Origin of the sequence: Pseudomonas sp. GW531-T4 (assembly GCF_017349615.1) — a bacterium.
In the GTDB taxonomy this organism is placed as follows: domain Bacteria; phylum Pseudomonadota; class Gammaproteobacteria; order Pseudomonadales; family Pseudomonadaceae; genus Aquipseudomonas; species Aquipseudomonas chlororaphis_I.
The window spans coordinates 57,672-154,000 of record NZ_JACMZT010000014.1; the positions used below are offsets into that span (position 1 = coordinate 57,672).

The 96,329-nt window shown below is 64.4% G+C and carries 81 protein-coding genes (1 of these 81 only partly in view); 36 read left to right on the top strand and 45 right to left on the bottom strand.

All coding sequences use genetic code 11. From position 1 onward, the window contains the following. Positions 1-362, bottom strand: partial view of a TetR/AcrR family transcriptional regulator gene (locus J4D28_RS13670; protein ID WP_016702830.1) — the 5' portion only. The gene continues 265 nt to the left of window position 1, outside the view; only the first 362 of its 627 coding nucleotides appear in the window; it begins with the start codon at positions 360-362; its stop codon lies beyond the left edge, outside the window. A gap of 102 nt (positions 363-464) precedes the next feature. Between J4D28_RS13670 and J4D28_RS13675 the strand changes: the two genes are divergently transcribed. Next, on the top strand, positions 465-1,079 hold the full coding sequence (locus tag J4D28_RS13675; RefSeq protein ID WP_016702829.1) for an NAD(P)H-dependent oxidoreductase: 615 nt from the start codon (positions 465-467) through the stop codon (positions 1,077-1,079). Between the two features lie 63 nt (positions 1,080-1,142). Here J4D28_RS13675 and J4D28_RS13680 read toward each other — a convergent pair whose 3' ends face one another. Together J4D28_RS13680 and ppnN are read right to left on the bottom strand one after the other, a co-directional pair. After that, entirely contained in the window at positions 1,143-1,460 is a 318-nt protein-coding gene (locus tag J4D28_RS13680; RefSeq protein WP_007924983.1) for a DUF2388 domain-containing protein, read from the bottom strand. Between the two features lie 168 nt (positions 1,461-1,628). Continuing rightward, the gene (gene ppnN / locus J4D28_RS13685) at positions 1,629-3,002 is read right to left on the bottom strand and encodes a nucleotide 5'-monophosphate nucleosidase PpnN (protein WP_009048358.1); all 1,374 of its coding nucleotides are present in this window, start codon (positions 3,000-3,002) and stop codon (positions 1,629-1,631) included. 479 nt (positions 3,003-3,481) lie between these two features. Between ppnN and J4D28_RS13690 the strand changes: the two genes are divergently transcribed. Then, a complete protein-coding gene (locus tag J4D28_RS13690; RefSeq protein ID WP_009048359.1) occupies positions 3,482-3,886 on the top strand; it encodes a response regulator in 405 nt (134 codons plus the stop codon). Positions 3,887-3,976: 90 nt separating this feature from the next. On the opposite strand, the gene J4D28_RS13695 is transcribed toward J4D28_RS13690, so the two are convergent. After that, positions 3,977-4,846: an oxaloacetate decarboxylase gene (locus J4D28_RS13695; RefSeq protein ID WP_009048360.1), complete on the bottom strand. Its 870-nt coding sequence runs from the start codon at positions 4,844-4,846 to the stop codon at positions 3,977-3,979. Positions 4,847-5,350: 504 nt separating this feature from the next. Here J4D28_RS13695 and J4D28_RS13700 point away from each other — a divergent pair. Then, positions 5,351-5,890, top strand: coding sequence for a DUF4174 domain-containing protein (locus tag J4D28_RS13700; protein ID WP_016702828.1), 540 nt, complete (start codon positions 5,351-5,353; stop codon positions 5,888-5,890). A 133-nt stretch (positions 5,891-6,023) separates the two neighbouring features. On the opposite strand, the gene J4D28_RS13705 is transcribed toward J4D28_RS13700, so the two are convergent. Further along, positions 6,024-7,247, bottom strand: coding sequence for an aspartate aminotransferase family protein (locus J4D28_RS13705; RefSeq protein ID WP_009048362.1), 1,224 nt, complete (start codon positions 7,245-7,247; stop codon positions 6,024-6,026). A gap of 100 nt (positions 7,248-7,347) precedes the next feature. Here J4D28_RS13705 and J4D28_RS13710 point away from each other — a divergent pair, with 100 nt between their 5' ends. Beyond that, positions 7,348-8,250 (top strand): LysR family transcriptional regulator, encoded by a 903-nt coding sequence (locus J4D28_RS13710; RefSeq protein WP_009048363.1) that lies wholly within the window; start codon positions 7,348-7,350, stop codon positions 8,248-8,250. A 78-nt stretch (positions 8,251-8,328) separates the two neighbouring features. Here the strand turns inward: J4D28_RS13710 and J4D28_RS13715 are convergent, their stop codons facing one another. The 6 genes from J4D28_RS13715 to J4D28_RS13740 all read right to left on the bottom strand — a co-directional run bounded on the left by J4D28_RS13715 (position 8,329) and on the right by J4D28_RS13740 (position 16,135). Beyond that, complete coding sequence (locus J4D28_RS13715) at positions 8,329-10,167, bottom strand: NAD(P)/FAD-dependent oxidoreductase (protein ID WP_103331069.1); 1,839 nt, start codon at positions 10,165-10,167, stop codon at positions 8,329-8,331. A gap of 142 nt (positions 10,168-10,309) precedes the next feature. Beyond that, complete coding sequence (locus tag J4D28_RS13720) at positions 10,310-10,702, bottom strand: VOC family protein (RefSeq protein ID WP_103331068.1); 393 nt, start codon at positions 10,700-10,702, stop codon at positions 10,310-10,312. 287 nt (positions 10,703-10,989) lie between these two features. Next, on the bottom strand, positions 10,990-12,303 hold the full coding sequence (locus J4D28_RS13725) for an FAD-binding oxidoreductase (protein WP_016702826.1): 1,314 nt from the start codon (positions 12,301-12,303) through the stop codon (positions 10,990-10,992). 58 nt (positions 12,304-12,361) lie between these two features. Continuing rightward, a complete protein-coding gene (locus J4D28_RS13730; protein WP_103331067.1) occupies positions 12,362-13,726 on the bottom strand; it encodes a glutamine synthetase family protein in 1,365 nt (454 codons plus the stop codon). Between the two features lie 474 nt (positions 13,727-14,200). After that, positions 14,201-14,860, bottom strand: coding sequence for an isoprenylcysteine carboxylmethyltransferase family protein (locus J4D28_RS13735; RefSeq protein WP_009048368.1), 660 nt, complete (start codon positions 14,858-14,860; stop codon positions 14,201-14,203). Positions 14,861-15,232: 372 nt separating this feature from the next. Continuing rightward, positions 15,233-16,135, bottom strand: coding sequence for a LysR family transcriptional regulator (locus J4D28_RS13740; RefSeq protein WP_009048369.1), 903 nt, complete (start codon positions 16,133-16,135; stop codon positions 15,233-15,235). A gap of 182 nt (positions 16,136-16,317) precedes the next feature. On the opposite strand from J4D28_RS13740, the gene J4D28_RS13745 reads away from it, so the two are divergent. Continuing rightward, entirely contained in the window at positions 16,318-16,962 is a 645-nt protein-coding gene (locus J4D28_RS13745; protein ID WP_016702824.1) for a hydrolase, read from the top strand. Between the two features lie 147 nt (positions 16,963-17,109). Here J4D28_RS13745 and J4D28_RS13750 read toward each other — a convergent pair whose 3' ends face one another. Continuing rightward, on the bottom strand, positions 17,110-17,439 hold the full coding sequence (locus J4D28_RS13750) for a hypothetical protein (RefSeq protein ID WP_009048371.1): 330 nt from the start codon (positions 17,437-17,439) through the stop codon (positions 17,110-17,112). A gap of 569 nt (positions 17,440-18,008) precedes the next feature. Here J4D28_RS13750 and J4D28_RS13755 point away from each other — a divergent pair. Beyond that, the gene (locus J4D28_RS13755) at positions 18,009-20,369 is read left to right on the top strand and encodes a DNA polymerase II (RefSeq protein WP_177477874.1); all 2,361 of its coding nucleotides are present in this window, start codon (positions 18,009-18,011) and stop codon (positions 20,367-20,369) included. Between the two features lie 174 nt (positions 20,370-20,543). On the opposite strand, the gene J4D28_RS13760 is transcribed toward J4D28_RS13755, so the two are convergent. Then, positions 20,544-20,840: a hypothetical protein gene (locus J4D28_RS13760; RefSeq protein ID WP_016702822.1), complete on the bottom strand. Its 297-nt coding sequence runs from the start codon at positions 20,838-20,840 to the stop codon at positions 20,544-20,546. A gap of 279 nt (positions 20,841-21,119) precedes the next feature. Between J4D28_RS13760 and J4D28_RS13765 the strand changes: the two genes are divergently transcribed. After that, entirely contained in the window at positions 21,120-22,553 is a 1,434-nt protein-coding gene (locus tag J4D28_RS13765) for a serralysin family metalloprotease (RefSeq protein WP_016702821.1), read from the top strand. Positions 22,554-22,684: 131 nt separating this feature from the next. Here the strand turns inward: J4D28_RS13765 and J4D28_RS13770 are convergent, their stop codons facing one another. Continuing rightward, positions 22,685-24,307, bottom strand: a complete 1,623-nt coding sequence (locus J4D28_RS13770; RefSeq protein WP_038631602.1) for an MFS transporter — start codon at positions 24,305-24,307, stop codon at positions 22,685-22,687. A 176-nt stretch (positions 24,308-24,483) separates the two neighbouring features. Continuing rightward, entirely contained in the window at positions 24,484-26,130 is a 1,647-nt protein-coding gene (locus J4D28_RS13775; protein ID WP_103331065.1) for a GMC family oxidoreductase, read from the bottom strand. Positions 26,131-26,261: 131 nt separating this feature from the next. Here J4D28_RS13775 and J4D28_RS13780 point away from each other — a divergent pair, with 131 nt between their 5' ends. Continuing rightward, on the top strand, positions 26,262-27,167 hold the full coding sequence (locus tag J4D28_RS13780; protein ID WP_009048377.1) for a LysR family transcriptional regulator: 906 nt from the start codon (positions 26,262-26,264) through the stop codon (positions 27,165-27,167). A 125-nt stretch (positions 27,168-27,292) separates the two neighbouring features. Here the strand turns inward: J4D28_RS13780 and J4D28_RS13785 are convergent, their stop codons facing one another. From J4D28_RS13785 to J4D28_RS13805, 5 genes are all read right to left on the bottom strand, one after another. Beyond that, the gene (locus J4D28_RS13785; protein WP_103331064.1) at positions 27,293-29,173 is read right to left on the bottom strand and encodes a DUF3857 domain-containing transglutaminase family protein; all 1,881 of its coding nucleotides are present in this window, start codon (positions 29,171-29,173) and stop codon (positions 27,293-27,295) included. 374 nt (positions 29,174-29,547) lie between these two features. Continuing rightward, complete coding sequence (locus J4D28_RS13790; RefSeq protein ID WP_038631608.1) at positions 29,548-29,943, bottom strand: SgcJ/EcaC family oxidoreductase; 396 nt, start codon at positions 29,941-29,943, stop codon at positions 29,548-29,550. A 17-nt stretch (positions 29,944-29,960) separates the two neighbouring features. Next, positions 29,961-31,064: a DNA alkylation repair protein gene (locus tag J4D28_RS13795; RefSeq protein ID WP_103331063.1), complete on the bottom strand. Its 1,104-nt coding sequence runs from the start codon at positions 31,062-31,064 to the stop codon at positions 29,961-29,963. Positions 31,065-31,255: 191 nt separating this feature from the next. Next, complete coding sequence (locus J4D28_RS13800) at positions 31,256-33,079, bottom strand: monovalent cation:proton antiporter-2 (CPA2) family protein (protein WP_016702815.1); 1,824 nt, start codon at positions 33,077-33,079, stop codon at positions 31,256-31,258. A gap of 219 nt (positions 33,080-33,298) precedes the next feature. Further along, a complete protein-coding gene (locus tag J4D28_RS13805) occupies positions 33,299-34,189 on the bottom strand; it encodes a LysR family transcriptional regulator (RefSeq protein WP_009048382.1) in 891 nt (296 codons plus the stop codon). A gap of 168 nt (positions 34,190-34,357) precedes the next feature. On the opposite strand from J4D28_RS13805, the gene J4D28_RS13810 reads away from it, so the two are divergent. The 4 genes from J4D28_RS13810 to J4D28_RS13825 all read left to right on the top strand — a co-directional run bounded on the left by J4D28_RS13810 (position 34,358) and on the right by J4D28_RS13825 (position 39,588). Further along, complete coding sequence (locus tag J4D28_RS13810; RefSeq protein ID WP_009048383.1) at positions 34,358-35,434, top strand: 4-oxalomesaconate tautomerase; 1,077 nt, start codon at positions 34,358-34,360, stop codon at positions 35,432-35,434. A 45-nt stretch (positions 35,435-35,479) separates the two neighbouring features. Further along, a complete protein-coding gene (gene dctA / locus J4D28_RS13815; RefSeq protein ID WP_009048384.1) occupies positions 35,480-36,802 on the top strand; it encodes a C4-dicarboxylate transporter DctA in 1,323 nt (440 codons plus the stop codon). Positions 36,803-36,929: 127 nt separating this feature from the next. Further along, a complete protein-coding gene (locus J4D28_RS13820; protein ID WP_009048385.1) occupies positions 36,930-38,234 on the top strand; it encodes a CitMHS family transporter in 1,305 nt (434 codons plus the stop codon). 100 nt (positions 38,235-38,334) lie between these two features. After that, the gene (locus tag J4D28_RS13825; protein WP_103331062.1) at positions 38,335-39,588 is read left to right on the top strand and encodes an OprD family porin; all 1,254 of its coding nucleotides are present in this window, start codon (positions 38,335-38,337) and stop codon (positions 39,586-39,588) included. A gap of 52 nt (positions 39,589-39,640) precedes the next feature. Here the strand turns inward: J4D28_RS13825 and J4D28_RS13830 are convergent, their stop codons facing one another. Both J4D28_RS13830 and J4D28_RS13835 read right to left on the bottom strand, forming a co-directional pair. Then, positions 39,641-41,593 carry a M48 family metallopeptidase gene (locus J4D28_RS13830; RefSeq protein ID WP_101282195.1) on the bottom strand — a complete coding sequence of 651 codons (1,953 nt, stop codon included), beginning with the start codon at positions 41,591-41,593 and terminating at the stop codon, positions 39,641-39,643. 24 nt (positions 41,594-41,617) lie between these two features. Further along, complete coding sequence (locus tag J4D28_RS13835; RefSeq protein ID WP_103331061.1) at positions 41,618-42,214, bottom strand: LemA family protein; 597 nt, start codon at positions 42,212-42,214, stop codon at positions 41,618-41,620. 280 nt (positions 42,215-42,494) lie between these two features. Between J4D28_RS13835 and J4D28_RS13840 the strand changes: the two genes are divergently transcribed. After that, a complete protein-coding gene (locus J4D28_RS13840; RefSeq protein ID WP_103331060.1) occupies positions 42,495-44,138 on the top strand; it encodes an AarF/ABC1/UbiB kinase family protein in 1,644 nt (547 codons plus the stop codon). Between the two features lie 91 nt (positions 44,139-44,229). On the opposite strand, the gene J4D28_RS13845 is transcribed toward J4D28_RS13840, so the two are convergent. From J4D28_RS13845 to J4D28_RS13855, 3 genes are all read right to left on the bottom strand, one after another. Continuing rightward, complete coding sequence (locus tag J4D28_RS13845) at positions 44,230-44,481, bottom strand: bacteriocin immunity protein (protein WP_016702807.1); 252 nt, start codon at positions 44,479-44,481, stop codon at positions 44,230-44,232. Positions 44,482-44,602: 121 nt separating this feature from the next. Further along, a complete protein-coding gene (locus tag J4D28_RS13850) occupies positions 44,603-44,959 on the bottom strand; it encodes a DUF6572 domain-containing protein (protein WP_009048391.1) in 357 nt (118 codons plus the stop codon). Between the two features lie 18 nt (positions 44,960-44,977). Continuing rightward, positions 44,978-46,171: an S-type pyocin domain-containing protein gene (locus J4D28_RS13855; RefSeq protein ID WP_103331059.1), complete on the bottom strand. Its 1,194-nt coding sequence runs from the start codon at positions 46,169-46,171 to the stop codon at positions 44,978-44,980. A gap of 269 nt (positions 46,172-46,440) precedes the next feature. Between J4D28_RS13855 and J4D28_RS13860 the strand changes: the two genes are divergently transcribed. From J4D28_RS13860 to dmeF, 3 genes are all read left to right on the top strand, one after another. Then, the gene (locus J4D28_RS13860) at positions 46,441-46,779 is read left to right on the top strand and encodes an FKBP-type peptidyl-prolyl cis-trans isomerase (RefSeq protein ID WP_103331058.1); all 339 of its coding nucleotides are present in this window, start codon (positions 46,441-46,443) and stop codon (positions 46,777-46,779) included. A gap of 238 nt (positions 46,780-47,017) precedes the next feature. Beyond that, positions 47,018-47,290 carry a metal/formaldehyde-sensitive transcriptional repressor gene (locus J4D28_RS13865; RefSeq protein WP_009048394.1) on the top strand — a complete coding sequence of 91 codons (273 nt, stop codon included), beginning with the start codon at positions 47,018-47,020 and terminating at the stop codon, positions 47,288-47,290. A 14-nt stretch (positions 47,291-47,304) separates the two neighbouring features. Continuing rightward, positions 47,305-48,261 carry a CDF family Co(II)/Ni(II) efflux transporter DmeF gene (dmeF, locus tag J4D28_RS13870; protein ID WP_009048395.1) on the top strand — a complete coding sequence of 319 codons (957 nt, stop codon included), beginning with the start codon at positions 47,305-47,307 and terminating at the stop codon, positions 48,259-48,261. 2 nt (positions 48,262-48,263) lie between these two features. Here dmeF and J4D28_RS13875 read toward each other — a convergent pair whose 3' ends face one another. The 3 genes from J4D28_RS13875 to J4D28_RS13885 form a co-directional block, all read right to left on the bottom strand. Continuing rightward, the gene (locus J4D28_RS13875; RefSeq protein ID WP_103331057.1) at positions 48,264-49,238 is read right to left on the bottom strand and encodes an alpha/beta fold hydrolase; all 975 of its coding nucleotides are present in this window, start codon (positions 49,236-49,238) and stop codon (positions 48,264-48,266) included. A gap of 90 nt (positions 49,239-49,328) precedes the next feature. Next, the gene (locus J4D28_RS13880) at positions 49,329-49,676 is read right to left on the bottom strand and encodes an antibiotic biosynthesis monooxygenase (protein WP_009048397.1); all 348 of its coding nucleotides are present in this window, start codon (positions 49,674-49,676) and stop codon (positions 49,329-49,331) included. Further along, a complete protein-coding gene (locus J4D28_RS13885) occupies positions 49,676-50,818 on the bottom strand; it encodes a cytochrome P450 (RefSeq protein WP_103331056.1) in 1,143 nt (380 codons plus the stop codon). Before J4D28_RS13885 ends, J4D28_RS13880 begins: the two co-directional genes overlap by 1 nt. 81 nt (positions 50,819-50,899) lie before the next feature. Between J4D28_RS13885 and J4D28_RS13890 the strand changes: the two genes are divergently transcribed. After that, entirely contained in the window at positions 50,900-51,673 is a 774-nt protein-coding gene (locus tag J4D28_RS13890; RefSeq protein WP_103331055.1) for a helix-turn-helix transcriptional regulator, read from the top strand. 71 nt (positions 51,674-51,744) lie between these two features. Next, positions 51,745-52,242 carry an AAA family ATPase gene (locus J4D28_RS13895; RefSeq protein WP_103331054.1) on the top strand — a complete coding sequence of 166 codons (498 nt, stop codon included), beginning with the start codon at positions 51,745-51,747 and terminating at the stop codon, positions 52,240-52,242. A gap of 313 nt (positions 52,243-52,555) precedes the next feature. Here J4D28_RS13895 and J4D28_RS13900 read toward each other — a convergent pair whose 3' ends face one another. After that, positions 52,556-53,092: a hypothetical protein gene (locus J4D28_RS13900; RefSeq protein WP_146043827.1), complete on the bottom strand. Its 537-nt coding sequence runs from the start codon at positions 53,090-53,092 to the stop codon at positions 52,556-52,558. A 215-nt stretch (positions 53,093-53,307) separates the two neighbouring features. Between J4D28_RS13900 and J4D28_RS13905 the strand changes: the two genes are divergently transcribed. From J4D28_RS13905 to J4D28_RS13920, 4 genes are all read left to right on the top strand, one after another. Next, positions 53,308-54,717 carry a circularly permuted type 2 ATP-grasp protein gene (locus J4D28_RS13905; RefSeq protein WP_009048402.1) on the top strand — a complete coding sequence of 470 codons (1,410 nt, stop codon included), beginning with the start codon at positions 53,308-53,310 and terminating at the stop codon, positions 54,715-54,717. 3 nt (positions 54,718-54,720) lie between these two features. Further along, positions 54,721-55,671, top strand: a complete 951-nt coding sequence (locus tag J4D28_RS13910; RefSeq protein ID WP_007925069.1) for an alpha-E domain-containing protein — start codon at positions 54,721-54,723, stop codon at positions 55,669-55,671. Beyond that, positions 55,668-56,465 (top strand): transglutaminase family protein, encoded by a 798-nt coding sequence (locus J4D28_RS13915; RefSeq protein WP_103331053.1) that lies wholly within the window; start codon positions 55,668-55,670, stop codon positions 56,463-56,465. The genes J4D28_RS13910 and J4D28_RS13915 overlap by 4 nt, the downstream gene beginning before the upstream one ends. 226 nt (positions 56,466-56,691) lie before the next feature. Beyond that, positions 56,692-57,576 carry an N-acetylmuramoyl-L-alanine amidase gene (locus J4D28_RS13920; RefSeq protein ID WP_103331052.1) on the top strand — a complete coding sequence of 295 codons (885 nt, stop codon included), beginning with the start codon at positions 56,692-56,694 and terminating at the stop codon, positions 57,574-57,576. Between the two features lie 81 nt (positions 57,577-57,657). Here the strand turns inward: J4D28_RS13920 and J4D28_RS13925 are convergent, their stop codons facing one another. From J4D28_RS13925 to J4D28_RS13945, 5 genes are all read right to left on the bottom strand, one after another. Continuing rightward, positions 57,658-58,677 carry a branched-chain amino acid aminotransferase gene (locus tag J4D28_RS13925; RefSeq protein ID WP_009048405.1) on the bottom strand — a complete coding sequence of 340 codons (1,020 nt, stop codon included), beginning with the start codon at positions 58,675-58,677 and terminating at the stop codon, positions 57,658-57,660. A 301-nt stretch (positions 58,678-58,978) separates the two neighbouring features. Then, positions 58,979-60,370: a dihydrolipoyl dehydrogenase gene (gene lpdA, locus J4D28_RS13930; RefSeq protein ID WP_009048406.1), complete on the bottom strand. Its 1,392-nt coding sequence runs from the start codon at positions 60,368-60,370 to the stop codon at positions 58,979-58,981. A gap of 18 nt (positions 60,371-60,388) precedes the next feature. Continuing rightward, positions 60,389-61,678, bottom strand: coding sequence for a dihydrolipoamide acetyltransferase family protein (locus J4D28_RS13935; protein ID WP_009048407.1), 1,290 nt, complete (start codon positions 61,676-61,678; stop codon positions 60,389-60,391). Then, entirely contained in the window at positions 61,679-62,737 is a 1,059-nt protein-coding gene (locus tag J4D28_RS13940) for an alpha-ketoacid dehydrogenase subunit beta (protein ID WP_009048408.1), read from the bottom strand. Position 62,738: 1 nt separating this feature from the next. Further along, the gene (locus tag J4D28_RS13945; RefSeq protein ID WP_009048409.1) at positions 62,739-63,974 is read right to left on the bottom strand and encodes a 3-methyl-2-oxobutanoate dehydrogenase (2-methylpropanoyl-transferring) subunit alpha; all 1,236 of its coding nucleotides are present in this window, start codon (positions 63,972-63,974) and stop codon (positions 62,739-62,741) included. Between the two features lie 197 nt (positions 63,975-64,171). Between J4D28_RS13945 and bkdR the strand changes: the two genes are divergently transcribed. Then, positions 64,172-64,660 (top strand): Bkd operon transcriptional regulator BkdR, encoded by a 489-nt coding sequence (bkdR, locus tag J4D28_RS13950; protein ID WP_101282209.1) that lies wholly within the window; start codon positions 64,172-64,174, stop codon positions 64,658-64,660. A 158-nt stretch (positions 64,661-64,818) separates the two neighbouring features. Here bkdR and J4D28_RS13955 read toward each other — a convergent pair whose 3' ends face one another. Together J4D28_RS13955 and dapF are read right to left on the bottom strand one after the other, a co-directional pair. Next, a complete protein-coding gene (locus J4D28_RS13955; RefSeq protein WP_041986747.1) occupies positions 64,819-65,760 on the bottom strand; it encodes a polysaccharide deacetylase family protein in 942 nt (313 codons plus the stop codon). Positions 65,761-65,982: 222 nt separating this feature from the next. Further along, entirely contained in the window at positions 65,983-66,777 is a 795-nt protein-coding gene (dapF, locus tag J4D28_RS13960) for a diaminopimelate epimerase (protein ID WP_041986743.1), read from the bottom strand. Between the two features lie 300 nt (positions 66,778-67,077). Here dapF and J4D28_RS13965 point away from each other — a divergent pair, with 300 nt between their 5' ends. Further along, a complete protein-coding gene (locus J4D28_RS13965) occupies positions 67,078-68,751 on the top strand; it encodes an MFS transporter (protein WP_028682769.1) in 1,674 nt (557 codons plus the stop codon). Further along, positions 68,748-69,893 (top strand): HlyD family secretion protein, encoded by a 1,146-nt coding sequence (locus tag J4D28_RS13970; protein WP_038631652.1) that lies wholly within the window; start codon positions 68,748-68,750, stop codon positions 69,891-69,893. Before J4D28_RS13965 ends, J4D28_RS13970 begins: the two co-directional genes overlap by 4 nt. A 120-nt stretch (positions 69,894-70,013) precedes the next feature. Here J4D28_RS13970 and copD read toward each other — a convergent pair whose 3' ends face one another. The 3 genes from copD to J4D28_RS13985 all read right to left on the bottom strand — a co-directional run bounded on the left by copD (position 70,014) and on the right by J4D28_RS13985 (position 71,777). Next, positions 70,014-70,877 carry a copper homeostasis membrane protein CopD gene (gene copD, locus J4D28_RS13975; RefSeq protein WP_041986738.1) on the bottom strand — a complete coding sequence of 288 codons (864 nt, stop codon included), beginning with the start codon at positions 70,875-70,877 and terminating at the stop codon, positions 70,014-70,016. 3 nt (positions 70,878-70,880) lie between these two features. Then, on the bottom strand, positions 70,881-71,243 hold the full coding sequence (copC, locus tag J4D28_RS13980; RefSeq protein WP_016702788.1) for a copper homeostasis periplasmic binding protein CopC: 363 nt from the start codon (positions 71,241-71,243) through the stop codon (positions 70,881-70,883). 93 nt (positions 71,244-71,336) lie between these two features. Continuing rightward, complete coding sequence (locus J4D28_RS13985; protein ID WP_016702787.1) at positions 71,337-71,777, bottom strand: acetyltransferase; 441 nt, start codon at positions 71,775-71,777, stop codon at positions 71,337-71,339. 239 nt (positions 71,778-72,016) lie between these two features. Here J4D28_RS13985 and J4D28_RS13990 point away from each other — a divergent pair, with 239 nt between their 5' ends. Next, the gene (locus tag J4D28_RS13990) at positions 72,017-72,637 is read left to right on the top strand and encodes a TetR/AcrR family transcriptional regulator (protein WP_007922198.1); all 621 of its coding nucleotides are present in this window, start codon (positions 72,017-72,019) and stop codon (positions 72,635-72,637) included. A 291-nt stretch (positions 72,638-72,928) separates the two neighbouring features. On the opposite strand, the gene preA is transcribed toward J4D28_RS13990, so the two are convergent. The 3 genes from preA to hydA form a co-directional block, all read right to left on the bottom strand. Then, entirely contained in the window at positions 72,929-74,203 is a 1,275-nt protein-coding gene (gene preA, locus J4D28_RS13995) for an NAD-dependent dihydropyrimidine dehydrogenase subunit PreA (protein WP_103331050.1), read from the bottom strand. Next, complete coding sequence (locus tag J4D28_RS14000) at positions 74,204-75,571, bottom strand: NAD(P)-dependent oxidoreductase (RefSeq protein ID WP_103331049.1); 1,368 nt, start codon at positions 75,569-75,571, stop codon at positions 74,204-74,206. Positions 75,572-75,859: 288 nt separating this feature from the next. Further along, positions 75,860-77,299: a dihydropyrimidinase gene (hydA, locus tag J4D28_RS14005; RefSeq protein WP_103331048.1), complete on the bottom strand. Its 1,440-nt coding sequence runs from the start codon at positions 77,297-77,299 to the stop codon at positions 75,860-75,862. A 622-nt stretch (positions 77,300-77,921) separates the two neighbouring features. Here hydA and J4D28_RS14010 point away from each other — a divergent pair. The 6 genes from J4D28_RS14010 to msrA all read left to right on the top strand — a co-directional run bounded on the left by J4D28_RS14010 (position 77,922) and on the right by msrA (position 86,012). After that, entirely contained in the window at positions 77,922-79,409 is a 1,488-nt protein-coding gene (locus tag J4D28_RS14010) for an NCS1 family nucleobase:cation symporter-1 (RefSeq protein ID WP_009048421.1), read from the top strand. A gap of 217 nt (positions 79,410-79,626) precedes the next feature. Continuing rightward, positions 79,627-80,910: a Zn-dependent hydrolase gene (locus J4D28_RS14015; RefSeq protein WP_103331047.1), complete on the top strand. Its 1,284-nt coding sequence runs from the start codon at positions 79,627-79,629 to the stop codon at positions 80,908-80,910. Positions 80,911-81,331: 421 nt separating this feature from the next. After that, positions 81,332-82,300, top strand: a complete 969-nt coding sequence (locus J4D28_RS14020) for an aliphatic sulfonate ABC transporter substrate-binding protein (protein WP_103331046.1) — start codon at positions 81,332-81,334, stop codon at positions 82,298-82,300. A gap of 126 nt (positions 82,301-82,426) precedes the next feature. Beyond that, on the top strand, positions 82,427-84,493 hold the full coding sequence (locus tag J4D28_RS14025) for an ATP-binding cassette domain-containing protein (protein ID WP_103331045.1): 2,067 nt from the start codon (positions 82,427-82,429) through the stop codon (positions 84,491-84,493). Then, complete coding sequence (locus J4D28_RS14030; RefSeq protein ID WP_103331044.1) at positions 84,490-85,545, top strand: glycine betaine ABC transporter substrate-binding protein; 1,056 nt, start codon at positions 84,490-84,492, stop codon at positions 85,543-85,545. Before J4D28_RS14025 ends, J4D28_RS14030 begins: the two co-directional genes overlap by 4 nt. A gap of 17 nt (positions 85,546-85,562) precedes the next feature. After that, positions 85,563-86,012 (top strand): peptide-methionine (S)-S-oxide reductase MsrA, encoded by a 450-nt coding sequence (gene msrA, locus J4D28_RS14035; protein WP_103331043.1) that lies wholly within the window; start codon positions 85,563-85,565, stop codon positions 86,010-86,012. A 1,530-nt stretch (positions 86,013-87,542) separates the two neighbouring features. Here msrA and J4D28_RS14040 read toward each other — a convergent pair. Genes J4D28_RS14040 through J4D28_RS14050 form a run of 3 tightly spaced genes read right to left on the bottom strand, consistent with a single transcriptional unit; the run spans position 87,543 to position 93,322 of the window. Further along, positions 87,543-88,961, bottom strand: coding sequence for an efflux transporter outer membrane subunit (locus tag J4D28_RS14040; RefSeq protein ID WP_103331042.1), 1,419 nt, complete (start codon positions 88,959-88,961; stop codon positions 87,543-87,545). Further along, positions 88,945-90,111, bottom strand: coding sequence for an efflux RND transporter periplasmic adaptor subunit (locus J4D28_RS14045; RefSeq protein WP_103331041.1), 1,167 nt, complete (start codon positions 90,109-90,111; stop codon positions 88,945-88,947). The genes J4D28_RS14040 and J4D28_RS14045 overlap by 17 nt, the downstream gene beginning before the upstream one ends. Then, the gene (locus J4D28_RS14050; protein WP_103331040.1) at positions 90,101-93,322 is read right to left on the bottom strand and encodes an efflux RND transporter permease subunit; all 3,222 of its coding nucleotides are present in this window, start codon (positions 93,320-93,322) and stop codon (positions 90,101-90,103) included. Before J4D28_RS14050 ends, J4D28_RS14045 begins: the two co-directional genes overlap by 11 nt. Positions 93,323-93,545: 223 nt before the next feature. On the opposite strand from J4D28_RS14050, the gene J4D28_RS14055 reads away from it, so the two are divergent. The 4 genes from J4D28_RS14055 to J4D28_RS14070 all read left to right on the top strand — a co-directional run. Next, entirely contained in the window at positions 93,546-93,956 is a 411-nt protein-coding gene (locus J4D28_RS14055) for a hypothetical protein (RefSeq protein WP_103331039.1), read from the top strand. Positions 93,957-94,079: 123 nt separating this feature from the next. Beyond that, the gene (locus J4D28_RS14060) at positions 94,080-95,084 is read left to right on the top strand and encodes a YhcG family protein (RefSeq protein WP_103331038.1); all 1,005 of its coding nucleotides are present in this window, start codon (positions 94,080-94,082) and stop codon (positions 95,082-95,084) included. A 100-nt stretch (positions 95,085-95,184) separates the two neighbouring features. Then, the gene (locus J4D28_RS14065; RefSeq protein ID WP_103331037.1) at positions 95,185-95,625 is read left to right on the top strand and encodes a carboxymuconolactone decarboxylase family protein; all 441 of its coding nucleotides are present in this window, start codon (positions 95,185-95,187) and stop codon (positions 95,623-95,625) included. Positions 95,626-95,627: 2 nt separating this feature from the next. Further along, positions 95,628-96,329 (top strand): sigma-70 family RNA polymerase sigma factor (locus J4D28_RS14070; protein ID WP_207246426.1); only part of this gene is annotated, 702 nt, incomplete at its 3' end.

The window sequence follows — 96,329 nt, forward strand, 5'->3', positions numbered from 1 at the left end:
GCGGCGATCACCCCGGGGATCTCCCGCCCCTGGGTCAGCACGCAGTCGATATAAGAGCCGGCGATGACCGCCGCGCGGCTGTCCAGGGTCGCTTCGCTGCGCTCCAGGGCGGCGTCCATCAGCAGCGTCTGGCGTGCATCGAAGTCCTGGTACAGCGCCGCCAGCAGCCCGGCGCGGGTGACGAAATGGTCATAGACCACCGGCTTGGTCACCCCGGCCTGCTCGGCGAGGCGGCCCAGGGTCAGGGCCTCGGTGCCTTCGGCGCCGATCAATTGCCAGGCCACTTCCAGCAGCTGTTGCAGGCGCTCTTCCCGGGACAGGCGGCGACGGGGGGGTGAAGCCTCGGAGGGGGTGCTTGACATGCTTATATACCAAAAGTAACTTACTGTTCGTAACTTACCAAAAGTATATATGGCCTGGTTGCCGCCCTCAATCCATTTGCCCCCTTTGCAGGAGTCTTTGCCATGCATGCGCTTATCGTTGTCGCCCACCATGATCCCCGCTCGCTCAGCCACAGCCTGGCTGCCCAAGTTGCCGAGGGCCTTGGGCCGGCCCACTCGTTCGAGATCGCCGACCTGTTCGCCGAGGCATTCGACCCACGCTTCAACATCGCCGACCACGCGGTCCACCGCCGGCAGGAACAGCCCCCGGCCGACGTGCTGGTCGAGCAGGCGCGCATCGACCGTGCCGATGCGCTGGTGCTGGTCTATCCGGTGTACTGGTGGTCGATGCCGGCGCTGCTCAAGGGCTGGATCGACCGGGTGTTCGCCAACGGCTGGGCATTCGATTTCAACCTCGAAGCCAATCGCTTTGAGAAGAAACTCGGACACCTGCGGGTGCACCTGCTCGGCGTCGGTGGGGCCGATGCCGGCACATACGGGCGCCACGGCTACGAGGTGGCGATGAAGACCCAGATCGATCACGGGATCTTCGATTACTGCGGCGCGCGGGTGCTGACCTCGCAGCTGCTGCTGGAATCGGAAAGCCAGGACCCGGCGCTGCATTTGCGCACGGCCCGGGCCATCGGTCGTGGTCTGTTCACCCGCGCCGAAACCGCCGCGGCGGTCCAGGTGGGGTGAGGGGAGGATGTACCGTGCGGCTCCGCGACGTCCCGGTCGCGGAGCGCAGGACGGCACAGGCCGTTAGTGCCCGGCGGGCTGCGCCTGTTGAGTGAGGATGGCCCTGGCCAGTTCTTCATCGCTGGCGTTGAGGCCTGGGTTTTCCTGGCGGATTTTCTGCAGCACCGACTCCAGGTAGACACCACGGATGGCACCACCGCTGGCGACGAAACTGGAGGCGTCGTCACGGGCGGGAATCACCATTTTGTCGTCCTTGAAGGTCGAGTACAGCGAGGCGGAAACCCCTGCCGAGGTGGCGACATCACCCGCATCGACACGGGCCATGGCTGAACCTGCGGGCAGACAGAGCAACAACGAAGAAACGAGTAATAGGCGGCGCATGAGGGCGTCCTCCGACAGCGTGAAGCAAAAAGGAAGTACTACACCATCTAGGATGCGCGGTACTGCCCGGGAGTTCCCTGGGCGCCGGCTGTACCCGCTGGCCGGGCGTTTTGCGTGGGGCAGGAAACGGCCCCCGGCATTGCACCGGGGGCCGTCGTCAACGGGCTGTCAGCTGACGACCCGGTAGCACGGCACATAGGCCGCGCCGCCCGGCAGTTTCATCCGGTGCTGCTGGACGAAGGATTTGAGCAGGTGATCCAGCGGTTGCATGATCGCGGTGTCGCCGTGGATTTCGTACGGGCCGTGCTTCTCGATCAGGCGGATGCCCTTGTCCTTGACGTTGCCGGCGACGATGCCGGAGAACGCGCGGCGCAGGTTGGCCGCCAGTTCGTGGGACGGCAGTGCGTGGTCCAGTTGCAGGCCGGCCATGTTGGCGTGGGTCGGGTCGAACGGGCGCTGGAAGCCTTCGTCGATTTTCAGCAGCCAGTTGAAGTGGAAGGCGTCGTTGCGTTCGCGGCGGAACTGCTTGACCTCCTTGAGCCCCTCGGTCATCTGCCGGGCGACCTCGGCCGGGTCGTCGATGATGATCTGGTACAGGCTGTGGGCCGCATCGCCCAGGGTCGCGCCGACGAAGGCATGCAATTGCTCCAGGTACGGCGCGGCGCTTTTCGGCCCGGTGAGGATCACCGGGAACGGCAGGTCGCGGTTGTCCGGGTGCATAAGGATGCCCAGCAGGTAGAGGAACTCCTCGGCGGTGCCGGCGCCGCCCGGGAAGATGATGATGCCGTGGCCGACGCGGACGAAGGCTTCCAGGCGCTTCTCGATGTCCGGCAGGATCACCAGCTCGTTGACGATCGGGTTCGGCGCCTCGGCGGCGATGATGCCCGGCTCGGTGAGGCCCAGGTAACGGCTGCCGCTCATGCGCTGCTTGGCATGGGCAATGGTCGCACCCTTCATCGGGCCCTTCATCACGCCCGGGCCGCAACCGGTGCAGACGTCCAGTTTGCGCAGGCCCAGCTCATGGCCGACCTTCTTGGTGTACTGGTATTCCTCGGTGCTGATCGAGTGGCCGCCCCAGCACACCACCATCTTCGGCTCCACGCCCGGGCGCAGGGTGCGGGCGTTGCGCAGCAGGTGGAAGACGTAGTCGGTGATGCCCTGGGAGCTTTCCAGGTCGATGCGCTGGCTGGCCAGCTCGCTTTCGGTGTAGACGATGTCGCGCAGGGCGCTGAACAGCATTTCCCGGGTGCTGGCGATCATCTCGCCATCGACGAAGGCATCGGCCGGGGCGTTCAGCAGTTCCAGGCGCACGCCACGGTCTTGCTGGTGGATGCGGACTTCGAAATCCTTGTAGGCGTCGAGGATGGTCTTGGCGTTATCGACATGGGCGCCGGTGTTGAGGATGGCCAGGGCGCACTGGCGGAACAGGGCATAGATGCTGCCGGAACCGGCTTCGCTGAGTTGTTGCACTTCACGTTGGGACAAAGTCTCCAGGCTGCCTTTGGGGCTGACCGAAGCGTTGATGACGTGTCTTGGTTGCATTCTGGATTCCTTGAAAGCGAGACCACCGGCCCATACGGGCCCATGGCTTAAGAATAGTGAGCGGCGGTCGGGACGCCGGGAAAAACATTCTCCCGGGCTTCACGACGCAAAGGCAAACGGGGCCACCGGAACGTGTGGCCCGTGCGCCTCGCTACTTTCTCACAGCTGGTGGTCCGAAGCGAAAACGGCGTGCATCGCCCTTGGCTATGCTCAGCCCATTCACCCATAGGGCTGGGGAGCGCAACCGGGCGTCAGCAGTGCCAGCCTCGTCACGACATTGGGAGTGCGTGAACATGGCACCTGCATCCGAGCGGTCCGCGGTCAACAAGAGCTGCTGAAGTGATTGCCTGTCATGTCACCCATGGCGCTCCGTCGATCTTGTCCGAAGCCTGAATGAATTTATCGGCCCGGCACTGCTCATAACTCTAAATGGCGTAATCGCGCCAGGATCGTGTACGCAGTCAGGGAGCGGCATCCTCATGAGTCCAGTGTCATCCGTCGATCCAGGCCAGCCTTGTCGCCTGCTGTTGGTGGTCGAGGACGAGCCGATGATCCTGGAGTTTCTCTGCGAGATCCTGCAGGACGAGGGTTTCGCCACCCAGGCCATGCCCAGCGCGGATGCGGCGCTGCGGTTCCTGGAAAGCCATCCGGAGCAGGTGCGCCTGCTGCTGACCGATATCAATATGCCGGGCACCCTGAACGGCGCGGGCCTGGCCAACCGGGTGCGCGAGCGCTGGCCGGGCATGCCGGTGCTGGTGATGTCCGGTTACGAGACGCCGCAAAGTTCCGGAATTCGCTATCCGGTGTCGTTCATCCGCAAACCCTGGACCATCGGGCAGATCCTCGACTGTGTCGATGAAGCGTTGAACGGGACGGGGGAATAAAGAGTGGGGCGGAAGGTGAGGCGCGAAGCGGCTTTCGACCACCCAGGACCTCGGGTCCTCGGTGATCGCAAGGGAGGGTGAGCTAGCGGCTCACTCTTTGACGCTCATGAACTCTTTGGCCCAGACGATGTAGTCCTCGGGCTGGGTGTAGGTGTGGGCCAGCTCGGTAGCGCTGAGGTCCGAGGCCTGGGTGAAGATCTGCCGCTGTTCGCGCAGGCAGTCGTAGGTGGCCTTGATCGCCGCGAAATACGCCGCGTGGCCGTCGACGATGATCTTCGCGCCCAGTTGCGCCAGGCGCGCATCGTCGCGCAGCGCCGGGTTGCCGTAGGTCACCAGCATCAGGGGCACCGACAGGTGCTCGGAGATCTGTTCCAGTTGCTCGAAATCCTTGACCCCGACCATGCAGATGCCGTCGGCGCCGGCGCGCTCGTATTGCTGGGTGCGGCTGATGATTTCCTGGATCGGCAGGATCGCCGCGTTGGTCCGGGCGATGATCGCCAGTTCCGGGTCGACCCGGGCTTCCAGCGCCGCGCGGATCTTGCCCACGCCTTCGGCGACCGAGATCAGGTCGGTGGACTTGCGTCCGAACTGGGCCGGCAGCAGGGTGTCTTCGATGGTCAGGGCGGCGACGCCGGCGCGCTCCAGCTCGACCACGGTGCGCATCACATTGAGGGCGTTGCCGTAGCCGTGGTCGGCGTCGGCGATCACCGGCAGTTGGGCGACGCGGCCGATGCGGGTGGCCTGCTCGGCGAATTCGCTCAGGGTGATCAGGGCGAAGTCAGGCGCGGCCAGCACCTGCAGCGAGGCGACGGAGCCGCCGAGAATGCCCACTTCGAACCCCAGGTCGGCGGCGATCCGTGCCGACATCGGGTCGAAGACGGAGGCAGTGTGGAAGCAGGAGTCTGAAGCGATCAACTCGCGAAAACTACGGCGTAAATCTTGATGAGACAGCCTGGACATACGAACTCCCGGAAGGAGGTAAAAGAGATGCCGACGATAGCGTCGAGTCAAAAATGCAATCGGTCGTCCAGCGAGCCTGTGTAGGAGGTTCGCTGCGAAAACCTGGGCAGATGAAGACGAAGCAAGCAGGTATGAAACGGCGGGTGACGCCGCACCGGATGGAAAAAGCCAGGCGGGCGCTCTTGTTATGGCCGGGATGAAGGCTATCACGCCGCCGCGGCGAAAATGATGACGAATTCGTATGGGCCCATGCCAGAACGGCATAGGCCATGCCGGTTGTCATGGGCGCCAGGGCGGGTCGATCATGCCGAATAAGAGGGTTCGCTCATCACTGGTATTTATGGGCGCGTCGATCGCTCGTGGCGAAAACGAGCCTGCGCAGTGGCGGTTCCCACCCCACGGATCACGGGCATGGCTCAATAAAATGTCAGAATTTGAGTCCAGGTCTGGACCTTTTCCCCTGATGCGCAATCATTAGGACGTGGATACCCAAAGGAGAGACGCATGTTCATTCGGTCATTGACCCTCGCAACGCTGCTCGCTGTCGTCGGCCCCGCAATGGCGGCCGACAACGAAGGCCCTCTGGCCCAGGATCAGGGCAAGGCGCGCCCATTGATCGTGATCGCACCCAGCTCCGTGGACCCGACCCTGGTGGCGCTGAAGAAGTCCCTCGACGAGCCGGCCAACCGCCAGGCCTTCAACGAACGCAACATGGTGCTCTACACGGTGATCAACACCATCGGCCAACGCGACGGCAAGGACCTGGACCCGCAATCGACCATGGCGCTGATCCGCAGCCTGAAGCTTGGCGCCGGGGCGCAGACCAAGGTGATCCTGGTGGGCAAGGACGGCGAGAAGAAGCTCGAACATTCCGGGGCCATCGAACTCAAGGAAGTCTTCAGCACCGTCGACCAGCTGCCGGCCGCGGAAAAGGAAGCCGTTGCGCCGACGTTAGCGCCGGTCTCGGAAGTCAAGGCAGCCCACGCCGGCAAAGCCGCCAAATCGGGCAAGCCTGCGGCGCCACCGAAACCGCTGGACGACTGAGCCCGGCCCACACCGTTTGCTGATCCATCCCATCGCGAGCAAGCTCGCTCCTACAGAAACACGCATGCCCCCTGTAGGAGCGAGCTTGCTCGCGAAGCGTTCTGATTGACCTCACCCGGCCATCAGGCATCGGTCACGACACCGCCAGCATTCCTGCCTCTTTTGTTGCATCGCCATCGACCTCGGCGCTTTGCAATGTCCGGCTGACCCCGCGCACGATCATCTCGACTTCCCGCTCGTCGATGATCAGCGCTGGCAGCAGGCGGATGGTGCTGCCCCGGGTCACGTTGATCAGCAGTCCGTGATCCTGGGCCGCCCGGAGCGCCAGCTCGCGTTGTGGGGCTTTCAGCTCGATGCCGATCATCAACCCCAGGCCACGCACCTGCAGGACCTGCGGGTGATCGGCCAGCTCCGCCCGCAAGCGTTGCAGCAGGTGCTCGCCCTGGCGCCTGGCGTTGGCCAGCAGGCCTTGTTGCTCGATGATCTCCAGCACGGTGCAGGCCACCCGGCAGGCCAGCGGGTTGCCACCGAAGGTGCTGCCGTGGCTGCCGGGGGTGAACAGGTGCGCGGCCTTGCCCCGGGCCAGGCAGGCACCGATGGGGATGCCGTTGCCCAGGCCCTTGGCCAGGGTCATCACGTCCGGGACTACGCCTTCATGCTGGCAGGCGAACCACTGGCCGGTGCGGCCGATGCCGGTCTGGATCTCGTCGAGCATCAGCAGCCAGTTGCGCCGGCTGCACAGCTCGCGCACGCCCTTGAGGTAGCCGGGCGGGGCCAGGCGGATACCGCTTTCGCCCTGGATCGGCTCCATCAGCACCGCGGCGATACGCGGGCCGTGGGCCTGCGCGGCTTGCTCCAGGGCGGCCAGGTCACCGAAGGGCAGCTTGAGAAAATCCCCCGGCAGCGAGTTCAGGCCCAGGCGTACCGCTGGCCCGTCGCTGGCCGCCAGGGTGCCCAGGGTACGGCCGTGGAAGGCGTTCTCCATGACGATGATCAGCGGCCGCTCGATGCCTTTGTGCCAGCCGTGCAGCCGCGCCAGCTTCAACGCGGTCTCGTTGGCTTCGGCGCCGGAGTTGTTGAAGAACGCCCGGTCCATCCCGGCCAGGCGGGTCAGCCGCTGCGCCAGCTGCTGTTGCCAGTCGATGCCGTAGAGGTTGGAGGTGTGCAGCAGCAGGCCGGCCTGTTCGCTGATGACACTGACCAGTCTGGGATGGGAATGGCCGACGCCCGTCACCGCCACGCCGGCCACCGCGTCCAGGTATTCGCGGCCGGTCTGGTCCCAGAGGCGCGTGCCCAGGCCGCGGGTGAAGCTCAGCGGCAGCGGCTGATAGGTGTTCATCAGGCAGGTGGCGGTCATGACGGGTAGCTCCATCCAAGGGGTGTGCTGGCAGTATCGTTAGCCACCTGAGCTAGATAAACTCGTCAATTCTTTAATCATCTTCAAGTCAGGGTTGATAATGGATCTGTTCCAGGCGATGACGGTGTACGTGAAGGTGGTGGAGGCGGGGAACATGACTGCCGCCGCCCGCGAGTGCGGCCTGTCCACCACCATGGTCGGCAATCACCTGCGGGCCCTGGAGCAGCGCCTCGGGGTCAGCCTGCTCAGCCGCACCACCAGGCGCCAGCGCCTGACTGAGTTCGGCGCCGAGTATTACCAGCGTTGCCTGGCGGTGCTGGGGTTGGTGGCGGACTCCGAGCGCATGGCGGAACAGGTCCAGGGCGAGCCGTCGGGCACCCTGCGCATCACCGCGCCGCTGACCTTCGGCACCGAGCGCCTGGCGCCGGCCCTGAGCGAATTCCAGCTGCGCTGCCCGCAGGTCAAGGTGGAGCTGACGCTGGCCAACCAGCGCTTCGACTTGATCGACGGTGCCTTCGACGTGGCTTTTCGCCTGGGCAACCTGGACACCTCGTCGCTGATCGCCCGGCCCCTGGAGGACTACACCCTGACCATCTGCGCGGCGCCGGACTATCTACAGCGCTGCGGCACGCCACGAGTCCCGGAGGACCTGCAGCACCACAACTGCCTGGCGTTCGCCTATCCGGCCGGTGACGAGTGGAGCTCCACCGCCACCCAATGGCCGTTGCGCGGGCCCGAGGGCGACGTGCTGATTCCAGTGTCCGGCTCGTTGTTGACCAACACCTCGTCCGGCCTGCATCGCGCGGCGCGGGGTGGCCTGGGGGTGGTGATGATGCCCGATGCCCTGGTGGAAGAAGACCTGCAACAGGGGCGGCTGGTGCCCGTGCTGCAGGACTATCAATTGCCCCGGCGGGCGATGCACCTGCTCTACGCCCAGGACCGTTACCGCCTGCCCAAGCTGCGCAGTTTCGTTGAGTTTGCCTTGGAGAAATGGGGGCGCTAAGCAGCGCCAGGTCGTGAAACATAGACCCCGCCGTGCCAGTCTGGCAGCGACGGGGTCTGGAGTGACGCTATTTACCGGTCAGCTCAACTCGACCGGTTTCAACTGCTCCCAGGATTCCACCGGCCCCGGGTTGGCCGGCTGGCTGCCGCCGCCAAAACACACCGCCAGCTTGTTCAGCGCATTGATCGCGGTGGTGACCGCGCCTTCGGCCCAGCCGGCCGTCCAGGACACGTCATCGCCCGCCAGGATGAAGCGGTCGGGATTGCCGGTGTCGATGCCGCTCATGAACTGGGAAAAGATCCGCCGCTGATATTCGTACTGCCCCGGCAGGTTCATCTTGAAGGCGCCCAGGTACAGCGGCTGATCCTCCCAGTTGTGCTCCACGAACGCATTGACGGTGCTGTATTGCTCGTTGAGGTTGATCCCCGGGTAGACGTTGTCCAGCAGGTTGGTGCACAGCTCGACATGCTGCGGTAACGGCGCGGGGCGGTCGCCGAGGAATTTCAGCGCATCGTCGTTCCAGGTGTAGGACAGGAAGATCCCGCTGCCTTTGTAGTCGCCCTTGCTGGCCGAGTAGTCGACCAGGTAAGTGCCGCGGGTCAGGCGGTCGGAGAGGGTGATGCTCATCTTGCGTTGCTCGTCGCCCACCACCGGGTCGTTCCAGAACGGGCGCTGGGTGGCGGCGAAAATCTTCGCCGACTGCATGTAGTGGGTGTACATGATGGCTTCCCAGGTATCGATGGGCAGCAGGCTGTTCATGGCGGGAAGGCTTTGCGGGTTCCCCGAGTAGCGCAGTTTGTCGAGGATCCGCACATGCGGGGTGTAGATGACGCTGGGGAAGTGGCACTGCTGGGTCTTCCGGGTGCGGGTGTCGGTGATGGCGACGCGGAAGGAACCGTCCGGCTGGCGTTCGATGTGTCGCACCTCCTTGTGGAACGGGTCGGCGAATACCTCGCGCGACAGCGCTTCGACCGTGGTGTCCTCGCCCCAGTGCAGCATCACGTCACCCAGTTCTTTCGGCGCCTTGGACCAGAGTCGTTGCGGCAGGCTCGAGGAGCCGTCGAACATCAGTTGGTGGTCGGCATCCAGGCCGGTGTACAGCACGCGCAGCAACTCGAGGATGCTGTTGGGGTAGTCGGTGTTCCAGCCGCCGGTGCCGAAGCCGATCTGGCCGAACAGGTCGATATCGGCCTTGCTCCAGCCGGAGTTTTCCAGGAGCGCGGCGTAGAAGCTGACGTCGTCGCCGCTGGTTCCCGACTGAGGTTTGACGATGGCATTCCAGAGCTGCTTGATCTTCTGTTGATCGATGGAGCCCTCGGTCATGGCCTTTTCCAGATCTTTGAAGTGGTAGTTTTCCAGGAAGTCATCGAAGAACTGGTCTTCCAGCTCGACGTATTCCTGTGGCTTTGGAAAGGCCGGGTTGCCGTCCACTTCGTAATAGACCTTCTCCCCGCGGTAATCGACCACCGTGCTGACGGCGGCGGCAGTCCCCGGGTTGGGAAAGTCCGCCGAGTTTTCGGTCATGCCGACTTTGCGGAAGTAGTGGAACAGCGCCTTGCCCGACACCGGGAAACGCATGGCGCCCAGTTCACAGAGCACCTGGCTGCCCGGGTTTTCGGGGTCGCCCTGGACCTTGGAGTAGAGCCGCCCGCCGATGCGCTCGGAGGCCTCGACCACCACCGGGTGCAGGCCCATGCGCATGGCTTCATAGGCGGCGACCAGACCGGAGACGCCAGCGCCGACGATCAACACTTTCTGCCCATAGTTCTCCGGGTCTACCTGGCAGGGGGGAAGCTTTCGATTAGTCGCGCTCTGCAAATAGTTGGCGTAGTGAAAGGGGAAGTCCGGAATCAGCGCAGTGACATCCTTGTTCATGCGCAGGGGAGAGCGGTTGGTTCTTGAAGGAATCGCAGACATGGGGTTTCTCCTTGAAAGTCATTTCCATGTGTTTCCACTTGCTCGATGGCTCTATATCCATAGTCGCCGAGGCTTCAGCCTAGAGCAGATTCCCGGGTTGTATAGGTTCGCGCGGGTTTTGTGCCCGCACGAGCCGAAGGAACTAGGATTGCACCGCCGTGCACAACTCCACCAGCAGGCCGTCGGGGCAACGCACATAGGACACGGTCTGCCCCCAGGGTTTTTCGCTGGGCGCGCTGAGTTCGCTGGCGCCGGCATCCAGCGCCTTTTGATGGGCGGCGTGCACGTCTGCGCAGACCAGGCCGATTTCCATGCCCAGCGGCCTGGCCGAGCTGTGGGCCTCGACGTGGCCGCCGTTGAAGTTCATTGCGCCCAGTTCATGGGCGGCGAAGGCGAGGGCGGTGGCGCCGGTTTCCAGTTCGCCGTAGGTGCCGGACTCATGGAGAAAACGGGTGGGCAGGCCGAAGGCGCGATTGAAGAACGCCAGCGAGGCGCTGACATCCGGGACATAGAAAATGGTGTAGGCGAATTTCATGCTTGAGCGATCCTTGTTCATTGAAACTGGAGGGCCACGAAGGCCGGTTTATGTGTCGCCCTGGCACCCGCTTGGGCGTGCGCATGAGTAGGAGTGCCCGGTCGGTTTGGGCACTGAGCATTCAGGGTGCTGCGCAAGCGTACTACCCGATTCCAGGGACGATGATTTTCAATGGTTACAGATCGCTACCAGGCAGGTGTCGCGGCGAAAGGCTTGCTGGCGATGGCGGTCGTGAGGGCGCTATCGCGAGCAAGCTTCGCTCCTACAGAAGCGAGGAGTACGGGGCCTTAGCGCAACCGTTCAAGCATCTGGTAGTACCACATGCCCGCCGCCAGCATCGGGTTGCCCAGCTGGTCGCCGAAGGGCACGCGGATGTGCTGGCAGGCGGCGAAGGTGTCGTAGTCGCCCAAGTGCCCGGTGATGGCCTGGGCCATGATCTCGCCCATGATGTGGCTGGTGGCGATGCCGTGGCCGGAGTAGCCCTGGCAATACCAGACGTTGTCCGAGAGCTTGCCCAGTTGCGGGATGCGGTTGATCACGATGCCCATGGCGCAGCTCCACTGGAAGTCGATGGCCACGCCCTTGAGCGCCGGGAAGGTGCGTTCGATGCACGGGCGCAGTTCGCCGGCGATGTCCCGCGAGTCCTTGCCGCTGTAGTTGGCGCCGCCGCCGAACAACAGGCGGCCGTCGGCGGTCATGCGGTAATAGTCGAGCACGAAGCGGCAATCGTAGACCGCCAGGTCCTGGGGGTTGAGGCGCTTGGCCAGGTCGCCCAGGGGCGCGGTGGTGACGATGCCGCCCATGGCCGGGAAGATCTTGCCCTTGAGTTGTTTCGGCTCCAGCTTGTGGTACACGTCGCCGGCCAGCAGCACCTGTCTGGCGTCGATGCGGCCCTGGGCGGTGATCACCGCCGGGCGCTCGCCGTGGACGATCTGCAGCACTTCGCTGTGCTCGAAGATCAGCGCGCCGAGGCTCTCGGCGGCGCGGGCTTCGCCGATGCACAGGTTCAGCGGATGCAGGTGCAGGTTGCGGGTGTTCTTGATCGCACCGTGGTACAGCGGGCTGTCCAGCACCTCGCGCAGCTGTTGCTGGTCCAGCAGGCTGACCTCGTCGCCCATGCCGCGGCGCACCGCTTCTTCATAGTCGGCACGCAGGCCGGCGAGGTGGCTGGGCTTGTAGGCGGCATGCAGGTGGCCGTGCTTGAGGTCGCAGGCGATGGCGTATTTGTCCACGCGCTGGCGGATGATCCGGTGCCCGCGCCAGCGCAGTTGCCAGATGAAATCGTCGACCTCGTCGCCCAGGGTGCGGCGCATCTGCTTGCGCATGGCCTCGTCGCCGGACAGGCTGCCGGTGACCTGGCCGCCGTTGCGCCCGGTAGCGCCCCAGCCGATCTTGTGGCTTTCGACCAGGGCCACTTTCAGGCCTTTTTCCGCCAGTTCCACGGCGCTGGCGACGCCAGTGAAACCGCCGCCGATGATCACCACGTCGACGCTCACCTGGCCTTGCAGGGGCGGGTAGGCGGTTTCGTCATTCAGGGTGGCGCTGTAGTAGGAAGGGCAGCGTTCGGCTGCCGGTGTTACCGGGTTGAATGCGGCTGTCATGGGTCGTTCTCGAATGCTGGGAAGGGGCCGGGCCGGCGCTATGACGCCGGCCAGCGCGTCACGCCTGGGTCAGGTACCAGCGCCAGTCCTGCTCGCCGACTTCGGCCATGAACTGGCGGTATTCGGCGCGCTTGACCGCCAGGTAGACCCCGAGGAATTCGCTGCCCAGGGCATTGCGGGCCCAGCTGGAGTTCTCCAGGGCGGTCAGCGAGGTCAGCCAGTCGGTGGGCAGCAGTTCGCTGGCCTGGGCATAGCCGTTGCCTTGCACCGGGTCGCCCGGATCGAGTTGTTCGCGCAGGCCGCGATGGATCCCGGCGAGGATCGCCGCGGCCGCCAGGTAGGGGTTGGCGTCGGCGCCGCAGATGCGGTGCTCGATATGCCGGCTGTTGGCCGGGCCGCCCGGCACTCGCAGGCTCACCGTGCGGTTGTCGACGCCCCAGGTCGGTGCCAGCGGCGCGTAGCTGTTGGCCTGGAAGCGGCGATAGGAATTGGCGTTGGGGCAGAACAGCAGCAGCGAGTCGAGCAGCGACGCGAGCATGCCACCCACCGCCTGGCGCAGCAGCGGGGTGCCGGCCGGGTCTTCGGCGGCGAACAGGTTGTGGCCCGCGGCGTCGGCGAGGCTCACGTGCATGTGCATGCCGGTGCCCGCCAGGTCATCGAAGGGCTTGGCCATGAAGGTCGCCTGCATCCCGTGCTGGTGGGCCACGGCCTTGACCAGGCGCTTGTAGCGCACCGCCTGGTCCATGGCCTCCAGGGCATCACCGTGCTCCAGGGTGATTTCCACCTGGCCCGGGGCGTATTCGGAAATCGCCGTGCGCGCCGGAATGCCTTGCAGCTTGCAGGCGGCGTAGAGGTCGGCGAGGAAGGGTTCGATCTGCTCCAGCTCGCGCAGGCCATAGACCTGGGTGTGCCGTGGCCGGCCGCCGTCGGCGTCCAGCGCCGGTTGCGGGCGGCCGTTGCTGTCGCGCTTGGTATCCAGCAGGTAGAACTCCAGCTCGCAGGCCATCACCGGGTGATATCCCTCGGCCTTGAGCTGGTCGATGACCTTGATCAACAGGTGGCGCGGGTCGGCGATGCTGGCCGGCAGGCCTTCCTGCGGGTGCATGCTGACCTGCACCGCGGCGGTGGGGATCTGTCGCCACGGCAGGCGCACCAGGCTGCCGGCCAGCGGGTAGGCGCGGCAGTCGATATCGCCGACGTCCCAGACCAGACCGGAGTTTTCCACGTCGTCGCCCTGCAGGGTCAGGCCGAGGATGGTGCTGGGCAGCGGGCGGCCGCTTTCATAGACCGCCAGCAGTTCTTCGCGGTGCAGCAGCTTGCCGCGCGGCACGCCGTTGGCGTCGAGGATGAACAGCTCGATCATGTCGATATCGGGGTTGGCGGCCAGGAAGCTACGGGCCTCATCAAGGGCTGCAAATTTCATGGTTCTCTCGCTTGCGCCATGACGGCGCGCAGGTTCGGTTCATGCAGCGGCGCCGGCATGGCCCGGTTGCAATGGCAGATAGCAAGGCGGCAGGGCTCGACGCGCAAAGGCGCGCGTTCAGAGCGAAAGCGAGAGATCCGGAGGGCGCGAGGAATGACGCAGGCGGGAGCGGCACAGGGCCATGGGCAGATTGACCAGCAGTTTCATCGCGGGTCCCCGGGGGTGCCGTGGAGATCGCCGCGGGTGCGTTGCGTTGTCGCCATGCCAATGCCGAGGCGGCTGCACGGGGCAGCAGCGCATGTCTGGCAGGGCGGGCGGCAACACAAGGCGTTCATCGGTCGGCGGATCTCGTCAAGAATTCACGGACATTTCGTGCAAGTGAGGCTCACCGTTTTACCGGGACTGGTCCTCGCTGCCAAGGGGCGCGTCACAAAATATTTAACACCGCCCCCGGCAACGTAACGGAAAAAGTCCTCAGTAGATCCAGGGCACCAGGCGCCAGGTGTAGGCGCAGTAAGTGTCGTATTGCTTGCCGAACTCTTTGCGCAGCAAGGCTTCTTCGGCGTGGATGCGGGCGATCAGCGGGATCAGCATCAAGGCTGTCAGCAGCAGGCCGACCCCGGAGCGGAAGGCCAGGGCCCAGCCCACGCAATTGATCAGCAACCCCAGGTAACTCGGATTACGCAGGGTGCCGTAGATGCCGGTGGTCACCAGCTGATGGCCGGGCTGGATCGCCACCAGGCCGCTGAAGCGATTGCCCAGCACGAACACCGGCCACAGCCGCAAGATGCCACCGGCGATAAAGAACACCACGCCGAACCAGCGCGTGTCGGTGCCGCCAAAGGTCCAGAAATTCAGGCGGTCGGTGTAGGCGGGAAGAAAGGCCAGCAACAGCCCGAGGATGCCGAAGGCGGCGAGGACCCAGCGGTTTTCCCGGTCTTCCTGTTTGCCGGGGCTCAGGTTGCCTTCGCTGAACTGGGCCACGCCGGCCATCGCCAGCAAGGACAGGGCGATGACCCACAACGCCGGGTGGGAGAAGAACGCCACCAGCCCGCCCATGCCGAGGATGGCCAGGCCAAGGTAGACGAGGCTGGCGACCAGGCTGAGCGCCGCGAGTCTGGGAGAGTTACGCATGATGGCCCCTCACGAATGCCGAGGTGTATGCATTCAGTGTAGGTCCATCGCCGAGACAGCCCAGGTCGCCCGCGGCACCGCGTCGCCTGCATCGCCGGCAAGCCTGGCTCCTACAGAAGAGGAGGTGTTCACGCATGTCTGTAGCCGCTGCCGAGCAGCGCGAGGCTGCGCTCGAGGACGAAGTCCTCGCAAAACCTGCGCATGCGGTTTGCCTGTAGGAACGCGGTGCCCGGTTTTGCGGCCCCTGCGTTGCCGATCGCAGCCTCGCGGGCTCGGCAGCGGCTACAGGGACGCCATGGTGTTCCCGGCTTCTGTAGGAGCGAGGCTTGCCCGCGAGGCGGTGTATCTGACACCCCATCTCGCCTGGATCACCTACGGATGCACAGGCGGTTTCTCCGCCAACTGGGCGACCAGGAATTCGATAAAGGCCCGGGTCTTTTGCGGCACGCGCCGGGCCGACGGGTACACCGCGTGGATGCTGATCGGCGGCGCCTGCCATTCGCACAGCACCGGCACCAGGCGGCCGGCGGCCAGGGCGTCGGCGACGATGAAGTCGGGCAGCAGGGCGATGCCCATGCCGGCCTCGGCGGCCTGGGCCAGCAGGTCGCCGTTGTTGGCGTGCAGCGGGCCGGTGACGTGGACGCGCTGGGTGTCTTTGCCGTTGCTCAATTGCAGGCTGACTCCGCTTTGCAGGTAGCCATAGTTCAGGCACTGGTGGGCGGTCAGGTCGCGGGGCGTCTGCGGGATGCCGGCGCGCTTCAGGTAGTCCGGCGAGGCCACCATGATCCGCGGCGCCGGGGCCAGCAGCTTGGCGACCATCGACGAGTCGGCCAGGCTGGCGATGCGGATGGTCACGTCGAAACCGCCGCGTACCGGGTCCACCTGCTGGTCGCTGAGCACCAGCTGCAACTCGATGTTCGGGTGCTGCTCATGGAATAGCGGCACCAGCGGCCCGAGGCGGCGCAAGCCAAAGGACATCGGCGCGTTGACCCGCAGCACCCCGCGCAATTCGCCGATGCCGTCCCGCGCCCGCTGTTCGGCCTCGTCCACGGCGGCCAGGACTTCCCGCGCCGACTCGTAGTACTCGGCGCCGGCTTCGGTCAGGTGCAGGCTGCGGGTGGTGCGGTGCAGCAACTGCACGCCGATGGCTTCCTCCAACGCCTGGATCTGTTTGCTGACTTTCGAGCGCGGCACGTCCATGGCCCGGGCCGCAGCGGCGAAGCCGTTGGCATCGACCGTGATGACAAACGCGCGCATGCATTCGATGCGATCCATGACTGTCCCTATTTTGGAATCAATGATTCTCGATTTTAGGGAATTGTCCCTTTTTAATCTAGCCCCTAAATTAGCCACCAAGCCGGCAGCAAAGCCTCCACAACGGAATCCGCGCCGAGCCCCCGAATTTTGCAACTCAACGCTTTAACCCACTTAGCTATCGACATCAAAAGGAACGCGCCATGTCTATCCGTGAACTGCTCAACCCAAGCAACTCCGCCCTGATCCTGATCGACCACCAGCCACAGATGTCCTTCGGTGTGCAGTCGATCGACCGCCAGACCCTGAAGAACAACACCGTGGGCCTGGCCAAGGCGGCGAAGATCTTCAACGTGCCGACCATCTTCACCTCGGTGGAAACCGAGAGCTTCAGCGGCTACATCTGGCCGGAACTGCTCAGCGTGTTCCCGGACCACCAGCCGATCGAGCGCACCTCGATGAACTCCTGGGAAGACAAGAAGCTGGTGGAAGCGGTCAAGGCCACCGGGCGCAAGAAGCTGATCATGGCCGCGCTGTGGACCGAGGTCTGCCTGAACTTCCCGGCCCTGGAAGCCCTGGCCGAAGGTTATGAGGTGTACATCGTCACCGACGCTTCCGGTGGCACTACCCAGGAAGCCCATGACATGTCGGTGCAGCGCATGATCCAGGCCGGCGCGGTGCCGGTGACCTGGCAGCAAGTGCTGCTCGAATTCCAGCGCGACTGGGCGCACAAGGAAACCTACGACGCGGTGATGGACCTGGTGCGTGAGCATAGCGGCGCCTACGGCATGGGCGTGGACTATGCCTACACCATGGTGCACAAGGCGCCGCAGCGTCAGGTCAAGTAAGCCAGCGACCAACGATAACGCGGTTTAGCAGAAGCACCGCGTCATCCAAATAACCGGCAAGTTGCAATAAAAAAGGGACGCTCTTATTGGAGCGTCCCTTCTTGTTTAATGAATCAACGGTTGATCAGCGACAACGACAAGTTGCACTTAGCAGAACCGGTCAATCACCCGAACTTCCGACTTGTTCTGCAGCGATTGCCATTCATTCTTCAGGGTATCGAGTACCCGTCCGATGAAGTCCCTGTCGGCGGCGGCCTTCTTGCCGACGTAGCCCTGGCCACGGCGGTACATTTTCAGGCGGGCCAGCAGGTCCTGGTTGTTCTTGTCGAACTCTTCTTCATGGGCGTGGGGCGACAGGCAGTCGATATGGACCTGGCCAGACTTGGCAATCCACAGGATGTGGCTGTCATGTTTGTCTTTCTGTGCCGCGAACATACGAGCCAGTTCATCAATAGTAGGTTGATTGTTCAGATTCATTTGTAAGCCCCTTGACCATTTCGATCTATCTAGTTGAGTCGCTAATTGATATCGCTACATCGGTAAGTTGAACCCTGATACCGGAAACAGGGCGACAGAGGGTGTCTGTCGGATACAGATAAGGCCCAGAGCCTGATGCGTGTAGTCGTCTTGATTAACTGCTACGCAATAGCGTCACAACGAAGAGAAGCAGCGTAAACCTGGATCAAGCTGCCGAAGTTTTCAGTTTCGGCCACAAGCATCTTGAGGAGTTTTCGCCAGCTTCCCGCCCTTTGTACTGGACGTTCATGCCAGGTCAGTTTCATCAATCTGCCTTGTGGGCAGTACACATCCGGGTTAACAGCTCGGCGGTCAGACGAGCTTGCTCATAACACCTTTGCCAAGTCTCCCGATCGGGGAGACGCCTGCATCATGCAAGGGCAAATTCGCCTCGTCAACGGTTTTGTAGTGAAAATTTTCAAGCACTACATATTGTCCGACAAAACCTTTCGGCCCATGCCCGGAACGGGCTATCGCGACCGAAGGCAGGTAGAATCAAGGCCTTGAAACAGGTTCTTGAGGTTGCAGTGGTGGATTTACAGCAGGGCTTCGTCCTGACCCGGCACTGGCGTGACACGCCGGCAGGCACGGAAGTCGAGTTCTGGTTGGCGACCGATGCCGGGCCGCGCCAGATCCGCTTGCCGGTGCAGACCTCCGTGGCCTTCATTCCCGCCGAACAGCAGGAACAGGCCCGGCGCCTGCTGGCCGACGATCGCGATGTCGAATTGCGCCCCCTGGGCCTGTGCGACTTCCAGCACCGCCCGGTGCTGGGCCTGTACTGCCCGCAGCACAATCAATTGATCCGCCTTGAAAAGACCTTGCGCCGCGCCGGCGTCGAGGTGTTCGAGGCCGATGTGCGGCCGCCCGAGCGCTACCTGATGGAGCGCTTCATCACCGCGCCGGTGTGGTTCGGCGGTACTCCGGGCGAGGGCGGGATGCTGCTGGAGGCGCAGATGAAGCCGGCGCCGGACTACCGACCGTCGTTGAAGCTGGTGTCGCTGGATATCGAGACCAGCGAGACCAGCGAGCTGTATTCCATCGCCCTGGAAGGCTGTGGCCAGCGCCAGGTGTACATGCTCGGCCGTGCTCGCGAGGACGACAGCGCGGTGGACTTCGACCTGGAGTTCTGCGCCAGTCGCGAGCAGTTGCTCGAGCGGCTCAACCAGTGGCTGGCGCGGCACGACCCGGACGCGATCATCGGCTGGAACCTGGTGCAGTTCGATCTGCGGGTGCTGCACGAACACGCGCGCCGCCTGGCGGTGCCCTTGCGCCTGGGGCGTGGTGGCGAGGAGATGCAGTGGCGCGAACACGGCAGCCGTACCCATTATTTCGCCGCGGCCGCCGGGCGCCTGATCATCGATGGCATCGAAGCCCTGCGCTCGGCGACCTGGAGCTTCCCGTCCTTCAGCCTGGAAAACGTCGCCCAGACCCTGCTCGGCGAAGGCAAGTCGATCGACAACCCTTACCAGCGCATGGACGAAATCAACCGTATGTTCGCCGAGGACAAGCCCGCCCTGGCGCGCTACAACCTCAAGGACTGCGAGCTGGTGACGCGGATTTTCGCCAAGACCGAGCTGCTCACCTTTCTTCTCGAGCGGGCCACGGTCACCGGCCTGCCGGCCGACCGCAGCGGCGGTTCGGTGGCGGCCTTCACCCACCTGTACATGCCACTGATGCACCGCCAGGGCTTCGTCGCGCCGAACCTCGGCGAGAAGCCGCCGGAGGCCAGCCCCGGCGGTTTTGTCATGGACTCGCGGCCGGGTCTGTACGAGTCGGTGCTGGTGCTGGACTACAAGAGCCTGTACCCGTCGATCATCCGCAGCTTCCTGATCGACCCGGTGGGGCTGGTGGAAGGCTTGCGCCACCCGGCGGACGACGAGTCGGTGCCGGGCTTTCGCGGCGCGCGGTTTTCCCGCAGCCGGCATTGCCTGCCGTCGATCGTCGCCCGGGTCGCCGAGAGCCGCGAGGTGGCCAAGCGCGAACACAACGCGCCGCTGTCCCAGGCGCTGAAGATCATCATGAACGCCTTCTATGGCGTGCTCGGTTCCAGTGGCTGCCGATTCTTCGATCCGCGCCTGGCCTCGTCGATCACCATGCGCGGCCACGAAATCATGCGCCGCACCCGCCAGCTCATCGAAGCGCAGGGCCACAAGGTGATCTACGGCGACACCGACTCGACCTTCGTCTGGCTCGGCAGCGCCCACGCCGAGGCGGATGCCGCGCGCATCGGCCGCGCGCTGGTGCAGCACGTCAACCAGTGGTGGCGCGATCACCTGCGCGATGAATACGGCCTGGAAAGCGCCCTGGAACTGCAGTTCGAAACCCACTTCAGCCGCTTCCTGATGCCGACCATTCGTGGCGCGGAGGAGGGCAGCAAGAAGCGCTACGCCGGCCTGGTGACTCGCGCCGACGGCACCCAGGAGATGGTCTACAAGGGCCTGGAAGCGGTGCGCACCGACTGGTCGCCGCTGGCCCAGCAGTTCCAGCAGGAGCTGTACCAGCGGATCTTCCATCGCCAGCCGTACCAGGATTATGTGCGCGACTACGTGCGGCGCACCCTGGCCGGCGAGCTGGACGAGCAACTGGTGTACCGCAAGCGCCTGCGCCGCCAGCTGGACGACTACGAACGCAACGTGCCACCCCATGTACGCGCCGCGCGCCTGGCCGACGAATACAACCAGCAGCACGGCCGGCCCCAGCGCTATCAGAACGGCGGCTGGATCAGCTACGTGATCACCCTGGCCGGTCCCGAACCCCTGGAAAACCGCACCGCGGCCATCGATTACGATCACTACGTGACCCGCCAATTGCAGCCGGTGGCGGATGCCATCCTGCCGTTCGTGCAGGATGATTTCAGCACCCTGGTGGGTGGGCAGATGGGGTTGTTCTAGGAGGCATCTCGTCGTAGCCGCTGCCGAGGCTGCGAACGACTTGGGCGGCATTCCGACGTAGCAGGCGCAAAACCTGAGAACGCGTTGAGTCTGGATAACCGCGATGTCCCCCATTACGGCTGCTTCGCGGCCGATCGCAGCCTCGCGGGCTCGGCAGCGGCTACAGGGAAGGGCTCAGTCGTCGACCGAGGTGCAAATGCCGCTGGCGCCTTGCTTGCCGCTGTAGGTCACGACCACCGAGTCGTCATCTTCCACGCTGATGTCCACCGTGATGCCCGAGCCCTTGGCCTCGAAAAAACGCTCGTTGACGGTCTTGGTCTGGGCCTCTTTGCCGTTGATGAACACCGGTCCCCCTTCCTCCGCGCTGACTGGAATATTGCCCGGACAGTCGACGTTGAACAGCGGGATACCTTCGGCGTGGGCGGCGCTGGCGACCAGCGACAGGGCGCAGCTAAGGAGGATTTTTTTCATCGTGGACTCCTTCAGGAAACAGGCAGAAGCCCGGGTGCGGCAGGGGGCTCCGTTAGCGCTGAAGCTTAGCGTATGGCGTGCCTGGGTAAGGGATTGGCGGCGATTTTAATGATATGAAAGGTTGTCTGGGCATATTGTCGGACAATAAAAATCGTGGACGAGGCGCCGATCTCTGTGTCAGTTTTTCCCCGCCTTGAATAGGGCGAGTGATAGGACGATCTCGCTAACAGGTCGCCGTGGTCTATCGGAAATTTTCAGCGTTGAACAAGGATGTAAATGATGTCAAAAGCCAAAGAAAATGCCGGTTTTTCGGCAGCTCCAGGCAGCGATGCCTACCAACTGATCACTGCCTTCAGCCATGCCTATGACCGTGGCGGCTCGGAGCTGGTGAATGGCAAGCCGTCGTACACCGCGGACCAGGCCGCCGACCAGATCCTGCGCAAGAACCTGTCCTGGCACGACCAGAACGGCGACGGCAAGATCGAGCTGAGCTATAGCTTCCTCACCCGCGAACCGGCCAACTACAACCCCAAGCTGGGCACCTTCAGCGAGTTCAGCGCGTTGCAGAAAGCCCAGGCGTTCCTGGCCCTGCAATCCTGGTCGGACGTGGCCAATGTGAGCTTCAACGAAGCCGCGAGCGGCGGTGACGGGCACCTGAGTTTCGGCAACTACAACGTCAGCACCGGTGGCGCGGCCTTCGCCTACCTGCCTTCGGGCAGCAGCTATGACGGCCAGTCCTGGTACCTGATCAACGATCAGTACCGGGTCAACGAAACCCCGGGCAACGGCAACTACGGTCGCCAGACCCTGACCCACGAAATCGGCCACAGCCTGGGCCTGTCCCATCCGGGCGCCTACAACGCCGGCAACGGCAACCCGACCTACAACGATGCCACCTACGCCCAGGACACGCGCGGCTACAGCCTGATGAGCTACTGGAGCGAGAGCAACACCGGGCAGAACTTCAGTAAGGACGGCGGTGGCGCCTATGCCTCGGCGCCGCTGATGGACGACATTGTCGCGGTGCAGAAACTCTACGGCGCCAACCACGAGACCCGCGCCGACGATACCGTGTACGGCTTCAACTCCAACACCGGGCGCGATTTCTACAGCGCCAGTTCGGCGGCCTCCAAGCTGGTGTTCTCGGTGTGGGACGGCGGCGGCAACGACACCCTGGACTTCTCCGGCTTCACCCAGAACCAGAAGATCAACCTCAACGAGGGCTCGTTCTCCGACGTCGGCGGCCTGGTGGGCAACGTGTCCGTGGCCCATGGCGTGACCCTGGAAAACGCCATTGGCGGCTCGGGCAACGACCTGCTGATCGGCAACGCCGCGGCCAACATCCTCGAAGGCGGTGCCGGCAACGACATCCTCTACGGCGGCGGTGGTCGCGACACGCTGTGGGGCGGGGCAGGGGCGGACACCTTCGTGTTCGGCGCGGCATCCGATTCGACCTTCGATGAGCCCGACTGGATCATGGATTTCACCAGCGGCCAGGACAAGATCGACCTCAGCGGCCTGGCGCAGTTCGCCTCGGGGCAGGCGACCCTGAACTTCGTCAGCGGCTTCACCGGCCACGCCGGCGACGCGATCCTGACCTACTACGCCGAGACCGACCAGACCAGCCTGCTGGTCGACCTCACTGGCCTTGGCGCGGTGGACTTCGCCGTGGGCACCATCGGCCAGGCGGCGACCACCGATATCGTGGCCTGATCGATAGCAACGAAAACGGCGCGCCATGGCGCGCCGTTTTTTTTGGCCGCTACCCTTGGCTGACGATGATGGCCCCAAGGCCTGCAACCATCCTTGGGGCGCTATCGCCAGCGAGGGTTTTCCGGGGCTTTTCAGTTCTTGTCGATATCGATGTTGCGGGTTTCCCGCAGGCAGGTCAGGCCGACGAGCAGGCTGACCCCGGTGATCACCACCGGGTACCACAGGCCGTAGAAGATATCGCCGGTGTACACCACCAGGGCGAAGGACACGGTGGGCAGGAAGCCGCCGAACCAGCCGTTGCCGATGTGGTAGGGCAGGGACATGGAGGTGTAGCGGATGCGGGTCGGGAACAGCTCGACCATCAGCGCCGCCAGCGGGCCGTAGCACATGGCGGCGATCAGGATCAGGGCGACGATCAGCACCACGACCATGGTTTTGTTGACGTTCTGGATGTCGGCCGATTGCGGGTAGCCGGCCAGGGTCACGGCACCGCGCAGGGCGGCTTCGTCGAAGCCGTCGATCTGCACCTCGCCGACGTTGACCTGCACCGGGCTGCCGGCCGGCGCGGCGACGCTGGTGTAGGGCAGGCCCTGCTTGACCAGGAAGGTCTTGACCTTGTCGCACGGGCTGTCGAAACGCGCCTTGCCCACCGGGTCGAACTGGAAGGTGCAGGTGGCGGGGTCGGCCAGCACGCTGATCGGCGCCTGGCGGCTGGCCTGGTCGATGGCCGGGTTCGCGTAGTGGGCCAGGGACTTGAAGATCGGGAAGTACAGCGCGGTGGCCAGCAACAGGCCGACCATCAGCACCGGTTTGCGGCCGACCTTGTCCGACAGCCAGCCGAAGAAGATGAAGAACGGCGCGCCGATCACCACGCTGATGATCAGCAGCATGTTGGCCAGGGCCGGGTCCATCTTGAGGAACTGGGTGAGGAAGAACAGCACGTAGAACTGCGCGGCGTAGAAGGTCACCGCTTGCCCGGCGTTGATGCTGAACAGGGCGATCAGCACCACCTTGAGGTTTTCCCATTTACCGAAGGACTCGCGGATCGGCGCCTTGCTGGCCTTGCCTTCTTCTTTCATCTTCAGGAAGGCCGGCGACTCGTGCAGGCTCAGGCGAATCCAGGTGGAAATGCCCAGCAGCACGATCGACAGCAGGAACGGCAGGCGCCAGCCCCAGACTTCGAACTGGTCGCCGGTGAAGTAGCGGCAGCCCAGCACCACCAGCAGCGATAGCAGCAGGCCGAGGGTCGCGGTGGACTGGATCCAGCTGGTGTGGAAACCGCGCTTGCCCTGGGGCGCGTGCTCGGCGACGTAGGTTGCGGCGCCACCGTATTCACCGCCCAGGGCCAGGCCCTGGAGCATGCGCAGGGCGACCAGGATGATCGGCGCGGCGATGCCGATGCTCGAGTAGGTCGGCAGCAGGCCCACGGCGAAGGTCGCCAGGCCCATGAGAATGATGGTGGCGAGGAAGGTGTACTTGCGCCCGATCATGTCCCCCAGGCGACCGAACACCAGGGCGCCGAACGGCCGCACCACGAACCCGGCGGCGAACGCCATCAGGGCGAAGATAAAGGCGGTGGTGTCGTTGACCCCGGCGAAGAACTGCTTGCTGATGACCGCCGCGAGGGCGCCGTAGAGGAAAAAGTCATACCACTCGAAGACCGTCCCCAGGGACGAGGCGAAGATGACTTTCTGGCTTTCCTGGCTGGTGGGCGCGGCGGCGGCCGCGTCCAGCGATTGAGCATGTTCCGACATATCGATATCCCTCACAGTGATTGTTTTTGTTGTTCCACTGTCGGCGCCGGCGTGGCGTCGCTATCTTCTGTGCCTGCCTCTGTAGGAGCGAAGCTTGCTCGCGATAGGCCCTTGAACCTTGCATCGCTCTTGCGGCCATCATCGCGAGCAAGCTCGCTCCTACAAGGGTTCAACGATCAGGCGGGGGTAACGGTTTGTTTTTCGGCGGCAGGGCTCCTGGTCGAGGTAGTGAGAATCAGCTCGGCGGCCTTCTCGGCGATCATCAGCGTCGGCGAACAGGTATTGCCGGAGGTGATGTACGGCATGATCGAGGCATCGGCGATGCGCAGGCCGGGGATGCCGTGCACCCGCAGCTCGGCATCGACCACCGCATCCGTGCCCTGGCCCATGCGGCAGGTGCCCACCGGATGGAAGATGGTGGTGCCGATGCGTGCAGCGGCTTCGTGCAGTTGTTCTTCGCTGCGCAACTCGGCCCCCGGCAAGTACTCCGTGGGCTTGAAGGCTTGCAGGGCCGGCGCGGCGACGATGCGCCGGGTCAGGCGGATGGCGTCGGCGGCGACCCGCAGGTCTTCCGGGTGGCTCAGGTAGTTGGGCTGGATCAGTGGCGCCGCCTGCGGGTCGGCGGAACGGATTTCCACCCGGCCACGGCTTTGCGGACGCAGGTCGCAGACCGACGCGGTAAAGGCCGGGAAGGCGTGCAGCGGTTCGCCGAAACGCTCCAGCGACAGCGGCTGGACGTGGTATTCGAGGTTGGCCGAAGTCTGTTCCGGCCCGGAGCGGGCAAAGGCCCCCAGCTGGCTCGGCGCCATGGACAGCGGGCCGCTGCGGTCGTACAGGTAGCGCAGGCCCATGCCCAGCTTGCCCCACAGGCTGCCGGCGATCTGGTTCAGGGTGCGGGCATTTTCCAGCTTGTAGATCAGCCGCAGTTGCAGGTGGTCCTGCAGGTTGCCGCCAACCCCCGACAGCTCGTGGGCGACGCCTATGCCTAAGCGTTGCAGCAGTGCGGCGGGGCCGACTCCCGAACGTTGCAGGATGCTCGGCGAGCCAATGGCGCCGGCGCTGAGGATGATTTCGCGGCGGGCCTTGAAGGTCTGCGGCTGGCCCTGGTGACGGGCGCTGACCGCGGCCGCGCGGCCGTTTTCCAGGAGCACGCGATCGACCTCGACCCCGGTCAGCACGGTGAGGTTGGGCCGCTGGCGGATCGGCTTGAGGAAGGCCTTGGCGGCGTTCCAGCGCACCCCGGCTTTCTGGTTGACCTGGAAGTAGCCGCAGCCTTCGTTGTCGCCGCCGTTGAAGTCGTCGACGCTGGCGATGCCGCTCTGTTCGGCGGCGCTGCGGAAGGCATCGAGGATCGGCCATGACAGACGCTGGCGCTCGACCCGCCATTCGCCGGCGGCGCCATGGAACTGCGAGTCGCCGGCAAAGTGGTTTTCGCTTTTGCGAAACAGCGGCAGAACGTCCTGCCAGTTCCAGCCGGGGTTGCCGTCGGCGGCCCAGCGCTGATAGTCGCCGGCCTGGCCGCGCATGTAGATCATGCCGTTGATCGACGAGCAGCCGCCCAGCACCTTGCCGCGCGGGTAGCTCAGGCTGCGGCCTTGCAGGCCGGGTTCGGCTTCGGTCTTGAAGCACCAGTCGGTGCGCGGGTTGCCGATGCAGAACAGGTAGCCGACGGGAATGTGAATCCAGGGGTAGTTGTCGCGGCCACCGGCTTCCAGCAGCAGGACGCGGTGGGCCGGGTTGGCGGACAGCCGATTGGCCAGCAGGCAACCGGCGGGGCCGGCGCCGACCACTATGTAGTCGTATGGATCGAAGGCAGGCAGCATCCATGACCTCGCTTTATCGTTCTTGTTGGGCTCATCCTAGTTGTTAGCTTTCGTTAAAAGAATGTTAGTTTTTGCTCAGCCGCTGTGCGTTTTTAAACAGTGGCTTCCCCCGGCATCTGCAAGGAAGAGTCATGTTCGACTGGAACGACCTGCGGTTTTTTCTCGAGCTGCAACGCAGCGGTCGCTTGCTGACCGCGGCCCAGCGGCTGAAGACCACCCACGCCACGGTGGCCCGGCATATCGAGGCGATCGAGAAAAGCCTGGGCACCGCGCTGTTTGTCCAGCATGCCCAGGGCTACGAACTGACACCGGCCGGGGAGGCTTTGCTCAAGCACGCCGAGGCCATGGAGAACGTGGCCTTGCTGGCCCAGGAGGAAATCACCCAGTCCACCGCGCCCCTGGGCAAGATCCGGGTGGGCGTCACCGAGGGCCTGGGTATCATGTTTCTCGCCAGCCGTCTGCGCGGCCTGTTCGAGCGTTATCCGGGGCTGGAGGTGGAGCTGGTGGCAGTGCCGCGTTTTGTCAGCATCCTCAACCGCGAGGCGGAGATCAGCATCCACCTGGAGCGGCCCAACGCCGACATGCTGGTGACTCGCAAGCTCACCGACTACCGCCTGGCCCTGTACGCCAGCCAGGCGTACCTGGACCGCGCGCCGCCGCTGCGCAGCCGCGAGGACCTGGGGCGACATGCCTGGATCGATTATGTCGACGACCTGCTGTTCAGCCAGGAACTGAAGTTCCTCAACAGTTTCTGCCGCAACCCCCAGGTGGTGTTCCACAGCACCAGTGTGATCGCCCAGCAACAGGCCGCGCGCTCCGGCCTGGGCATTGCCGTGCTGCCGTGCTACATGGCCGCCGGCGATCCGCAGCTGGTGCCCTTGCTGCCCGGCGAGAGTATCCAGCGCGCCTACTGGATCAGCACCCGGCGCGACCTGCACAAATCCGTGCGCCTGCGGGTGGTGTGGGATTACCTGGTCGAGCTGTGCGCGGCCGAGCAGGGCTTGCTGCTCGCCGAGTCGACGCCGGAAACCGGCTAGGGCAATTGTTTTTTGTAGGAGCGAGCTTGCTCGCGATGGGCGTCAACGATGACGCGTATCACCTGGATGAGCGCGTTGCTTTTGCGTTCATCGCGAGCAAGCTCGCTCCTACAGGGGGGGGCGGATCAGGTCTTTTTCGCTGCACCCTTGAGCTGCACCAACTGCCGCGCTTGTTCGGAGCAGTCCTTGGCCTGGCTGACCATGGCCTCGAACGGCGCGCTGACGATGTCCTCATGGCTCAGCCAGCGTTTTTTCTGGCTCAGGCGGTAGTGATAGCGGTACTCGCCCTTGACCCGTTCGCTGCGCAGGTCCATGTCGAACCAGGGCGAGCGCACGTTGCAGGCCTTGACGTCTTTGTCCAGTTGGGCGCCGGAGAGGGTAATGGTGTAGCGCAGGGTATTGGCGTCACCGATGTACAGGTCCGCCAGCTGGCCGTTGCGGCGATAGTTGACCAGGAAGTCCCAGTCGCCCTCCAGGGCCGGGCTCTTGTAGAAGTAGCTGCCGGAGATGTTTTCCAGTGGCTTGAGGTCGGTCAGGGAGGCCTTGACCCGATAGGTCCTGGGGGCGACGAAAGCGGTCGGCTCGCGATCGATCTGGCAGTCGCGCAGTTCCCGGGTGAAACGCTCGCACAGGCTCTGGTCGTTGCTGGCGATGCCGTTCTGGTTGTCGGACACCATCAGTCGCATCAGCTCCATATGGCTGAATTCGATACGGGCGTTGACCCGGGCCTGGCCAGCGCGATCGAAGTGTTCCTGCTTGTCCAGCACGATGCTGGTGTCTGGCGCTTCCAGCGGAATGTAGTCCTGGCGCACCTGGCCGTTGGCGTCGCTGACAAAGGCCCAGCGCTCCTGGATGTCCGGCATGCTGCGGCCCGGGTCGAACACCGGGTTGGTCGGGTCCAGCCACCACACTTTGCCGTCGACCTCGGCCCGCACGATGGCATGGTTCGGCGCGTGGGTGCCGGGGATCAACAGTGGCGCGACGACGTTCTCGCGGCTGACCCAGGCCGTCTCGGCCTTGATCCCGCTGGCCTTGAGCATGGCCGCCAGGAGCACCGCCAGGTCCTTGCAGTCGCCATAGCCGCGCTGTTCGATCTGCTCCAGCTCGAACGGCACGTAACCGCGTTCGGTGGCGCGCCAGTCGCCCAGGTAGCGGTAGTTGTCGTTGATGTGCTGCATCAGCCCGGCGACTTTCCCGGCGGGCGGCAGCTCGCGCAAGGCGGACACGGCCTTGGCGCTGGCCGGCGGCAGCGGCGTGGCGAGGATTTGCTGGTAGCGCTGGGCCAGTGGGCCGAAATAGTCCTGCACCTCGGTGCTGCTGCCCAGCTCGACCCGCGGCACCTGCCGGATAAAGCCGATCGAGGGTTCATTGATGTAGTTGAGGAAGACCGGGGCCTTCTGCTCGATGGTGAGTTTTTTCCGGTCGCTGGAGGCCGTAAAACGGTAATCGTCCATCTGCTCGCTGCGCCAGATGATCGGGCGCGTGGCGCGGTAGGTGATCTTGAAGCTGTCCTGGCGCACCGGCTTGGGGCCGAACTGCAGCACCGAGTGGAACTGCCCCAGCAGCGGTTTGGCCGCGTAGTGCTGCTGCACGGTGTAGCTGAGCCGGGTGCCGACCCGCAGGTTGGGGAAGGCCAGGGACGTCTGCTTTTCGCGCAGGAAACCCTGTTCCGGATTCGGTGCGGTGCGGGTATCGATCTGCGTCGGCGCCAGCGCCACAGGCTTGCCGCCCGGCTGGGTGAACTCGGCCTTGCGCAGTTCGAAACCATCGGTTTCGGCATAGCTGAAGTCGATGCGCGAGAGCATTTCCCGGCCCGCCGGGGTGAGGATGGTGTAGTGCTGGGTGGTGGTGCAGTCGCTGCTGTGGTCGGCGTTGAACTGGCATTCCATCACGGCGTCGGCGGCCAGGGCAGCTTCCGATTGCGGTTGATAGGCAGCCAGGGCTTGCCAGGAGAGCAGTCCGAGACCGGCGCAGATCAGGGGACGGTAAAGCGGAAAACGGTACATGAGCGCCTCGGGTGAATCATTGAAATCAGCCACCTCGCACACGGCGAATCGCGCGTGACAGGCGGGTGGCTAGCGGGGGAGGCGCCAAATGATAATTTATCGCAATACGGATTTACAGCATTGTCTGACAATTCGTTTCGGCTGTAAGGCCCGAGATAGAGCGGTTTCTTCGATTCGGTCGAGATCGTTGGACGGCGGGAGAGGGCGTTCGCAGCGCTGGAATTTTTCCTCGAAACAGGGTTTTCGTCCCCGCAGATATGGCTCAAAGCCATATCTGCAAGCTGAACGCTTCCAGGTGGTTTTCCGTTGTTTTTGCAAGAAGCCGCTCGGCTGATTTTGCGAAACAATTTGTTACGAGATCGCCGCCCGCGGGCTCAGCCGTCGAGCAGGTCGGTGCCATAGGAGTTGTCGATCACACAGCGCCAGGCGCCCGACGGTTCATGGCGAAAGACATAGGTGGCGCGCCGTTCCAGGGTGCTGGCGATGCCGTCGCGGTCCAGGGTGTCGAGCAGGGTGTGCATGATCACCAGCGCGGTGCCGGCGCCTTCGATGACCTGCATTGCGCCTTGCCGGACCACCATGCTGTGGTTGAAGTGTTCGGCGATGGCCACGAAGGCCCGGCGGATCTGTTCCTTGCCCCGGGCTTCCAGGCCCGGCTTGACCACCAGCGTGGCGTCCTCGGCGTAGAAGTCCATCAGGCCGTCGAAGTCTTCGGCGGTGATCGCGCGGTCGGCGGCTTCGATCAGGGTTTTCAGCGGATGGGGCTGCATGGTCGCTCCTTGCGGTTTCAGTTGTGGATCTCGAACGCCGTGCTGCCCAGGCGCTCGCCGTTGACCAGGATATGCAGCTCATGACGCCCGGGATAGTGGCGGCGGGTGGTCAGTTCGCGGATGTGCTGGGCGCGGCCGAGCTGTTCCCGGGCCTTGGCGGGCAGGGTGAAGGCCTTGAGCTTGAACACCTTGGCGCTGGTGCCGCCCGAGGCCTTGACGTAGTCGATGGCGTAATCCACCACCAGGCGCTGGCTGGCGTCGGCGGTGGACTCCAGGGCAAAGGACAGGTTGATCCGTTCCCCCAGGCGGATCACCGCCGGCTCGACCCGCAGACCCTGCAACTTCACCTGCGGCGCCTGCCCGGCGCCGACGATCGCCAGCGCCCGGCGATTGCCCTGCTTGATCAGGCTGCGCAAGGCGTGGCGGGCGATCCAGGCGGTGTGCGGGTTGTCCAGGGACCAGCCTTCGATCAGCGCCAGGACCCAGTCGGGATGGTCCTTGGTGATGTCGTTGAGGTGATTGGCCACCGACTTGCGCACATACAGGCTGGGGTCGGCCTTGAGGCGTTCGAGGATTGGCGCCGCCAGGCTCGGGTCGGCCTGGATCCGCTCCAGGCGGAACGACCAGGGCAGGCGCGGGCGGCTGCCTTCGCTGGCCAGGCGGCGCACATGTTCGTTGTCGTCCCGGGCCCAGTCCCGCATCACCGCCAGGGTGCGCGGCAGGTCATTGGCGAGGAACGGGCGGATGGCGAACTCCGAGGAGCCGAAAGCGGTGAAATACTTGAGCGCCTGCATCGAGCTCTCGAAGGCGTGCCCGCCGTAGCTGGCCACATAGTGCGGCAGGAACATGCAGACGAAGCGGCTGTTCAGGCGCGGGGCCAGGTCGTACAGCCGTGCGAGGTTGGCCTCGTAATCCGCCGGCAGTACCGCCTGCAGGCTTTCGCTGACCCGCGCCAGGCGTTGCATCACCGAGAGGTCAGCGAGGCCCTGTTTCGCCTGGGCGAGAAAGCCGCGGTGGTCGAACGCCGGGTACACCGCGAGCATTTCCCGGGCGATGTGTTCCAGGCGTTCGACGTTGAAGATTTCCTTGAGGGCGGGGGCGCTGGGGCTGGCTGCGGTCATCGGCGTATCCATTCGGGACGGGGCGTCGAGCACTGTAGCGCAACTGACTGACAGATGGTGTCAGGAGCCCAGGGGATGGAGTCAGGCCCGACGCCATCGCGAGCAAGCTCGCTCCTACAGGGATCGTGGTGCTTCTCTGTAGGAGCGAGCTTGCTCGCGAAAGATCTCAGCCGCACCGCATAGCTCGATGCTCAGCGCGGTGGCGGCAACACGCCTTCGGCCTGCTCGTCCTGCTCATCCGCCTCGAACAGCCGCGCCAGTTCGGCCCGGGCTTCCTGGGCCGATTGCAGGATCTTGGCGTGGTCGTCGTAGATCGCGTGCTGGGCTTCGAGCACCTGTTCGTCGTGGGCGGTGAAGCGCTTGATCCGCGAGTCGGCCTGGGCGTGGGTCAGGCCCAGGCCGATCAGCGCCTTGCGGCTCATTTCCAGGCTCGAGTAATAGGTTTCCCGCACCGCCTCGGCACCCAGGTCCACCAGCTTGTGCACGTGCTGGCGGTTACGGGCGCGGGCGATGATCTTGATGTGCGGGTAGAGCTTGCGCACCACCGCGGCGGTGTTGATGTTGGTCTGCGGGTCGTCGGTGGCGATCACGAAATATTCCGCCTCGCCGACCTTGGCCGCCTTGAGGATTTCCGCACGCATCGGGTCGCCGTAGAACACCGGCATGCCGCCGAAGCTGCGGGTCAGCTCGATGGTGTCGACCGAGGTGTCGAGGGCCACGAAGGGGATCTTCTGCGCTCGCAGGATCCGCGCGACGATCTGGCCCATCCGGCCCATGCCGGCGATCACCACCCGTGGCGCGTCGGTTTCGATCTCGCGGTACTCGGCGGGCATCTCCACGGGCTTGGCCTTGGGCTGCAAGAAGCGCGCGCAGGCCAGGAGCAGCAGTGGGGTCAGGGCCATGGACAGGGTGATGGTCAGCACCAGCAGGTCATACAGGCGCGCCTCGAACAGGCCCTGGTCGCGGCCGATCTTGAACACCACGAAAGCGAATTCACCGCCGGCCGCCAGCACCACGCCCAGGCGCACCGCGCTCAAGCGCCCCAGGCCACCGGCCAGGCGCCCGACCACGAACAGCAGCGGCAGCTTGATGGCGATCAGCAGCAGGGTCAGGCCCAGCACTGCGATCGGCGCGCTGAACAGCAGGCCGATATTGGCGCCCATGCCGACGCTGATGAAAAACAGCCCCAGCAGCAGGCCCTTGAAGGGTTCGATCTGCGCTTCCAGTTCGTGGCGGTATTCCGAGTCCGCCAGCAGCAGGCCGGCGAGGAAGGCGCCGAGGGCCATGGACACGCCCACCATGTCCATCAGCCACGCAGTGCCGATCACCACCAGCAAGGCGGTGGCGGTGGACACTTCCGGCAGGCCGGTGCGCGCCACCACGCGGAACACCGGGCGCAACAGGTAGCGACCGCCGATCACCACCACGGCGATGCTGCCCAGCACTTGCAGGCCATGGCGCAGGTCTTCGGCGCTGCTGGTGTTGTGGTCGACCCCGGCCAGCACCGGGACCATGGCGATCAATGGAATCGCCGCGATGTCCTGGAACAGCAGGATGGCGAAGGCCAGGCGCCCGTGGGGGCTGGTCAGCTCCTTGCGTTCGGCCAGGCTTTGCAGGCCGAAGGCGGTGGACGACAACGCCAGGCCCAGGCCCAGCACGATGGCGCTGTTCAGCGGCTGGCCAAACAGGAACAGGGCCACGCAGCCGATCACCACCCCGGTCAGCAGCACCTGGGCCAGGCCGACGCCGAACACCGATTTACGCATCACCCACAAGCGCCGTGGCGACAGCTCCAGGCCGATGATGAACAGCAGCAACACCACGCCCAGTTCCGACACATGGCTGATGCTCTGCGGGTTGCCCACCAGCCCCAGCACCGCCGGGCCGATGATCACCCCGGCCAGCAGGTAGCCAAGCACGGCCCCCAGTTGCAGGCGCTTGGCCAGGGGGACGGTCAGCACCGCCGCGAACAGGAACACGACAGCAGCTTGCAACAGGTTGCCTTCATGGGGCATGGGCTTACTCCTGGGAAAACGGGTATTGGGTGGTGCACGGAAAAAACGGCTGCGCCTCAGGCAACTGTTTGGCCCGCAGGTTCCATGGGGGGATGGCTGTGCAGCATAAAGTCTGGGCCCGGCGCAGTCAGCCGTTAATGGCCGATACGCCGCAGGTTGTCAGGCGCAGGTTTCAGGTGTTCGTGCTCTTCCACGCCAGCTTGCCTGCGCCACGAACCGTCAATGCGGCCACTGCTCGAGCAGGATCGACACGAACTTTTCCGCGGCGGGCGACAGCGAGGCGCCGCGCCGGTAGACCAGGCCCAGGGTGCGGTTGACCACCGGTTCGCTCAACGGAATGCTCACCAGGGTCGGGTGGTCGGCCGCGGGCATGGCCAGGCTGGGCATGGCCGACACGCCGAGCCCGGCCTCGACCATGCCCAGCGAGGTGGACAGGTGTTGCACCTCGTAGAACCACTGGGGACGCCAGCTCAGGCCGGACAGGGCATGGTCCAGCAGCATGCGGTTGCCGCTCAGGCGGCCGACGCCGATCAGCCGGTAATCACTGAGTTCCGACCAGGTGACCGAGGTCTTTTTCGCCAGCTCATGATCACGCCTGCACGCCAGTACGAAAGGTTCGTTGACCAGGGGCACGAACTCGATGTCCGGGTGCTGGCCGCTCATCATGTTGATACCGAAGTCCGCCTCGCCGCGCAGCACCGCTTCCAGCCCTTCGTTGGCGCTGAGGTCGAGCAGGCGGATGCGGATTTTCGGATAGCGCTCGTTATAAAGGCGGATCACCGACGGCAGGAAGTAGAAGGCCGCGGTGGGAATGCAGGCCAGGGTCACCTGGCCGATCTGCCGTTCCGCCAGTTCGCGGATATTGAGGATCGAATCGTCGAAGTCATCCAGCAGGCGCCGGGCCTTGGGCAGGAAATCCCGGCCGACGCTGGTCAGGCTGACCTTGCGCGTGGTGCGGTCGAGCAGGGCGGTGCCCAGGCCTTCCTCCAGCTTCTTGATCCGGCGGCTCAGGGCCGGTTGGGACAAGTGCAGGGCATCGGCGGCTTCATGGAAACTGCCGAGTTCGGCGATTTTCACGAAGGATCTTATGTCCTGGAGCTCATATTCCATGTTTTTCGTCTCAGGCGAGGGCAGGAAGGCAGGCGCTGCCACTTTAGAATTTTCATGTGTGAAACGCAATAATCGCTACGATCTTTGCATTGGAAACATCGTTCGTTCCCTGACACTCTTGTGCCCAGAACATCAATTAACCCGATTGATTAACAAGAGTCTATGTCCATGCAACGAATTCCTTGTGTGCTCATGCGCGGCGGTACCTCCAAGGGACCGGTGTTTCTCGCCTGGGATCTGCCGGTGTCCATCGAGCAGCGCGATGAGCTGCTGCTCGACCTGATGGGCTCGGGGCATGAGCTGGAAATCGACGGCATTGGCGGTGGCAGTCCGCAGACCAGCAAGGTCGCGATCGTCAGCCCGTCGCTGCACCCCGAGGCCGATGTCGACTACCTGTTCGTGCAGGTGATGGTGTCCCAGCGCCGGGTCGATACGGCGCCCAACTGCGGCAACATGCTGTGCGCGGTCGGCCCCTTCGCCGTCGAGCAAGGCCTGGTCAAGGCCACTGGCGAGCAGACCCAGGTGCGGATCCGCAATCTCAATACCGGCACCTTCGTCCACTCCCTGGTGCAGACGCCGGCGGGCAAGGTCAGCTACGAAGGCGATACCGCCATCGATGGCGTGCCCGGCACCGCCGCTCCTGTGCAACTGACGTTCCTCGACGCCGCGGGCAGCAAGACCGGCAAACTCTTTCCCACCGGGAACACCCTGGACCTGATCGATGGCGTACCGGTGACTTGCATCGACATGGCCATGCCGATGCTGATCGTCGAGGCAGGGCAATTGGGCAAGCGCGGCGATGAGTCTCCCGCCGAGCTGGACGCCGACAAAGCCTTTCTGGAGCGGCTGGAGTCCTTGCGCTTGCAGGCCGGCCTGGCCATGGGACTGGGCGACGTCAGTGACAAGGTGATTCCCAAACCGGTGTTGGTTTCCCCGGCCAAGGCGGGCGGAACCTTGCAGGTGCGCTATTTCATGCCCCACAGTTGCCATCGCGCGCTGGCTATCACCGGCTCCATCGGCCTGGCCACCGCCTGTGTCAGCGCGGGCAGTGTCGCCGCCGAACTGCTGGGCGGAGCCACGCAACTGAAGCAAGTGCGCCTGGAGCACCCCAGTGGCGGGATCGATGTCGTATTGTCCTACACCGGCAACCAGGGAGAGACCATTCGCGCCTCGGTGGTTCGCACCGCGCGAAGGCTGTTCTCCGGTTTCGTCTACGCCCCGGCGTCACAACGCCTGGCCGGATAGTCCTGCACCGCAGTGACAGTCGTTCGCATCAGAACAATTCTAAAAATGGGTGATGCCATGAAAGTCGTTAAATCGCTCTACTTCCAGATCATCTGTGCCGTGCTGCTGGGCGTGGTGGTCGGGCACTTCTGGGCCCAGCAGGCCATTGCCCTCAAGCCCCTGGGCGATGCCTTCATCAGGCTGGTCAAGATGATGATCGCGCCGGTGGTGTTCTGCACCATCGTCACCGGGATCGCCGGGATGAACGACAAGCGCTCCCTGGGGCGCCTCCTGAGCAAGACCTTGCTGCTGTTCCTGGCGTTGACGGTGATCAGCCTGATCATCGGCCTGGTGGCGGTCTACCTGTTCAAGCCCGGCGCGGGGATGAACATCGACCCCACCCAGCTGAGTACCCAGGGCCTGTCGCAGTACACCGAGTCAGCGGCCAAGCTGGGTGTGGTGGAGTTTTTCATGCACATCATTCCCGAGACCTTTATCGGCGCCTTCAACAAGGGTGAGGTGCTGCCGGTCTTGTTCATCGCAGTGCTCTGCGGCTTTGCCCTGTCGTCCCTGGGCGAGCGCGGCAAGCCGGTGCTGGATGTGCTGGAAGCCGCCTCGCACATGGTGTTCAAGATCTTCTCCTACCTGATGCGCTTTGCCCCGATCGGAGCGTTCGGCGCGCTGGCCTTCACGGTCGGCCAGTACGGCATTACCTCCCTGGGCGCCCTGGCCAAGCTGATCATGACCCTCTACATCGCCTGTGGATTCTTCGTCTTCGTGGTGCTGGGCGGCCTTTGTCGCGCCCACGGGTTCAGCCTGTGGAAGCTGTTGCGCTACCTGCGTGAAGAATTCCTGGTGGTGCTGGGTACCTCGTCCACCGAGCCGGTGATGCCACGCATGCTGGAAAAGCTCCAGGCGCTGGGTTGCAAGAAAGGCGTGGTGGGCCTGGTACTGCCCACCGGCTACTCGTTCAACCTCGACGGCACGGCCATCTACCTGTCGCTGGCGGCGATTTTCATTGCCCAGGCCTGCAACATCGACTTGAGCCTGGGGCAGGTGCTGACGATGCTGGCGATCATGCTGCTGTCGTCCAAGGGCGCGGCGGGTGTCACCGGCAGCGGCTTCGTCGCGCTGGCCTCGACCCTGACGGTGATCCACGACATCCCCTTGGCGGGGCTGGCGCTGTTGATCGGCATCGATCGCTTCATGTCCGAGGCCCGGGCGCTCACCAGCCTGGCCAGCAATGCCGTGGCCACGGTCGTGATCTCGCTGTCGGAAAACGCCTGCGAACGCCAGGTGCTGCTGCAGGCCCTGGATGGCCAGGCGGCGAACAATGCCCAGGCCAGTGACGAAGCCTGGGAGCCGGTGCAGACCGGCAAACACCTCTAGCCGTTCGCGGCGCCCTCACAACACCGTTCGACCCGGTTGCAACCCTCGCCAGGCTCCGCCTGGCGGGTAAGGGGGCCGTGCGCCTGGGCGTCGGCCATGCTTGTCCATAACAACAAGAGAATCCCACATGCTTGCATTACTCGGCCTGGCCATGGTGGTCGTGTTCACGTTCCTGATCATGACCAAGCGCTTGTCCCCGATCGTTGCCCTGACTCTGGTGCCGATCGTCTTCGCGGTGATTGGCGGATTTGCCGGCAGCACCGGAAAAATGATGCTCGACGGCCTGAAAATGGTCGCCCCCTCCGCGGCGCTGCTGCTGTTTGCGATTCTGTTCTTCGGCCTGATGATCGACGCGGGCCTGTTCGACCCGCTGATCCGCAAGATCCTCAAGCGGGTCAACGGCGACCCGGTGAAGATCGCCGTCGGCACCGCGTTGCTGTCGCTGCTGGTGGCCCTGGACGGTGACGGCACCACCACCTACATGATCACCTGCGCGGCGATGCTGCCGCTGTACAAGCGCATCGGCATGAACCCGATGATCCTTGCCACCATCGCCATGCTCTCCCTGAGCATCATGAGCGGCATGACCCCCTGGGGCGGTCCGGCCACCCGGGCCATTGCCGCCCTCGGGCTGGATGCCGGCGAGTACTTCGTGCCGTTGCTGCCGACCATGATCGGCGGTGCGGCCTGGGTGGTGTTCAGCGCCTTTCTGCTGGGCCGCGCCGAGCGCAAGCGCATCGGCAACACTCAACTGCAGAGCGGTGGAGGCAACTGCTACATCAAGGCCATAGTCGAGGACACACCCTGCAAGCGACCGAAGCTGGCCTACGTCAACCTGATGCTGGTGGTGGCGGTGATGGTGGCGCTGGTGATGGGGCTGATGCATTCGGCGATCCTGTTCCTGATCGGCTTCGTGCTGGCGCTGATGATCAACTACCCGCAGCTGGAGCTGCAGAAAGAGCGGATCCTCGCCCATTCGGGCAATGCCATGACGGTGGTGCTGCTAGTGTTCGCCGCTGGCATCTTTGCCGGGATCTTCTCCGGAACCAAGATGGTCGATGCCCTGGCACAGACCCTGGTGGAGTGGATTCCGCCGTCGTGGGGGCACCTGTTCCCGCTGGTGGTGGCCATCACCAGCATGCCGCTGACCTTCGTGCTGTCCAACGATGCCTACTACTTCGGCGTGGTGCCGATCCTCGCCAATGCCGCGGCGGCCTATGGCATCGATCCGCTGGAAATCGCCCGGGCCTCGATCCTCGGCCAGCCGGTGCACCTGATGAGCCCGCTGGTGGCCTCGACCCTGCTGCTGGTGGGGATGGTCGATCGCGACATCGGCGACTTCCAGAGAGCCACCGTCAAATGGGCGGTGCTGACCTCCCTGGTGATTACCGCCCTGGCCCTGCTGACCGGCGCGCTGACCCTGTTTTCCTGAGCCCGTTCTCCTGGGCCATCCCTGAACCACCAAGGGTTCCCCGGCGCGCCACGGGCGTGGCGCGCGCAACACCTCGAATAACAACAATGAGTAGTCCGATATGACCCTTTCGATCACCCGTGGGGCGTTGCTGCCCCTGGCCGCGCTGTTGCCGCTGACAACCGTTGGCGCGGCAGGTTTCGGCGACGACAGCACGCTCAAGCTGCAACTGCGCAATGTCTATTTCAATGAGAACTTCCGTGACGAGCATGGCCTGAGTGCCCGGGCGGCACGCACGGCCAAGAGCGAGCGCACGGAGTGGGCCCAGGGCCTGCTGCTGGATTTCCAGTCGGGTTTCACCCCCGGCACCCTCGGCCTGGGCGTCGACGGGCTGGCCCTGGTCGGGGTCAAGCTCGACTCGGGACGGGGCCGCAGCGGTACCGGCTTGCTGCCGGTGCATGACGACGGTCGCGCCGCCGACGAGTTCGCCAGTGCCGGTGTCACGGCCAAGGCCAGGCTGGCCGGGACCACGCTCAAGTACGGCACCTTGCTACCCAGGAACCCGGTGCTGATCTACAACGATGCGCGCCTGCTGCCGCAGACCTACCAGGGCACACAGCTCACCAGCAGCGACATCGACAACCTGACGCTCACCGCTGGCCGGCTGGATCGCTTCAAGCTGCGCGATTCCAGCGACAGCGTGCCGATCGTCGCGGACGGTTATGCCGGCGACAAGTCCGGGGACTTCACCTATGCCGGGGGCGACTACAAGCTCGGCAAGAACCTGCGCCTGAGCTACTTCTACGGCGAGCTCGAGAACTTCTACCGGCAGCACTTCGCCGGTATCCAGCACGACCTGAAGCTGGGCGCCGGCGTACTGACCAGTGACCTGCGTTACTTCCACAGCAGCGACAGTGGTTCGGCCTATGGCGGGAAAATCGACAACGATATGCTCAGCGGCCTGCTGTCCTATGCCATTGCCGGCCATACCCTGGGCGGCGGCTACCAGGTGCTCAACGGGGATGCCGGGTTGCCTTACATCAGCGGCGCCACGGTGTACTCGTTCAGCAACGTGGGCATTGGCAAGTTCATCGAGGAAGACGAGAAAACCTGGATGCTCAACTACGGCTACAACTTCGCCGCGCTCGGGGTGCCGGGGCTGGCGTTTTCCACCCGCTACCTGAGCGGCAACGACGGCCGCTCGAACACCGCGATCAAGGAATGGGAGCGCGATGCCGAACTGGCCTATGTGGTGCAGCAAGGCCGCTTCAAGGGGCTGGGGGTGAAGCTGCGCAACTACGTATACCGTTCCGAATTCGCCCGGGGACGCGACAGCAACCGCCTCTATTTCACCTACGAGATCGCGCTCTGGTAAGGATGGCGGTGCCTGCCCAGGCTGGCGCTGGGCAGGCATGCTTGACCGGTACTCAGAGCGTGGCGGTCTGGGGGACGCTGGCAGATGCCGGGGAAGACACGGGTTCGGCGACTGCCGAGGACAGCAGCGGTGGCATCGGGCAATCCAGCACATCGGCCACGGCACGCATCAGCTCGGCTTCGGCCACGGTGACCTGGCCGTCGTAGCAAACGCAACGGGCCATGGCCTGCAGCAGCGTCGGCCGTTCCTCGGGCATCAACTGGCGCAGGCGCACCAGGGCGGTATCCAGGTGTTCGAGGTCGACCTGCGCCGGTTGTGGCTGGGCGAAGGGCAGGCCGGTCCAGGCATGGGCCAATGCCAGCTGGGCCTGCTGCGCGGTATTTTGCCCGGCACTGGCCAGGGCGCCGAGCAGGACCGCCAGTTCTTCGCTGCGCTGGAACAGCCCCCATTTGTATTCGGGCGCCGGCAGGCCTTCGACATTGCGCTGCACGATGCGCAGCAGCGTCCACTCCAGTAGCTCGACCTGGTCGTCGGCGTCGATCAGTTGTCGCAGGTTGTCCATGAACGGCTTGCAGGCTTTCTTGTCCAGCTGCTGCAGGGCCGGAATCGACAGGTCGAGCAGCGGCAGGCGCAGGTTCGGGTCGAGGGCCGCCAGCTGTTTTTGCAGGGCTTGCAGGCAACCGAAGACCTCGGTGGGGCTGTTGGCCTCCAGCTGCGCGAGTTGCCGGCGGCGTATCGAATCGTTGGCGGACAGCAGCAGGCCATAGACCAGCGCCTGGGCGCCGGTGGTGCTGTGGGCGCTGCGCTGGAGCGCCGGGTCGAGGCTGACCAGCGCCGCTTGTGCCGCCAGCAGATGTTGCGCGTTCGGGCTGCCGATGCTGGCAATCGACTGCTTGATCGCATTCAGGTCGAAGACCAGGGCGCTGGTCGCTTGCGACTGGCGGCTGAACTCCCCGGAACTGTCCAGGCCGGCGCGGGCGGGCTCGGCCGGCAGTTCGACGGCTTCGACGGTGGGCAAGCGGCCGTCCCAGCCGGGTTCCAGGCGGCGGATCCGCGCCGAGAGGGGCGGATGGGTCGCGGACTGGCCGTAGACGGAGAGGGTGGCCCCTTCACTGAAATACAAGTGGCTGTATTCGGAGCTGAAAGCGCTGTCGAGTTTCGAGCTGGCGGCATAACCGCCGATTTTTTTCAGCGCGCCGACCAGGCCGGCCGGGTTGCGGGTGAACTGCACCGCCGAGGCATCGGCGAGGAACTCGCGCTCGCGGCTGATGGCGCCCTTGATCATATTGCCGAAAAAGGTCCCGACCGAGCCCAGCAGGATCAGCGCCAGGCCACTCCACATCGCCAGCCCGCCGACCCGGTTCTGTGCCAGCCGGCCGGCCTGGTTGACCCCGTTGGCCATTGCCTCGCCGGTCAAGCCGATAACCAGGATGCCGTGGACAATCGCCACCAGCCGGGTGTTGAGGCGCATGTCGCCGTTGTAGATATGGCTGAACTCATGGGCGATCACCGCCTGCAGTTCCTCACGGTTGAACACCATGATGGCGCCGCGGGTGACCCCGATCACCGCTTCCTGTGGGGTAAAGCCGGCGGCGAATGCATTGATCCCGGCATCGGGCAGCACGTACACCTGCGGTACCGGCGTGCCCGAGGCCAGGGCCATTTCCTCGACCACATTGAGCAGCCGTTGTTCTTCCAGGCCGTCCGGGTGCAGGTTGATCAGCCGGCCACCCAGGCGCTTGGCGACCACCTTGCCGCCGGCTTTCAGTTCGGAGTGCTTGCCCATGCTGCTGCCGATCACCACCAGGAACACTACCGCGGCGATCATCGCGGTCAGCTGCCAGTCGAAGCTCGGCGACTGCTTCATCTCCTTGAGAAATTGCAGCCAGAGCAGGTTCAGCGCCAGGCTGGTGACCGTCACCAGGCACAGCACGGCCAGGATCATCAGCAGCACCAGGGTGCCGGTACGCCGTTTGGCCCGGGCCTGGTGTTCAAAAAAATTCATCGGACCATCCAGGGTGACAGGGGCTTAGAAGGCGACCTTGGGGGCTTCCTGGATCAGGGCGCTGTCGGCGAATTGCAGCAGGCTGGCGTCGGCGCCATGGCCAAACAGGCCGGCCAGGATCACCGGCGGGAAACTCTGCTTGTAGCTGTTGTAATCCATCACCGTGTCGTTGAAGGCCTGGCGGGCAAAGGACACTTTGTTTTCGGTGCTGGTCAGCTCTTCGCTCAGCTGTTGCATGTTCTGCGACGCCTTGAGGTCCGGGTAGGCCTCCATGCTCACATTCAGCCGGCCCATGGCGCTGGACAGCGCGCCTTCGGCCTGGCCCAGCTGGGCCATGTGCTGCGGGTTGCCGGGCTCGGCCGCGACCGCCTTGAGACCCGCCAGCGCGGCGTTGCGCGCCGCGGTCACGGCTTCGAGGGTGTCGCGCTCGTGCTTGAGGTAAGCCTTGGCGGTTTCCACCAGGTTGGGGATCAGGTCGTAACGGCGCTTGAGCTGGACTTCGATCTGCGCGAAGGCGTTCTTGAAGCGGTTCCGGCGGGCCACCAGGCCGTTGTAGACGGTGATGACGTAGACCACCAGCAGGGCCAGAACGAGCAGAACCACAATAGTTGAAACAGCCATACGGATGTCCTTATCGGCGTGCGGATTTCAGGGGGGCGCCATGGTAACCGAATTTATCGCGGGCGCCGCCATGGGCAACCGCCGGCATGCGGTCTTCGGCAGCACCTCGGACAAGGAGGCGCGTGCAATCGGCGCTGCCGCGTTCTGAATGATTGCCGCTCGTTGTGGTCGGACCTTGCAGGGTGCGTTGTCGGTGCCGGAGTCCCCGGCAGGCGCGCCACCCAACCTTGAGCCCGCCGGCCACGCCGCGGGCGTCACCTTGTGAAGGATCATCCCGACCATGCTCGAACCCACCTGGACGGCACTCAAACACCATAAACGGGTGCATCAGATAGTCGCCGTGCTCGCGGCCTTCGGTGCCCAGGATGTGCTGCTGCGCCTGGGCCTTGGGCGCCTGCTGGGCGAGTCGCAAGCCGGTACTGAAACGCAGCCGCAGGACTCGACGCCGCAACGGGTGCGCCTGGCCCTGGAGAAACTCGGGCCGACCTTTATCAAGCTCGGGCAGATCCTCGCCAGCCGCAGCGATATCCTGCCGCCGCACTGGATCAGCGAACTGGAGTCGTTGCACAGCAGCGCCGCGACCTTGCCCTGGAGCGAGCTGGAGGACCAGGTACGCGACGACCTGGGCTGCGAGCTGGCCCAGGTGTTCGCCGAGTTCGACACCGAGCCCCTGGCCGCGGCCTCTATCGCCCAGGTTTATCGCGCGCGCCTGCTCAGCGGCGAGGCGGTGGTGGTCAAGGTGCAGCGCCCCGGCCTGCGGCGCAAGATGAGCGCCGACCTGCAACTGCTGGAAGGTGTGGCGATGCTGGTGGAAGAGAACGCCGCCCTGGCCCATTACCAGCCGCGGCAGATGGTCCGGCAATTGGCCCGGGCCATGCTCGAAGAACTGGACTTCACCCAGGAAGGCCAGCACTGCGACACCGTGGCGGCGAATTTCGCCGAGCATCCGCAGATCGCCATTCCGCGTATCCACTGGCAGCACAGCAGCGAGCGCCTGCTGGTCCAGGAATTCCTCCCCAGCCATACACCACTGGAACGCCAGGCCCTGATCGAGCAAGGCCTGGACCCGAGCCTGCTGGCGCAGCGCGGGGCCCAGGCCTTTATCAAGATGCTGCTGGAAGACGGCCTGTTCCATGGCGATCCGCACCCCGGCAACCTGCGGGCCATGGACGACAACCGCGTCGGGTTTATCGACTTTGGCATGGTCGGGCGCCTCGACGAGCGCCGGCGCCTGGAGGTCATGGGCTTTATGCGGGCCATGACCGAGGGCAGTACCGAAGCGCTGGTGGCGGTGCTGATCGACTGGAGCGGCGAGCAGGTGCGCGACCTGTCCGCCATCGAACAGGCTGCGCGGGAATTCATGGGCCGGCACGGCGGCAAGGCGCTGAACATGAGTGCGATGATCGAGGACTTCCTCGGCCTGATGCGCGCATACCAACTGTTGCTGCCGGCTGACCTGCTGGTGCTGTTCAAGGCGCTGATCACCGCCGATGGCGTGCTCACCCGTCTCGATCCTCAGTTGGACCTGGTGGCCACTGCGCGCCCGGCCATCAGCCAGATGCTCAAGCAGCAGTTCAGCTGGAAGCTCGCCCGCCGCCTGGGCCTCGACGGCCTGGAGCTGGGCCACGGCGTCGCCGTCGAACTGCCACAGTTGACCCGCCTGCTGATCAACCGCCTGAAACACGGCGTGGTCGACCTGCGCCTCGACATGCCGGGCGTCGAGCGCCTGGAAAAATCCCTGCGCCTGGCCTCGACCCGCGTATCCCTGGCCCTGCTGATCAGCGCACTGCTGATCGCCTTCGGCCCACAGCTCGCTGCGGCCGGCCCGGCCTGGCAGGGGCTGTCTGTGGTGGGCTGGCTGGCGGGAGGGGCGACTGTGGGTGGGTTGATGGCGTTTGTCTGGAGTTTGTTCAAGCGGTCTTGAGGGGGGAGGTTGAGCGTGGGGATCATGTCCGGTGCTGCACATTCCAGATGTGCCTGAGTTCCTCCTTGGTGTTTGCGTTCAGCACCTTTGATCAGATCTTGAAACCCGGTAGGCCCTTGTCACGGCAATAGCTGCTGACAGTCCGCGTTACGCCATCGGCTGAATCGTCTTCCCCAGCCTCTGGATAGAACATTAAATCGTTCCCTGCTGGATGGGGAACGATCTTGTTGAAGTGATCGACAAGCTCGGCTCGCTCTTCCTCAGTTCGTGCATTTTCAATCGCTTGGATCAGGGCCTTGAATTCCTGTTCGGTGTAGTAAGCCAAATGGCTCTTCAATTCCATTACTCAACTCCCCCTATGAGAGCCCACATTGAATGGGCTTTTCTTTTTCTGTCAGTTCTTGATCCCTGTAGCCAGAGCTTTGGCGCCTTGCCCTCTCCCCTAAGCTGGAGCGCATCGCCGGTCACTCGTTGTCTGTCACATCGTCTTGTTTAAGCACGAACTCTAGGCCAATGCCTACTTCCTTTAACACCTCGGTAGCGCGATCAACAAGGAGTTCACCTTGCTCTGAAAGCTCATACTTCCCGATGATGCGGATGATGGGGGACTTACCAAGGGCGCCGGGAATCTCGGTGTAGATGTCGCCGCTTTCGATGAAAGCGATGTACGCATTCAGCTTTTCTTGAAGCGCAAGAAGGTGCTCGCCCTGTTCGGTTTTGTCAGCCCACCCAAGATGGTCTGTGATCCCGAGAACTATTTTGTTGTGATCCCATTTTGGGATTCCCCACATGTCGATGACTTCGGTATCTGTAACTGACATAGCTGTTCCTTGATTGCGTTAGTCTATTTTCGGTCGCAAGATTTGTACTCGGGTTGGCGGTATAACCGTTCCTCCGGGGAAGCCAGGTTTACCTTTACCAACAATGACTCCGCCGCTCTCTTCGATTTCCGGGAACGCCAGCTTTTGATTGCGTGTAAGTGGTGCTGTGTCGGAGGCTTTGCATTCGACGCACGCAATGTCTCCGTTCGCGTTCCTGCCAATCATATCGAGACGAGTTCTGGTGCCGCTCTTTGTTTTCAGCGTTACCTGTTGAGTTGACTCGTCCATTTCTTCGGCAAATGGAGGGTAAGCCTTATCTTCAAAAGCAGCGCCAGCCGTCTTGTTCTTCTCCAACTGTGTACTGAGCACAATGTAGATTGGCTCAATCCCCGAGTCAGGGAACCAGATAATTGCATCTCGGAATTCAGGTGGATGTGCGGGGTTCGCCAACACCGTGTCAGATTGTGCTGTAGGTGGATACACCCAAACAGGTGGCAACTGTGACGCGCCTTCCAGTGCAGGAATACCCAGTACACCGTCACCGCTTGCCGCTGGTGTCCAAGTGAGGCCGATCCCGTTGCCAATGTCGGCGATAAACTTCTCACCGTCTTTCCTGCCCTCAATGACTGGGACATTTTCCCAATCCGTCTTGCCGCCCGTGTAGAAGCCATAGGCGTTAACGGAGCCATCCGGCAAGGTCTTCACATTGACACGAACACGTGTGCGGCCTGTCTTGAGCATTGCGTACTGCTCATTCTTATAGAAGGCACTGTCAGGCGAAATGCTGGTGTTTGGAATCAGCAACGCAACAGTGCCCACTACAGCGCCAGTAGCAACAACACCTGACCCTTCCAGCAATGTGAGAGCCAATGATCCGCCAAGACGTTTGGCAATGGCGCTGCCAGTGGCAGAGCCGCCCACCAATTGGAGAGAGGAACCTTGCGCTGTGATTGCCGTCCCGGTAGCTAATACAGCCCATAGCCCGTAATCAGCCAGCTTCTCAACAGGCACAAATCCGGCCGGATTCTTGTGATCGATCACACCGTCAGGCAGGTTGCAGCTTTTGGCAAAGACACAACCCATGGTGGCGGGCTTGTCTTCTGCCTTTGGCGGCAGGTCCTTGTATTCCGCCCAGCGCTGGGCGCCAAGATCGACGGGCTCTACACCCTTGTTGCGATAGCCCTTCGGGGCGTTCGGTACGTAGCCACTCATCCCTGTTCGCGTCCACATTGTCCATAAAGAAAGCCCCCGTCAGAGGGGAGCGAAGAGCATTTGCAGTTGGCTTAGGGACGCTAGTGGATTCGGCTATGGAGGGTCTGTAGGGGCAATCTGAAAAATGCTGGCTGGGCCAGGCGGCATCGATAATGTGCCCTGCCTCAGCCCCTTCCAGGAGCATGCCTGACAAGTCGCGAGGCGGAAAATTTGTTATTTTCCGCACCCTCGGTGGCCGCTGCTGGCTGCCTCCAACAGAGAGTGAATAGATGAGCGACCTGTTACAGGTGATCGATATCGAAGTGGGCGAGGGCAAGGCGGCGGTCAAGGGCGCCTTGATCACCACCCAGTACCGCGGTTTCCTGGAAGACGGCACACCCTTCGATTCGTCCTGGGAGCGCGGCAAGCCGTTCCAGTGCGTGATCGGTACCGGGCGGGTGATCAAGGGCTGGGACCAGGGCCTGATGGGCATGCAGGTCGGCGGCAAGCGCAAGCTCTTGGTGCCGGCGCACCTGGGTTACGGCGAGCGCTCGATGGGCAAGATCCCGCCGAACTCCAATCTGGTGTTCGAGATCGAGCTGCTGGAAGTCCTGACTCGCGACGACTGATTTCGCTTATTGGCCAGGTCAGGGCTCTGCCTGATCGGGCCGCGTTACCCGGGCCGGGCGTGGGCTCGAACAGAATCGCCACGCCCTTGCTCCCTAGATCTCCCTTGAAATCGTGCTTCCGTGCTTTCGCCAGGCGGGGCCAGGTTGTGGCTGGTTGAAACGCAACGGGCTTTGGCCTCTTGCGTCTGTTCCAGTCATCGGCCAGGATGGGCGCCATATAGGTATAGGGGGTATAGGTATGTCGCATACGCACGCACAGAAAGACGATCTGCTCAAACGGGTCCGGCGCATTCTTGGCCAGGTGCAGGCCGTGGAGCGGGCCCTGGAGTCCGGCGCGGAGTGCGCCAAGACCCTGCATCTGGTGGCGGCCACCCGCGGTGCGATCAACGGCCTGATGGGGGAAATCATCGAGGCCCACGCCCTGGAGCATGTGGCTCACCCTGAGCTCAGTGATGAAGAGCGGGCCAAGGGCGTGAACGAATTGCTCGAAGCCATTCGCCGTTATTCCTGACCGGAGACCACCCCATGCGCCCCACCTTGCCCTCTGCAGGCTTGACCCACGACCACCACTTCCTCGGTGCCGCCCACGATGAAAACGCCCGGCGCACGCTGTGGGTGGTGGCGCTGACCTTCATCATGATGATCGGCGAAATCGCCGCCGGTTATCTCACCGGTTCCATGGCCTTGCTGGCCGACGGCTTCCATATGGCGACCCATGCCGGGGCCCTGGGCATCGCGGCGGCGGCCTACGGTTTCGCCCGGCGCAATGCCGACAATGCGCGCTTCAGTTTCGGCACCGGCAAGGTCGGCGACCTGGCGGGGTTCGCCTCGGCGCTGATCCTCGGCCTGGTGGCCATCGGCATCGCCGGCGAGTCGTTGCTGCGGCTGTTGCAGCCGACCCAGGTGGCGTTCACCGAGGCGACCGTGATCGCCGTGGTCGGGCTGCTGGTGAATATTGTCAGTGCCTTGCTGCTTTCCGGTGGCCATGCCCATCACGGCCACGATCACGGTCATCAGCATGCTCATGAGCACCCGCACGAACATTCACATGGGCATGGCCATCACCACGACAACAACCTGCGCTCGGCCTATGTCCATGTGCTGGCCGATGCCCTGACCTCGGTCCTGGCCATCGCCGCGTTGCTGGCGGGGCGTTATCTGGGTTGGGTCTGGCTCGACCCGGTGATGGGGGTGGTCGGCGCGCTGGTCATCGGGCGCTGGGCCTATGGCTTGATGAAGTCCAGCGCGGCGGTGCTGCTCGACACCACGGACGAACACCTGGCCGGCGAGATTCGCCAATCGGTGGAAGCCGCCGGCGATGCGCGCATCACCGACCTGCATGTGTGGCAGGTGGGCCCGCAGGCGCGGGCGGCGATCGTCAGTGTGGTGGCGGCTGCCGGCGTCAGCGCCGAAACCATCCGCCAGCGCCTGGCGCCGGTCCACGAACTGGCGCACCTCACCCTCGAATATCGCAGCCTGTAACGCTAGGCCCCTGTCTGCACGGCAGGCGGGCAGGGGTAGTTTCTCCCAAGAAAATCCAGCAACCGCAGATTGACCTCTGCGGCCTGTTCGCTCTGGATCCAGTGCCCGCAATCCGCCAGCCGATGCTGTTCCAGGCGTGGCACCTTGCCGGGCATGCGCTCCATAGTGCGAGCTTCCAACTGACCCACCGGGTCGCGGTCGCCGATCATGAACAGCGTGGGTTGGCTCACCTGGCGTTCGCCCAGGTGTTCGGTCCGCTGCCAGTTGCGCTCGAAGTTGCGGTACCAGTTCAAGGCGCCGCGAAAACCTCGCCCCGCAAAGGTGCGCCGGTACACCGCAAAGTCCTCCGGCGTGCACCAGACGGGCGGTGCCTGGTGCGGCGGCATGCCGTCGAACAGCAGGGCCGACGGACTCTTCTCATCCAGCAGGTGTTCGCAGTCGTGCATGAAATGCAGCAGGCTGCGGTCGATGTCGGCGTCCAGTTCCCGCTCGGCGACGCCGGGCTCCTGGAAGTACAGGATGTAGTTGAAACGCTCGGCGAACAGCTCGGCCATGATCTCCACGGCCGGGCGCTTGGGGCGGCCGGCGAAAGGCACCGAGAGTGCCACCAGGGCCTTGACCCGCTGCGGTTCCAGCAGCGCCAGGTGCCAGGCGATCACGGCACCCCAGTCGTGACCGACGATGCAGGCCTGCTCCTGGCCCAGGGCATCCATCGCCTGCTGGATATCCGCGCACAGGGTCAGCACGTCATAGGCGGCTGCATCCTCTGGGGCGCTGCTGTCGCCGTAGCCGCGCATCTGCGGGATCAGCACCCGGTAGCCGGCGGCCGTCAGCGGCGCGACCTGCCGGCGCCACGAATACCAGCACTCGGGAAAGCCGTGCAGCAGCCACACCGGCGGGCCGTCCAGCGGGCCGTCGGCATGCAGGTGCAATTCGATGCCGTTGAGCTTCAGGGCGTGTTGGGTGATCTGGCTCATGATGGTGTCCTCCCAAGTCCAGGCATGACCCTAGCAGAAGCCCGCTGCCCCTCTGACCACCATTCATTGGTCGAATAGGCGCCCAGCAGTTTACCCGGCATGGGCCCGGCGGCTGTCCGCCGGCGCCTGGTCGCGCTGGGTCAGCCCGTAGTCGCGCGCCACTGCGGCGACCCGCAGCCGGTAGTCGGCGAACACCTGGGTCCGCCCCAGGGCCTGGGCCGTGCGATGGCGTTCCAGGGTGCGCCAGGCCTCGACCGCCTGCTCGTCGCGCCAGAACGACAGGGACAGCAGCTTGTCCGGCTCGCTCAGGCTCTGGAAACGTTCGATGGAAATGAAGCCGTCGATCTCCAGCAGCAGCGGTTTCAGCGCGGCGGCGAGGTCCAGGTAACGCTGGCGATGTTCCGGGCGGGGCAGGGCTTCGAATATCACGGCGATCATCAGTGCGACTCCGGCAGGAGGGTGAACAGGGGGATGCGTCCGTTGAGCGAGGGCTTGTAGGTCCAAGCGATGGGCTGATCGAGGGTCGATTGTGGCAGCAGCGCGCCGACCACCGCGCTGGCGATGCTCAGGGCCAGGGCCTGGCCGGGGCATTGGTGGCGGCCGCTGCCAAAGCTGAAACTGCGCCGGGCCTCACGTTCAAGCAGCAGGCGATTCGGCTCCGGGTTCAGTTGCGGGTCGCGGTTGGCCGAGGCCAGCAGCACCAGCACCACAGCGCCCGGCTCCAGCGTCACCCCGGCGATGCTGCAAGGGGCGGCGACGAAGCGCCGGGTGTTCTGCACCGGCGGGTCGTGACGCTGCACTTCGGCCAGCAGGTCGGCGATCCGGTTGGGCGTCGCCCGCAGGTCCGCGAGTAACTGGCGATTGTTCAGCAGGGCGCAGAGGCTGTTGCCGATCAGCCCGGCGCTGGCCTCGAAGGTCTGGGACAACAGGCCGATCAGGTTGCCGATCAGGCTGTCGTGACCCTGCCTGTCGAAGCCGTTGACGATCCGCTGCAACAGCGGGCTGGCGGGGGCCTGATCGAGCAGGGCCTCGAAGTGTCGGCTCAACGCTTCGGCTGCCCGGTGGGCGGCCTCCCGTTGTGCCTGATTGCTGGCCGGCGACAGGCAGGCGACAAAGTCCCGGGTCAGCCCGGTAATCTCTGGCAACTGGTGCGCGGCAAAGCCCAGCAGCCCGGCGACCACCGCCACCGGCAGGCGGAACTGGCAATCGTGCAGCCTGGCAGTGGTATCCCTTGGCAGGCCCAGCAGCAGGGCGGCGACCCGCTGCTGGATTTCCTCGGCATATACCTGTTGCAGGCCCGGCTCGACCGCGGCCCGCGGGCAACGCTGGCGTTCGCCGTCGTTCATCCGCATCAGTTGGCCGAACACTGTGCCGGCGGCGCCGTCGGCTATGGCCCGGGGCACCGGCTCGTGGGCGGGACGTACCCGGCACTCGGGATGGGCCAGCACCGCGGCCACCGCTGCGGCGCTGCTGGCCAGCCACATCCCCAGCCTGGGGTCGAAGGCCAACCCGTCCCGGACCCGCAGGCTGGCGTAGTAAGGGTAGGGATCGGCGTGGGTGACGGCGGTGATCGGGTCCATGACGGGCGGCCTTATTCGCGGGGGAGAAGTGTTGCTACTATCGGCAACCTGCGAAGGGCACGATTCGTTCGGGAGCGAAATATGAATGCACAACAGCACGACAACGCCGTATCCCAGGTCGCCGCGGCCATTGCCGAGCCGGCGCGGACGAAGATGCTCTGCGCGTTGATGGACGGCCACGCGCGCACCAGCACCGAGCTGGCGGCGATCGCCGATGTCAGCGCCTCCACCGCCAGCGCGCACCTGGGCAAGCTCAAGGACCTGGTCCTGGTGCGCCTGCATGTGCAGGGCCGCCATCGTTACTACAGCCTGGCCGACCAGCGCGTGGCCCAGGCCCTGGAGGCCCTGATGGTGATCGGCCGCAACGCCATGCCAGCTTTCAGCCCGCGCACCCCGGACCGCCTGCAGTTCGCCCGTACCTGCTACGACCATATGGCCGGCACCCTGGCGGTGCAGTTGCATGACCGCATGCTCGACGCCGGCTGGTTGCAGGAGCCGCAGGAGGGCGCCCAGGAGTACAGCCTGAGCCCGGCCGGCGAAGGGTTTTTCGCCGGATTGGGTATCGATGTGCAGGCCCTGGCGACCTTGCGTCGACGCTTTGCCTGCCCGTGCCTGGACTGGAGCATGCGCCGCCCGCATCTGGGTGGTGCGCTGGGAGCCGCGTTGTTGCAGGAGGCGATCCGGCGCAAATGGCTGACCCAGGACCTGGACAGCCGGGCGCTGGGATTGACCGCCCTGGGGCGCAAGGAGCTTGCCACTCGGTTCGCGGTCCAGCTCGAAGAGCCCGACAGCCCAACCCTGCGGGTCGGGAGCGCTGGCAAACCGGATCGGCCGTCCGTTACCCAGGCTTCATAGGCCGGTCCACAACCCCATGGCTGGCGCTGCCGTCAGCCTGCGCATGCAGTGCTTTGCTTGGAGTTCTCCCTATGCTCATCGTCTTCAGTGGCCTGCCCGGCAGCGGCAAGACCACCATCGCCCGGGCACTGGCCAGCCATCTGCGGGCCGCCTATCTGCGCATCGACTCTATCGAGCAGGCGCTGCGCAACGGCGGCTTGGCGGAGGTCGGCAAGGCCGGGTACGAGGTCGCCAATGCCCTGGCCCGCAGCAACCTGGCCCTGGGCAACCGGGTGGTGGCCGATTGCGTCAATCCGCTCGCCGAAAGCCGCCAGGCCTGGCAGGACATTGCCGAGGCCGAGCAGAGCCCTTTACTGAATGTCGAGGTGGTCTGCACGGACCTCGCCGAGCACCGGCGCCGGGTGGAAAGCCGTGAGGCGGATGTGCCCGGCCTGCGTCCGCCGAGCTGGCAGTCGGTGCTCGATCACGACTACCTGGCCTGGAGCGGCGAGCGCTTGAGGCTGGACAGCGCTGTGCTGGCGCCGGCAGCGGCGGTGCGGATCATCCTCGAACACCTGGAAACCTTGTAGTACCTGACCCACAGCGATGCCTGGATCGCCAGCAAGCTGGCTCCTACACGTTTTGCGGTGTGTGCGAGTAGCTATTTATCCGCGAATCACTGTAGGAGCGAGCTTGCTCGCGATGGCGGCGTGCCTGATTCACCCTGGTGCCTGCATCGCGAGCAAGCTGCGCTCCTACAGGTTCGGTGGTGGGGGGGAGGGCGGCGATAAATCCTGGCTGATTGCACTGAATCAATAAAAAGTGGAATGAAGAGTTCGGCGGATAACGTCGGCGAACGTTATTCCTTCGGGCGCGAACCGTGCACAGTCGGAAATACCCGATTCAATCCTGTCCGACACTTTTACAAACTAGCGCTGGCGAAAAGCTGAAATTGCGCCAATAGTTGGCGCTATTGGGTGTTTCGTTCGCCGTTGGTGCGTTTTCCGGACCGCTAATGGTGCGCTGTTCTTTCTCTCGGCAGGCCGCGTCAACTCTTGCTTTGTGCAAAGCGATAACAGCTGCTTTGCCAAAAATCCCCGTGTCAGGGCAAAAAAACCTTCCTCGACAGTTTCTGCACTTTTTTCGTTCGCGCCAGTGTTGTGCAAAGCCGTTCCGGCGGCCTTCCGGATAAAACGTTTCAGCATCAACAGGGAGTGGAGCCCCCTGGTTGAGTGAAAAGTGTCGCCAAAGTGTCATTTTTCCACCCTTGGGGACTTTATTCGCGGGGAGACGGGATTTGGGCACAGCGATTGCTAAAGCAGATAGACAGCCTTTGAAATCCAACGAAGTGTGCTGTTGAAGTTTCGGAAAACTTTCAGTTTGAAAGTTCACATTAAAACGAAAAAGGAGGTGACGAGTTCCACAACCAATGGACGTCATCGCGGGCGATCCATTGCCGAAAATCCATACGGGAAGTTTCGCCAAACGACTGGCGTCAATAAGTGGGGGTATTTCCGTCGGCATCGAGCGGAATATTCAAGCCGCACAATGAGGTGCACAACAGAACAGTTTCTATCGCTCAGCGTAAGGCCCGATTTATTGAAACAGAGAGTTTAAATAAAAAAGCCGTTTAAACCACGGCGAGGAGTTGGGGTATGTCCCGTGCTTTTTTTAACGAAATGTATGATGCGAGTGGTGGCTGCCGCCCACATTACCAGGAGTTCGCCCGCTGGCTGGCGGACACCCCCGTGGAGCTGCTGGACCAGCGTCGGCGCGAAGCCGACCTGCTGTTCCACCGCGCTGGCATCACCTTCACGTTGTACGGTGACGAGCAAGGCACTGAACGGCTGATTCCCTTCGACATCATCCCGCGCAGCATCAAGGCCAGCGAATGGCGGAACGTCGAGCGCGGCTGCATCCAGCGGGTCCAGGCATTGAACATGTTCCTGGCCGATATCTACCACGGGCAACGCATTCTCAAGGAGGGCATCATCCCGGCCGAGCAGGTGCTGGCCAACGAGGGTTACCAGGTGGCGATGCGCGGCCTGGATCTGCATCGCAATATCTATTCGCACATCTCCGGCGTCGACCTGGTGCGTGACGGCGACGGCAGCTACTACGTGCTGGAAGACAACCTGCGCACCCCCAGCGGCGTGAGCTACATGCTCGAAGACCGCAAGATGATGATGCGCCTGTTCCCCGAGCTCTTCGCCGCGCAACGGGTGGCGCCCATCGACCACTACCCGAACCTGCTGCTCGATACCCTGAAAAGCTCCAGCCCGCTGGACAACCCGACGGTGGTGGTGCTGACCCCGGGGCGTTTCAACAGCGCCTATTTCGAGCATGCGTTCCTGGCCCGGGAGATGGGCGTGGAACTGGTGGAAGGCGCCGACCTGTTCGTGCGCGACGACCGCGTGTTCATGCGCACCACCTCCGGCGCCCAGGCGGTGGATGTGATCTACCGTCGCCTCGACGACGCCTTCCTCGACCCCTTGTCGTTCAACCCCGATTCCATGCTCGGCGTGCCCGGGCTGATCGCCGCCTACCGTTCCGGCAACGTGGTGCTGGCCAACGCGGTGGGCACCGGGGTGGCGGACGACAAGTCGATCTATCCCTATGTCGACGAGATGATCCGTTTCTACCTGAGCGAGGAACCGATCCTGAAGAACGTGCCGACCTGGCAATGCCGCAAACCCGCGGAGCTGTCCCACGTATTGGCCAACCTGCCGGACCTGGTGGTCAAGGAAACCCAGGGCTCCGGCGGCTACGGCATGCTGGTGGGGCCGGCGGCCACGGCGGCGGAGATCGAAGACTTCCGCGCCCGGCTCAAGGCCCGTCCGGAAGCCTATATCGCCCAACCCACCCTGTGCCTGTCGACCTGCCCGACCTTTGTCGAGAACGGCATCGCGCCGCGGCATATCGACCTGCGCCCGTTCGTCCTGTCGGGCAGCGAAACCCGCCTGGTGCCGGGCGGCCTGACCCGCGTGGCTTTGCGCGAAGGCTCGCTGGTGGTGAACTCGTCGCAGGGCGGCGGCACCAAAGACACCTGGGTCGTGGAGGATTGACCGATGCTTTCAAGAACCGCTGCAGACCTCTACTGGATGTCCCGTTACCTGGAGCGCGCCGAGAACCTGGCGCGCATGCTCGAAGTCAGTTACTCGCTGTCGCTGATGCCCCAGGCGGGGCGTAGCGATGGCCATGCCGAGCTGGCGATGTCGCTGCTGGCCGCCGGCACCCTGGACGACTACAACCAGCGTTACGGCGAGCTGAACACCGAGCGCATGCTGCACTTCTTCGCCCTCGACGAGACCAACCCCGGCAGCATCTATTGCTGCCTGCGGGCGGCACGGACCAACGCCCATGCGGTGCGCGGGCGCATCACCGCCGACATGTGGGAAAACATCAACGCCACCTGGCTGGAAATGCGCAACATCGCCAAGAGTGGCCTGGGACGCTACGGCATCAGCCATTTCTGCGAATGGGTCAAGGAGCGTTCGCACCTGTTCCGTGGCGCGACCTCGGGCACCATCATGCGCAACGATGCCTATTGCTTCATTCGCCTGGGCACCTTTATCGAGCGGGCCGACAACACCCTGCGCCTGCTGGACGCGCGCTACGAAATGTTCGGCGAGGAGTCGGAGGAGGTCAGCGACAACTCGGCCCGTGGCTACTACCAGTGGAGCGCCTTGCTCCGTGCCCTGTCCTCGTTCGAGGCGTTCAACGAGATCTACCGCAATGCACCGGGAGCCGAGCAGGTATCCGAGATGCTGCTGTTGCGTGCCGACGTACCGCGCTCGCTGCATGCCTGCGTCGAGGAGCTGGACCAGATCCTCGCCAGCCTGCCGGGCAACAACGGCCGTCCGGCCCAGCGCCTGGCCGCCGAGCTGAACGCGCGCCTGCGCTACACCGGGATCGACGAGATCCTCGCGTCGGGCCTGCACCTGTGGCTGAGCGATTTCATCGCGCAGATCCGTCACCTGGGGCAGACCGTCCACGAATCCTATCTGGAGGTTGTATGAAACTTTCCATACGCCACGACACCACCTACAGCTACGCCGATGAAGTCTGCACCAGCATCCAGTTCCTGCGCCTGACCCCGCAGAACAGCGAGCGCCAGCAGATCCTCGAATGGCACCTGGAACTGCCGCGCCTGGTGCGCAGCCAGCTCGACCCCTACGGCAATATCCTGCACGTGCTGACCATGGACGAGCCCCATGGCGCCCTGGTCCTGAGCGCCTATGGCCAGGTGGAAATCGACCAGGCCCGGGAGATGGAGCACGACAGCCAGTCGCCGCTGCCCTTCCTGCGCAGCAGCCCGCTGACCAAGGCCGACGCCGCCCTCAGCGCCTTCGCCGCGCAGCACTGCGGCACCCGGCGCGACCGCGCGGCGCTGATCGAGCTGATGCACGCCCTGGCCACACACATGGTCTACAGCCCGGGCGCGACCACGGTGGACACCACCGCGGCCGAGGCTTTCGCCGGCCGGGTCGGGGTCTGCCAGGACCACACCCATGCGTTCCTGGCTTGCGCCCGCGGCCTGGGGATTCCCGCGCGTTATGTCTCCGGCTACCTGTGCACCGAAGACGAAAGCCACCTGGCCAGCCACGCCTGGGCCGAGGCCTGGATCGACGGCGGCTGGTACAGTTTCGACGTGACCAACCGCCTGGCGCGGCCGGAACGGCACCTGAAGCTGGCGGTCGGCCTCGACTACCTCGACGCCTGCCCGGTGCGTGGCATGCGTCGCGGCGGCGGCGCCGAGCACATGCTGGCACAGGTCCAGGTGAACTCGATGTTCCAGGTCCAGCACCAGTAGCCGCGGCCTTTCCCGCACCATCGGGCATGCCGGCCCCGGCATGCCCACCTCTTGGGCGTAGCAGCCCTGCATGGCCCATCTGCGCTTTCTGTCGTCGACTTTCTCAGCGACTTTCGGACTTTTCCTAAAGACAGTCTTTCCCCCCGGCCCCTAGCATGCGCCGCTCCGCAGGCTTGCAACGCAGCAAGCCAGGCGGGGAAAGGAAAGCAACGTTCAAGGGCAAGTCATGAAGAAATACACCACGGTCTTAAGCCTCTTGCTGGCGATGACCGGTTGTACCAGCAGCCACCAAGACACCTCCGAGGCCACGCTCACGGAGAAAGACGGCTACGTCCTTTCGAAAGGCGAAAGGGCGGTGGCGAAGAACCACCGGATCCGTTTCCTGGTCCTGCACTACACCGCGCTCGACCAGGTGCAGTCCTTCGAAACGCTGACGCGATCGGAACACGTCAGCGCCAACTACCTGATTCCCGATCGGCCGAAGACCCACAAGGGCCTGCTGGTGGCCGACCAGTTGGTCGATGACCACGACCGCTCCTGGCACGCGGGAGTGAGCCAGTGGAAGAACCGCAGCAACCTGAATGACACCTCGCTCGGGATCGAGATCGTCAACGCTGGCTGGGACCAGGACACCGGCCAGTTGCTGGGCGAGCCCTACAACGAGCAGCAGATAGAACTGCTGATCAGCCTGACCCGCGACCTGGTCAGTAAGTACGACATACAGCCGACGGACATCGTCGGGCACTCGGATATCGCCCCCGGGCGCAAGATCGATCCGGGGCCGTTCTTTCCCTGGAAACGGCTTGCCGAAGCCGGCATTGGCGCCTGGCCCGACGAGCGCACCCTCGACGACTACCTGGCCCGCTTCAGCGTGGCGCCGCCGAGCATGGTCCAGGTCACGAAGGCGCTGCAAACCTATGGTTATGGCTATCTGGACGAGCAACCGGAAAGGGTGGTGGAAGCCTTCCAGATGCGCTTCAACCAGGAAAATGTCAGCGGGATCGTGGATATCCGTACGGCGGCCATCCTGTTTTCCCTGATCGACAAATATCACGGCAAGGACAAGGCGAGCGCCATTCTGCTGCCGCCGCAAGTGGCGGCGCTCGGCTAGGGGCACAGGTTTCGGCACCCATGAAAAAGCCCGCCGTTCGCGGTTGCGAAGGGCGGGCTTTTCAGCACCTGGTGGCTAGGGTCAGACCTTGACGATCCAGCCCGCTGGCGCTTCGATGTCGCCGGTCTGTACGCCGGTCAGCTCTTTGTAGAGCTTCTGGGTGATCGGACCGACTTCTTTTTCGCTGTAGAACACGTGCAGCTTGTCCTTGTACTCGATGCCGCCGATCGGCGTGATCACCGCGGCGGTACCGCAGGCGCCGGCTTCCTTGAAGTCCGACAGCTTGTCGATCAGCACGTCGCCTTCGATCACTTCCAGGCCCAGGCGGGTCTTGGCCAGCTCGATCAGCGACAGGCGGGTGATGCCCGGCAGTACCGACGGCGACTTCGGCGTGACGAATTTGTCGTCGTGGGTGATGCCGAAGAAGTTGGCCGAACCGACTTCCTCGATCTTCGAGTGGGTCAAAGGGTCCAGGTAGATGCAGTCGGCGAAGTGCTTCTTCTTGGCTTCCGAACCTGGCATCAGGCTGGCGGCGTAGTTGCCACCGACCTTGGCCGCGCCGGTGCCTTGTGGCGCCGCGCGGTCGTAGCTGGAGATCAGGAAGTTGTGCGGGGTCAGGCCGCCCTTGAAGTAGGCACCGACCGGAATGGCGAAAATCGAGAAGATGAACTCGGGGGCGGTGCGCACGCCGATGTTGTCACCCACGCCGATCACGAACGGGCGCAGGTACAGCGCGCCGCCGGTGCCGTAAGGCGGGATGAAGCGCTCGTTGGCGCGAACCACTTCCTGACAGGCGGCAACAAATTGCTCGGTGGACACCTGCGGCATCAGCAGGCGCGCGCAGCTGCGCTGCATGCGGGCGGCGTTCTGGTCCGGGCGGAACAGGTTGATCGAACCGTCCTTGCAGCGGTAGGCCTTCAGGCCTTCGAAGCACTGCTGGCCATAGTGAAGGGCGGTGGAGCCTTCGCTGATGTGCAGCACGTTATCTTCGGTCAGGGTGCCTTTGTCCCACTCGCCGTTACGCCAGTGCGACAGATAGCGCTTGTCTGTCTTGATGTAGTCAAAACCCAGCTTGTCCCAATTGATGCTTTCGTTACCCATGACACCCTCTATCGCTTAACAACCGTCGCAACGGCTCAAGGCTTCTGACGTTTTTTGGATGGGCACAACAATACTGCATTCCGGGGGGCCACCGCATCCCGGGCGATGGGAGGGGAAGCAAAAAAACTTAGCCTGCTCATGAACCCTCCTGTCGTCCTGTGGCGCGAACCCCAAAGGCTGCGGCGAGCTGTTTCTGTAGGAGCGAAGCTTGCTCGCGATAGCGTCGGCACAGACGGCTTGATATCCCTGCCGTGCTCACTGGCCCTATCGCGAGCAAGCTTCGCTCCTACAGACCCGGTGTTTATAGATGCAACGCGTGGCCCAGGGCGCGCAATGCCGCTTCCTGCACCGCCTCGCCCAGGGTCGGATGGGCGTGGATGGTGCCGGCGATATCTTCCAGGCGCGCGCCCATTTCCAGGGACTGGCCGAAGGCCGTGGACAGTTCGGACACGCCGACGCCCACCGCCTGCCAGCCGACAATCAGGTGATTGTCACGGCGTGCCACCACCCGCACGAAACCGCTTTTCGATTCCAGGGTCATGGCGCGGCCGTTGGCGGCGAACGGGAAGCTCGACACGATGCAATCCAGGCCGGCGGCCTTGGCCTCGTCCGGGGTCTTGCCGACCACCACCAGTTCCGGGTCGGTGAAGCACACCGCGGCAATGGCCGTCGGGTTGAATTCCCGGTGCTGGCCGGCGATCAGCTCGGCGACCATCTCGCCCTGGGCCATGGCCCGGTGCGCGAGCATCGGTTCGCCGGCGAGGTCGCCGATGGCCCAGACATTGCGCATGCTGGTCTGGCAACGCTGGTCGATGCGGATGGCCGAGCCGTTCATGTCCAGGTTCAGCGCTTCGAGGTTCCAGCCCTGGGTGTTCGGCTTGCGCCCGACCGCCACCAGCACCTGGTCGGTGTCCAGCTTCAGGCTGTCGCCGTTCGGGTCGCGCACCTGCAAGGAGTGGGTCGCGGCATCGAAACCTTCGACGCTGTGCTTGAGGTAGAGCTTGATCCCCAGTTGTTTCACCGATTCGAGCACCGGTTGGGTCAGTTCGGCGTCATAGGCCGGCAGGATGCGCTCCTGGGCCTCGACCACGCTGACTTCGGCGCCAAGCTTGCGGTAGGCGATGCCCAGCTCCAGGCCGATGTAACCGCCGCCGACCACGATCAGGCGCTTGGGCAGGGCCTTGGGCGCCAGGGCTTCGGTGGAGGAGATGATCGGCCCGCCAATCGGCAGCATCGGCAGGTTGACGCTTTTCGAGCCGCTGGCCAGCAGCAGGTGTTCGCACTGGATGCGGGTGTCGGCGCCTTCGATTTCCACGGTCTTGCCGTCGATGACTTTGGCCCAGCCATGGATCACCTGGACCTTGTGCTTTCTCAGCAGGGCGGCGACGCCGGTGGTCAGGCGGTCGACGATGCCGTCTTTCCATTCCACGCTCTTGCCGATGTCCAGGGTCGGTGCCGAGACGTTGATGCCCAGGGCCGAGCCCTGGCTGTGATGGCGGGTCTGCTGGAACTGTTCGGCGACATGGATCAGCGCCTTGGACGGGATGCAGCCGATGTTCAGGCAGGTGCCGCCCAGCGCCTGGCCTTCCACCAGGATGGTCGAGATGCCCAGCTGGCCGGCGCGGATCGCCGCCACATAACCGCCGGGGCCACCGCCGATGATCAGCAAGGTAGTGTTCAGAGTTTGTTGCATGCCTTACTCCAGAAATGCCTATTCAACAAAGAGACTGGCGGGTTGTTCGAGCAGGCCGCGAATGGCCTGGATGAAGAGCGCCGCGTCCATGCCGTCGACCACCCGGTGATCGAAGGAGCTGGAGAGGTTCATCATCTTGCGGACCACGATCTGGCCTTTGATCACCATCGGCCGTTCGACGATCTTGTTCACCCCGACGATCGCCACTTCCGGCAGGTTCAGCACCGGCGTGCTGACGATGCCGCCCAGGGCGCCGAGGCTGGTCAGGGTGATGGTCGAGCCGGACAGTTCGTCACGGGCCGCCTTGCCGCTGCGCGCGGCTGTAGCCAGGCGCGAGATTTCCGCGGCGCTGTCCCACAGGCTGCGGGCTTCGGCGTGGCGCACCACCGGCACCATCAGGCCGACGTCGCTTTGCGTGGCCACCCCGACATGCACCGCGCCGTGGCGGGTGATGACCTGGGCTTCGTCGTCGTAACGCGCGTTGATCTGCGGGAAATCGCGCAGGGCCACGACCAGGGCCCGAACCAGGAACGGCAGCAGGGTCAGCTTGCCGCGAGTGGCGCCGTGTTTTTCATTGAGGTGCGCGCGCAGTTCTTCCACCGCGGTGACGTCGATTTCCTCGACATAACTGAAGTGGGCGGCGCGTTGGGTGGCTTCCTGCATGCGCTGGGCGATCTTGCGGCGCATGCCGATCACCGGGATCTGCTCCTCGTCATGACGCTGGGCATAACCGGACGGCGCCGAGCCGCTGCGTGCGCTCTGGGTGCCCTGGGCCAGGTAGGCGTCCAGGTCTTCGTGGAGGATGCGTCCGGCCGGGCCGCTGCCCTGCACCAGGCGCAGCTGGATGCCCAGGTCCAGCGCATGCTTGCGCACGGCCGGGGAGGCCAGCGGGCGCTCGTCGGCGTCGCGGGCTACCGGCGCCTGTGGCGCGGGGCGGCACGCGGCGGCGGGTTTGCTTTCCAGCACTGGCGCGGCTTCGACCTTGGTCGCCGCCACCACCGGTGCTGCTTCTTTAATAGGGGCAGGTTCCTTGACCAACTGATCGGACGCCTTGAGGTTGCCGGCGCCTTCGACCTCGATGCTGATCAATATGCTGCCCACCGCCATCACTTCGCCGGGCTGGCCGCCCAGGGATAGGACCTTGCCATGCACCGGGGAGGGGATATCCACCATGGCCTTGTCAGTCATGACGTCGGCCAGCACCTGGTCCTCGACCACCAGGTCGCCGACCTTGACGTGCCACTGCGCCAGTTCTACTTCTGCGATGCCTTCGCCGATGTCCGGCATCTTGATAACGTGCGTGCCCATTCAGACCTCCATGACCCGTTGCAAAGCCGCGCCCACTCGGGACGGGCCAGGGAAATACGCCCACTCCTGCGCGTGCGGGTAGGGGGTGTCCCAACCGGTCACGCGCTCGATAGGCGCTTCCAGGTGGTGGAAGCAGTGTTCTTGCACCAGCGACACCAGCTCGGCGCCGAAGCCGCAGGTGCGGGTGGCTTCGTGGACCACCACGCAGCGGCCGGTCTTTTTCACCGACTTGACGATGGTCTCCAGGTCCAGCGGCCACAGGCTGCGCAGGTCGATGACCTCGGCGTCGATCCCGGTTTCCTCGGCGGCCACTTGCGAGACATACACCGTGGTGCCGTAGGTCAGCACGGTGACGTCCTTGCCCGGCCGGGTGATGGCGGCGACGTCCAGCGGCACCTTGTAGTAGCCGTCCGGCACCTGGGCCGAGGGGTGTTTCGACCAGGGGGTTACCGGGCGGTCGTGGTGGCCGTCGAACGGGCCGTTGTACAGGCGCTTGGGCTCGAGGAAGATCACCGGGTCATCGTTTTCGATGGAGGCGATCAGCAGGCCCTTGGCGTCGTAGGGGTTGGACGGCATCACGGTGCGCAGGCCGCAGACCTGGGTGAACACCGCCTCGATGCTCTGGCTGTGGGTCTGGCCGCCGTAGATGCCGCCGCCGCAAGGCATGCGCATGGTCAGTGGCGCGGTGAACTGGCCGGCGGAGCGATAACGCAGGCGCGCCGCTTCGGAAATGATCTGGTCCGTGGCCGGGTAGACGTAGTCGGCGAACTGGATTTCCGCCACCGGGCGCAGGCCGTAGGCGCCCATGCCGACGGCGACGCCGACGATGCCGCTTTCCGAGATCGGCGCGTCGAACACCCGCGAGGTGCCGTACTTGGCCTGCAGGCCTTCGGTGCAACGGAACACGCCGCCGAAATAACCGACGTCCTGGCCGAACACCACCACGTTGTCGTCACGCTCTAGCATCACATCCATGGCCGAGCGCAGGGCCTGGATCATGGTCATGGTGGTCGTGGTCATGGCGGTGTCCAACCGGATATTGTTGTTGTGGTCGTTCATGTCAGATTCCCAGTTGCTGGCGTTGGCGCTTGAGGTGCTCGGGCATTTCCTTGTAGACGTCCTCGAACATGGTCGCGGCGCTGGGGATCTGCCCGCCGGCGAGGGTGCCGTACTGCTCGGCCTGTTTCTGCGCGGCGATGACTTCGGCTTCCAGTTCGGCGCTGACCGCGGCGTGTTCCTCTTCGGACCACTGGCCGATCTTGATCAGGTGCTGCTTGAGGCGGGCAATCGGGTCGCCGAGGGGGAAGTGGCTCCAGTCGTCGGCCGGGCGGTACTTGGACGGATCGTCGGAGGTGGAGTGCGGGCCGGCGCGGTAAGTGACCCATTCGATCAGGGTCGGGCCGAGGTTGCGCCGGGCGCGTTCGGCGGCCCAGCGGGACGCGGCGTAGACCGCGATGAAATCGTTGCCGTCCACCCGCAGCGAGGCGATGCCGCAACCGACGCCGCGTCCGGCGAAGGTGGTGGCTTCACCGCCGGCGATGGCCTGGAAGGTGGAGATTGCCCACTGGTTGTTGACCACGTTGAGGATCACCGGCGCGCGGTACACGTGGGCGAAGGTCAGGGCGGTGTGGAAGTCCGACTCGGCGGTGGCGCCGTCGCCGATCCAGGCCGAGGCGATCTTGGTATCGCCCTTGATCGCCGAGGCCATGCCCCAGCCCACGCCTTGCACGAACTGGGTGGCCAGGTTGCCGGAGATAGTGAAGAAACCGGCCTCTTTCACCGAGTACATGATCGGCAGCTGGCGGCCCTTGAGCGGATCGCGCTCGTTGGACAACAGCTGGCAGATCATGTCCACCAGCGGCACGTCGCGGGCCATCAGGATGCTTTGCTGGCGGTAGGTGGGGAAGCACATGTCGTCGATGTTCAACGCCAGGGCCTGGGCGCTGCCGATGGCTTCCTCGCCGAGGCTCTGCATGTAGAACGACATCTTCTTCTGGCGCTGGGCGACCACCATGCGGTTGTCGAAGATCCGCGTCTTGAGCATGGCGCGCATGCCCTGGCGCAGGACCTCGCTGGGCACCTCTTCGGCCCATTCGCCCAGGGCATTGCCCTGGTCGTCGAGCACGCGAATCAGGCCACGGGCCAGGTCGGCGGTGTCAGCGGGTTCTACATCGATTGGGGGTTTGCGCACCGTGCCAGCGTCGGTCAGACGCAGGTAGGAGAAGTCGGTTTTGCAACCGGGACGGCCTGAGGGTTCAGGCACGTGCAGGCGCAGCGGTTCGTACGCTTGGGTCATGGCTTGTCTACGCTCGATCTTGTGAATTTCTTGTAGTGGGCGCGCTTAGCTGACAGTCATTCTTTGGGTAAAAGAAATCTTGTCCTACAACAATCATAGGCCGGGCCAAGGAGAATATTTATCTCTGTTTCGTTGCGCTAAAGACGATTTGCAGATAAAAAATCTGCATAAACATAAAAAACAGGTTGATTTGTCTCATGCGCAAACTGGACCGTACCGACATCGGCATTCTCAACAGCCTCCAGGAGAACGCCCGCATCACCAACGCCGAGCTCGCCCGTTCGGTGAACCTTTCGCCCACCCCGTGCTTCAACCGCGTGCGCGCCATGGAGGAGTTGGGGTTGATCCGCGAGCAGGTGACCCTGCTGGATGCCGACCTGCTGGGGCTGCACGTCAACGTGTTCATTCACGTCAGCCTGGAGAAGCAGGTGGAAGAGGCGTTGCAGCACTTCGAAGAGGCGATCGCCGACCGCCCGGAAGTCATGGAGTGCTACCTGATGGCCGGCGATCCGGACTACCTGATCCGCGTGCTGGTGCCGACCATCCAGGCCCTGGAGCGCTTCATGATGGACTTCCTGACCAAGGTGCCCGGCGTGGCCAATATCCGTTCCAGCTTCGCCCTCAAGCAGGTGCGCTACAAGACCGCGCTGCCGTTGCCGGCCAATGGGTTGACGCTGGGGAATTGACTTGATGGGCGAACTGCAGGCCCGGCCTCTCGCGAGCAAGCTCGCTCCTACAAGGACCCGTGCAGTCCCTGTAGGAGCGAGCTTGCTCGCGATAAAAATCGGCAGGCCGCCGCTGTTCTCGGATCGACCCACCGAACTTTCGTTCAACACATAACGCCTCAATCGTTATACGCCGCCTCGCTGTTATCGATCAGCGGGTCCTTCTCCGTCAGCACGATCTGCGCGATCCGGTCCTTGCGCATAAAGCTGACCTTCGGGTGGGACTGGGCGTAGCGGATAAAACGCTCCACCGCTTCGACCATCGCCGGCGTACCGCCGATACGATCGTGCAGGCTCACCGACATCATCCGCCGCCGGCTCGCGCCTTCGGCGTACAGGCGATCGAACTCCAGCACCAACTGCTGATAGAACTGTTCGGCGGAGAAGTGTCGGCCCTCGATCAGCACGATGTCGTTATTGCGCAGGGTGTAGGGCACCACGGCGAATTTCTTGCCGCGCACCAGGGTGACGAAAGGTTCGTCACGGCTGACGTCATCGATGTGGTAGGTGAAATTCAGGTCCTGCAACACCTTCAGGGTGTTGGGGCTGCGCCGCAGCCAGTTGGCGTTGTAGCCGACCGAGCGCTGGCCGGTGAGCTTCTGCACCGCGTCCACGCCATCGCCGATGAACTGTTTTTCCTGGGCGTAGCTCATGTTGTAAGAGTCGGCCCAACGCATGCCGTGGGCCGCCACCTCGTGGCCGCGCTCGGCGATGGCCTTGACCAGCTCCGGGTGTTTCAGCGCGGCTTCACCGACCACATGCGAGGTGACCTTGATCCCGGTGCGGTCCCACAGATCGAGCAGGCGCCACAGGCCTTCCTTGTGGCCGTAGTCGAACCAGGTGTTGGCCGGCAGGTCGGGGTAACCCTTGGGCAAGGGGCTTGCGGAAAACGGGCTTTCGGCGCCCTCCGGCTGGCCGCCGGTCTCGAACTGCATGGAAAACGACAGCACCAGTTGCGAGCCGTCCGGCCAGGGACGCTCCTGGGCGAACGCCAGGGCCGGCGTCAGCAGGCTGAGGGCGAGCAGGCGCTTGAACCAGCGCAAGTTTTTGTGGGGGGACATGGTGGCACTCCTTGGGGAAAAAGTGCCGATAGGCTGGCATCCGGTTTCTGCTTGAAAAATCCCCTCGAAACCAGATCACCTTTAAAGAAAATTTACCAATCGAGTCCGGGGAGGGCGTCGCTGCCGCTGGCCTCATCGCGAGCAAGCTCGCTCCTACAGAGTTTGCGCAAATCCTGTAGGAGCGAGCTTGCTCGCGATCAGATCCACCAAACGCCACCGCTCTCAGATCACCCCGCTGAACACCCGCTCCACCCCACCGGCCAGCCGCACCTTGCCCTGGCCGTCCCAGCTGACGGTGACCGGGCCGCCGTCGCACAACACCCGGACCGGGCTGTCCAGCAGGCCGCGGCGTATGCCGTTGACCGCCGCGCCGCAGGAGCATGAGCCGGAACCCAAGGGAATGGCGCCGTTGCGCTCCCAGATGCGCAGGCGAATGGTCTGGCGGTCGATGACCTGGACGAAGTGCACATTGGTCTTCTGCGGGAACAGCGGATGCGCCTCGATCCGCGGGCCCAGTGTCGCCACGTCGATGGCCTGCAGGTCCTCGACAAAAAACGTGCAGTGCGGGTTGCCCATGCTGCACGCCGCCGGCTCGCCGGGCAGGGGCAGGGCCAGGCTGTCGAGGGCCATCGCCAGCGGGATCTCCTGCCAGGCGAATTGCGGCACACCCATCTCCACCGACACCGACTGATCGTCCAGCCGCAGGCAATGCAGGATGCCGCGGACGGTCTTCACCTGTACCGAGTCTTCGCCGCTTTCGCGCATCAGCAGGTCGGCCGCGCCGCGGGTGGCGCTGCCGCAGGTGCTCAGGCTGGAACCATCGGCATTCCAGAAGGTCAGTTGCGCCGCTGTCTCGGGGCAATGGCTGAGCACCACCAGCTGATTGAAACCCACGCCGCGATGGCGGTCGCCCAGGGTCCTGGCCAGCTCGCCGGTGATCGGGTTGTCGCGTCCACGGGCATCGACCAGCATGAAGTCGTCGCCATTGGCATGCAGCTTCTGAAAGGACAGGGGCATTGCGGGGCTCCGCGGGAGGCACAGGTGACGGCCGATTCTAGGGGGCGAGCAGCGGCAATGATAGGCAGGGCCTGTGGCGGATTTGCGTCAGCGCCACGGGTATTTCGTCCGGCGGCCGGCAGTGGGCTGAAAAAATCCTCTGCGCCGTGATTAGCTTTGCATAAAGTTCGTCAATCGAGCCCGGCAGTGTGCCTGGATCCCGAGGTTTTCCGGCACACTGCCGGGCAACCCGGAACAACTCTGGAGCGTCCGCCATTCGGGCGGACATGGAACAAGGTCAGCGAATGGCAAGGTCAATGAATGGATAGCTACGCCCCGCGCAACTGGCAGCCCCACGAAAAGCCCAGCTTGCCCGGTTCCCCCTCGACGCCGCTGCACCCCACGCACAAGCGCCTGGCCTATGCCCTGGTCGGTCTGCTGGTGGCGATCACCGGCGGCCTCGGCAACTCCCTGGTGGTCGCCAACCTGCCTTACCTGCAAGGGGCGCTGGGCGCGACCACGGCGGAAATGGCCTGGCTGCCGGCGGCCTACGTGATGACCAACGTGTCGATGAACCTGCTGCTGGTGAAGTTTCGCCAGCAGTTCGGCCTGCGCGCCTTTACCGAGGTGTTCCTGGTGCTCTATGCGCTGGTGACCTTCGGCCACCTGTTCGTCAACGACCTGAGTTCGGCCATCGCCGTGCGCGCGGCCCACGGCATGGTTGGCGCCGCCCTGAGTTCCCTGGGCCTGTACTACATGGTCCAGGCGTTCCCGGCCAAGTGGCGGATGAAAGCCCTGGTGCTGGGGCTGGGTGCCTCGCAACTGGCCTTGCCCCTGGCCCGGCTGTTTTCCGAAGACCTGCTGCAGATCGCCGAATGGCGCGGCCTGTACCTGTTCGAGCTGGGGCTGGCGCTGGCCTCCCTGGGCTGCGTGTTCCTGCTCAAGCTGCCGCCCGGCGACCGTTTTCGCACCTTCGAAAAACTCGATTTCCTGACCTTCGCCATCCTCGCCAGCGGCGTCGCGCTGCTGTGCGCGGTGCTGTCCCTGGGGCGCATCGACTGGTGGCTGGAAGCGCCGTGGATCGGCTACGCCAGCGCCGGCTCCATCGTGCTGATCCTCGCCGGGCTGGCCATCGAACATAACCGCAGCAACCCGATGCTGATGACCCGCTGGCTGGGCAGCGGGGCGGCGATCCGCCTGGCCCTGGCGGTGATCCTGATCCGCATGGTGCTGTCCGAGCAGTCCACCGGCGCCGTGGGCTTTCTCCAGGCGCTGAACATGAGCAGCCAGCAGATGCGCCTGCTGTATGGGGTGATGCTGCTGGGCAGCATCGCGGGCCTGGCCACCAGCGCCCTGACCATCAACCCGGCGCACCTGTTCATGCCGCTGGTCATCTCCCTGGCGCTGATGGCCGTCGGCTCGGTGATGGACAGCTTCTCGAATAACCTCACGCGCCCGGCCAACATGTATGTCAGCCAGTTCCTGCTGGCCTTCGGCGGGACCTTCTTTCTCGGCCCGACCATGGTCCTGGGCACGCGCAACGTGCTGACCAACCCGCGCAACCTGGTGAGCTTCTCGGTGCTGTTCGGCATCTGCCAGAACCTCGGCGGGCTGATCGGCTCGGCGCTGCTGGGGACCTTCCAGATCGTCCGCGAGAAATACCATTCCAGCCATATCGTCGAGCAACTGGTGATGATGGACCCGCGGGTGCTGGGCCGGGTGCAGAGCGGCGGGGCGGCGGTCGGCAGGGTGATCGCCGACCCGCAGGCCCGCGAGCTGCAAGGCATCCGCAGCCTGGCCAGCGCCGCCACCCGCGAAGCCAACGTGCTGGCCTACAACGATGTGTTCATGCTGATCGCGGTGATCGCCGTGCTGACCATGATCTGGATCTTCATTCGCAGCCTGTGGCTGATGAGCACGACCAAGGCGGTCACGCCCGCAGCTTCGACCCCAGCCCCGACTCCCGTCCAACCCAGCGGTGCCATTTCTTCATGACCGAACCGACCATCACCACCACCAACGCCATTGCCTCGACGCCGGAAGGCAGTGCGCCGCCCTCGATGCCGATCACCGAGCCGCGTTCGCTGCGGGTGCGGATCATCTCGTCCCTGGGGTTCGCCGCGATCGCCATCAGCGGCGTGCTGGTCGTGCTCTATGCCTGGCAGCTGCCGCCGTTCAGCAGTGCCGTCGAAAGCACCGAGAACGCCCTGGTGCGGGGCCAGGTGACGATCATCGGGCCGCAGCTCAGCGGTTATGTGTTCGAGGTGCCGGTGCAGGACTTCCAGTTCGTCAAGGCCGGCGACCTGCTGGTGCGCCTCGACGACCGCATCTACAAGCAGCGCCTGGAGCAGTCCCTGGCCCAGCTGGCGTCGCAGAAGGCGGCCCTGGCCAATGTGGTGCAGCAGCGCAACAGCGCCGAAGCCACCATCAAGCTGCGCCAGGCGGCGCTGGCCGACAGCCAGGCCCAGGCGCGCAAGAGCGCAGCCGACCTGCGGCGCAACCAGGAACTGATCGCCGACGGTTCGGTGTCCCAGCGTGACCTGGACGTGACCCGCGCCGCCAACGCCCAGACCCTCGCCGCGGTGGCCCAGGCCCAGGCGCAGCTGGACATCGCCCGCCAGGACCTGCAGACGGTGATCGTCAATCGCGGCTCGCTGGAGGCCGCGGTGGCCAACGCCGAGGCGGCGGTGCAGCTGGCGCGGATCGACCTGTCCAACACCCGGGTCACCGCGCCGCGTGATGGCCAGCTGGGGCAGATCGGCGTGCGCCTGGGGGCCTACGTCAATTCCGGGGCGCAACTGATGTCGCTGGTGCCGAACCAGCTCTGGGTGATCGCCAACATGAAGGAAACCCAGATGGACAACATCCGCGTCGGCCAGCCCGCAAGCTTCACCGTCGATGCGCTCAACCACCGCAAATTCCACGGCCATGTGCAGCGCATCTCGCCGGCCACCGGCTCGGAGTTCGCCTTGTTGCAGGCCGACAACGCCACCGGCAACTTCGTCAAGATCGCCCAGCGGATACCGGTACGCATCACCGTCGACCCCGACCAGGCGGAAAGCGAACGCCTGCGCCCGGGGATGTCGGTGGTGGTGAGTATCGATACGGCGGCCGAGGGTGATGCCCACATCGAGTGATGTGCTCCCCTTGTAGGAGCGAGGCTTGCCCGCGATAGGATCTTGAATCTGACACCAGCTTCGGATCTGTATTGGCCGGGCGGGCCTCATCGCGGGCAAGCCTCGCTCCTACAGATGCGCTCAGGCGGCGCTCAGGGGCGGCAGGGTGCCGAGCAGGGACACGGCGGCCACCGCGGCGATCCCCAGCAGCCATTCCAGCAGCACGCTACGACGCAGGGTGCCCAGGCGCTGCTGGCAGTCCTCGATCCGCAGGCGGTTGAACAGGGCCAGGGCGAACATGCCGCACACCAGCAGCACCTTGATCAGCAGGATCAGGGCAAAGCCGGACAGCAAGGGTGTCGGCCACAGCTGGCCGGTCAGCACTCGTACATTGATCAGGCCGGTGACCAGCAACCCACCTACGAGCCCGTAACCCACGCCGCTGAAACGCAGTAGGACCCGCTCCAGAGGCTGCTCGCCGGGCTGCCGCAGAGTCATCAGCAGCACCAGCAAACCGCCGAGCCACAGGCTGACGCAGCCCAGGTGGACGATCTGGTTGAGGATCAGCAACTGGCCGCCGAGGCCGTCGAGCATGGCGCCGTGGCCCACCGGGGCGAGGGTGGCCAGCAGCAGGGCGGCGAGGATCAACCGTAGCGCCAGCCGCTCACCCAGGCGAGTCAGCAGCACAACCACCAGCGCGCCATTGAGCAGCAGATGCCAGCTCCACACCTGGCCAAAAAAGGTCTTGCCCAGCACCAATCGCAGGGTGGCCGGGTCCAGGGCCGCGGCGCCGCTGCCGGCCATGCTGGCGGTGATCAGCAGCAACCAGCAGACGCCCGTGGCCAGGGCGATCCCGGCCAGCCAGCAGCCGAGTCGGGTCAGGTTGCGATCCAGTGCGGCGAAGGGCTCGCGCCCCAACAGCAGGGGCCTGAACACCCAGGCCCCGAACAGTAAAAGGACTGCCGCGAAATGCACGAAGCGGCAGAGCACCAACAGGGTCGACATCGGTTACTGGCCGACCTTGAAGCTGTAGCTGCCTTCGCTCGTGTGGGTATCGACCGACACCGCGTGCCACTCGACCTTGTAGGCGCCCGCCGCCAGCGGCGCCGCCGGAGTCACGATCAGGGTCTTCTTGTCCGCGCCTTCGGTGGCCAGGGCCTTGACGGCGACCGCCGCGCCATCCTTGCTCAGGCTGACTTGGGTGAAGGCCGCCTCGACGCCTTCGGAGAACACCAGGCGCAGTTCGCCCGGCGCGCTCACCGTGCTGTCGGCGGCCGGGACCTGGCTTTGCAGGTGGGCGTGGGCGAAGGCCGAGGAAGCGGCAACGAGAGAGGCCAGCAGGGCGCTGGCGGTCAGCAGTTTTTTCAGCATGGGAAATACCTGTTCAATGAGTGTCGGGTCGTCGCTGGGCCTATGAGTATAAGGACCGTGGCAGGGGCCCTGGATGAAACATCGGCGCGGCGTTCAAGGGGTTTTCAGGCGCATATGGATGATCGGGAACGGCCGGCCCTGGCCGTCGGTTTCCGAGCGGCCGATGTCTTCGAAACCGTAGTGCCGATAAAAACCGTGGGCCTGGGGGTTCTGTTCGTTGACGTCGACAGTGAGTCGCGGATGGCGGCTGCGCACGTGGTCCAGCAGTTGTCGACCGACGCCCTGGCCACGGCGGGCCGGTTCGATAAACAGCATTTCCACTTTTTCACCGGCGCTGGCGATAAAACCGGCCGGGGTGCCGTCGTCGTCCTCCAGCAGCCAGACCTCGAGGGCCGGCAGGTAGGTGTCGCGCACCAGGGGGTAGAGCAGTTGGATATCGTCTTCGCTAATGAAGTCGTGGGTGGCCCGTACCGAGCGTTCCCACAGGGCGGCGAGCTGCGGGTCGTCCGCGGGCCAGCGTTTTCGAATGTGCATGAGCATGATCCATGGCGGCGTTGCAGGATGGCCGAAACCCTCAGGGTTCGGCGGCGAAAGTCCTGCCTGCATGTCCGTGTCGCGAATCAACGCCTGGACGGAACACTTCAGGTGCCTGGGAAGAAGGCGGGAAGGATCCTAACCAATCGTTTTTGCCGGGAAAAGCCAGGTTCAGGAAGTTTCGTTTTTGTACGAAGGCCAATGGTAGTCTTGCAGCAGACTGTTTTCAGGGAGCCCATATGGGCAATCACAAGATCGAGATCCGTCGCAGCAACGTCGAGAAGATCCTCCTGGCGGCGGAAAAGGTATTCGCCGAAAAAGGCTTCAGCGGCACCGCCATGGCCGATATCGCCGCCGAAGTGCAATTGCCGCGCTCCAACCTGCATTACTACTTCAGCACCAAGAGCGAGCTGTACAGCGCGGTGCTGCTGGAGCTGCTGGAACTGTGGAAGCAGGACGCCCTGTGCTTCGAGATGTTCGACGACCCTCGGGTGGTGCTCAGCAGCTACATCCGCGCCAAGATGAACCATTCCCGCAGCCGGCCCTATGGCTCGAAAGTCTGGGCCAACGAAATCATCCACGGCGCGCCGACCCTGGGCGAGGCCCTGGACGCCAGCCTGTACGACTGGGCGAAGATGAAGGAAGCGAAGATTCGTCAGTGGGTCGAAGACCAACGCATCCTGCCGGTGGAGCCGTCGAGCCTGCTGTACATGATCTGGGCCTCGACCCAGCACTACGCCGACTTCGACCACCAGATCATGATCATCAACGAGCACCAGCCGCTGTCGGACATGCAGTTCGAAAAAGCGGTGCAGACGGTGACCAGTGTGATTCTGCGGGGGATTGGGTTGGAGCCCTGAAGCCTCCGCGAACCCTGTAGCCGCTGCCGAGCCCCGGCGAGGCTGCGATCGACCGCACAGCGGTCGCCAAACCAGGCGGCGCGTTCTTGCTGACAGACTGCGTTGGCAGGTTTGGCGAGGACTGCGTCCTCGATCGCAGCCTCGCGGGGCTCGGCAGCGGCTACAAGGGGCAGGCGTCAACCTTTACGTCCATCGCGAGCAAGCTCGCTCCTACAGGACAATGCATACCTTGTAGGAGCGAGCTTGCTCGCGATGACGTCAGTCCAGCCAATGATATTGACCCGGCGAACCTCAAACCGCCTCGCGATACGGATTGCGCGGATCATGCTGCCAGTCGAGGAATGGCTTGCCGGTGTCCTGGGGCACCATCTCGATGCAGTCCTGCACCGGGCAGGTGATCTGGCACAGGTTGCAGCCCACGCATTCGGCGTCGATCACCTCGTACTTATGCGTACCGTCGGCCTGCCTGAGGCTGGCGATGGCCTGGTGCGAGGTGTCTTCGCAGGCGATATGGCAGCGGCCGCAGCCGATGCAGGCGTCCTGGTCGATCTTGGCGATCACCTGATAGTTGATATCCAGGTACTTCCAGTCGGTGGTGTTGCCCACGGCCTTGCCGGAAAACTGCTGCAGGCTGCTGTAGCCCTGGCTGTCCATCCACCGCGACAGGCCGTCCTTCATCTCCTCGACAATCCGAAAACCATGCAGCATCGCCGCCGTGCACACCTGCACCGCGCCGCAGCCCAGGGCGACGAATTCCGCCGCGTCGCGCCAACTGCCGATGCCGCCGATACCGCAGATCGGCAGGCCCTGGGTCTGCGGGTCGCGGGCGATTTCGGCGACCATGTTCAGCGCGATCGGCTTGACCGCCGAGCCGCAGTAGCCGCCGTGGGTGCTCTGGCTGCCGACCATCGGATTGGCCACCATGCGCTCCAGGTCGACGCTGGTGATCGAGTTGATGGTGTTGATCAGCGACACTGCGTCGGCGCCGCCGCGATGGGCCGCGCGGGCGGCCATGCGGATATCGGTGATGTTCGGCGTCAGCTTGACGATCACCGGCAGCGAGCAATAAGTCTTGCACCAGCGGGTGACCTGCTCAACGTACTCCGGTACCTGGCCGACCGCCGCGCCCATGCCGCGCTCCGGCATGCCGTGGGGGCAGCCGAAGTTCAGCTCGATGCCGTCGGCGCCGGTGGCTTCCACCAAGGGCAGGATGTTTTTCCACGACTCCTCGACGCAGGGCACCATCAGCGACACGATCAGCGCGCGGTCCGGCCAGTCCTTTTTGACCTGGGTGATTTCCCTGAGGTTGATCTCCAGGGAGCGGTCGGTGATCAGTTCGATATTGTTGATGCCCAGCACTTCGCGGTTGGCGCCGAAGTGCGCCGAGTAGCGTGACGACACGTTGACCGCCGCCGGGTCCTCGCCCAGGGTTTTCCAGACCACGCCGCCCCAGCCGGCCTCGAAGGCGCGGACCACGTTGTAGGCCTTGTCGGTGGGCGGCGCGGAGGCCAGCCAGAACGGGTTGGGGGCCTTGATACCGGCGAACACAATCGAGAGATCGGCCATTTACGCAGCCTCCATGTTGAGCATGAGTTGGGCATGCATGGCTTCGGCGGCCCGCTTGCCGTGTTGCACCGCCTGGACGGTGAGGTCCTGGCCGAGGCTGACGCAGTCGCCGCCGGCATACACCCCGGGGATACTGGTGCGCAGTTGTTCGTCGACCTCGATGCGCTCGCCGGCGCGCTTGAGCTCGCGGGCCAGCGGGTCGCCCAGCGCGGCGCCATCGAACGCCTGGCCGATGGCCTTGAAGATCGCGTCGGCGGCCAGCTCGAAGGTTTCCCCGGTGGTCTGCAGCCGGCCCTCCACCAGGCGGGTGCGGGCGAAGCGCATGCCGCGTACCCGGCCCTGGGCGTCGAGCAGGACTTCCTCGGGCGCGGCCCAGGTCAGCAGGCGCACCTGATTGGCCTTGGCGATGTCCTGTTCGTGTTGAGTGGCGCCCATGTCCTCGACGCCGCGGCGGTACACCAGGTTGACATCGCGGGCGCCGAGGCGGGCCATCTGCACCGCCATGTCGATCGCTGTGTTGCCGGCGCCGAGGACGATGCAGTGGTCGGCCAGGGGCAGTCGGGTGAGGTCGTCGGCCTGGCGCAATTCACGGATGTAGTCGGTGGCGGCCAGCAGGCCGGGGGCGTCCTCATGGGGCAGGCCCAGCTGTTTGCTGGCGGCCAGGCCCAGGCCGAGGAACACCGCGTCGAACTGCTGGTGCAGTTCGGTGAGGCTCAGGTTGTCGCCGAGTTTGTGCCCGTGGCGGATCTCGATGCCGCCGATCTGCAACAGGAAATCCAGCTCCTTCTGCGCGAAGTCGTCCACCAGCTTGTACTTGGCGATCCCGTATTCATTGAGGCCGCCGGCCTTTTCCCGGGCTTCGAAAATCACCACCTCATGGCCGTGCATGGCGCAGCGGTGGGCGCACGATAGCCCCGCCGGCCCGGCGCCGACCACGGCGATGCGCTTGCCGCTGGCGGCGGCGCGCTGGAACGGGTGCTGGCTGAAGTGCGCGTTGTCCACCGCGTAGCGCTGCAACAGGCCGATCAGCACCGGCGCGCATTCCTGGGCGTTGTTGCGCACGCAGGCCTGCTGGCACAGGATCTCCGTCGGGCACACCCGGGCGCAGCTGCCGCCGAGGATATTGGCCGAGAGAATCTTCTGCGCCGCACCCTGCACGTTATCGGTGTGGATATGGCGGATGAACGAGGGAATGTCGATCTCGCTGGGGCAGGCGTTGACGCACGGCGCGTCGTAGCAATACAGGCAGCGCGAGGCTTCCAGGTGCGCCTGGCGGTCGTTGAGCGGCGGCGCCAGGTCGCTGAAATGGCCGGCGAGGGTGGCCGCATCCTCCTGGGGATGGGGCAAGTGGTTCAGGGTCTTGATCACGGTTCTGGCCTCACGGTTTTTTGTCGATTGCCTCTGACGGGCATTGTTCTTCACCAACGGGACGGACACCCCGCTGGACTCGCTGCAACGCGTCCTGTAGCCGCTGCCGAGCGCAGCGAGGCTGCGATCGGGTTGGGCGGCATTCCGACGAAGCGGCCGTAAAACTGCCTACCGCGTTCTACCTGGTACACCGCAAGCGCAGGTTTTGCGGCAACTGCGTTGCCGGTCGCAGCCTCGCTAGTGCTCGACAGCGGCTACAGGGATCGCGGAGATCACAGGTCGCCGGGCTCAGCGTTTGACGGCCGTCGGCCTGTGCGCCTCGGCGCGTTTGCTCAGCAGGTCGAACACCGCCGGATAGGCCGGGCGCTCGACATACCGGCCTGCGCCGCGCTCGGCGCGCAGGTCGCCGTCGGCCCAGACCAGCTTGCCCTGGCTGATGGTGTGGCTGGGCACGCCGCGCACGGTCTTGCCTTCGAAGATGTTGAAGTCCACCTGCTGGTGGTGGGTCGCGGCGGAGATGGTGCGGCTGCCTTGCGGGTCCCAGAGCACCAGGTCGGCATCGGCGCCGACGCGGATCGCGCCCTTGCGTGGGTAGAGGTTGAAAATCTTCGCCGCATTGGTGGAGGTCAACGCGACGAAGTCCTGCATCGACAGGCGCCCGCTGTTCACCCCTTCGTCCCAGAGCACGGCCATGCGGTCTTCGATGCCGGCGGTGCCGTTGGGGATCTTGCTGAAATCGTCGCGGCCGGCGGCTTTCTGCTCGGCGCAGAAGCAGCAGTGGTCGGTGGCGGTGGTGTGCAGGTTGCCCGATTGCAGGCCGTGCCACAGCGCGTCCTGATGCCCGCGAGGGCGGAAGGGCGGGCTCATCACGTAGCCGGCGGCGGTCTGCCAGTCCGGGTGGCGGTACACGCTGTCGTCCAGCAACAGGTGCCCGGCCAGCACTTCGCCGTACACCGGCTGGCCCTTGCCGCGGGCGTAGGTGATTTCGTCCAGCGCCTCTTTGGTCGAGACGTGCACCAGGTACAGCGGCGTGCCGAGGGTTTCGGCAATGCGGATCGCGCGGCTGGCGGCTTCGCCTTCGACCTGGGAAGGGCGCGACAGCGGGTGGGCTTCCGGCCCGGTGATGCCCTGGGCCAGCAACTTGCGTTGCAGGTGGTAGACCAGTTCGCCGTTCTCCGCGTGCACCGTTGGCACGGCGCCGAGTTCCAGGCAGCGCTCGAAGCTTGCCACCAGGGTGTCGTCGGCGGCCATGATCGCGTTCTTGTAGGCCATGAAATGCTTGAAGCTGTTGACCCCGTGCCGGCTCACCAGCTCGGCCATTTCCTCGCGCACCTGCTCGCTCCACCAGGTGATGGCGACGTGGAAGCCGTAGTCCGATGCCGACTTCTCGGCCCAGCCGCGCCACTGGTGAAAGGCCTCCAGCAGGGACTGCTGCGGGTTGGGAATCACGAAGTCGATGATCGAGGTGGTGCCGCCCGCCAGGCCCGCCGCGGTGCCGCTGAAGAAGTCTTCGCTGGCCACGGTGCCCATGAAGGGCAATTGCATATGGGTGTGAGGATCGATGCCGCCGGGCATCAGGTATTGGCCACTGCCATCGAGCACTTCGCAGCCTGCAGGACTGTCCAGATTCTGGCCGATGGCCTTGATCACGCCGTCGGCGCACAACACATCGGCTTTATAACTTTCATCATGGGTAATAACGGTGGCGCCACGGATCAACAGAGACATTCCGAGTTCCTCGCAGGCATGACCGGCTTATGCCGGTTCTAGTGTTCTTGTAATAAGCAGGCTGCGGAATTTTTATTCCTGTCAGCGGTGTCAGGAATAAAAACTAGCTGGTGTTCGATCAATCGGCAAGATTATTTTTTATAAGCATATATAGATATTAAGTGATTGAAATATAAGGTTTTAATTCGTAAATCCGCAAAATGGTGCAGCCTTTCACCATTTTGACGCACTTGACAGGATCGAAATATGAGCAAGATTTCCTATGTGAAATCAGCCGCTTGAAGGAGGCCTGTGGCCATACGAAAGTTTGAAAAAAGTTTGCGTGCACCAGATTGAGTCCTGACCCGATGGACAACTAGCCCGGCATTCGGCCTGAGTGAACCGGCACGTTATCCAAGACAGGAAGTTGTTCAGAATAAAACTGAAGAAACATCAGTTGTTTACATGGATTTTACCGACTGTGGAGCTCCGTCGATGGACCAGCCGGCACGCTTATTGAGTGCCGCCGTCGACAGGATGGCCGGTCGGTAAAAGTCGTCAGTTCTCCGGCCATCGCCGGGCTGGCAGCACGTCTGCCGGCCCGCCCGATGAGCAAAAATAATCAGAAAAAAGTGGAGCGGCCATGCAACAGAACAGATCTCAAGTGACCGAGCGTGCCGGCCTGTACGAGCTGGACGCCGGCAGCGACGTGCTCGACAGCCCCCGTTACAACCACGATATCGCGCCGACCAAGGTCCATGAGCGCACCTGGAACAAATGGCACATCACCGCGCTGTGGGTCGGCATGTCGATCTGCGTGCCGACCTACACCCTGGGCGGCGTGCTCACCGCCTATTTCGGCCTGACCGTGGGCGAGGCGCTGCTGGCGATCCTGCTGGCCAATATCGTGGTACTGGTCCCCCTGACCCTCAACGCCTTCGCCGGCACCAAGTACGGCATCCCGTTCCCGGTGCTGCTGCGTGCGTCCTTCGGCGTCCTCGGTTCCAACGTGCCGTGCCTGATCCGCGCCCTGGTGGCCTGCGGCTGGTTCGGCATCCAGACCATGTTTGGCGGCCTGGCGATCCACCTGTTCCTCGGCTCGATCTTCGAGGGCTGGAAGGCCCTGGGCGGCACCGGCGAGGTGATCGGCTTCATGATCTTCTGGACCCTCAACCTGTGGGTGGTGCTGCGTGGCGCCGAGTCGATCAAGTGGCTGGAAACCCTGTCGGCGCCGCTGCTGGTATTGGTGGGCGCGGGGCTGCTGGTGTGGGCGTTGCCCAATGTGTCGCTGAGCGAACTGCTGGCGCAGCCGCCCAAGCGTCCGGAAGGGGCGAGCGTCTACAGCTACTTCTTCGCCGGGCTCACGGCGATGGTCGGTTTCTGGGCCACCCTGTCGCTGAATATCCCGGACTTCAGCCGCTACGCGAAAAGCCAGAAGGACCAGATCCTCGGGCAGATTTTCGGCCTGCCGCTGACCATGTTCCTGTTCGCCGCCCTGGGGGTGGTGATGACCGCCGCCTCGGTGAAACTGGTGGGCGTCACCGTCTCCGACCCGGTGAGCCTGATCGGCCATATCCAGAGCCCCGGCTGGGTGGCCCTGGCCATGGCGTTGATCATCATCGCCACGCTCTCGACCAACACCGCGGCGAACATCGTCTCGCCGACCAACGACTTCCAGAACATCGCGCCCAAGCTGATCGGCCGCACCAAGGCGGTGATCCTCACCGGGCTCGTCGGCCTGGCGCTGATGGCCCACGAACTGCTGAAAAAGCTCGGCCTGCTGGTCTCGGATGTGAGCCTGGAGACCGTGTATTCCAACTGGCTGCTGGGCTATTCCAGCCTGCTGGGGCCCATCGCCGGGATCATGGTGGTGGACTATTTCATCATCCGCAGACAGCAGCTGGACCTGGCCGGGCTGTACCGCGATGACGTGTACCCGGCGTGGAACTGGTACGGCTTTATCGCCTTCGGCGTGCCGGTGGCGCTGACCCTGTTGTCCCTGGGCAGCGATGCGTTCAGCTGGTTCTACAGCTACGGCTGGTTCACCGGCTCGGCGCTGGGCGGGATCATTTACTACGGGCTGTGCAGCCTGGGCAGCCCGCGAACCGCGACCGCCAAGACGCCGGTGTGATGGACGGACCCTGTAGGAGCGAGCTTGCTCGCGATTGGCCAGCAGACATAACGCGATCCAACAGGCAGACAAGGTTGTTTGCACGTTTATCGCGAGCAAGCTCGCTCCTACAAGGGGCCGTGTCGCTTTTTTGCGCGATGCGATCCACCAGACACCACAGTACCCAAGACGAGCCCGACCTCGTCAACGACAACCAGAAAAGCCTGAGGAGATCACCATGAACGCTGCCGTCGACGTTCTGCAATCCAGCCACCGGCACATCAACCGCGACCGCTTGTGGCAGTCGCTCATGGAGCTGGCGAAGCTCGGGGCCACGGTCAAGGGCGGGGTCTGTCGCCTGGCCCTGACCGACCTCGACCGCCAGGCCCGCGACCTGTTTGTAAAATGGTGCGAGGCCGCGGGGTGCACGGTCACGGTGGATGGCATCGGCAATATCTTCGCCCGCCGCCCCGGGCGTAACCCGCAGCTGCCGCCGGTGATGACCGGCAGCCATATCGACACCCAGCCCACCGGCGGCAAATTCGATGGCTGCTTCGGCGTGCTGGCCGGGCTCGAAGTGCTGCGCACCCTCAACGACCTCGGGGTGGAAACCGAGGCGCCGCTGGAAGTGGTGGTGTGGACCAACGAAGAGGGCTCGCGCTTCCCGCCGTGCATGATGGGCTCCGGGGTGTTCGCCGAGAAATTCACCCTGGAAGAGACCCTGGCCAAGACCGATGCCGAGGGCGTGAGCGTCGGCGATGCGCTGAACGCCATCGGCTATGCCGGCAGCCGTAAGGTCAGCGGGCACAAGGTGGGGGCCTACTTCGAAGCCCATATCGAGCAAGGGCCGATCCTCGAGGACGAGAAGAAAACCATCGGCGTCGTACTCGGCGCCCTCGGCCAGAAATGGTTCGACCTGAAGCTGCGCGGTGTCGAAGCCCACGCCGGCCCGACCCCGATGCACCTGCGCAAGGACGCCCTGGTCGGCGCGGCGGCGGTGGTGGCTGCGGTCAACCGCGCCGCCCTCGGCCATCAACCCCATGCCTGCGGCACCGTGGGTTGCCTGCAGGCCTATCCCGGTTCGCGCAACGTGATCCCGGGCGAGGTGCGCATGACCCTGGACTTCCGGCACCTGGAACCGGCGCGCCTGGACTCGATGATCGCCGAGGTACGCCAGGTGATCGACAGCACCTGCGAAGAACATGGCCTGACCTTCGACCTGCAGCCGACCGCGGACTTTCCGCCGCTGTATTTCGACAAGATCTGTGTCGACGCGGTGCGCGAGGCGGCGCAGGGGTTGGGCCTGAGCCATATGGACATCGTCAGCGGCGCCGGGCACGACGCGATCTTCGTCGCCGAACTGGGGCCGGCGGGGATGATCTTCGTGCCCTGCGAAGGCGGCATCAGCCACAACGAAATCGAAAACGCCGACCCCGACGACCTCGCCGCCGGCTGCGCGGTGTTGCTGCGGGCGATGCTGGCGGCGTCCCAGGCCGTGGCCAAAGGACAACACGTCGCTTGACGACCATCGTCCACCTGTAGGAGCGAGCTTGCTCGCGATAAACCAGAGGGCACCGCATTTCTCCAGGAAGCGGCGCGTTATCGTTGACGGTCATCGCGAGCAAGCTCGCTCCTACAGGTTTGCGGTGGTCGTGAGAACACCACTTCTGTAGCCGCTGCCGCAGGCTGCGATCGCCCGGAACCGGCGCGGCGATCTCAAGGCCGATTGAGGTTCGTCGGGATATCGGGAACCAAGGCCCTGCGGGCCTTATCGCAGCCTCGCGGGCTCGGCAGCGGCTACAGGGTGATGTTGTGATCGGCCATCGCATGCAGCTTGGGATCGTCCACCCGAACCTAAGCTAATTCCCAAAAAGTATTTATATCTTGATTCTTAGATCGATTAGCTTTTAGCGACTTTCCTGTCTCCCAGAAGGTCCGCCTCCATGCGCCTGCCCTTTGCTTTGCGTCGTAGCTTGTCGATCACCGCCCTGGCCGGTCTGGCGCTGGGCATGGCCCTTGATGCCCAAGCCGATACCGACCTGCGTATCGGCTACCAGAAATCCTCGACCCTGCTGGCGGTGCTCAAGGCCCAGGGCACCCTGGAAAAACAACTGGCGGGGCAGGGCGTGAAGATCTCCTGGCATGAATTCACCAGCGGCCTGCCCCTGGCGGAATCGCTGAACGTGGGCAACGTCGATATCAGCGCCGATGTCGCCGACACCGTGCCGGTGTTCGCCCTGGCCGCCGGAGCCAAGCTGACCTACTTCGCCACGGAAACCCCGTCGCCTGCGGCGCAGTCCATCGTCATTCCCAAGGACTCCACCCTCAAATCCCTGGCCGACCTCAAGGGCAAGCGCGTCGCCGTGACCAAGGCCGCCGGCAGCCATTACCTGCTGATCGCCGCGCTGCGCGAAGTCGGCCTGAGTTTCGCCGATATCCAGCCGGTGTACCTGACCCCGGCCGACGGCCGTGCCGCCCTGGAAACCGCCAAGGTCGATGCCTGGGTCACCTGGGAACCCTTCGTCGCCAGCGCCGAACGCCAGCAGGGCGCGCGGGTGTTGCACGACGGCCAGGGTCTGGCCAGTTACCGGCGTTATTACCTGGCCTCCAACGATTACGCCAAGGCTCACCCGGAAGTGCTGAAGCAGGTGTTCGCCGAGTTGCAGAAGACCGGCACCTGGGTCAAGGCGCACCCGACGGAGGCGGCAAAACTGCTGGGTCCGCTGTGGGGCAACCTGGACGTGAGCACGGTGGAGCTGGCCAACAGCCGCCGCACCTACAAGGTGGAAGCGGTGCAGCCGGACGCCCTGGGCGAGCAACAGAAAATCGCCGACGCCTTCTACCAGGAAAAACTCTTGCCCAAGCCGGTGGATGCCCGCGCGGTGCAACTGTGGAGCCCCACGCATTTGTAACTGAGCCTTGGCTCGCCTTCTTCGGCGAGCCCATTCCCCTGGGGTAGCCGGCTGGCCGGCCCCACCCATTTTCCCTTTGTCATCACCGCCGGTTACGCCGCTGCGCGCCCGGCGTCAGGAGTTCCTGTGTCCGCCGTTCACCCCCAAGCGGCCTTTGCCGTCCCAGCCTCGTCCGCCCCGCAACCGGCCAGCGCCGAGGTGGTGCTGGAGCTGCGCAACCTGACCAAAAGCTACGGCCGCGGCTCGTCCGCGCCGGCGGTGGAGCAAGTCAGCCTCAGCGTGCGCCGTGGCGAAGTGCTGTGCCTGATGGGCACCTCCGGCAGCGGTAAATCCACCTTGCTGCGGCACATCAACCGGCTGATCGAACCCAGCAGCGGCGAGGTATTGATCGACGGCGCGGCGATCAGCCAGCTCTCGGCCAAGGACCTGCGCACCCTGCGTTCGCGGCGCATCGGCATGGTCTTCCAGCACTTCGGCCTGCTGCCCCATCGCAGCGTGCGCGACAACGTCGCCTTGCCCCTGGAACTGCGCGGCGAACCCGAGGCGCTGCGCCAGGCCGCCGCCGATGTGCAACTGCGGGCCATGGGCCTGGAGGGTTGGGGCGAGCACTATCCCCATGAACTGTCCGGTGGCATGCAGCAGCGGGTTGGCCTGGCCCGGGCGCTGGTCAGCGAGCCGGACATCCTGCTGATGGACGAACCCTTCAGCGCCCTCGACCCGACCATCCGCCGCGACCTGCAAAGCCACTTCCTGCGCCTGGTGCGCGAGCGCGGCATCACCACCTTGCTGGTGACCCACGACCCGGCCGAGGCCTTGCGCCTGGCCGACCGCATCGCGGTGCTGCGCCAGGGCCATCTGATCCAGCTCGGCAGCCCCGGCGAGTTGCTGGAGCACCCGGCAGACGCTGAGGTGGCGGACTTCTTCCAGGAGCACGGCGCGCGCAGCGACACGGTTGTCGCGGCGCCCGTGGCTTCGGCTAAAACAGCGGCCGCTCCGGCGCCCGCGGCCCCGGGGTTTTCCTTCTGGCAGGCGCTGTTGCTGGGGCCGGCGGCCTTGGCCGCCAGCGGGCATGGCGCCTTGTATTGGCTGGGCTTCGCCCTGGAATTGGCGGCGGCCAGTGCCCTGGGCCAATGGTTGGCCAGCGCCAGTCTCGGTTGGGCTGGGTTGGCGATTCTTGGCCTGCTGCTCAGCCGCCTGCTCAGCGTGACCCTGGCCCGCCGTCCGAGCCGCCAGGGCCGTTCCGATTGGCGCCTGCCGTGGCTGGTGCTGCTGTTGTGCCAGGGCCTGGTGTTGTGGCGGGTAGTAGCGGTGGACGCCAGCGGCCCCTGGCTGCAATTTCCCGCCGACCGCCAGGCGCTGCTGAGCACCGCGGCGGCCATCGACCAATTGATCGCTTGGTCCCAGGTCACCTTCGAAAGCACCTTCGTCGGCGTGATAGTCGCCGTGCGCACGGTGATCGAAAGCATCGAAAGCCTGCTGGGCTGGCTGCCCTGGCCCGTGCCGGCGCTGGCCCTGGTGCTGCTGGCCTGGCGCTCGGCCGGCGCGGCCCTGGCCCTGACCAGCGCGGCGGCCTTGCTCTATATAGGCCTGTTCGGCTTCTGGGAGCGGACCATCGCCACCCTGGCCCTGGTGGGGTCCTCGGTGCTGCTGTCGCTGCTGATCGGCGTGCCCGCCGGCATCCTCCTGGCCAAGCGCGCCCTGGCGCGGCGCCTGATCACGCCCTTGCTGGATGTGATGCAGACCCTGCCGACCTTCGTGTACCTGATCCCGGCGGTGGCATTCTTCTCGGTGGGCAAGACTCCGGCGGTGATCGCCACGCTGATCTTCGCCCTGGCGCCGATGATCCGCCTCACCGCCCTGGGGATCCAGGAAGTGCCCAGGACCGCCGTCGAAGCGGCCCTGGCCCATGGCGCCACGCCGTGGCAGATCCTGACCAAGGTCGAGCTGCCCCTGGCCGCCGGCTCGCTGCTGCTGGGGATCAACCAGACCCTGGTGATGAGCCTGTCGATGGTGGTGGTCGCGGCGCTGATCGGCGCCGGCGGCCTGGGCTACGACGTGATGACCGCGCTGCGCAATATCAAGGGCGGCGAGGGCATGTTGGCCGGCGCCGCGATCGTGTTCTGCGCACTGATTCCCGACCGCATCATTCAAGCGACCCTGCGCCAGCGGGATCGCGCTTTCCATCAGCCATGAGGTGTCTCTTGAACAAGTCGTTTTCCCGTACCCTGGGCGCCGCCGCGCTGCTGTTGGGGTTGTCCCTGCCGGTGCTGGCCAAGGACAAGATCGTCATCGGCGAACAGAACTGGACCGGCGCCATCGCCATCCAGAACATCCTCGGCGAGGTGATCAAAAGCCGCCTCGACGGCGACGTGTCTTATCTCGCCGGTGACATACCGGTGCTGTTCGCCGCCGCAGCCAAGGGCGACGGCTCGGTGGATGTGCTGACCGATATCTGGCTGCCTAATCAATCCGCCGCCTGGGCCAAGTACGTCACTGGCGGCACCCGCTCACTGGTGCCGAACAAGCAGCCCTACCTCGGGGTCCAGGGCTTCTATATCCCCGGTTACCTGCAAGACAAGTACGGCGTGAAGTCGGTCTACGACCTGCAGAAACCCGAAGTGGCGAAACTCTTCGAACCCCTGGGCGGCGGCAAGGCGCAATTGCTGGTGGGCCCGGCGGGTTGGGAGTCGACCTATATCGGCCAGATCAAGGCCAAGGATTTCGGCTTTGCCGATAAATTCGAATCGGTGTCCACCGAAGCCTCGGTGACCTACGCCAAACTCGCCGCGGCCTACAAGGCCCAGCGCGGCGTGGTGTTCTACGCCTACACCCCGGACTGGATCTTCTCCGCCTTCGACCTGCGCCGCCTGGACGAGCCGGCGTTCGACGGCTACGCCCAGGACAACAAGAAGGGCGACCCGCTGTACAAGGCCGACGGCTGCTGGAAATTCGTCAGCCCGACGGTGGACGCCGACTGGCTGAACAAGAGCAAGATAACCTGCGCCTACCCGGACGCCCGGGTCTATGTCCTGGCTTCCACTTCGCTACAGAAACGCGCGCCACGGATCGCCGCCTTCCTGGAAAACTTCAGCATCGACCCGCAGGTGCTGAACGACCTGATCCTCAGGATCGAAAAGGAACAGCAACCGGCGGCGCAAGCGGCCAAGGCCTGGGTCCAGGCCAACCCGGCGATCGTCGATCAATGGCTGGGCGCCAGCGGCGAGAAAGTCGGATCGGTGCAGTGAGCGAGGAGTATCGGAACATGAGCGGGATCAAGCAGGCGACCTTCGGCGCGGGCTGTTTCTGGGGCGCGGAAGCCGCGTTCCGGGCGCTGCCGGGGGTGGTGGAAACACGGGTGGGCTACGCGGTGGAGGCGGGTGACGAGTCGTTGCGGATCGAGGTGGTGCAGGTGGATTTCGATCCTCGGGTGTTGGCTTATTCGAGCCTGATCGAGCACTTCTGGGGGCTGCATGATCCGACTTCGGTGGATCGGCAGGGGGAGCATGGAGGGGGGAAATATCGTTCGGCGATCTTCCACACCGACGCCCTGCAGGCTGAACAGGCACGGCAGGCTAAGACGGCCCTGCAAGACTCCGGCCGTCTCAACAAACCCGTGGCCACAGTGGTGGTGCCGCTGGGGCGGTTTGAGTTGGCGGATGAAGGGCATCAGCGGTATTTGGAGAAGAATGGGTTGAGTAGTTGCCATATCTGAGGCGCTGGCCGCAGGTGGTTTTGCTCTCGCGGCAGGTTGGCTTCTGTAGGAGCGAGGCTTGCCCGCGATAGCGGTAGTGGTTTCGCTGGTGATGTTGGACGGGGTACATATCCGTTTCTGCGGTCACGGCCACTTAGGGTTCCGCCCTTACGGCGGGTCACTTTGGAAGAGCGCCAAAGTAACCAAAGCGCTTTGCCCCACCACTCGGTGCCTCGCCTAGGCTCGGCATACCCTCACTCCGGCATTGATCCGTGGGCCGCCGCCACAGGCCATCCATGGCCTGGGGCGGCTAACCCGGCATCCCTGCCGGGTTACCCACGGCTCAATGCCTGCGTTCGGCCATCGTGGTTAACGGGGCGTTCAGATCAAAAGCCAAAGCCAAAGCCAAAGCAAGAGCCAAAGCCAAAGCAAGACGGCGGCCTGCCGGCCTGGGGCTGAGTCGCTCCCTGTAGCCGCTGCCGAGCCTGCGAGGCTGCGATCGACCCCGAAGGGGGCGCAAGGTTTTGAGATCGCTGAAGGCCTGCGGCCTTATCGCAGCCTTCGGCAGCGGCTACAGGGAGGTGTGTGCTGTGAGGCAGTGGGTTGCGCATCTTCTGTAGGAGCGAGGCTTGCCCGCGATGGCGTCTGTTCTGGCGCTGCATTTTTTGGATGGGGTACATATCCATTCCTGCGGTCACGACCACTTAGGGTTCCGCCCTTACGGCGGGTCACTTTGGAAGAGCGCCAAAGTAACCAAAGCGCTTTGCCCCACCACTCGGTGCCTCGCCTAGGCTCGGCATACCCTCACTCCGGCATTGATCCGTGGGCCGCCGCCACAGGCCATCCATGGCCTGGGGCGGCTAACCCGGCATCCCTGCCGGGTTACCCACGGCTCAATGCCTGCGTTCGGCCATCGTGGTTAACGGGGCGTTCAGATCAAAAGCAAAAGCAACGCGAGGCGGCCTACCGGCCGGCCTGGATTCAACGGCGCTCCCTGTAGCCGCTGCCGCAGGCTGCGATCGGCCCGAAGGGACGCCAAGCCTGTATTCACGGTTTGCCTGATGCCCCCCATCGCCTGGTTTTACGGGCGCTTCGCGCCCGATCGCAGCCTGCGGCAGCGGCTACATGGCTACGGCTACAGAACGCACGCTTTCAAACACAGGCCGGCCGGTAGGCCGCCTCGCGTTGCTTTTGATTGTTTGCCCCATCGGGAGGCCGAGTGGAGGTTCTGCGCAGTGGGCAACTCGGCAGGGATGCCGAGTTAGCCGCCCCAGGCCATGGATGGCCTGTGGCGGCGGCCCACGGAGCAGGACCGGAGCGAGGGAATCCGAGCCTTAGCGAGGACCGGACGCCAGGGGCAGGGCGCTTTGGTTACTTTGGGCTGGGCCGGCTTCCGGACTTTCCAAAGTGACCCGCTGTAAGAGCGGAACCGTAAGTCGCCGTGACCGCAGGAATGGATATGTACATAGGAGGATTGAGGTTCACGACTGCTGTACGGTCGAGTGATAGCAAGCACGCAATATCGAGCTTTCTATAGCCCCGCCTCTGGCATCAAGCGCCAGCTTTCCACCCCCCACCCAACGCCACCACCAACCCCACACTCGCCTGCAACCGCCGAGTCTGCAGCGCCTGCAAACTACGTTGCGCCTGCAACGCCACGGTCTGCGCCGTCACCACCTCCAGATAACTCACCGCCCCCGCCCGATAACTGTTCATCGCCAAAGCCTGCGTATGCTCGGCGGCATTCACCGCCGCCTGCTGGTCCAGCGCCTCTTGCTGCAAATCCCGCAACTGCCCCAGGTTGTCCTCCACCTCGCGCACCGCCCGCAGCACCTGGCTGCGGTAGTGGGCGGCGGCTTCTTCGAATTCGGCGTGGGCCTGGCGTTCGTTGGCGCTCAGGCGGCCGCCGTCGAAGATCGGCAGGTTGACCAGGGGCCCCAGCGCCCAGTAGCGATTGCCCGCCGCCAGCAGGTTGCCGCTGCCCTGGGTCTGCCCGCCGAGCAGGCCGGTGAGGCTGAAGTCCGGGTACCAGGCAGCCCGGGCCACGCCTATGTTGGCGTTGGCGGCGAACACCCGGCGTTCGGCGGCGGCGATGTCCGGGCGGCGTTGCAGCAGGGCGCTGGGCAGTTGTTGCGGTACGCCAGGCAGGGTCAGTGCCTGAGTGGCCGCGGGCAGCTGGAACTGGCTGGCCGGCTCGCCCACCAGTTCGCCGATCGCGTGTTCGGTGAGGTTGCGTTGCCCGCGCACTTCGTCCAGCTCGGCTTCGGCGCTGGCCAGCTGGCTTTGTGCGCGGGTCAGGTCCAGCTCCGAGGCGATCTGCCCCTGATAGCGGCTGCGGGTCAGTTGCAGGGCCTGGGCGTAGTCGTCCAGGGACTGGCTGAGGATCGCGCTCTGCGCATCCAGGCCATTGAGCTGCACATACAGGCTCGCCAACTGCTGTTGCAGGCTCAGCCGCGCCACCGCCAGGTCGTCGGCCGAGGCTTCGGCCTGGGCATCGCCGGCGGCCACCTGGTTGCGAATCCGCCCCCACAGGTCCGGGTCGAAGCTCAGGGCAAAACCGGCGGTGTTGCTGTTGTACACCGAAGGCTGGCTGCTGCCGCGCAACGGCCGGTGGTCCGACTGGCGTTGGCGCAGCGACTGGCCGCTGGCGCTGATCTGCGGGAACAGCCCGGCATGCAGCTGGCTGGCATAGGCCTGGGCCGCGTCGAAGTGTGCCAGCGCCGCCGCCAGGTCCGGGTTGGCCTTGAGCAGGCGCTGTTGCAGGTCATCCAGGCGCGGGTCCTGGTACAGCAGCCACCACTGGCTGGCCAGTTGATCTGCCGGTTGTGCCGGATGCCAGGGCCCGTCGCTGGTCTGTTCGCGGTAGTGGGCCGGCAGCTCCACGGTTGGCACCTGGTAGCCGGGCGCCAGGGAGCAGCCTTGCAAGGCCAGCAACAGCAATACAGCAAGCGGTTCAAGCCTTGGGCGCATGCTCACCTCCGGCGTCGGCCAGTTGCACCAGGTCGCCTTCGCGCAGGGCATCGGGCGGGTTGTCGATGACCCGGTCGGCGGCTTGCAGACCCTGGTCGATCACCAGCCGCGCGCCGAGGTCGAGGCCGATATGGATGTCGCGCAGGTGCACGTGATTGTGCTCGTCGAGCAGCGCCACCTGGGTGCCCTGGGCGCGGAAGATCAGGGCGCTGGCCGGGATGCTCACGCCCCGGGTGTCGGCGGGCAGGGCCAGGGCGGCCTCGGCATAGTCGCCGGGCAGCAGCGCGCCGTCGGGGTTGTCGGCGACGAACTGGGCGAGCAGGGTGCCGGAGCTCTGGTCGATGGCGGTGGAGTCGCCGATCAGCCGCGCGCTGAAGTGCTGGCCGGGGTGTTCCGGTACCGTCAGCTCAGCAGTGAGGCCGGGGCGGATCACGCTGGCGTAGTTCTGCGGCACCGGCACGTAGAGCCGCAGCTTGTGGGTGTCGGCCAGATCGAACAGCTGCGGATCGCTGTCGTTGTCGGCCTTGATCAACTGGCCGATATCGGTGTGGCGCGCGGTGATGGTGCCGGCGAAGGGCGCGCGGATGGTCTTGTAGTTCTCCAGGGCCGAGAGCCGCGCGTAATCGGCAGCGGCCGCTTCGGCATTGGCCTTGGCGGCCGCGGCGTTGGAGGTTTTTTCATCGGCCTCCTGGCGCGACACCGAGTGGCTGGCCACGAGATTCTGCCAGCGCACGGCGGTGGTCTGCGCCAGCCGCGCATTGGCCTGTTCCTGCACCAGCCGGGCATGGGCCTGCGCCAGCTGCTGGTCGAGGTCGGGGCTGTCGATTTCGGCGAGGACTTGCCCGGCCTGGACCTTGGCGCCGATGTCGCTGTTCCAGCTTTTCAGGTAGCCGCTGACCCGGGCGTGGATCGGCGCCTTGCTCCAGGCTTCCAGGTGCGCCGGCAGGCGCAGGGTGTCGCCCTGGCGGTTCTGCTGCGGCTGTAACACCAGCACCTGGGGCACGGCGGCGGTTTCGGTCCAGGCGGCCACCGCGCGTTCATGGCGGGTGCGCGCGGCCAGACCGTTGGCCACCAGCAGGGCGGCCAGGGTCAGGCCGCCGATGCCGAGCCACAGCAGGCGTTTGCGCGAGGGGGTGTGTTCAGGCGACATGGGTACTTTCTCCAGCGACAGCGCGAGTGGGGTGACGCCCGTGGACCAGGCTGAATACCACGGGAACAAAGAGCAGGGTGGCGGTGGTGGCGAGGATCAGGCCGCCGATCACGGCGCGGCCCAGGGGCGCGTTCTGCTCCTCCGACAGGGCCAGCGGCAGCATGCCGATGATCATCGCCAGGGCGGTCATGCACACCGGGCGAAAGCGCGTATAGCCGGCCTCCAGCGCGGCCTTCAGGGCATCGCCGTGTTCGGCCAGGCGTTCGCGGCAGAAGCTCACCACCAGGATCGAGTTGGCCGTGGCCACGCCCATGCAGAGGATGGCCCCGGTCAGCGCCGGCACCGACAGCGAGGTGCCGCTGAGGAACAGCATCCACACAATCCCGGCCAGGGCCGCCGGCAGCGCGGTGATGATCACGAACGGGTCGAGCCAGGACTGGAAGTTGACCACGATCAGCAGGTAGATCAGCACCACCGCGCCCAGCAGGCCCAGGCTCAGGCCGCTGAAGGCTTCATGCAGGGCGTCGATCTGCCCGTGCAGGCTGATGGTCGCGCCCTTGGGCCGCAGCGCCTGGCTGTCATCGAGGACTTTCTGGATATCCCGGGCCACGCCGCCCAGGTCGCGGCCCTGGACGTTGGCGTAGAGGTCCAGGGTGGGCTGGATGTTGTAGTGGGTGACCACTGCCGGGCTGTCCACCCGCGAGATGCTCGCCAGGCCGCCGAGGATCTGCGACTGGCCGTTGCTGCCGGTCACCGGCAGGGCCTCGAGGGACGGCAGGCTGTCCAGGCGGTATTGCGGAGTGGCGGCGACGATCGAATAGGACACGCCGTTCTGCGGGTTGAGCCAGAAGGTCGGCGCCACCTGGGAACTGCCGGCCAAGGAGGCCACCATGCTGTTGGTCACGTCGCGCTCGGTAATGCCCAGGCCATTGGCCCGCAGGCGGTCGACCTTGACCGCCAGCGAGGGGTAACCGGTGGACTGCTGGATACGCAGGTCGGCGATGCCCGGCACATGCTGCAGGCGCCGTTGCAGCTCCAGGGCATAGGCGCGGTTGGCGGCGCCGTCGGGGCCGGAGATTTTCACGTCCAGCGGCGCCGGCGCGCCGAAGTTGAGGATCTGGCTGCTGATGTCCGCCGGCAGGAAGGCGAACTGGCTGCCGGGAAAACTTTCCGGCAGGGCTTCGCGCAATTGCTTCACGTAGTCGGCGGTCGGCGCGTGGCCGGGCTTGAGGGTGACCTGGATATCGCCATCTTGCGGGCCGATGGTGCCGCTGCTGCTGTAGGCCATGTCGATGCCGCTCAGGGGGATGCCGATATTGTCGATCACGCTGTCCAGTTGCTCCGGCGGAATCACCTCGCGAATCCGCGCCTCGATGCGGTCGAAGGCTGCCGCGCTTTCCTCGATCCGCGTGCCCAGGGGCAGGCGCACATGCAGGGCCAGGGCGCCGGCGTCGGTGGCCGGGAAGAAGTCCTGGCCGAGGCTCGGCAGCAAGGCGAAGGAGGCCAGCACGCAGGCGAGGAAACCCAGCAGGAAGCGCTTGCGGTGGGCCAGGGCCAGGTTCAGCAGGCCATGGTAGGTGTCACGGACATTGGAGAAGCGCCGCTCGAACCCCTGCTGGAACCCCAGCAGCCCGCGCACCAGGGCATGCCGTGGCCGGGCGTGCTGTTCGCCTTCGTGGTGGTTGATGAATTCGTCTTCCGGGTGATGCCCCGGGCCTGCTTCCGGCACATGGGGCTTGAGCAGGTACATGGCCAGGGTCGGCACCAGGGTCCGCGAGAGGATGAACGAGCTGGCCATGGCGAAGATCACCGCCAGGGCCATGGGCCGGAATAGGTAACCGGCGATGCCCTGCAACAGGAACATCGGCACGAAGACGATGCAGATGCACAACAGCGAGACGAAGGCCGGGCCGACGATCTGTTTGGCGCCGTCGAGGATCGCGGCCTTCACCGCCTTGCCCTGTTCCAGGTGCCAGTTGATGTTCTCGATGGTCACCGTGGCATCGTCTACCAAAATCCCCACCGCCAGCGCCAGTCCGCCCAGGGTCATGACGTTAAGGGTCTGGCCGCTGGCGGCGAGCAGGGCGATGGCCGCGAGCACCGCCAGGGGGATCGAGGCGGCGATGATCAGGGTCGAGCGCCAGCTGCCGAGGAACAGCAGGATCATCGCGCTGGTCAGCAGCGCGGCGATGATGCCTTCGCGGGCCACGCTGCCCACCGATTGCTTGACGAACACCGAGGCGTCGCCCAGCAGCGAAGTCTTCAGCGCCGGCGGCAGGGTTTCGTCGATGCGCGGCAGCATCTGGCGAATGCCATCGACGATCGACAGGGTGGAGATATTGCCGTTCTTCAGCGCCGGCATCAGCACCGCGCGGTGGCCGTCGACCCGCACGATATTGCTCTGCGGCGGCGAGCCGTCGCGCACATGGGCCACCTGGCCGATGGTGATCAGCGCGCCGTCGACGGTCTTGATCGGCAGGTCGTTGAGCTCGTCGATGGCGCTCGGGCTGTTGTTCAGCAGCACCGTGTACTCACTGGCGCCGAGCTTGGCGGTGCCCACCGGGATGATCTGGTTCTGCGCCGCCAGGGCATTGCCCACGTCCTGCGCCGACAGGCCCTTGGCGGCTAGCGCCTGCGGGTCCAGGTCGAGGGTGATCTGCCGCTGCTTGCCGCCCATGGGCGTCGGCATCGCCAGCCCCGGCACCGAGCTCAGGGGCAGGCGGATATTGTTCTGCACCAGGTCGCGGATTTTCGCTTCCGACAGGGTCGGGCTGGAGAAGGCCATCTGCAGGATCGGCACCGTCGAGGCGCTGTAGTTGAGGATCAGCGGCGGGGTGATGCCCGGCGGCATCTGCTTGAGCACGGTTTGCGACACCGCCGTGACCTGGGCGTTGGCGGTGCGGATATCCACCCCCGGCTGGAAGAAGATCTTGACGATGCCCATGCCCGGCAAGGATTGCGACTCGATGTGCTCGATGTCGTTGACCGTGGTGCTCAGGGAGCGCTCGTAGGTGTAGATCACCCGCCCGGCCATGGCGTCCGGCGACAGGCCGGTGTACTGCCAGACCACCGCCACCACCGGAATGCCGATATCGGGGAACACATCGGTGGGCGTACGCAGGGCCGCCAGCGGCCCGATGATGCAGATGAAAATCGCCAGCACGATAAACGTGTAGGGCTTGAGCAGAGCGGTCTTGACCAGCCCGAGCATGGGGTGGACCTCCGAGGCGGAAACAAAGCTCGGCAGTCTCCAGCGACCCACCTAACACGCGGCTTTCAGCCAGGTGAAGGAAGTTTTAGGTTGGGCCTGAATTTCCTTTCACGGGGATTCATTTGTCCTCTGCATGGGGCCTCGACAAGCTGGATGGCAATCCGGCGCGACTGCTTTTTTCGCTTCGCCCTGTGTCGTTTTTTTTACTGCCGAGGTACCTGCCATGAATACCAAACCCCTGCTGCTGATTCCCGCCCTGAGCCTGGTGCTGCTGTTATCCGCCTGCGCCGGCCCGATGCCCCAGCCCGACCCCAAGGAAGCCTGGATCAGCCTCGAAGAAGAGGGCCCCAGCGACCTGCTGGCCGAACGGGTCGACGGCAAGAACGTCGACGACGGCCGCTACTTCGAAGTCCAGCCCGGCGCCCACCGCCTGGACGTGACCCTGTTCGAAGAAGTCGGCGGCGACTCCAACCAGGTCGACTGCCACGGGCATGTGAGCTACCCGAACTTCCAGGCGGGGGAGCATTACAAGCTGGTGGAATCGACCCTGGGCACCGAGGTGCGGGCGCGGTTGTTGGATGCCCAGGGGAAACAGGTGGCGAGTGCGCATGGGTTTGAGTGTATGCCGGGGTGATAGGGCTGTCGGCGTTGCTCAATCCAGGAAATTTCGCTCAATAGAAAGAGAGGCGGCTGACTGCACGTTGATTGAGGGCCGCCTGATGATGGTGGACTACATCCTTCAGGCAGGACCCTTTTTATGAATCAAGCACTGCCATCCACCGATGCGGCCTTCAACGAAGTGGCGCAAATGATCGCCGCCGCGCGCCAACGGGCGATGCGGGCGGTGAACACCGAACTGGTGGAGCTGTATTGGCAGGTCGGTGCCTATATCAGTCGTAAGATCCAGGCGGCGGAGTGGGGCGATGGAGTGGTTCAGCAACTGGCGGATTATCTTGCGCGGCAGCAGCCGGGGTTGCGGGGTTTTACCCGGCGTAACCTGTTCCGCATGCGGCAGTTCTATGAGGTTTATCGAGGCGAGGAGAAAGTGTCAGCACTGCTGACACAATTACCCTGGACCCAGAACCTGATCATTCTTGCGCAAGGCAAGCGGCCAGAAGAGCGCGAGTTCTACCTACGCATGACGATCCAGGAACAATGGTCAACCCGGGAACTGGAGCGCCAGATCAAGTCGGCCCTCTTTGAGCGTTCACTGACCCAACCGGCAAAAGTCTCGACAGCGTTGAGACAAATTCACCCAGAAGCTCTAAAGGTGTTCAAGGACGCCTATGTAGTGGAGTTTCTCGACCTGGCCCAAGGTCATAGCGAAGCCGACTTGCACAGTGGGTTAGTGCAGCAACTGAAAGACTTTCTGATCGAAATGGGGCGGGACTTCTGTTTTGTCGCTTCACGCTACCCATTGCAGGTTGGCGGGCGTGATTTTGTGCTGGATCTACTGCTGTTCCATCGTGGGTTGAATTGCCTGGTGGCCATTGAACTTAAGGTCGGGCGCTTCGAGCCGGAACACCTGGGCAAGCTGGATTTCTACCTGGAGGCGCTGGACCGTCAGGTGCGCAAACCCCATGAGAACCCGGCCTTGGGTGTGTTGCTCTGTGCCAGCAAGGACGACGAGGTGGTCGAGTACGCCCTCAACCGCTCACTCTCACCCGCATTGATCGCCGAGTATCAGACACAACTGCCGGACAAGAAGCTGCTGCGGGCCAAGCTGCATGAGTTTTATGCGCTGAATCCTCAGGCGGTTTGAGCCTCCTTATCGGACCCCAAATTATTTTTCCACCACCCCGTCACAAACCGCCAGGCTGACCCGTCATGTCGGTGTATCCCTCAATTAACGGAGCCACCCCATGTCATCCAGCCACCCGACCCAAGCCGTCAACCTGCTGCAAACCATCCCCGAGATCTTCGAAAGCCTGGGCCAGGTCCATGGCCTGATCGACGCCCACGGCCTGGACCGCAAACTGCACCACCTGGTGGTGTTGCGCGCCTCGCAGATCAACCAGTGCGGCTTCTGCGTGAAGATGCACACCCGCGAGGCCCGTGAAGACGGCGAAAGCAACGAGCGCCTGGACCGCCTGGTGGTCTGGCGCCATGTCAGCGATTTCAACGCCGCCGAACGCGCCGCCCTGGCCTGGACCGAAGCCCTCACCGTGCTGCGCGAAGACACCGACTTCGGCCCGCTGCGCGCCGCCCTGCGCGAACATTTCAGCGAAGCGCAGATCGCCGCCTTGACGGCCGATATCGGCATGATCAACCTGTGGAATCGCTTGCAGGTGTCGAGGCACTGAGGATGGATCGAATCGATGACACGACGGTGTTCGAAAGCCGTCGCAGCTTCCTGCTGGGCCTGGCCTACCGCCTCCTCGGCTCGCGCGCCGAGGCCGAGGACGTGGTGCAGGACCTGTTCATCAAATGGCTGGAGGCCGACAAGGCCTCCATCGCCACCCCGGCCGCCTGGCTGACCACCGCCTGCACCCGGCACTGCATCGACCTGCTGCGCTCGGCCCAGCGCTCGCGACTGGACTACGTCGGCACCTGGCTGCCAGAACCGATCCATACCCTGCATCACGACTCCCCCGAACAGAGCCATGAACTGGCCTCGTCGCTGTCCACCGCCTTCCTGCTCCTGCTCGAACGCCTGACCCCCAAGGAACGCGCCGCCTACCTGCTGTACGACATCTTCGACCTGGACTACCCCCAAGTCGCGCAAACCCTCGGCGTCCAGGAAGCCACCTGCCGCAAACTGGTCTCCCGCGCCAAAGCCAGCCTGGGCAACACCCAAGCGCGCTACCAGCCAGACCCCTCACGCCAGGAACAACTGCTGACCGCCTTCCACACCGCCATCACCAGCGGCTCGACCCAAGGCCTGGCCGCCATGCTCTCCGAAGACGTCGAGCTGTGCGCCGATGGCGGCGGCAAAGCCAGCGCCATTCGCGAGACCTTGTATGGGCTGGAAGCGGTGCTGGCGTTTGTGGGCGAGTCGTTGAGCCGG

Coding starts and splice junctions, on each gene's coding strand:
- J4D28_RS13675 (WP_016702829.1), top strand. CDS start 465: ATGCATGCGCTTATCGTTGTCGCCCACCATGATCCCCGCTCGCTCAGC.
- J4D28_RS13680 (WP_007924983.1), bottom strand. CDS start 1,460: ATGCGCCGCCTATTACTCGTTTCTTCGTTGTTGCTCTGTCTGCCCGCA.
- ppnN (WP_009048358.1), bottom strand. CDS start 3,002: ATGCAACCAAGACACGTCATCAACGCTTCGGTCAGCCCCAAAGGCAGC.
- J4D28_RS13690 (WP_009048359.1), top strand. CDS start 3,482: ATGAGTCCAGTGTCATCCGTCGATCCAGGCCAGCCTTGTCGCCTGCTG.
- J4D28_RS13695 (WP_009048360.1), bottom strand. CDS start 4,846: ATGTCCAGGCTGTCTCATCAAGATTTACGCCGTAGTTTTCGCGAGTTG.
- J4D28_RS13700 (WP_016702828.1), top strand. CDS start 5,351: ATGTTCATTCGGTCATTGACCCTCGCAACGCTGCTCGCTGTCGTCGGC.
- J4D28_RS13705 (WP_009048362.1), bottom strand. CDS start 7,247: ATGACCGCCACCTGCCTGATGAACACCTATCAGCCGCTGCCGCTGAGC.
- J4D28_RS13710 (WP_009048363.1), top strand. CDS start 7,348: ATGGATCTGTTCCAGGCGATGACGGTGTACGTGAAGGTGGTGGAGGCG.
- J4D28_RS13715 (WP_103331069.1), bottom strand. CDS start 10,167: ATGTCTGCGATTCCTTCAAGAACCAACCGCTCTCCCCTGCGCATGAAC.
- J4D28_RS13720 (WP_103331068.1), bottom strand. CDS start 10,702: ATGAAATTCGCCTACACCATTTTCTATGTCCCGGATGTCAGCGCCTCG.
- J4D28_RS13725 (WP_016702826.1), bottom strand. CDS start 12,303: ATGACAGCCGCATTCAACCCGGTAACACCGGCAGCCGAACGCTGCCCT.
- J4D28_RS13730 (WP_103331067.1), bottom strand. CDS start 13,726: ATGAAATTTGCAGCCCTTGATGAGGCCCGTAGCTTCCTGGCCGCCAAC.
- J4D28_RS13735 (WP_009048368.1), bottom strand. CDS start 14,860: ATGCGTAACTCTCCCAGACTCGCGGCGCTCAGCCTGGTCGCCAGCCTC.
- J4D28_RS13740 (WP_009048369.1), bottom strand. CDS start 16,135: ATGGATCGCATCGAATGCATGCGCGCGTTTGTCATCACGGTCGATGCC.
- J4D28_RS13745 (WP_016702824.1), top strand. CDS start 16,318: ATGTCTATCCGTGAACTGCTCAACCCAAGCAACTCCGCCCTGATCCTG.
- J4D28_RS13750 (WP_009048371.1), bottom strand. CDS start 17,439: ATGAATCTGAACAATCAACCTACTATTGATGAACTGGCTCGTATGTTC.
- J4D28_RS13760 (WP_016702822.1), bottom strand. CDS start 20,840: ATGAAAAAAATCCTCCTTAGCTGCGCCCTGTCGCTGGTCGCCAGCGCC.
- J4D28_RS13765 (WP_016702821.1), top strand. CDS start 21,120: ATGTCAAAAGCCAAAGAAAATGCCGGTTTTTCGGCAGCTCCAGGCAGC.
- J4D28_RS13770 (WP_038631602.1), bottom strand. CDS start 24,307: ATGTCGGAACATGCTCAATCGCTGGACGCGGCCGCCGCCGCGCCCACC.
- J4D28_RS13775 (WP_103331065.1), bottom strand. CDS start 26,130: ATGCTGCCTGCCTTCGATCCATACGACTACATAGTGGTCGGCGCCGGC.
- J4D28_RS13780 (WP_009048377.1), top strand. CDS start 26,262: ATGTTCGACTGGAACGACCTGCGGTTTTTTCTCGAGCTGCAACGCAGC.
- J4D28_RS13785 (WP_103331064.1), bottom strand. CDS start 29,173: ATGTACCGTTTTCCGCTTTACCGTCCCCTGATCTGCGCCGGTCTCGGA.
- J4D28_RS13790 (WP_038631608.1), bottom strand. CDS start 29,943: ATGCAGCCCCATCCGCTGAAAACCCTGATCGAAGCCGCCGACCGCGCG.
- J4D28_RS13795 (WP_103331063.1), bottom strand. CDS start 31,064: ATGACCGCAGCCAGCCCCAGCGCCCCCGCCCTCAAGGAAATCTTCAAC.
- J4D28_RS13800 (WP_016702815.1), bottom strand. CDS start 33,079: ATGCCCCATGAAGGCAACCTGTTGCAAGCTGCTGTCGTGTTCCTGTTC.
- J4D28_RS13805 (WP_009048382.1), bottom strand. CDS start 34,189: ATGGAATATGAGCTCCAGGACATAAGATCCTTCGTGAAAATCGCCGAA.
- J4D28_RS13810 (WP_009048383.1), top strand. CDS start 34,358: ATGCAACGAATTCCTTGTGTGCTCATGCGCGGCGGTACCTCCAAGGGA.
- dctA (WP_009048384.1), top strand. CDS start 35,480: ATGGGTGATGCCATGAAAGTCGTTAAATCGCTCTACTTCCAGATCATC.
- J4D28_RS13820 (WP_009048385.1), top strand. CDS start 36,930: ATGCTTGCATTACTCGGCCTGGCCATGGTGGTCGTGTTCACGTTCCTG.
- J4D28_RS13825 (WP_103331062.1), top strand. CDS start 38,335: ATGACCCTTTCGATCACCCGTGGGGCGTTGCTGCCCCTGGCCGCGCTG.
- J4D28_RS13830 (WP_101282195.1), bottom strand. CDS start 41,593: ATGAATTTTTTTGAACACCAGGCCCGGGCCAAACGGCGTACCGGCACC.
- J4D28_RS13835 (WP_103331061.1), bottom strand. CDS start 42,214: ATGGCTGTTTCAACTATTGTGGTTCTGCTCGTTCTGGCCCTGCTGGTG.
- J4D28_RS13840 (WP_103331060.1), top strand. CDS start 42,495: ATGCTCGAACCCACCTGGACGGCACTCAAACACCATAAACGGGTGCAT.
- J4D28_RS13845 (WP_016702807.1), bottom strand. CDS start 44,481: ATGGAATTGAAGAGCCATTTGGCTTACTACACCGAACAGGAATTCAAG.
- J4D28_RS13850 (WP_009048391.1), bottom strand. CDS start 44,959: ATGTCAGTTACAGATACCGAAGTCATCGACATGTGGGGAATCCCAAAA.
- J4D28_RS13855 (WP_103331059.1), bottom strand. CDS start 46,171: ATGAGTGGCTACGTACCGAACGCCCCGAAGGGCTATCGCAACAAGGGT.
- J4D28_RS13860 (WP_103331058.1), top strand. CDS start 46,441: ATGAGCGACCTGTTACAGGTGATCGATATCGAAGTGGGCGAGGGCAAG.
- J4D28_RS13865 (WP_009048394.1), top strand. CDS start 47,018: ATGTCGCATACGCACGCACAGAAAGACGATCTGCTCAAACGGGTCCGG.
- dmeF (WP_009048395.1), top strand. CDS start 47,305: ATGCGCCCCACCTTGCCCTCTGCAGGCTTGACCCACGACCACCACTTC.
- J4D28_RS13875 (WP_103331057.1), bottom strand. CDS start 49,238: ATGAGCCAGATCACCCAACACGCCCTGAAGCTCAACGGCATCGAATTG.
- J4D28_RS13880 (WP_009048397.1), bottom strand. CDS start 49,676: ATGATCGCCGTGATATTCGAAGCCCTGCCCCGCCCGGAACATCGCCAG.
- J4D28_RS13885 (WP_103331056.1), bottom strand. CDS start 50,818: ATGGACCCGATCACCGCCGTCACCCACGCCGATCCCTACCCTTACTAC.
- J4D28_RS13890 (WP_103331055.1), top strand. CDS start 50,900: ATGAATGCACAACAGCACGACAACGCCGTATCCCAGGTCGCCGCGGCC.
- J4D28_RS13895 (WP_103331054.1), top strand. CDS start 51,745: ATGCTCATCGTCTTCAGTGGCCTGCCCGGCAGCGGCAAGACCACCATC.
- J4D28_RS13900 (WP_146043827.1), bottom strand. CDS start 53,092: ATGACGTCCATTGGTTGTGGAACTCGTCACCTCCTTTTTCGTTTTAAT.
- J4D28_RS13905 (WP_009048402.1), top strand. CDS start 53,308: ATGTCCCGTGCTTTTTTTAACGAAATGTATGATGCGAGTGGTGGCTGC.
- J4D28_RS13910 (WP_007925069.1), top strand. CDS start 54,721: ATGCTTTCAAGAACCGCTGCAGACCTCTACTGGATGTCCCGTTACCTG.
- J4D28_RS13915 (WP_103331053.1), top strand. CDS start 55,668: ATGAAACTTTCCATACGCCACGACACCACCTACAGCTACGCCGATGAA.
- J4D28_RS13920 (WP_103331052.1), top strand. CDS start 56,692: ATGAAGAAATACACCACGGTCTTAAGCCTCTTGCTGGCGATGACCGGT.
- J4D28_RS13925 (WP_009048405.1), bottom strand. CDS start 58,677: ATGGGTAACGAAAGCATCAATTGGGACAAGCTGGGTTTTGACTACATC.
- lpdA (WP_009048406.1), bottom strand. CDS start 60,370: ATGCAACAAACTCTGAACACTACCTTGCTGATCATCGGCGGTGGCCCC.
- J4D28_RS13935 (WP_009048407.1), bottom strand. CDS start 61,678: ATGGGCACGCACGTTATCAAGATGCCGGACATCGGCGAAGGCATCGCA.
- J4D28_RS13940 (WP_009048408.1), bottom strand. CDS start 62,737: ATGAACGACCACAACAACAATATCCGGTTGGACACCGCCATGACCACG.
- J4D28_RS13945 (WP_009048409.1), bottom strand. CDS start 63,974: ATGACCCAAGCGTACGAACCGCTGCGCCTGCACGTGCCTGAACCCTCA.
- bkdR (WP_101282209.1), top strand. CDS start 64,172: ATGCGCAAACTGGACCGTACCGACATCGGCATTCTCAACAGCCTCCAG.
- J4D28_RS13955 (WP_041986747.1), bottom strand. CDS start 65,760: ATGTCCCCCCACAAAAACTTGCGCTGGTTCAAGCGCCTGCTCGCCCTC.
- dapF (WP_041986743.1), bottom strand. CDS start 66,777: ATGCCCCTGTCCTTTCAGAAGCTGCATGCCAATGGCGACGACTTCATG.
- J4D28_RS13965 (WP_028682769.1), top strand. CDS start 67,078: ATGGATAGCTACGCCCCGCGCAACTGGCAGCCCCACGAAAAGCCCAGC.
- J4D28_RS13970 (WP_038631652.1), top strand. CDS start 68,748: ATGACCGAACCGACCATCACCACCACCAACGCCATTGCCTCGACGCCG.
- copD (WP_041986738.1), bottom strand. CDS start 70,877: ATGTCGACCCTGTTGGTGCTCTGCCGCTTCGTGCATTTCGCGGCAGTC.
- copC (WP_016702788.1), bottom strand. CDS start 71,243: ATGCTGAAAAAACTGCTGACCGCCAGCGCCCTGCTGGCCTCTCTCGTT.
- J4D28_RS13985 (WP_016702787.1), bottom strand. CDS start 71,777: ATGCACATTCGAAAACGCTGGCCCGCGGACGACCCGCAGCTCGCCGCC.
- J4D28_RS13990 (WP_007922198.1), top strand. CDS start 72,017: ATGGGCAATCACAAGATCGAGATCCGTCGCAGCAACGTCGAGAAGATC.
- preA (WP_103331050.1), bottom strand. CDS start 74,203: ATGGCCGATCTCTCGATTGTGTTCGCCGGTATCAAGGCCCCCAACCCG.
- hydA (WP_103331048.1), bottom strand. CDS start 77,299: ATGTCTCTGTTGATCCGTGGCGCCACCGTTATTACCCATGATGAAAGT.
- J4D28_RS14010 (WP_009048421.1), top strand. CDS start 77,922: ATGCAACAGAACAGATCTCAAGTGACCGAGCGTGCCGGCCTGTACGAG.
- J4D28_RS14015 (WP_103331047.1), top strand. CDS start 79,627: ATGAACGCTGCCGTCGACGTTCTGCAATCCAGCCACCGGCACATCAAC.
- J4D28_RS14020 (WP_103331046.1), top strand. CDS start 81,332: ATGCGCCTGCCCTTTGCTTTGCGTCGTAGCTTGTCGATCACCGCCCTG.
- J4D28_RS14030 (WP_103331044.1), top strand. CDS start 84,490: ATGAGGTGTCTCTTGAACAAGTCGTTTTCCCGTACCCTGGGCGCCGCC.
- msrA (WP_103331043.1), top strand. CDS start 85,563: ATGAGCGGGATCAAGCAGGCGACCTTCGGCGCGGGCTGTTTCTGGGGC.
- J4D28_RS14040 (WP_103331042.1), bottom strand. CDS start 88,961: ATGCGCCCAAGGCTTGAACCGCTTGCTGTATTGCTGTTGCTGGCCTTG.
- J4D28_RS14045 (WP_103331041.1), bottom strand. CDS start 90,111: ATGTCGCCTGAACACACCCCCTCGCGCAAACGCCTGCTGTGGCTCGGC.
- J4D28_RS14050 (WP_103331040.1), bottom strand. CDS start 93,322: ATGCTCGGGCTGGTCAAGACCGCTCTGCTCAAGCCCTACACGTTTATC.
- J4D28_RS14055 (WP_103331039.1), top strand. CDS start 93,546: ATGAATACCAAACCCCTGCTGCTGATTCCCGCCCTGAGCCTGGTGCTG.
- J4D28_RS14060 (WP_103331038.1), top strand. CDS start 94,080: ATGAATCAAGCACTGCCATCCACCGATGCGGCCTTCAACGAAGTGGCG.
- J4D28_RS14065 (WP_103331037.1), top strand. CDS start 95,185: ATGTCATCCAGCCACCCGACCCAAGCCGTCAACCTGCTGCAAACCATC.